This window comes from Shewanella oncorhynchi (assembly GCF_012584455.1).
Taxonomy (GTDB): Bacteria; Pseudomonadota; Gammaproteobacteria; order Enterobacterales; family Shewanellaceae; genus Shewanella; species Shewanella oncorhynchi.
The window spans coordinates 372,328-478,700 of record NZ_JABAEB010000001.1; the positions used below are offsets into that span (position 1 = coordinate 372,328).

General features: G+C 45.8%; 85 protein-coding genes (1 of these 85 running past the window's edge). 52 read left to right on the forward strand and 33 right to left on the reverse strand.

Translation table 11 applies throughout. The annotated features are described in order from the left end of the window. The 3 genes from HGO26_RS01640 to HGO26_RS01650 form a co-directional block, all read left to right on the forward strand. A protein-coding gene (locus HGO26_RS01640) for a hypothetical protein (RefSeq protein WP_168822847.1) crosses the window boundary here: on the forward strand, positions 1-434 show its 3' portion. Its footprint begins 331 nt before the window's first position; 434 of the gene's 765 nt are visible here — the last part of the coding sequence; its start codon lies off the left edge, out of view; the stop codon is at positions 432-434. Positions 435-530: 96 nt separating this feature from the next. Then, positions 531-1,160 carry a hypothetical protein gene (locus HGO26_RS01645; protein WP_168822849.1) on the forward strand — a complete coding sequence of 210 codons (630 nt, stop codon included), beginning with the start codon at positions 531-533 and terminating at the stop codon, positions 1,158-1,160. 697 nt (positions 1,161-1,857) lie between these two features. Next, positions 1,858-2,307: a hypothetical protein gene (locus HGO26_RS01650; protein WP_168822851.1), complete on the forward strand. Its 450-nt coding sequence runs from the start codon at positions 1,858-1,860 to the stop codon at positions 2,305-2,307. A 295-nt stretch (positions 2,308-2,602) separates the two neighbouring features. On the opposite strand, the gene HGO26_RS01655 is transcribed toward HGO26_RS01650, so the two are convergent. Continuing rightward, on the reverse strand, positions 2,603-3,961 hold the full coding sequence (locus tag HGO26_RS01655) for a YjiH family protein (protein WP_131523258.1): 1,359 nt from the start codon (positions 3,959-3,961) through the stop codon (positions 2,603-2,605). A gap of 706 nt (positions 3,962-4,667) precedes the next feature. Between HGO26_RS01655 and HGO26_RS01660 the strand changes: the two genes are divergently transcribed. Then, the gene (locus HGO26_RS01660) at positions 4,668-5,381 is read left to right on the forward strand and encodes a DUF998 domain-containing protein (RefSeq protein WP_168822853.1); all 714 of its coding nucleotides are present in this window, start codon (positions 4,668-4,670) and stop codon (positions 5,379-5,381) included. 36 nt (positions 5,382-5,417) lie between these two features. Here the strand turns inward: HGO26_RS01660 and HGO26_RS01665 are convergent, their stop codons facing one another. Together HGO26_RS01665 and ubiU are read right to left on the reverse strand one after the other, a co-directional pair. Beyond that, on the reverse strand, positions 5,418-6,305 hold the full coding sequence (locus HGO26_RS01665) for a U32 family peptidase (RefSeq protein WP_168822855.1): 888 nt from the start codon (positions 6,303-6,305) through the stop codon (positions 5,418-5,420). 37 nt (positions 6,306-6,342) lie between these two features. Next, positions 6,343-7,353, reverse strand: coding sequence for a ubiquinone anaerobic biosynthesis protein UbiU (ubiU, locus tag HGO26_RS01670; protein ID WP_113939322.1), 1,011 nt, complete (start codon positions 7,351-7,353; stop codon positions 6,343-6,345). A gap of 138 nt (positions 7,354-7,491) precedes the next feature. Here ubiU and ubiT point away from each other — a divergent pair, with 138 nt between their 5' ends. Further along, positions 7,492-8,025: a ubiquinone anaerobic biosynthesis accessory factor UbiT gene (gene ubiT / locus HGO26_RS01675; RefSeq protein ID WP_113939323.1), complete on the forward strand. Its 534-nt coding sequence runs from the start codon at positions 7,492-7,494 to the stop codon at positions 8,023-8,025. Positions 8,026-8,134: 109 nt separating this feature from the next. Here the strand turns inward: ubiT and HGO26_RS01680 are convergent, their stop codons facing one another. The 3 genes from HGO26_RS01680 to trhP form a co-directional block, all read right to left on the reverse strand. Next, positions 8,135-10,024, reverse strand: coding sequence for a S8 family peptidase (locus tag HGO26_RS01680; RefSeq protein ID WP_168822857.1), 1,890 nt, complete (start codon positions 10,022-10,024; stop codon positions 8,135-8,137). A 521-nt stretch (positions 10,025-10,545) separates the two neighbouring features. After that, positions 10,546-10,797: a YfhL family 4Fe-4S dicluster ferredoxin gene (locus HGO26_RS01685; protein WP_006082676.1), complete on the reverse strand. Its 252-nt coding sequence runs from the start codon at positions 10,795-10,797 to the stop codon at positions 10,546-10,548. A gap of 4 nt (positions 10,798-10,801) precedes the next feature. Continuing rightward, on the reverse strand, positions 10,802-12,169 hold the full coding sequence (gene trhP, locus HGO26_RS01690) for a prephenate-dependent tRNA uridine(34) hydroxylase TrhP (RefSeq protein WP_105251727.1): 1,368 nt from the start codon (positions 12,167-12,169) through the stop codon (positions 10,802-10,804). Between the two features lie 328 nt (positions 12,170-12,497). Between trhP and HGO26_RS01695 the strand changes: the two genes are divergently transcribed. Then, a complete protein-coding gene (locus HGO26_RS01695) occupies positions 12,498-13,340 on the forward strand; it encodes an HDOD domain-containing protein (RefSeq protein ID WP_028761421.1) in 843 nt (280 codons plus the stop codon). 90 nt (positions 13,341-13,430) lie between these two features. Further along, positions 13,431-14,924: a putative bifunctional diguanylate cyclase/phosphodiesterase gene (locus HGO26_RS01700; protein ID WP_168823074.1), complete on the forward strand. Its 1,494-nt coding sequence runs from the start codon at positions 13,431-13,433 to the stop codon at positions 14,922-14,924. Positions 14,925-15,129: 205 nt separating this feature from the next. Here HGO26_RS01700 and HGO26_RS01705 read toward each other — a convergent pair whose 3' ends face one another. Beyond that, a complete protein-coding gene (locus HGO26_RS01705) occupies positions 15,130-15,561 on the reverse strand; it encodes a thioesterase family protein (RefSeq protein ID WP_168822859.1) in 432 nt (143 codons plus the stop codon). Positions 15,562-15,913: 352 nt separating this feature from the next. Between HGO26_RS01705 and HGO26_RS01710 the strand changes: the two genes are divergently transcribed. Then, on the forward strand, positions 15,914-16,894 hold the full coding sequence (locus tag HGO26_RS01710; protein WP_168822861.1) for a chemotaxis protein: 981 nt from the start codon (positions 15,914-15,916) through the stop codon (positions 16,892-16,894). A gap of 152 nt (positions 16,895-17,046) precedes the next feature. Here the strand turns inward: HGO26_RS01710 and HGO26_RS01715 are convergent, their stop codons facing one another. Further along, the gene (locus HGO26_RS01715; protein ID WP_028761418.1) at positions 17,047-18,303 is read right to left on the reverse strand and encodes an adenylosuccinate synthase; all 1,257 of its coding nucleotides are present in this window, start codon (positions 18,301-18,303) and stop codon (positions 17,047-17,049) included. Positions 18,304-18,443: 140 nt separating this feature from the next. Between HGO26_RS01715 and HGO26_RS01720 the strand changes: the two genes are divergently transcribed. Next, complete coding sequence (locus tag HGO26_RS01720) at positions 18,444-19,334, forward strand: LysR family transcriptional regulator (RefSeq protein WP_168822863.1); 891 nt, start codon at positions 18,444-18,446, stop codon at positions 19,332-19,334. A gap of 28 nt (positions 19,335-19,362) precedes the next feature. Here the strand turns inward: HGO26_RS01720 and HGO26_RS01725 are convergent, their stop codons facing one another. Beyond that, the gene (locus HGO26_RS01725; RefSeq protein ID WP_131523266.1) at positions 19,363-20,187 is read right to left on the reverse strand and encodes a substrate-binding periplasmic protein; all 825 of its coding nucleotides are present in this window, start codon (positions 20,185-20,187) and stop codon (positions 19,363-19,365) included. Between the two features lie 319 nt (positions 20,188-20,506). Beyond that, positions 20,507-20,941: a PACE efflux transporter gene (locus tag HGO26_RS01730; protein WP_168822865.1), complete on the reverse strand. Its 435-nt coding sequence runs from the start codon at positions 20,939-20,941 to the stop codon at positions 20,507-20,509. Between the two features lie 90 nt (positions 20,942-21,031). Here HGO26_RS01730 and HGO26_RS01735 point away from each other — a divergent pair, with 90 nt between their 5' ends. After that, entirely contained in the window at positions 21,032-21,919 is an 888-nt protein-coding gene (locus tag HGO26_RS01735) for a LysR family transcriptional regulator (protein ID WP_168822867.1), read from the forward strand. Between the two features lie 93 nt (positions 21,920-22,012). Here the strand turns inward: HGO26_RS01735 and HGO26_RS01740 are convergent, their stop codons facing one another. Further along, positions 22,013-22,636 carry a TetR/AcrR family transcriptional regulator gene (locus HGO26_RS01740; RefSeq protein WP_028761413.1) on the reverse strand — a complete coding sequence of 208 codons (624 nt, stop codon included), beginning with the start codon at positions 22,634-22,636 and terminating at the stop codon, positions 22,013-22,015. 419 nt (positions 22,637-23,055) lie between these two features. Here HGO26_RS01740 and HGO26_RS01745 point away from each other — a divergent pair, with 419 nt between their 5' ends. The 6 genes from HGO26_RS01745 (at position 23,056) to HGO26_RS01770 (ending at position 32,313) form a co-directional block, all read left to right on the forward strand. Continuing rightward, a complete protein-coding gene (locus HGO26_RS01745) occupies positions 23,056-24,294 on the forward strand; it encodes an efflux RND transporter periplasmic adaptor subunit (RefSeq protein ID WP_168822869.1) in 1,239 nt (412 codons plus the stop codon). 13 nt (positions 24,295-24,307) lie between these two features. Then, complete coding sequence (locus HGO26_RS01750; RefSeq protein ID WP_168822871.1) at positions 24,308-27,454, forward strand: efflux RND transporter permease subunit; 3,147 nt, start codon at positions 24,308-24,310, stop codon at positions 27,452-27,454. 454 nt (positions 27,455-27,908) lie between these two features. Beyond that, on the forward strand, positions 27,909-28,586 hold the full coding sequence (locus HGO26_RS01755; RefSeq protein WP_168822873.1) for a methylamine utilization protein: 678 nt from the start codon (positions 27,909-27,911) through the stop codon (positions 28,584-28,586). Further along, on the forward strand, positions 28,576-30,882 hold the full coding sequence (locus HGO26_RS01760) for a bifunctional diguanylate cyclase/phosphodiesterase (RefSeq protein ID WP_168822875.1): 2,307 nt from the start codon (positions 28,576-28,578) through the stop codon (positions 30,880-30,882). The genes HGO26_RS01755 and HGO26_RS01760 overlap by 11 nt, the downstream gene beginning before the upstream one ends. 76 nt (positions 30,883-30,958) lie before the next feature. After that, a complete protein-coding gene (locus HGO26_RS01765; RefSeq protein WP_263255219.1) occupies positions 30,959-31,840 on the forward strand; it encodes a DUF3034 family protein in 882 nt (293 codons plus the stop codon). After that, positions 31,837-32,313, forward strand: a complete 477-nt coding sequence (locus HGO26_RS01770) for a group I truncated hemoglobin (protein ID WP_168822877.1) — start codon at positions 31,837-31,839, stop codon at positions 32,311-32,313. The genes HGO26_RS01765 and HGO26_RS01770 overlap by 4 nt, the downstream gene beginning before the upstream one ends. Positions 32,314-32,407: 94 nt before the next feature. On the opposite strand, the gene HGO26_RS01775 is transcribed toward HGO26_RS01770, so the two are convergent. Next, positions 32,408-32,881, reverse strand: a complete 474-nt coding sequence (locus tag HGO26_RS01775) for a LabA-like NYN domain-containing protein (RefSeq protein WP_006082658.1) — start codon at positions 32,879-32,881, stop codon at positions 32,408-32,410. Positions 32,882-32,996: 115 nt separating this feature from the next. Continuing rightward, complete coding sequence (locus tag HGO26_RS01780) at positions 32,997-33,857, reverse strand: helix-turn-helix transcriptional regulator (protein ID WP_168822879.1); 861 nt, start codon at positions 33,855-33,857, stop codon at positions 32,997-32,999. A gap of 193 nt (positions 33,858-34,050) precedes the next feature. Between HGO26_RS01780 and HGO26_RS01785 the strand changes: the two genes are divergently transcribed. Next, on the forward strand, positions 34,051-34,962 hold the full coding sequence (locus HGO26_RS01785; RefSeq protein WP_168822881.1) for a DMT family transporter: 912 nt from the start codon (positions 34,051-34,053) through the stop codon (positions 34,960-34,962). 75 nt (positions 34,963-35,037) lie between these two features. On the opposite strand, the gene HGO26_RS01790 is transcribed toward HGO26_RS01785, so the two are convergent. Beyond that, positions 35,038-35,805, reverse strand: coding sequence for an AraC family transcriptional regulator (locus HGO26_RS01790; RefSeq protein ID WP_131523569.1), 768 nt, complete (start codon positions 35,803-35,805; stop codon positions 35,038-35,040). 145 nt (positions 35,806-35,950) lie between these two features. On the opposite strand from HGO26_RS01790, the gene HGO26_RS01795 reads away from it, so the two are divergent. The 4 genes from HGO26_RS01795 (at position 35,951) to HGO26_RS22440 (ending at position 39,636) form a co-directional block, all read left to right on the forward strand. Beyond that, a complete protein-coding gene (locus HGO26_RS01795) occupies positions 35,951-37,114 on the forward strand; it encodes a multidrug effflux MFS transporter (RefSeq protein WP_168822883.1) in 1,164 nt (387 codons plus the stop codon). A gap of 673 nt (positions 37,115-37,787) precedes the next feature. Next, positions 37,788-38,591, forward strand: a complete 804-nt coding sequence (locus HGO26_RS01800) for a sensor domain-containing diguanylate cyclase (RefSeq protein ID WP_168822885.1) — start codon at positions 37,788-37,790, stop codon at positions 38,589-38,591. Between the two features lie 111 nt (positions 38,592-38,702). Then, the gene (locus HGO26_RS22435) at positions 38,703-39,434 is read left to right on the forward strand and encodes a GGDEF domain-containing protein (protein WP_168822887.1); all 732 of its coding nucleotides are present in this window, start codon (positions 38,703-38,705) and stop codon (positions 39,432-39,434) included. Continuing rightward, on the forward strand, positions 39,421-39,636 hold the full coding sequence (locus HGO26_RS22440) for a GGDEF domain-containing protein (RefSeq protein WP_168822897.1): 216 nt from the start codon (positions 39,421-39,423) through the stop codon (positions 39,634-39,636). The genes HGO26_RS22435 and HGO26_RS22440 overlap by 14 nt, the downstream gene beginning before the upstream one ends. A gap of 116 nt (positions 39,637-39,752) precedes the next feature. Here HGO26_RS22440 and HGO26_RS01815 read toward each other — a convergent pair whose 3' ends face one another. The 7 genes from HGO26_RS01815 to HGO26_RS01845 form a co-directional block, all read right to left on the reverse strand. After that, positions 39,753-42,893: a multidrug efflux RND transporter permease subunit gene (locus tag HGO26_RS01815; protein ID WP_168822899.1), complete on the reverse strand. Its 3,141-nt coding sequence runs from the start codon at positions 42,891-42,893 to the stop codon at positions 39,753-39,755. Continuing rightward, positions 42,893-44,002, reverse strand: a complete 1,110-nt coding sequence (locus HGO26_RS01820; RefSeq protein WP_168822901.1) for an efflux RND transporter periplasmic adaptor subunit — start codon at positions 44,000-44,002, stop codon at positions 42,893-42,895. Before HGO26_RS01820 ends, HGO26_RS01815 begins: the two co-directional genes overlap by 1 nt. A 210-nt stretch (positions 44,003-44,212) precedes the next feature. Next, positions 44,213-45,007, reverse strand: coding sequence for a substrate-binding periplasmic protein (locus HGO26_RS01825; protein ID WP_168822903.1), 795 nt, complete (start codon positions 45,005-45,007; stop codon positions 44,213-44,215). Positions 45,008-45,254: 247 nt separating this feature from the next. Further along, complete coding sequence (locus HGO26_RS01830; protein ID WP_168822905.1) at positions 45,255-46,457, reverse strand: metallophosphoesterase; 1,203 nt, start codon at positions 46,455-46,457, stop codon at positions 45,255-45,257. 295 nt (positions 46,458-46,752) lie between these two features. Continuing rightward, positions 46,753-47,223 (reverse strand): nuclear transport factor 2 family protein, encoded by a 471-nt coding sequence (locus HGO26_RS01835; RefSeq protein WP_211085787.1) that lies wholly within the window; start codon positions 47,221-47,223, stop codon positions 46,753-46,755. 2 nt (positions 47,224-47,225) lie between these two features. Continuing rightward, entirely contained in the window at positions 47,226-47,918 is a 693-nt protein-coding gene (locus HGO26_RS01840; protein WP_168822907.1) for a DsbA family protein, read from the reverse strand. 218 nt (positions 47,919-48,136) lie between these two features. Then, the gene (locus HGO26_RS01845) at positions 48,137-49,060 is read right to left on the reverse strand and encodes an MBL fold metallo-hydrolase (RefSeq protein WP_168822909.1); all 924 of its coding nucleotides are present in this window, start codon (positions 49,058-49,060) and stop codon (positions 48,137-48,139) included. A 270-nt stretch (positions 49,061-49,330) separates the two neighbouring features. On the opposite strand from HGO26_RS01845, the gene HGO26_RS01850 reads away from it, so the two are divergent. Further along, positions 49,331-50,272 carry a LysR family transcriptional regulator gene (locus HGO26_RS01850; RefSeq protein ID WP_168822911.1) on the forward strand — a complete coding sequence of 314 codons (942 nt, stop codon included), beginning with the start codon at positions 49,331-49,333 and terminating at the stop codon, positions 50,270-50,272. 156 nt (positions 50,273-50,428) lie between these two features. Here HGO26_RS01850 and ettA read toward each other — a convergent pair whose 3' ends face one another. After that, positions 50,429-52,096 carry an energy-dependent translational throttle protein EttA gene (ettA, locus tag HGO26_RS01855; RefSeq protein WP_028761391.1) on the reverse strand — a complete coding sequence of 556 codons (1,668 nt, stop codon included), beginning with the start codon at positions 52,094-52,096 and terminating at the stop codon, positions 50,429-50,431. A 189-nt stretch (positions 52,097-52,285) separates the two neighbouring features. Here ettA and glyA point away from each other — a divergent pair, with 189 nt between their 5' ends. The 9 genes from glyA to HGO26_RS01900 all read left to right on the forward strand — a co-directional run bounded on the left by glyA (position 52,286) and on the right by HGO26_RS01900 (position 60,052). After that, a complete protein-coding gene (gene glyA / locus HGO26_RS01860; protein ID WP_011788583.1) occupies positions 52,286-53,539 on the forward strand; it encodes a serine hydroxymethyltransferase in 1,254 nt (417 codons plus the stop codon). A gap of 288 nt (positions 53,540-53,827) precedes the next feature. Continuing rightward, positions 53,828-54,277, forward strand: a complete 450-nt coding sequence (gene nrdR / locus HGO26_RS01865; protein WP_006082643.1) for a transcriptional regulator NrdR — start codon at positions 53,828-53,830, stop codon at positions 54,275-54,277. 119 nt (positions 54,278-54,396) lie between these two features. Then, complete coding sequence (ribD, locus tag HGO26_RS01870) at positions 54,397-55,575, forward strand: bifunctional diaminohydroxyphosphoribosylaminopyrimidine deaminase/5-amino-6-(5-phosphoribosylamino)uracil reductase RibD (RefSeq protein WP_168822913.1); 1,179 nt, start codon at positions 54,397-54,399, stop codon at positions 55,573-55,575. A gap of 50 nt (positions 55,576-55,625) precedes the next feature. Next, positions 55,626-56,282, forward strand: a complete 657-nt coding sequence (locus HGO26_RS01875; RefSeq protein ID WP_113939349.1) for a riboflavin synthase — start codon at positions 55,626-55,628, stop codon at positions 56,280-56,282. Between the two features lie 95 nt (positions 56,283-56,377). Further along, positions 56,378-57,481 carry a bifunctional 3,4-dihydroxy-2-butanone-4-phosphate synthase/GTP cyclohydrolase II gene (gene ribBA, locus HGO26_RS01880; protein WP_028761388.1) on the forward strand — a complete coding sequence of 368 codons (1,104 nt, stop codon included), beginning with the start codon at positions 56,378-56,380 and terminating at the stop codon, positions 57,479-57,481. Between the two features lie 130 nt (positions 57,482-57,611). Next, on the forward strand, positions 57,612-58,091 hold the full coding sequence (ribH, locus tag HGO26_RS01885) for a 6,7-dimethyl-8-ribityllumazine synthase (RefSeq protein WP_006082639.1): 480 nt from the start codon (positions 57,612-57,614) through the stop codon (positions 58,089-58,091). An 11-nt stretch (positions 58,092-58,102) separates the two neighbouring features. Next, positions 58,103-58,507: a transcription antitermination factor NusB gene (gene nusB / locus HGO26_RS01890; protein ID WP_006082638.1), complete on the forward strand. Its 405-nt coding sequence runs from the start codon at positions 58,103-58,105 to the stop codon at positions 58,505-58,507. 78 nt (positions 58,508-58,585) lie between these two features. Beyond that, positions 58,586-59,542, forward strand: coding sequence for a thiamine-phosphate kinase (gene thiL / locus HGO26_RS01895; RefSeq protein ID WP_037392620.1), 957 nt, complete (start codon positions 58,586-58,588; stop codon positions 59,540-59,542). A gap of 15 nt (positions 59,543-59,557) precedes the next feature. Then, the gene (locus HGO26_RS01900) at positions 59,558-60,052 is read left to right on the forward strand and encodes a phosphatidylglycerophosphatase A family protein (RefSeq protein ID WP_028761385.1); all 495 of its coding nucleotides are present in this window, start codon (positions 59,558-59,560) and stop codon (positions 60,050-60,052) included. Positions 60,053-60,205: 153 nt separating this feature from the next. Here the strand turns inward: HGO26_RS01900 and recN are convergent, their stop codons facing one another. Both recN and HGO26_RS01910 read right to left on the reverse strand, forming a co-directional pair. Further along, positions 60,206-61,864, reverse strand: coding sequence for a DNA repair protein RecN (recN, locus tag HGO26_RS01905; protein ID WP_131523581.1), 1,659 nt, complete (start codon positions 61,862-61,864; stop codon positions 60,206-60,208). A 128-nt stretch (positions 61,865-61,992) separates the two neighbouring features. Further along, positions 61,993-62,955: an AEC family transporter gene (locus HGO26_RS01910; RefSeq protein WP_168822916.1), complete on the reverse strand. Its 963-nt coding sequence runs from the start codon at positions 62,953-62,955 to the stop codon at positions 61,993-61,995. 290 nt (positions 62,956-63,245) lie between these two features. Between HGO26_RS01910 and lldR the strand changes: the two genes are divergently transcribed. Next, entirely contained in the window at positions 63,246-64,145 is a 900-nt protein-coding gene (gene lldR, locus HGO26_RS01915) for a LysR family transcriptional regulator LldR (RefSeq protein WP_105251752.1), read from the forward strand. A gap of 21 nt (positions 64,146-64,166) precedes the next feature. Here lldR and HGO26_RS01920 read toward each other — a convergent pair whose 3' ends face one another. The 3 genes from HGO26_RS01920 to barA all read right to left on the reverse strand — a co-directional run bounded on the left by HGO26_RS01920 (position 64,167) and on the right by barA (position 67,933). Further along, the gene (locus tag HGO26_RS01920; protein ID WP_168822918.1) at positions 64,167-64,400 is read right to left on the reverse strand and encodes a DUF3319 domain-containing protein; all 234 of its coding nucleotides are present in this window, start codon (positions 64,398-64,400) and stop codon (positions 64,167-64,169) included. Positions 64,401-64,557: 157 nt separating this feature from the next. Continuing rightward, positions 64,558-65,157, reverse strand: a complete 600-nt coding sequence (locus tag HGO26_RS01925) for a YjaG family protein (RefSeq protein ID WP_028761381.1) — start codon at positions 65,155-65,157, stop codon at positions 64,558-64,560. Further along, positions 65,132-67,933 carry a two-component sensor histidine kinase BarA gene (gene barA / locus HGO26_RS01930; RefSeq protein ID WP_168822920.1) on the reverse strand — a complete coding sequence of 934 codons (2,802 nt, stop codon included), beginning with the start codon at positions 67,931-67,933 and terminating at the stop codon, positions 65,132-65,134. Before barA ends, HGO26_RS01925 begins: the two co-directional genes overlap by 26 nt. 100 nt (positions 67,934-68,033) lie before the next feature. Between barA and rlmD the strand changes: the two genes are divergently transcribed. Together rlmD and relA are read left to right on the forward strand one after the other, a co-directional pair. Further along, positions 68,034-69,386, forward strand: coding sequence for a 23S rRNA (uracil(1939)-C(5))-methyltransferase RlmD (gene rlmD / locus HGO26_RS01935; protein WP_131523584.1), 1,353 nt, complete (start codon positions 68,034-68,036; stop codon positions 69,384-69,386). 152 nt (positions 69,387-69,538) lie between these two features. Then, positions 69,539-71,746 (forward strand): GTP diphosphokinase, encoded by a 2,208-nt coding sequence (gene relA, locus HGO26_RS01940; protein WP_028761378.1) that lies wholly within the window; start codon positions 69,539-69,541, stop codon positions 71,744-71,746. Between the two features lie 485 nt (positions 71,747-72,231). Here the strand turns inward: relA and HGO26_RS01945 are convergent, their stop codons facing one another. From HGO26_RS01945 to HGO26_RS01955, 3 genes are all read right to left on the reverse strand, one after another. After that, positions 72,232-73,257 (reverse strand): transposase, encoded by a 1,026-nt coding sequence (locus HGO26_RS01945; RefSeq protein WP_168822922.1) that lies wholly within the window; start codon positions 73,255-73,257, stop codon positions 72,232-72,234. A 550-nt stretch (positions 73,258-73,807) separates the two neighbouring features. After that, positions 73,808-75,268 (reverse strand): AAA family ATPase, encoded by a 1,461-nt coding sequence (locus tag HGO26_RS01950; RefSeq protein WP_168822924.1) that lies wholly within the window; start codon positions 75,266-75,268, stop codon positions 73,808-73,810. A gap of 71 nt (positions 75,269-75,339) precedes the next feature. Then, positions 75,340-80,094 (reverse strand): DUF3320 domain-containing protein, encoded by a 4,755-nt coding sequence (locus HGO26_RS01955; protein WP_168822926.1) that lies wholly within the window; start codon positions 80,092-80,094, stop codon positions 75,340-75,342. Positions 80,095-80,731: 637 nt separating this feature from the next. Between HGO26_RS01955 and HGO26_RS01960 the strand changes: the two genes are divergently transcribed. Further along, entirely contained in the window at positions 80,732-81,706 is a 975-nt protein-coding gene (locus HGO26_RS01960; protein WP_168822929.1) for a DUF1852 domain-containing protein, read from the forward strand. 55 nt (positions 81,707-81,761) lie between these two features. Continuing rightward, positions 81,762-82,826 carry a methionine synthase gene (locus HGO26_RS01965; protein WP_168822931.1) on the forward strand — a complete coding sequence of 355 codons (1,065 nt, stop codon included), beginning with the start codon at positions 81,762-81,764 and terminating at the stop codon, positions 82,824-82,826. A 182-nt stretch (positions 82,827-83,008) separates the two neighbouring features. Here the strand turns inward: HGO26_RS01965 and HGO26_RS01970 are convergent, their stop codons facing one another. Together HGO26_RS01970 and aguA are read right to left on the reverse strand one after the other, a co-directional pair. Further along, complete coding sequence (locus HGO26_RS01970) at positions 83,009-84,715, reverse strand: amidase (protein ID WP_168823079.1); 1,707 nt, start codon at positions 84,713-84,715, stop codon at positions 83,009-83,011. A 73-nt stretch (positions 84,716-84,788) separates the two neighbouring features. Further along, complete coding sequence (aguA, locus tag HGO26_RS01975) at positions 84,789-85,901, reverse strand: agmatine deiminase (protein ID WP_168822933.1); 1,113 nt, start codon at positions 85,899-85,901, stop codon at positions 84,789-84,791. A 508-nt stretch (positions 85,902-86,409) separates the two neighbouring features. On the opposite strand from aguA, the gene mazG reads away from it, so the two are divergent. The 11 genes from mazG to rpoS all read left to right on the forward strand — a co-directional run bounded on the left by mazG (position 86,410) and on the right by rpoS (position 96,911). Then, positions 86,410-87,333 carry a nucleoside triphosphate pyrophosphohydrolase gene (gene mazG / locus HGO26_RS01980; protein ID WP_168822935.1) on the forward strand — a complete coding sequence of 308 codons (924 nt, stop codon included), beginning with the start codon at positions 86,410-86,412 and terminating at the stop codon, positions 87,331-87,333. Between the two features lie 116 nt (positions 87,334-87,449). Beyond that, positions 87,450-89,087 (forward strand): CTP synthase, encoded by a 1,638-nt coding sequence (gene pyrG, locus HGO26_RS01985; protein ID WP_012587102.1) that lies wholly within the window; start codon positions 87,450-87,452, stop codon positions 89,085-89,087. Between the two features lie 230 nt (positions 89,088-89,317). Continuing rightward, on the forward strand, positions 89,318-90,613 hold the full coding sequence (gene eno / locus HGO26_RS01990) for a phosphopyruvate hydratase (RefSeq protein ID WP_168822938.1): 1,296 nt from the start codon (positions 89,318-89,320) through the stop codon (positions 90,611-90,613). A 99-nt stretch (positions 90,614-90,712) separates the two neighbouring features. Further along, entirely contained in the window at positions 90,713-91,012 is a 300-nt protein-coding gene (gene ftsB, locus HGO26_RS01995; RefSeq protein ID WP_105253074.1) for a cell division protein FtsB, read from the forward strand. Positions 91,013-91,024: 12 nt separating this feature from the next. After that, positions 91,025-91,816, forward strand: coding sequence for a 2-C-methyl-D-erythritol 4-phosphate cytidylyltransferase (gene ispD / locus HGO26_RS02000; protein WP_168822942.1), 792 nt, complete (start codon positions 91,025-91,027; stop codon positions 91,814-91,816). 37 nt (positions 91,817-91,853) lie between these two features. Beyond that, a complete protein-coding gene (gene ispF / locus HGO26_RS02005) occupies positions 91,854-92,339 on the forward strand; it encodes a 2-C-methyl-D-erythritol 2,4-cyclodiphosphate synthase (protein WP_168822943.1) in 486 nt (161 codons plus the stop codon). A gap of 20 nt (positions 92,340-92,359) precedes the next feature. Then, positions 92,360-93,475: a tRNA pseudouridine(13) synthase TruD gene (gene truD, locus HGO26_RS02010; RefSeq protein WP_168822946.1), complete on the forward strand. Its 1,116-nt coding sequence runs from the start codon at positions 92,360-92,362 to the stop codon at positions 93,473-93,475. Continuing rightward, on the forward strand, positions 93,472-94,221 hold the full coding sequence (gene surE, locus HGO26_RS02015; RefSeq protein WP_168822948.1) for a 5'/3'-nucleotidase SurE: 750 nt from the start codon (positions 93,472-93,474) through the stop codon (positions 94,219-94,221). The genes truD and surE overlap by 4 nt, the downstream gene beginning before the upstream one ends. Then, entirely contained in the window at positions 94,218-94,853 is a 636-nt protein-coding gene (locus tag HGO26_RS02020) for a protein-L-isoaspartate(D-aspartate) O-methyltransferase (protein ID WP_028761363.1), read from the forward strand. Before surE ends, HGO26_RS02020 begins: the two co-directional genes overlap by 4 nt. Positions 94,854-94,953: 100 nt before the next feature. After that, entirely contained in the window at positions 94,954-95,850 is an 897-nt protein-coding gene (locus tag HGO26_RS02025) for a peptidoglycan DD-metalloendopeptidase family protein (RefSeq protein ID WP_168822950.1), read from the forward strand. A gap of 80 nt (positions 95,851-95,930) precedes the next feature. Continuing rightward, positions 95,931-96,911 (forward strand): RNA polymerase sigma factor RpoS, encoded by a 981-nt coding sequence (gene rpoS, locus HGO26_RS02030; RefSeq protein WP_028761361.1) that lies wholly within the window; start codon positions 95,931-95,933, stop codon positions 96,909-96,911. A gap of 125 nt (positions 96,912-97,036) precedes the next feature. Here the strand turns inward: rpoS and mutS are convergent, their stop codons facing one another. Then, on the reverse strand, positions 97,037-99,607 hold the full coding sequence (mutS, locus tag HGO26_RS02035; RefSeq protein WP_168822953.1) for a DNA mismatch repair protein MutS: 2,571 nt from the start codon (positions 99,605-99,607) through the stop codon (positions 97,037-97,039). Between the two features lie 402 nt (positions 99,608-100,009). Here mutS and recA point away from each other — a divergent pair, with 402 nt between their 5' ends. The 5 genes from recA to csrA all read left to right on the forward strand — a co-directional run bounded on the left by recA (position 100,010) and on the right by csrA (position 106,091). Beyond that, positions 100,010-101,077 carry a recombinase RecA gene (gene recA / locus HGO26_RS02040; protein ID WP_105251812.1) on the forward strand — a complete coding sequence of 356 codons (1,068 nt, stop codon included), beginning with the start codon at positions 100,010-100,012 and terminating at the stop codon, positions 101,075-101,077. A gap of 17 nt (positions 101,078-101,094) precedes the next feature. Then, positions 101,095-101,565, forward strand: coding sequence for a regulatory protein RecX (locus tag HGO26_RS02045; RefSeq protein ID WP_375539965.1), 471 nt, complete (start codon positions 101,095-101,097; stop codon positions 101,563-101,565). Positions 101,566-101,884: 319 nt separating this feature from the next. Beyond that, positions 101,885-104,509 (forward strand): alanine--tRNA ligase, encoded by a 2,625-nt coding sequence (gene alaS / locus HGO26_RS02050; RefSeq protein WP_168822955.1) that lies wholly within the window; start codon positions 101,885-101,887, stop codon positions 104,507-104,509. A 9-nt stretch (positions 104,510-104,518) separates the two neighbouring features. Beyond that, entirely contained in the window at positions 104,519-105,775 is a 1,257-nt protein-coding gene (locus HGO26_RS02055) for an aspartate kinase (protein ID WP_168822957.1), read from the forward strand. 118 nt (positions 105,776-105,893) lie between these two features. Further along, positions 105,894-106,091 carry a carbon storage regulator CsrA gene (csrA, locus tag HGO26_RS02060; RefSeq protein ID WP_006082602.1) on the forward strand — a complete coding sequence of 66 codons (198 nt, stop codon included), beginning with the start codon at positions 105,894-105,896 and terminating at the stop codon, positions 106,089-106,091. Positions 106,092-106,373 lie beyond the last annotated feature (282 nt).

The window sequence follows — 106,373 nt, forward strand, 5'->3', positions numbered from 1 at the left end:
ATCTATTTGTTGATGAAAATGTGTTCATGAATAAAGATGTTCAGTTAAAGCTAGATAGCGTTGGAGTTAATTTATATTTAAACTCTGACTCCAAAAAAGAAGCCGGAATACAATTAGCTGATCACGCGTCACATGCTTTGGGTGGAATGCTTGAAGAAATGGGGCTAATAAAAAAGCAAGTAAAAGCCGGTGAAAACTCGGGGTATCACCCCGACGAGATGCTTGATTTGGGCTTTGAACTCTGGGCTAGCCTTCGATATGCATTGATCGGTGACAATCAATATATTGAGGGTCTGTCGCCGCCAGACGATCCAGCTAACCCATACTTTATGGTAAATGGTTACGGTTTATATATAGCTGCAAGCTGTGTCGAAAATCTTGAGTCCTGCGCTAAAAAAAGATTTGGTATAAATTACTTAGGCTGCATACATTAAATGGAAATTATGCCTAACAAACGCATGTTGTCGGACTGGTTTTCCGCTGCGCTCCAATCCAGCCGCAAATGCGGGCGTTAGCCATCTAGGAGAATCATGAGAAAAGCCCTGTCATTGATGTTTGGCCTCGCACTTATTATTGGAATGGTTTGGGGGACGTATTGGCTGCTTTCTCAAATCTGGGGCCAATTCAAGTCCTTGGATTCTACAGTTGCGCTAGCTGCGATAACTGCCTTTACGACTGTGTCTGTTTCAACCTTGACGGTTGTATTGGGTAAGTACTATGAGCGGAAAAAAGATATAGAGGCACATTATCGCCAGACTAAAACGGAAATATACGACGAGTTTCTGAAAGAGTTTTTCAAGGTTTTCTACTCAGAGCATGATGAAGATGATGCTGAAGCTAAGAGCCTTGTGGATTTTCTACGAGAATGGCAACGTAAAATGGTTCTGTGGGGCGGTCAAGATGCTTTGCTCAAATACATAAAGTGGATGACCCATCTGAAAAAGGGGAATCCTGATGCTGATTCAATATTCTTAATGGAAGACTTTTTCAGAGAGATTCGGAAAGATCTTGGTCACAAAAATAGCAAACTTGAAAAGGGTACTTTTGCCCATCTCATTTTGCAGAATTCTGAGCTTTTTCTTTCAATGGCAAAGGCTAACCCAAAGGTTACGTTGGCAGATTTAGCGGTAGCAGAGAAGGCACTAAAAGACGATGGCTAACAAGCCGCTCAAATACGTTCCGGCCACAAAAAGCGCCGCCTCCACCGGACTCGCTAACGCTCGCCTTTTAGCGGGGTGTTAGCTTGCAAAAGCAAAGTCGGTGTAATTGCGTATTTTCGGTACGTTCGGTGGTTTAATCCGTTCGTTACTTCAACGCCGGTTTTCATGGTTCAACTGGCTTGGCAAGGCGCTTAAAAGTAATTCAAACTGTTGGCGTCTTGCGCCAACGACCCGGGCGGTAGCATGGTGTTTTTATGTTATGCGGCCGCAAGTTTTTAAATTGCACGGCTGGTGTTGTTTGTTGCACGGGTTGCTAACAAGGCGCATCAGTAGCGGCCTGCGGCCGCGGGACGCTGCCTCTGTGCTTATAGTTATGTGTTCGGGAAATTATGACTCCAAGTAATCAGATAGTTTTTAAATCGCTGATAGGCTATGGCTTATTTTTCCTTGTTATTTGGTTTTTTTTAGTTGGCGTCCTTGTGTTTACTGGAGAGGCAAATCCGTCATTCAAAGGACTAAGCATTTCATTTTTCGCACTACAAATACCTACATTGGTACTGGTAATTAAAACCAAAGTAATGCTCAATAAAAAACCAATAAAATGAGATATACGCATAACAAACGCCAGCACACCGCGCCTGCGGCGCTGGACTCGCAACAAGTTGCTCGCCTGTGTGGCGGTAGTTATAGGTCAATCATGAAGAAGTGTATTTTTACTCTGTTAGTTATTTCTCTATTTGGTTGCGCTACAAATAAAGAGTCTTTGTCTAGCGACGCTCATGTATTTAACCTAAATGGTAAAAATATGAGCGTCTCTGAAGGTTTGCTTTCAGAGGTTCGTGAGAAATGGAAAGGTAATGTGAGTCGTATTGTTACAAGCAGCCTGCTAAACGAAGCTGATGTGCAATGGTCTCTAGACTACATCGCTCTAATGGAGGCCATTAACAGTAAAGAGTGCAATTCACTTCAAGTACTCCAAACTAGAAAATATGATCCTATCAAAGACATTGACTCAACAGGGGCCAATATAGAGCCGGGGTTATTCGACTATGTTTGGGTGGTTCAAGTCTGTGATGCTCAAAGAAATTATCGGTTAGTAAATCAAAAAGGAGATAAGTCATTTACACTTTATCCACTAAACCTATAACAAGTTTATCAACGAACGCCACTTCGTGGTTGGACAGCCTAAAGCGTGGCTTCGCCACAGGCTGCCCGTTATAAAGGCGTTATCTCCATAGATATTTTTATCCAAAACAGACACGTTAGAGTTAAGGCTTTAACTCGAAAATGTCCAAAAGTGAGTTGTGTGGTTACGAGTGGAGGTTGTACGATTAAGTAACACGATATAATCAAAACGGTCAGTTTGTGTATGAGTTACTACAAAAAAGGGGAGCCAGTTAATCTGACTCCCCTTTTAGCTGAGCTATTGTTGCCGTTAGCTTTTAGAACAATAAATGCGCTACACCTGCGATAACAGGCAGTGTCACTAAGGTGCGTAGAATAAACACCACGAAAAGCTCAACGAAGTTGACGGGAATTTTACTGCCGATAAGCAGTGCACCGACTTCACTCATATAGATCAACTGAGTCACAGATAAGGCTGCAATTACAAAGCGGGTCATATCTGATTCAATTGAGCTGGCAAGGATTGACGGAATAAACATATCCGCAAAACCGACCACGATTGTTTTAGAGGCTTCAGTGGCTTCTGGAATATGCAGTAATTCGAGTAATGGAATAAACGGCATCCCCAGATAGTTAAAGATGGGCGTGTGCTCGGCAATAATCAGTGCCAGCGTACCAATGGCCATTACCACAGGGATAATACCAAACACCATATCGACAACGTTTTTAATACCTTCATTTAAGACAGCTTTTATGCCACCAGCACTGGCGGCTTTTTCTAAGGCTTTATCAAAGCCCCAAGATAAGGCGCCATGTCCAGCAGGGATCAGCTCATCATCTGGCATGCGTGGTGTGTCATCTATGTAGTTGTCTTTCTTCCACGATAATGGTGGCAACTTAGGTACAATCACAGCGGCGGCAAAACCCGCGAGGCACACAGTCAAATAAAAGGGCACAAACATATGCTCTAACTTAACTTGAGAGATCACCACTAAGCTGAAGGTAATTGATACCGCCGAGAAGGTTGTACCAATAACTGCGGCTTCTCTCTGGGTATAAAAACGGGCTTCGTATTGTTTGCTGGTCAGCAAAATGCCGACACTGCCATCACCTAACCATGAGGCCATACAATCGATAGCGCTACGACCCGGTAGATTGAACACGGGACGCATGACTTTCGTTAAGAGTGTGCCAAAGAGTTCGAGTAGGCCGAAGTTCAGCAGCAGCGGCAGTAACATACCCGCAAAGATAAATACTGAGAACAACACAGGTAATAAGTCGTTTAAGACTAATGCGCCAGTGCTCGAGGAGTTGATGATCTCTGGACCTAAACCTAAGTAAGTCAGTACGATAAACACTGCACCTAAGATCCGAGTCGTCAACCACATAGGGCTGACATTCAATAAACCATTAAGGAAGTGATTTTGGCTAACGAATGTGGGCTTAAACACTTTTGACAGTAAAGAGGCCAGCGCCGTAGTCACAACAATAATAGTCACTATGAGGGTTAGCACACCGCTCAATGCGCCTTGCAGTGCTTTAGATATGATAGCGATAGGAATTGTGATCGCATCGTTGTAGCTGATAGGGGTCATAAATAACAACAGACCAATCAGCGAAGGGACGATAAAGGTGAGTATCGTCTTAATGTTTCGGTTTTTATTTTCAGTAGCCAATGTTGTACACCTTAAAGTACGAGTCGTACATGGTAAATTTGAATAAATAGCCGCACGTAACAAGCTGTCGACGCTAATTAAGGTGCATTTAAATTCAACTCAAAAACGAGAATGGGGAAGATTACTCGCTTAGCTTCTCTATGTAAAACGATTCGCTAGTTAGTTTGATATAAGCAGCAAAACAGCATAGTTATTTTACTTTAGTTGTCGATAAATTAAGAGTGGTTATATTGGATTGTATTACTGTAAAAGCATTATTAAACATGGTCTTACCATCAATTACCTTAGGTTGGTTAACGACTGGTTAATTACTTGTTTACTGATGTATGTGAAACTATCTAGATGTTATTTCTGCACAAAAAAACATCAGCAACTTTAGCGCTACTGCCATGTTGGCTGGTTTTCTGTTCGATTTGAAAGTGCAATAGAGATAACTCTGGCTATATAGCGTTGACGAGAACCTGTTGTGCATATCGCGGTAATGTTAAGGAGTCTTGGGTACTAGGACACATTTTTATGCGATAAGCCTTTAAATCGACTTATCTCTAAAAGTGACCTTCTCCACTATCTTGATGCTTTTGTGATTGACTAAAAAGTCGCAAATAACGATGAAAGTAAAAATATTATTCATAAAGCGGATACCCGCCGCTTTAAATCTTCTCATTTCCATGTAAGTTAGTATTACTCCCATCCAGCTCTAGTATTCATGATCGCAAAAGTACAGAAGGTTACGATTAAAGGCGGCTCAACACTGGCCATTAAGTTTGGTTTTTTTGGGATCTTTGGGCTTTTAATTGGCATTGTTATTACTGTTTTGGGGTTCGATGATTCTGAATTCCATCGCTTCAATTTTTTGAATCACACCCTAAGTGAATTAGGGACTTATGGTCATTCGTCTTTCGCTGTCATTCTTAACGGTGGATTGTTTTTTGGCAGTTTAAGCCTCGTTTTCTATTGTTTGTCTTCTTTGCAGCAGGTGACTTCTTGCTGGGGATACCCTTTCTTTATCAGTTTGGCTCTCACTTTTCTGGCTTTAGCGAGCGTGGGATTATTTCCGGTGAACGTGTATCACTTGCATGTTCTTGGGCTGAAATGGTTTTTCTATCTGGGGAGTTTGAGTTCGATCTTCTATTTAGCCTTGGTCTGTTTCGGCAAGTCTAACTTTGGCCGTTGGACTGGGTTGTTGGCGTTAATAGTCTTATGTAGCATGTTGACGTTTCTGTATGCACCACAGCTCAATTTAGGCTTGACCGAAGGTGATAGACCGTTTTATCAGGAGATGGTATTGCAACTGCCGCGTCCTACTTTGTGGTGGCCAGCCCTACTAGAATGGATTGGACTGGGAAGTTTATTGTGTTGGACAAGTGTGCTGCTTTTTAGCCAGTTAAGCTTCAGCCAAGATCCCAAAATCATTGGCTGAGTTATCTTTAAATTTAGGCTTATCTTCAGCTTTAGGCTATGGATTCACATGCACAGCAAGGCCCGCTTCACCAAACCAATAACCGTTGCACTGGGTTGTACCAAGTTTGCTATTCATCGAAAAATCCTGAGTATTTTTAGTCGCTTGAATCGTATCGACCAAAGTATTGGCTTTAGTGATGCAGTCAAGACTACTGGGTGATACTCGAAACACATCGACCCCCATCTGTGTCATTGCCGCTATTTCACTGCGTAAATCTAAACAGCTAGCGGATTGGGTTTGAATTCCATTGAGCCTGAGTAAAGGCTGCTGCTCTTGGGTTTGCGCGAGTAGTCCTTTACTGTATTCACGGCACACCGTTTCGCAATGATCTTTCGTGAGCTGTTTGTGTCTAGCGGTAAAGCAGCGCGCCGAATGGGCGAGTGGTAAATAGCCGTGGCCGAGCACTTCCACCTCAAATGATGGCTGCTCTTGAATTACTTGTTGTAACCAAGCCTTAGATAGCTCCACTGGCATCACAAATCTTTGCATTCCAAACCGCTGCAAGATATCTAAACTAGCACGATTGTAGTTATTGATACTCGCGCCGCAGACAAAGGGCAAATTACGCTCTTTGGCAAGATACACTGCCGCCATATCGTTTGCTTCGACGATAAATTCACCGTTATCGACCTGGCGTTTGAGCTCAGTATATTCAGATGGCGCTTCGATTAAGGCCAGCGTCGAAAGCACGACTTCTTTACCCGCCTGCTTGAGCATTTGCGCCAGCTCTAGATAATCGCCCCACTTGAGTTCGCGTCTGCGGCTACAAACCGCCTCACCTAAATACACTAAGGGAATTTGACTGGCGGCGACTTGCTGGTAAAAGTCAGCGACTTGCTGTTTCTGCCAGCAATACAACAGTGGTCCTAGGGAAATCTTCATAAGGTGTCCTTTGTCAATCTTGCTCTCTATTTACCTTTTATTGCCAATCGCGCTCGTAGGCGCCAAGCGTAGTGATCTGACCCTCGGATACTTTCGCTAGGGCTTGTTCCCAATGGGGTTGATTTTGGCTTTGTGAGTACAGCGCTGGATTATTTAGATAGGTGTCTATGGCTTGACGCCATACTCGAGTGACTTGTTCAACATAGGCGGGGCTGCGTTGACGTCCTTCGATTTTCAGCGACACTATGCCAGCTTTGGCTAGCTCTGGAAGTAAGCTTAAGGTATTCAAACTGGTTGGTGATTCGAGTAAATATTGCGGCGAATCTTGATCTGCTGTGATGTAACGGCCTTTGCATACCACGGGATAACCCATTTGTTCGTCGAGGGCCGATTTATCAATTAACACATCGTTGAGCCGGGTTAATCTGTTCTGTCCTTCTTCTTGCCAGCGTACGTGTTTTGCTGGTGAACAAGATCCACCAGTGTTGGGTGATTGGCCCGTTACATAGGATGACAGCTGGCAACGCCCTTCGGCCATAATGCACAGACTACCAAAGGCGAATACTTCCAAATCCACTGGGCTGACTTTAGCAAGATCCCGTACTTGTTTCATGGATAACACCCGTGGCAATACTACTCGGGCGATGTTAAAGGCTTCCTTATAAAAGCTCAGCGCACCCAGATTGGTTGCACTGGCCTGCACCGATAAATGCAGTGGCAGGTTTGGATAGTGCCTATGGGCATAATCGAGTAAAGAAAGATCGGCGACAATTAATGCATCCATACCCAGTTTTGCCGCTAAATCGATAGCCTGATACCAACGATGCTCTTCACCGGGCTTTGGAAAAGTATTTAAGGTCAAAAAGATTTTTTTGCCGTGCTTTTGCGTCAGCTCAGTGGCTTCTTGCAATTTTGCGGGGGTGAAGTTTAATCCTGCAAACGAGCGTGCGTTGGTGTCGTCTTTTAACCCTAGATACACAGCGTCGGCTCCGGCATGTAATGCCGACTTTAGCGAGGCCAGATTTCCTGCTGGACACAACAGCTCCATAGTGATGCTCCCGATAAAATGATAGCCGCTGAGTGTAGGTAAGATTGAATGGCGATGAATTGATTTAAAACAGGTTTAAGATCATAAAATCCCGATAAACTGGGATATATCATGTTTTATTCTTGTAGGGTTCCCGCTATGTCCGCTGTTTTTTTCGCAAAATTTGCTCAGCAACTTTTAGAGTTCACCCCAAAAGCCATCGGCTTTCCCCTTGCTAAGATGCCGTTTAGCCTCAAAGCAAAAGCCATCAGCCAATTGCTTGAACTCTTACTTGCCGAGCAAGCTGCTGACGATGAGCTTGGATTTTTGATGGATAAATGGGTCGCGATTCGAGTGGAAGATATAAACTTAGCCTTCGAAGTCAGTTTTAATGGCAAGTGGCAAGTCAGAGAGCTCACCGATGCGCAGGTGACCTTCAGTGCCAACTCTGCTGAGCTAGTGTTAGTGGCGGCGGCGAAGGAAGATCCCGACACGCTATTCTTCCAGCGTAAGCTGAGTATTCAAGGTGATACTGAATTAGGACTCGAAGTGAAAAACCTGCTGCTAAGTATCGAATTTGCCAGTATGCCAGCCCCAATTCGTCTTAGTGTTGAAAAGCTTGCCGCTGTGATTGAGCGTCTGCAAATTGAAGCGAAACCGACAATTATTCTCGCCAAATCCCCAAGCTTTTAACGTTATGTAGTGAGACTACACACTGCTAATTCCATAAAGAAGCCCGCTAAGTTGTTATCTTAGTGGGCTTATTTTTATTTAAACTTTATTGTATGGTTTGGTCAATGAGTTAGTAGCTTGCACTCAGTTGTAGTCCCGAGTAGCTCGAATAAGCGCGTAACATCACATGGTAAGTTCCCGCTTGAGTCACTGTAATCGAACAGCTTTCATTGTTCCCATTTTTATAGGGACGGCAATCATAGCTGGTGGTCGTTGGGGTAGTGCCTGCTTTAACATACAGGTCTACATCTCCAGTTCCGCCACTGGTGGCAATGTTGAGTTGGCTATTGGCTGGAACCACTATCTTATACAGTTTCTCTGTTGCCGTTGCCCCGCTTAAATTCGTGACAGGTACGCCATTGGTTAAGCAGTTTGCATCGGTGCAGCTTCCGCCGCCATTCAAGTTATAGCTGGCTGTCAACTGGGCATTGGCGTAATTATTATAGCCTTGCACCATCACATACCACCGACCCGCCGTAGGTGTGGTGAAGTTACAGCTCTCGTTGTTGCCATTTTGATAGGGGCGGCATTGGTAGCTAGTTGTCGTCGGTTTTTGCCCTTGGCTGACATAAATATCCGCATCACCAGAACCACCCGCTAGATTGATCCCTAAACTTGCCGCATTGACTGGGACATCGATGTAGTAATACGTCGCAGAACCTGTGGCACCACTGATTGCGACACCCACATTATTTTGCAGCGGTGTTTCATCGACGGGGCAATTATTGCCACAGCCACCATCATCGCCTGCGAGTGAAAAGAGTAATTTATTGGGTGAACCTGTTTTAGCGTCTGTAACTTTATTTGACGTGGCGCGTGTCGTAAGTAAGTTTGTCACCTGTGCGGGAGAGAGATTTGGATTTTCATCTAAGTATAATGCGGCAACGCCTGCCACATGTGGGGCTGCCATTGAGGTACCACTTATGGTATTAGTCGCTGAATTCGAGTTATACCAAGCGGACGTAATGCTCGAACCAGGCGCATAGATATCAAGGCAAGTCCCGAAGTTAGAAAAACTCGAGCGGGAATCGTTACTGGTGGTTGAACCAACTGTGATGGCGTTTACCGCACGGGCGGGTGAGTAGTTACAAGCGCTGCTGTTGTCGTTACCCGCCGCCACTACGAAAGTGACCCCTGCGGCAACTGCGGCATTGACTGCATCATCAGTTGCTTGGGAGGCTCCTCCTCCTAAACTCATGTTTGCGACGGCGGGGCCGGAAGCATTGTTTTTCACCCAGTTTATCCCTGCAATCACGCCAGAGTTACTACCTGAACCTGAACAGTTGAGTACTCTGACTCCCACAAGATTGACATTTTTAGCCACACCGTAGGTAGCGCCACCAACAGTTCCTGCCACATGGGTACCATGGCCGTTACAGTCAGTCGCATCGTAATCATTATCCACAAAATCATAGCCACTGCTGGCGCGACCACCAAACTCATTGTGAGTATTAAGCACGCCAGTATCGATCACAAAGGCGGTTACACCAGAGCCGTCGAAATCCGTGTGATAGTTACTATCCAATGGCAAGTTTCGTTGATCGATTCTGTCTATGCCCCAAGTCGGACTCGGTTGATTGGCATTGGCTTCAACCATAGGCGTTACTGACATGATTTGATCTTGTTCTATGTATTTCACATTTGGATCTTTACGCAGTGCTTTAATCTGTTGGGCGCTGGCCTTGATGAGTACACCATTGAGCACATTGCCAAAGTTTTTCATCACAGTGACATCATATTGGTTGACTAAACTCTCGGCTTGTTTCGTCGCGAATTCAGCTATGGTGTTGTTATTACTTAGATTAAGAACGCTTGGGGTATTGAATACAACAATGTAAGTATCTTTGATGGCTTTAGATTGTGGGACACTTACCATACTCGCTTGGTATTCATTAGCGTTAACAGGGAAGTAAGCAAGTCCAGTTGCGACCGCGACTGCAATTAAATGTTTCTTATGCATGTTGAACTCCATTTTCTTTTTATGTCTCCACGGACTTCGAGACACAATTCAATGTAGAAGGTATTTTCAACCTGCCCAGTTCGGTGCTTAAGGCGTATCTAATTTACAAGGTTAAAATGTAACACTTGATTTACAATTTGACCGTGGGTGACTTTTTACTTAGCTAAAGAGTGAGGTGTACAAATAAGCGTCAAAATAATAACTATTAGTCTATTAAAACAACCGAGTTTGTAAAATTGGTGATTTATCAAGCGACATTTAGTCCGAATCATAAACTGTGAAGCAGCGATAAATTCCGTCTGCTACTTTTTTGACATTCACCGCTGAAAAGAAGTCAGTCTAAAGTAGTGTTTTGACTAATGCTGAAATAAAAGCTTGGATTTAAGCGATTTAAAGGTTCCTCATACCGTTAAATGCATCATTATTGTGATTTTTTATGCGGGTTGTTTTGCGCAGGTTATGGCAGGTATTAGAGCAGATTTGACCGAGAGGCATTATAGCCACTCGGTCAGGTGACGTGATTAAGCTTTTTGCGTTAACACGGCAAATTTCACTAACAATTCGTCGTTAGATTCGACACGGTTTGGATCTGGGTCGATGCAATCAATGGGGCAGACAGATACGCAAGTCGGTTTGTCGTAGTGACCCACACATTCGGTGCAACGGTCTGGATCGATTTCATAGATTTCTTCACCCATAGTGATGGCCTGATTAGGACATTCAGGTTCACACATGTCGCAATTGATGCAGCTATCGTCGATCAGTAGTGCCATGATCTTAACCTAGTTCATGTGGGTTGCGAGTATCCTGACCTTGGGGCAAGTTACGCAGCAAAATACCGTGGCTCAAATCGACTTCTTTCGGCACGGGCAGATACACAGTGTGCCCCGAACCTAAACCGGCTTCAACTGCTTCAGCTTTGCGATTTTCGAGTTGTTCAATCGTCAAACTGATATTGCCCTGCGGCGTCATCAGTTCAACACTGTCGCCAACGGAGAACTTGTTTTTTACTTCAATTTCGGCCAATCCTGCAAGATTACGTTTTCCCGTCAGTTCACCTACAAATTGTTGGGTGTCACTAACTGAGTAGCCATAGTCATAATTTTGGTATTCATCATGCACATGGCGACGTAAAAAGCCTTCGGTATAACCACGGTGGGCTAGGCCTTCTAATTGATTCATTAGACTGCGGTCGAAATCTTTACCCGATGAAGCATCTTCAATCGCGCGGCGATACAGTTGTGCTGTACGGGCAACGTAATAGAAGGACTTAGTGCGGCCTTCAATTTTGAGCGAGTCTATGCCCATTTTAGTCAGGCGCTCAACGTGCTGAATGGCCCGTAAGTCTTTAGAGTTCATGATATAAGTGCCGTGCTCATCTTCGAAGGCGGGCATGTATTCGCCGGGGCGATTGGCTTCCTGTAGTAGGTAAATTTGATCTGTGGGAGCGCCTGCGCCTAAGGTCGTTGGCGTTTCAATTTGCACCGCATTTGGCATGGCAATGATGTCACCGCTGTCATTTTGCTGCGCTTCGTGTACATCGTATTTCCAGCGACAAGCATTAGTGCAGGTGCCTTGGTTAGGATCGCGTTTATTGATATAACCTGAGAGTAAACAACGGCCTGAATACGCCATACACAGGGCGCCATGCACAAACACTTCAAGCTCGATATCGGGGCAGCGCTGACGAATCTCTTCGATTTCATCTAAAGACAATTCGCGTGACAGGATCACGCGTTTGATGCCTTGGGTTTGCCAAAACTTTACCGAGGCCCAGTTGATGGCATTTGCTTGCACGGATAAATGCACCACTTGATCAGGAAACGCTTCACGTACCATCATGATTAAACCGGGATCGGACATGATCAGTGCGTCAGGCTTCATCGCCACTACGGGTTCCATGTCCTTGATATAGGTTTTTAGCTTGGCATTGTGGGGCGCGATATTGCTCACCACATACAGCTTTTTACCGAGTGCATGGGCTTCTTCAATCCCAGTGGCAAGGTTTTCCATTTTAAAGTCATTGTTACGTACCCTTAGACTATATCTTGGCTGACCGGCATACACTGCATCTGCGCCATAGGCAAAGGCGTAGCGCATGTTCTTTAAGGTTCCAGCTGGAGACAGCAGCTCAGGTTTAAACATAATCACTCTCAAATGGGTTAATAAATGACGCGGTGCGCGGGGGCGGCATTTTACACAATGAAAGTAGGGGTATGCAAATTGCCTTAGTTAACTTTAGCAGTACTTCACATTTTACGAATATAGTGAGTTTGGCTTAGATCAACTGGAGCGGAATATTTCAACTTGAGTGATGATTGAGGTCGATGATCAAGACAGATAAGTAAGGCAAAATTGATAACGCAATCATACAAATTATTAACGTCTGCAGTTTTTTCTACGCATCTAATGACAGCCAACTGATATACTCCAACAATCCAATGTTGATGTTTACAGATTGATGGGAGTTAAGATGTCTACCGAACATCTACTGTTAGTCAGTTTATTAAAAAAACTAAAAGACGATGCCTTAGTACTACCGACCTTGCCTGAAGTGGCGATGCGGGTGCAAGAAGTGGTTGGACGCTCCGATGCGAGCCTTAAACAAGTGGCAGAAGTGATCGGCCAAGATGCAGCGATTTCTGCGCGTATTATTAAGGTCGCCAACAGCGCGCTATATAGCCGAGGCGTGCCAGCTGAAAGTATCAACAGTGCGGTTTCTCGTATTGGTTTAATCCAGATTAAAAGCATTGCCACTTCGGTGGCGATGGAGCAATTATTTATTTCCACCAATGAAATGGTGTGGGAAGTCATGGACGAAGTGTGGCGTACCTCAATCGATGTAACTGCTGCGTCTTGTGCCATGCTGCAGATGTATAATAAGCGCCATTCAACCAGCCGGTTAAATTTTGATACCTTAACCTTAGCTGGACTCGTGCATAACATTGGCGCCTTACCTGTATTAACAGAAGCGGAGGCGCATCCCCATTTATTCACTAGCATTGATCAATTACGCGCGCTCGTACGTAAAATGCAAGGGCCTTTGGGTCGTGCTGTTTTGAAAAGTTGGGATTTCTCTACCGAAGTGATGGAAGTGGTTGAGCGTTGGGCTGATTTACCTTATCTACCCGATCATGTCACCTATCTTGACTTTATTCGTGCAGCGGCCTTTTATACCGGTGAATTGCGAGCGGGCACTGAACTAGAGCAACGTCTCGGTGTGTTTGTCGCCCGTGGATTACCTGTGACGACCGATGATTTAGCCAGTGATGAGTTTATGGAAAAATTCCATTCAATTAGAGAAAGTTACCAATAATCGTTAGGCCTAAATGGAATTCAAATGGCGCTGATATCTTTTATCGTGTCATTTGAGAACAAGCTTACGTGGTATGGCAGAGGCCAAGGTATGTTCGTAATCGGGTTAGTTGTCGCTTCTCTCGCTTTATTGATATTTTCATTGTATATCCTGCAGTCAAAATACAGATCTTTACGGTCGCAGCAAAATTTTTTAGCACAGCTTTGTACCCAGCTAGAGCTGCAAAAGGTTGAACGCCAAGCTTTAGACATTGGTATCGTCCCCCAAGCGTTTGTTCCTCTCTACCATACTTTAAATGAATTATTAAAGGCGTTACCGGCAAGTGTGGGTAAGGATAAGCTAACAGGACTTGTTAATCGTGTCGGCTTGAAACGTACTCTTACTGGCATGATGCCGCTGACTCAAGGGACATTAGTACTAATTGATATTTATCGATTTCGCTATGTGAATGATCTCTTTGGTTTTGTATTTGGCGATATCCTGCTGAAGCAATTTGCCGAACGCTTAAACAGCTTAAGTTTATCCCCGAGATTAATCGCACGCCTCAATGGTGATGAATTTTGTTTGTATTACGAGCAAGCGTTGACTGAGGAGCAATTAGTCCACTTAAGAGGGCGGTTGCAAGTGCCTTTTAACATTAAGAACACGCCAGTCAGCGTTAAGCTTCAAATCGGTTGTCTGCATTTACAAGAACACCACGCCGACACGAGTCAGATGCTACGTCGAGTCGATTTGGCGCTGAAGAAAGCCCGCCATTCTCGTAGCGCGATTGCATACTATGCCCAAAATGATGATATTCGTCAGTTAAGAGAACTGAAAATTATCGATAGCTTGCCTAAAGGTTTGCAACGTAATCAAGTATATATGGTGTATCAAGCTAAACAGGATATTGCCACGGGTCGATGTTTTCAGGTTGAAGCCTTAATGCGTTGGGAGCATGACGAACTCGGGATTATTTCTCCTGGAGAATTTATTCCCTTAGCTGAATATGCTGGCATGATTGATTTAGTCAGCCAATGGGCACTCGATCAGGTTTTAGCACAGCAGGCAAAATGGCGCGCGGCGGGGATACAATTGTGTGTTGCAGTTAACCTGTCGACACGGGACCTTGACAGTGAAACCTTACCCCAAGAAATTGCTGCAAGATTAGCCTATTACCAGCTCCCACCCGAATCCTTGATGATCGAAATTACTGAAAGCACTTTAATGGCGGATTTAACTAAGGCGGTCGAGACGTTAGGAAAGATACGTGCCTTAGGGGTTAGACTTGCAATTGATGATTTTGGTACGGGTCATTCTTCCTTAGCTTATTTAAAGCATTTACCCGTTAATGAAGTCAAAATCGATAAAGCCTTTTTAAAGGATCTGGAGCAGGATAAACCGTCGGAATACATCCTCGAAGCCAGTATTAATATCGCCAAAAAACTCGGTTATGAGGTAACTGTTGAAGGAATTGAAACGCTTGAGATTAGAGATAGGTTAGTGGCTATGGGGGTTGATACTATACAAGGTATGTATTACGCGAAGCCCATGAGTGCCGCCGAACTCGAAATGAACTGGGCCCAACTACATAATACAATCTAAACCTTGTGCTCATTAAAGTAAGCGCTCGTTAAATCAAATGTTCGTCAAATCAAATGCTCGTTAAATCAAGAGTACTAAGGCTTGCAGTCGAGCCTTAATACTGTCCAGTTATCGCTATTTGAGTTGTACTCCTTGAGTGATTTTTGTTGCCTTTGCTGATGTCAAAATAATCTCAGGAAATCGCGCGTACTTGTATGTAAGAGTATTAGCTTTGTTCGCTTGATGTGAAACCAAGACTTAATATGGCGATTAACTCTGCCGGCATAGGCGCTAATTGACGGGCTTGATTCATACACACCATTTCTATGGTTGCAGTGACAGCAGGTTTTTTGCCCTGAGGGCGCCAAATTTCCTGTAGCCACACAGTGCGATACTTGCTCTCAAAGTAAAATTTAGTCCGTACATCGATAATATCGGCAAATTCCACCCCCTCATGGCACAACATATCGCTACGATACACAGCAAAACCCAGTTGGTTTTGTTGCCATAATGCACTTAAACGCTCAGCACCAATCACATGCTCACGGGCTCGCTCGAAGTATTTCAAAAAGTTGGGGTGATACACCACGCCAGAAAAATCAGTATCTTCATAGTAGATTTGCACTGGGAAAGAAAAGGTCGGGCTAAATTGCGGCATGGGGTACGGCTATTCTAGATAGTTTTATTGCGCAATAGTTTAGCGGCTTATCTCTTAAAACAAAACCTCTAATGCGGAGAGACAAAAGCGCTGTTAAGGGAAATGTGCAGGCTACTTTAGGTCGGCAACGGCGATGCTTAATCTGGACATGATTGACAATGTGACGACTGAAATAGTTATTAGATTCGATTATGTGACGTTTTTCTGCTTATAGATAAAATGCTTGTTACCCAAAAAATATCACGCTAATCAGGCAGTAAAATCACACTATCGTGCCTAATTCATTAAGCCCTTCCTATACTGATAACTGCAATCCCTTTCTTACGTTGATTTGCTAGGTTGAGAGCTTTATATGAGCGAAATTAAAAAATCAGAAATATTGACAGAGAGTGGCACAAATGAACTCGAAATTATTGAGTTTCATCTACATAAGACACTTCCCAATGGTGGCCATAAAGTGTGCCATTACGGTATTAATGTCGCCAAAGTGAGAGAAGTAATTAGGGTGCCAGAAACGTCAGATTATCCCAATGCCCAGCGGCACATGGTTGGGGTGTTCTCGCTGCGAGAAAAGTTGATCCCTTTGGTCGATCTTGCCGGTTGGCTTGAAATATCGACACCTGAGGATTTAACACACAAAGTGGTCATAGTGACTGATTTTAATAAGATGATTAATGGTTTTTTAATCGATAGTGTTCGTAGCATCCACAGAGTGTCGTGGGAGCAAGTTGAATCGCCGAGTCAATTTTTAGAAGCGGGTGAAAATGATTGTGTCGTTGCCGTAGTGCGCCGTGATGGCATGCTCATTATGATATTGGATTTTGAGAAAATTATTGCTGACATTAATCCTGAACTGAGTATGGATAAGTACGATGTCACGCTCGATAGAAGTGTACTGATCAATGATAAAATGCTGGCGAAACGTGAAGCGAAAACGATTTTAATTGTCGATGATTCCGCTTTTATTCGTAAGATGATCGAAAATACCCTTCGCAGCGCAGGTTACAACATTATCACAGCCAAAGATGGTGGTGATGCCCTTGAAATGCTAATGGAATTTGAGAATCTTGCTGACCAAGATAATGCTTCGATCTCTGATTTTGTCAGCGCCATTATTACGGATGTTGAGATGCCTCGCATGGATGGCATGCATTTGGTGAAACGCTTAAGAGAATCCAAGGCGTATCGACAAATGCCAATTGTGATGTTTTCCTCTTTAATGAGTGAAGATAACCGCGTAAAGGCGATGGCATTAGGTGCTAACGATACCATTACTAAACCAGAAATTGGTCGTATGGTCGGTATGATAGATAAATACGTATTCGAAGAGTAATGCCATTTCATTTAGTGGCGATATTTGAATATGGGGTATTCGAGTCATCGCTATCAACGTCTTGAGTGATTCTTCAATGACAAACCATATCAAAGTAAAAAGCCATATTCACCGAGGCGAATATGGCTTTTTTGTAGGGTAAACGTTGTTTACTAGCGAATGATCATTTGATCGCGCTCTGGTCCAACAGAAACCATGCTAACGCGTACACCCATTAAGTCTTCAATACGTTCAACATATTGTTGTGCGGCGACAGGCAGGCTTTCGAAGGTGCGACAACCAGTAATATCTTCGCTCCAGCTTGGCATTTGCTCATACACTGGGCTTAACGCAGCAGTTTGTGGCCAAATTGGGTTCTCGGTGTGTTCACCTGCATAGGCAACACAGATTTTCAGATCTTTCATGCCAGAAAGACAATCAATCTTAGTCAGGGCAATTTCGGTTGCTGCTTGTAGCTCAACACCATTACGGGTGGCAACAGCGTCGAAGTAACCCATGTCACGTGGACGGCCTGTCGTTGCACCAAACTCGTTGGCATTTTCGCGGAAGGCGTCTTGCTCTTCCATTGCCGTCACTAACGTGCCAGTGCCGACTGATGAGCTAAAGGCTTTCGCGACAGCAATTACGCGCTCTGGACGCAGGGCAGGTAAACCGCTGCCGATACCCGCGTAAGCTGCAGTCACGTTTGAAGATGTGGTATAAGGATATTCGCCGTAGACTAAGTCGCGGCCAGCACCTAATTGCGCTTCAAACAGCAAGCTAGCATCTTGTTTTTGTAATGCTTTTAATGGCTCTGTCACGTTACAAATAAATGGACGCCAAGGTGCCGTCACTTCTAATAACCATGCGGTCATTTCGGCGGCGGTTTGATTAAAATCGCAACTTGGATAAAGTGCTTTTAACTGCGGTAATTTCCAGTCGAGCATAAATTGAATGCGCTCTTGCAGCACTTCAGGTTGGTTTAACCAGCCGACTAAAATGCCTTTTTTCATCACGCGATCGCCGTAGGCTGGTGCAATCCCTTGACGGGTTGAACCATAGGCGAGGTCGCCAAGACGTTGTTCTTCTAAGGTATCTTCTAATGCATGTAGAGGTAAGCACAAGGTAGCACGGTCAGAAATGCATAATTTGACTTCAATGCCAGCCGCTTGCACTTCAGCAATTTCTACACTGAGTTTTTCAGGACTGATCACCATGCCAGGGCCTAAAACTGCAACGCAGTTAGGGTTGAAAATGCCACTTGGTAATTGGTGTAATTTAAAGGTGCCATAGTCGTTGACGACGGTATGACCAGCGTTGTTACCACCTTGAAAGCGAATACTGGCAGCGGCATCCGCGGCTAAATAATCTACGATGCGGCCTTTGCCTTCATCACCCCAATTTGCACCCACAACCACGATCGACGGCATAACAACATCTCCTCATTGATTAAGACGCTATGCTAGACCCGTCATTTGAATAAGAGAAATTAATTATGGTTATCATCCCAATAAGAATTTCATATATCATTGGCTATCATTAACTCTAATACTTTGCAAAAGGTGGCGTTATGCTCGATATCCATTGGTTAAAGACCTTCGTGACTTTGGCTGAATACAAGCATTTTGGGAAAGCGGCCACAGCGCTGCACATGACGCAGCCCAATGTTAGCTTGCATATTAAGCAGTTAGAGCAAAGCACTCGAGTCAAGTTGATTGACCGTAATCCCTTTCGATTAACGCAAGCGGGATTTCGCCTGTTAGAGAGCAGTCAGAAGACGTTAATGGAGCTGCAAATTTGTCAGGCGGATCTCAATGCGATTAATGACCTTAGCAAAGGCACCTTGACCATTGCCGCCAGCGATATTATCTCGCGGTTATTGTTGATCCAGCCGTTTCAGCTCTTTAAGGCGGAGTTTCCGGGAATAGATTTCTCACTGCTCAACACAACCTCATCACAAGCCTCTGAATTGGTGAAAAATGCCGAGGCCGATTTAGGGTTTGTGATTGCGCAGAAGGAAAGTCAGCCACTGCATTTTACTGAGCTACAACAGATTAAATGGTGTGCAATCGGAGATAACTTACAGCAATGGCAGCAGGCAAAACCCTCTGTGGATACGCCCTTAGCCGAGCAACCGACGTTGATTTTATTAGGACACGATACGCGAACCCGCGAATTGTTAGATCCTGCATTGCCGTCGCTGAACTTATCGAATTACAGAATAATGGAAGTCGGCAGTGTTGACGCGCAAATCGATTGGGCTGAGGCGGGATTTGGTGTGGCGATCGTACCGGAGTTTTCGGTTTACACTAAGGCGAATCTCACCACTAAAGTCACTCCTCTACCGCAATTCCCTACTACGAGTTTAGGTTATATTGTGCGCCAGAATCAGATCCTGTCGAAGGCTATTAAGCAGCTGTTATATTGGGTGAATCAAGAGATCATTCGCTCGCAGCGGTAATCTATCATTCGCTTGTAGCGATAGTGGATTAGTCAGCGACTAAGAGCAGTTTGTCGTATTGGCCTGTGGCTTTTAGCTGTGATAAGCCAGCGTCGAGTTGGCTTGCTAAGGTTTGTGCTTGCGGATTTCCTTTCGAGAAGGCCAAAAAAATATCGCTGCTGTGGTTAGCAAATGCAGGAATAATCTCATCATCTACCCCCATTTTTTTCAGGTTTTCCTTGGCGACTAAGTCGAACATCAAGGCGGCATCTATGCGACCAATCAACAATAAATTGATGAGCTGTTGTTGGTTGGCGACGGTGACGATATTGAGCTGTTGCTGTTTAACTAATGTGGGAAACTCATCGCCATATTCATAGCTTTTAATCACGCCGATAACGGTGCCTTTAGGTAGCGCCCATTTATTGTCTGCCAGAATAGGTTTTTGTTTTTTTTGATAAAAAGAAGCCGTGGCGATAAATAATGGGGTGTTTCCAAAGATGAAGCGTTGCTCAGTACTGTTCTCGCGGGTGACGTTAAACACCCCATCAACTGCACCTTTTTCCGCCATCATTAAGGCGCGGGAGTAGGGCACAACTAAGCTATTCACTTCAATATGCGACTGTTTAAATGCGGCTTGGATTAAACGATGGGAAATACCTTGACCAAACTGATTGGCGAAAGGTGGCCAACTGTCTTCTGCGGCTAAGGTTATGGCTTGAGGTTGCGATTCTGCTGGTATTGCATTACTTTCTTTAGCGAGTGCCATGTTGCAAATAATGGATACGAGCAATAAAACGATGCTAAGTATCAATGCTGACGGCAAATTTAATGCCTGCTGCATCCTGAGCCTCATTCTGTTCCCTGCACGCATTTTGCTTCCATCTCCCCGCTTAATATATGGCTTTTATAGCATAAAGAATTATATCTAGACTAATGATTTGAATATTAATTACTGATAGTTAGTCCTTTTGTGATGTTTATAGGATATTTCAACAACCTCAGTTTACTGTGTGCGGGTCTATTATTTTTATGTACTGTGTTTAAGGGGGATTTTACGCTGGGCAACACATGAACTGGCTTAGCTTTCTTGCTAAGTAGAAGAAATTGAAATGGATAAGCTGCCATCAAACGAATCGCTAAATTGTTTAGTGAGGTTCGTTTGATGGTGATGTGTGTTGATCTTAGCTGCGCTATTTGACCTTAGTGGCTTGCATAGTAATCCAAGTCTTATAGGGCTGATACTTGTCATAGCACCAATGGAATAGGGTGCTGTAGAAGAAGAAAAAGATCAAAAAAACCGCTTCTAAGCCCATGGCTGCCAACCAACCTATCTGTAGAAACCAGGCGATGGTCGGTATGCTAATGAAAATAAGTCCCCCTTCAAATCCAAAGGTATGCAGTATTCTGGTTTTCAAAGTGCGTTGCTCTCGATTTGCCCCAAATACCCTGTCGAATCCTAGGTTGTAGAAGTAGTTCCATACCACGGTATAAAGACTCAAAGCGATACCAACTATGACAAGTTCACTGGTTCCCTTGCCTGATATAAGGGCAGAAACGGGGATAATAATAGCGAGTGCAATCGCTTCAAAGAGTAAGGCGTTAAAGATACGTTCTGTCGTTTTCATGGCTATTTCCCATTCATTTAATGTGACTATGGCCATGATTTTATCTAGTATAGGGATAAGTTATAGTTAGATAGTATCGGTAAAAGCGATATGTTTAGTCTCGAACAACTCGAAGCCTTTATGGAAACCGTAGAATCGGGTTCATTTTCGAATGCTGCAAGGCAACTTAAGAAAGCACAATCCGTGATTAGCCAGCATGTGATGAATCTTGAAATTGACTGTGGGGTTGAGTTATTTGACCGTTCGGGTCGTTATCCTGTATTAACGGCCGAAGGTAGTAAATTACTGCCCTACGCAAGAGCGACGATTCTTCAACATCGTAGGCTCAAACATACCGCCTTATCGCTCTTTAGTAGTCAATCTTCAGAAGTGTGCCTTGCGATGGATGAAGGCATTCCGATACAGAGAATATCTGAAATTATTCGGTTGTTAGAAGGTGATTTCCCTAATATCGAACTCGAGTTTCTCAGTGCCTCAAGTATAGATATTATCGACATGGTGCATTCGGGAAGAGCATCTACAGGATTGATTTTTAGTGAATTATCTATGCCAAGTAGTATAGATTTTGAGAGTATTGGGGTGATTCAATTCGATCTTTATGTGGCGAGTTCGCATCCCTTAGCAAAATCAGTTGCACCGAACATGGACTCATTGCGACTGTATCGACAATTACTCATCCGCTCACGGAATACTAAAACCAGTAGTTTTCAGCAGGCGTTCAGTCCTGATGTTTGGTATGCCGATAACTATTACGTGTTATTGGAGCTCGCATTACTGGGCCATGGTTGGTGTCTATTGCCCGAGCATATGGCGTCCAATTTAGTTTCATCGGGTAACTTAACTCGCGTCCCCATAGAATTTGAGCAGATAGGCTGGCATGCAAACGTCGATGTGATCCAGCATCAAGATAAAAGCAGCCTGCCATTATTGAAACGACTCAGGCAACTGTTTAGAGAACTCTTGGTTGGACAGAAATAAATGGTTGGACAGAAATAAAGCAAAGCATAAATAAAACCCCAGTTAAGTGAGTACTCTACTGGGGTTTAGTTTTTGTGGATCAGGATTTGTGAATCAGGATTCATCATTACGCGGAAAGTTAGCCAGCACTAGCTCGGCCACTTTGCGCAGTTCATTCGGGCAAATTCCACTGGTCGCTTGTACGGCCATACCTTGCAATACAGTGCCTATATAACGGGCAAGCAGCAAGGGATCGGCGTCAGCGGGCAAATCACCTTCATCTTTGGCGCGTTGCAGTCGTTCGCACAGGGCTATTTCACCGTCGCGGCGACGATTAATCAAAGTGTCTTTAATCGCTTGTCCTGCTTCACTACAGGTGAGTGCCCCTTGAACAATCAAACATCCCTGTGGATGGCTTTTATCCACCAAAGAGCTTGCCGCACCGAGTAGCATTGACTCGATAACCTGATAGGCGGTTTTTTGTTCCAGTGCCGGGTAGAAAAACGCACAGGGGCGCTGTTCATATAATTCTATCGCTTTGAGAAATAACTGTTCTTTATTACCGAAAGCGGCATAAAGGCTAGGTTTATTAATGCCCATAGCTTGGGTGAGATCTGTTAACGATGTACCTTCAAAACCTTTGAGCCAGAAGACTTCTAAGGCTTTTGCTAATGCATCGTCAGTGTCAAAAGCTCGTGGGCGACCAACACAGGGCGTCTGGGTGACGGTTGACATCATTAGGCTCCTCAATTCTCAATTGCCCCTAGGATAGACATGGGTTTAGTCCCTGTCCAGCCACACTTGCCACTGATGACGGACTTAGGGGGGATATGTCTACTTAGTCATTCAAGGTGTCACCTAAGTTCAGCATGTTATCTGCGTTAGTCAGTGTTTGCTTCAATATTCATCAAAATGCTTTGCCGTTCAAACTCGTAGCCTTTTGCCTCTGGACGCATTGCATGCCTAGGGTAAGTGCACACCTCTAGTTAAATACCGTTCGGTACATAAATTTGTTGACAGCATCATTTTACGCTATATATTACCGTTCAGTACAGAATATTTTTTACCAGTCGGTATTTAATTGGTTTGGTTTGTAACACAGCTGCATGTGTGTGGTTCGAACAGCGTGAAATGCCCGCCACTTTGAGGATAGTAATATGATGAGTAACAAACCTTTACGAATAATGATGTTAACGGCTGTGGCTGCTTTCGTCCTTTCAGCTTGTGGTGAGCAAACAGCGCAGCAGGGACCTGCACCGAGTGCACCTAAGGTGGATGTCGCTCAGGTATTGCATGAGCGAGTCACCGAATGGGATGAGTTTACCGGTCGTTTACAGGCGCCAGAAAGTGTCACCCTTATCCCGCGGGTGTCGGGTTATATCGACTCAGTAAATTTTAAAGAAGGCGCCTTAGTGAAAAAAGGCGAGGTGTTATTTCGCATCGATCCAAGCGTGTTTGAAGTGGAAGTGGCCCGGTTAAAAGCAGACCTTGCTAGCGCACTTTCTGCAGAGCAACTGGCTACTAATGACTTTGAACGGGCACATAAGTTATTTGACCAAAAGGCGGTATCGGCCGAATTACTCGATACCCGTGAGTCGAATAAACGTCAGACTGCAGCCGCAGTCGCTTCGGTGAAAGCAGCACTCATGCGCGCCGAGCTTGATTTAGCTTATACCCAAGTACAAGCGCCGATTGATGGCCGCGTGTCCTACGCCAACGTCACTGCGGGTAACTATGTCACTGCAGGGCAGAGTGTGCTGACCAGCTTAGTCTCTACCGCCAGCATGTATGCCTATTTTGATGTGGACGAGCAAACCTACCTTAAATACGTGAAGTTAACTGCGCAGAACAAACGTAACGATCCTCGTGCTGGCGATAACCCCGTGTATATGGCTTTAGCCAATGAGCGCGATTATCACCATATTGGCATGGTCGACTTTGTTGACAATGCGATGGATAAGCAGACAGGCACAATTCGAGTGAGGGCCACTTTTGACAATGAAGACAATAGTTTATTGCCTGGCTTGTTTGCGCGTCTTCGCACCGCGGGCAGCGGCGCCTATGAGGGGATCTTGATCGACGATAAAGCCGTTGGCACAGATCTCAATAATAAGTTTGTGCTGGTCGTCGGTCATGATGGCACGGTCGAATATCGCGGCGTGACCTTAGGCGAAAAAGTCCAAGGACTGCGCATCGTGACCCAAGGCTTGATGGCCGAAGACAAGATTGTCGTCAATGGTATGCAACGCGTACGCCCTAAGATGCAAATTGAGCCAAACATAGTGGACATGGTCGACAGCGACAAGCTCGAGGCGCTACGCCAAGCCCAGTTAATACTCGATAAAAACCAAGAGCATTTGACGGCGCAAGCGGTCGAAACGGCGAGCCGCGGTTAAGGAATAACACACTATGTTGTCGCAATTTTTCATTAAAAGACCGATATTTGCAGCCGTACTGTCATTGCTGTTTCTTATCACTGGGGCGATTGCCGTTTGGCAGTTGCCTATTACCGAATATCCCGAGGTGGTACCGCCAACCGTAGTGGTCACCGCTAACTATCCTGGCGCTAACCCTAAAGTGATTGCCGAAACTGTGGCTTCGCCGCTGGAGCAGGAAATTAACGGCGTCGAAGACATGTTGTATATGTCATCGCAGGCGACGTCCGATGGACGCATGACCTTGACCATCACCTTTGCGATTGGCACGGATGTGGATAAGGCTCAAACCCAAGTGCAGAGCCGAGTCGATCGCGCTATGCCCCGTCTGCCGCAGGAAGTACAACGTCTTGGTATTATTACTGAAAAATCATCGCCAGACTTGACCATGGTGGTGCATTTGTTATCGCCGGATAACCGTTATGATATGTTGTATCTGTCTAACTATGCGGCGCTTAACGTCAAAGACGAGTTAGCGCGGATTAACGGTGTCGGTGCTGTGCGTTTGTTTGGCGCCGGCGAATACAGCCTGAGAATTTGGCTCGACCCGAATAAAGTCTCGGTGCTGGGTTTATCGCCAGCGGACATTATTGCTGCCGTGCGCGAGCAAAACCAACAGGCAGCAGCGGGCAGTTTAGGCGCGCAGCCCAGTGGCAGTGCTGACTTTCAACTTTTGATTAACGTGAAAGGCCGTTTAACTGAACTGTCTGAATTTGAAGATATCATCATCAAAGTTGGTCAGAATGCTGAGGTGATCCGCCTTAAAGATGTCGCGCGGGTGGAACTCGGGGCAACGAGTTATGCGCTGCGCTCTTTACTCGATAATAAGGATGCGGTCGCTATTCCTGTATTCCAAGCATCGGGCTCTAACGCGATTCAGATTTCCGACGATGTACGCGCCAAAATGGCAGAGCTGTCTAAAGGATTCCCTGAAGGACTCGAATACGAAATCGTTTACGACCCAACAGTGTTCGTGCGTGGCTCGATTGAAGCTGTGGTAAAAACCTTGCTCGAAGCCGTGTTGCTGGTGGTGTTAGTGGTGGTGCTATTCCTGCAAACTTGGCGCGCATCGATTATTCCGCTGGTGGCCGTGCCTGTGTCTTTGGTCGGTACCTTTGCCTTTATGCATCTGCTTGGTTTCTCGTTAAATGCCTTGTCGCTATTTGGGCTGGTGCTCGCCATCGGTATCGTGGTTGACGATGCCATCGTCGTGGTGGAAAACGTCGAGCGTAATATTGCCGCAGGATTAAGCCCAGTTGCGGCAACACAAAAGGCGATGAAGGAAGTGACAGGCCCGATTGTGGCAACCACCTTAGTGCTGGCGGCGGTGTTTATTCCAACGGCCTTTATGAGCGGTTTAACCGGGCAGTTCTATAAACAGTTTGCCTTGACTATTACTATCTCGACCTTTATCTCGGCGATTAACTCACTGACCTTAAGTCCGGCATTATCGGCGCTGTTACTCAAGAGTCATGATGCACCTAAGGACGGCTTAACCCGTCTAATGGATAAGTTGTTTGGTGCTTGGTTATTTGTGCCTTTTAATCGTTTATTTAACCGTGCATCCGATGGTTATGGCTGGTTAGTGCGTAAGGTGATCCGTTTTGGCGGCATTATCGGCTTAGTGTATTTAGGCATGGTGGCGTTAACGGGAGTGCAATTTGCTAATACACCAACGGGTTATGTGCCCGGCCAAGATAAACAGTATTTAGTGGCCTTTGCCCAGTTGCCCGATGCGGCATCCCTTGAACGTACGGATAGTGTGATCAAGAAGATGTCTGAGATTGCGCTAAATCACCCCGGAGTCGCGCACTCGATTGCCTTCCCTGGCCTTAGCATCAACGGTTTTACCAATAGTCCTAACTCAGGCGTGGTGTTTGTTGCGCTCGATGATTTTGACTCTCGTACCAGTCCTGAACTGTCGGCGAATGCCATTGCAGGACAATTGAATCAGCAATTTGCTGCTATTCAGGATGCGTTTATTGCCATCTTCCCGCCGCCACCTGTGCAAGGCCTCGGCACTATAGGAGGGTTCCGTCTGCAAATTCAAGACAGAGCCAACCTTGGTTATGAGGCCTTGTATCAGGTGACCCAACAAGTGATGTACAAAGCGTGGGCCGATCCTCAGTTAGCTGGCGTTTTTTCTAGCTATCAAGTGAACGTGCCACAACTTGAACTGGATATCGATCGGACTAAAGCGAAACAGCAGGCAGTGTCGCTCGATCAAATCTTCCAGACATTACAAACCTATATGGGCTCGACCTATGTCAACGACTTCAATCGGTTCGGTCGAACCTATCAGGTGAATATGCAAGCCGATGAGGCGTTCCGCCAAAGTCCGCAACAGATAAGTCAGCTAAAGGTGCCGAATCTGAATGGTGACATGATCCCGCTGGGGTCGTTCATCAACGTCAGCCAAAGTTCAGGTCCAGACAGAGTGATGCACTATAACGGTTTCACGACCGCTGAAATCAACGGTGGTCCAGCGCTCGGAGTGAGTACAGGCCAAGCGCAGGCGGCGATTGAGAAAATTTTGGCTGAAACCTTACCTAATGGTATGACTTATGAGTGGACCGAGCTGACCTATCAGCAAATTCTCGCGGGCAATACGGGTCTTTTGGTTTTCCCGCTGGTGATCATCTTAGTGTTTATGGTGCTAGCCGCCCAGTACGAGAGCTTAAGCTTGCCATTGGCGATTATCTTAATCATCCCAATGACCTTACTTTCAGCCCTCAGTGGTGTGCTGATTTACGGTGGCGATAATAATATCTTCACCCAAATTGGCCTGATAGTGCTGGTGGGGCTGGCGACTAAAAACGCTATCTTGATTGTCGAGTTTGCAAAGGAGAAACAAGATCACGGTATGGCACCTATGGAGGCGATATTAGAGGCAGCAAGATTACGTTTACGTCCTATCTTGATGACATCTATCGCCTTTATCATGGGAGTGGTGCCTATGGTGTTCTCCACTGGCGCGGGCGCTGAGATGCGCCAAGCCATGGGGGGGGCAGTATTCGCCGGTATGATAGGGGTGACTGTATTTGGTCTTATCCTAACGCCGCTGTTTTACTATGCCTTAGCAAAGAGAGGCGGTAAAAAGCCGATGAGCATAAAGAGATAACCGTCGGTTAAGCTTGTTTTCTAGTTGAAAAACACATGAAAGGTCTACATTGAGTAGGCCTTTTTTGTTTATTCACGGCGAGAGCGATTAGATTTGACTATCTTTAGCTGGAGTTAATTAACATTAGGTCAATTGATGCTTAGTGATGGTATTGCTCGCTAGGTTAAAACTAAAACCAGAAATGAGGAATATCGTTGGTATTTTCTGGATCATCAATAAGAAACAATGAATAACTATTACCAGACCATTCTGTTAGTTTATAACTTATTGCCACTTGAGTGCGTCATTATCACAGTATGATTAGAATGGTTACTGTTTTACGACTTTTCTATATAATTTGATGATTATTCAATGTATTAGTAATGTACAATGCTAGATGAATCTAGATAGTTTTTTTACGCAGAACTCAGCTAAGGTACTTGTTGACCTTGCATCACTATGCCCGAGGTAACGGATGATCCTATATCGCGTTTTATATGCGTTAGTACTTTGCGTTTTGATCTATTTCACGCCTCAAGTCATGGCTGCTGAACTCAATATTAATGTAGTAGATCTGCAACAACAGGCCATTGCCGATACTGTTGTGGAGCTGATCCCTGCAGTGATGCCCGATAATGCAATACCTGTCGAGCATTATGAAATGTCGCAAAAAAATCGAACCTTTATCCCCTTTGTGCTGGCGGTGCCTAAAGGTGCAAAGGTGGATTTCCCCAACTTAGATCGTACTCGTCACCATGTGTATTCTTTTTCAGAAGCTAAACCTTTCGAACTTAAATTGTATGTGGGTCAGGCCGAAGCGCCGATTCAGTTCGATAAACCCGGTTTGGTCGCGCTTGGCTGTAATATTCACGATTATATGCAAGCATTTATCTATGTGGCAGATAGCCCTATTGTCGCGGTGACGGACGAGAAAGGTGAGATCCAGTTTAAGGGACTTATCGCCGGTCAATATAAAGTTAAGCGCTGGCATCCATGGCAGAAGGCGGCATCAGAGCCAACGGATTTACTGATAGTTAATGGCCCTAATCAACTCAGCCTGCCCTTAGACATTGAGCGTCAAGCTAAACCGTCGGCTCCGCCGTCGGGATTTGGTCACTACGATTCTGAAGGTAAGCCATTACATGCTAAATAGTTTTCGCGCTCGGCTGATTTTAGTTTTCTTTATTGTGCTGACGTTGGTGCAATTTGCCACGGCATTTTCCGTGTTGACAGCGACCGAAAAAGATAACTTTTTACAGCAACAGAAAAGTCTCGATATTGGCGCGAATGTGTTTCTCGAAGTGTTATCGAATCGCGGTATTCAGCTCAGTCAAAGTTTGTCCGTACTCAGTGCCGATTTTGGTTTTAAGCGCGCGATTGCTACTGGTGAGCAAGAAACCATTGAATCAGTGTTATCTAATCACGGCTCTCGTATTGGTGCCGACGCCGCTGTATTGCTATCACCTAAAGGGGCGCTCTTGACCTCGAGTTTGCCTGGACTCACTCAGGATGATATTCAATCCTTATTTAATATGACCACCAGCAATCATAATGCGTTAGCTATCCTTAATTTTGATCATGCTAGCTATCAGTTTGTGCTGCAGCCGGTGAAGGCGCCGACCTTAATCGCTTGGGTTGGCATGGGTTTTTTATTGGATGAGAAGGTCGCCCAACAAGCTAAAGCTATTACGGGCATCGATGTGAGTTTTGTCAATCAGGCAACGGGCCGCACTGAAATAGCTTCAACCTTATCAGATAATGAAAAGTTAAGCGTAATTGAGCAGGCGAGCTTATTGCCTAGCTTGCTGAAAATGCCTAGTGAAAGTATTCCCGTAGATCATCTGTCTATGGGCATCAAACTTTATGATCACAACGGCAGCCAATTAGCGCTACTACACCAATCAAACCTCAAGTGGCAGCAAAGTTATCAGCAACTACGCAATAATATGCTGCTGATTTTTGCTTTGACCTTAGCACTGGCGATTGCGATTGCGATTTGGTTGTCGGGCAGTTTGACTGAACCTGTTCATCAACTAGTGAATTATGCCCGCAAAATCGGTCAAGGTAAGCAGCCTGCCAATATTCAAGGTGCGCCAGCAGAGCTGAGGGTGTTGGCCAAGAGTTTATCCTTAATGCGCGATGATATTGAAGCGCGGGAAAAGGATTTAGTCTACCAATCTCGCCACGATAGCTTGACAGGTTTGCTCAATCGTTTTGCCGCAAAACAGCATTTGGCGGATCTTAACGATAAGTTATCCGGTGCTATGGTGTTGTTAGATATTAAACATTTCCGCCATATCAACGATATTATTGGTTTTGCCAACGCCGATACTTTATTACTGCTTTTTGCTCGCCGCCTAGAGCAATTAGCACCGACACCGGATTTACTGGCGCGTTTAGACGGTGACTCATTTTTACTTCTGTATAGTCAAGGCATTCGCCCCGAGCACTTGTTGAAATCATTGGATATGCTGGAGTCTCCCTTTCCAATCCAAGGCTCAAACATTTCTCTTACCGTGCGGGCGGGATTACTTGAAATCGATGGTAATGGTGCTGATATCGATGTGTTAGTGCGCCGCGCCGAAATTGCCCTCAATCAAGCCTGTCTCGAAGAGCAACGCATCGTCAGTTATCGTCAAGGCGCCGATGAAAAGTATCAGCGTGAGCTGACGATTATCCGTGATTTGCCCATAGGTTTAGCGCAAAACCAATTGTATTTAGTGTTCCAACCTAAAGTGGATTTACGCCTAAACCAGTGCACTGGCGCCGAGGCATTGATCCGCTGGCAGCATCCTACGCTAGGGTTTATTCCGCCCGATGAATTTATTCAACTGGCTGAAAATTCTGGCAACATTGATATTGTTAGCCAGTGGGTATTGAAGCAGGCAATTCAGCAATTAGTGACATGGCAGCGGCGGGGTATGGTGCTAAAACTGGCTATTAACCTGTCGGCCCATGATTTAGTCGATACTCGCTTACCAAATCAAATCGCCATTTTACTGAAAGACAATAATCTGCCAAGCGGTGCACTCTGTATCGAAGTCACTGAAGGCGCCGTGATGAAAGATGCACAGACTGTGGTGAGTGTATTACAGCGATTCCGTGACATGGGCGTGTCTGTTGCCATTGATGATTTTGGCACAGGTCATTCATCATTAGCCTATTTGAAAATTTTACCTGTTAATGAGGTGAAAATTGATCGCAGCTTTATCAAAGACATGCTCACGGATAGCCTGGATGTGATGATAGTCGATACGAGTATTAAATTGATCCACGGCTTAGGTTTTACCGTAGTAGCCGAAGGCGTTGAAGAACAAGAAGGTGTTGAGATATTGCGTAATCTTGATTGCGATATCATTCAAGGTTATGTGTTTTCGAAACCCTTAAAAACGGCTGAATTTGATCTGTGGTTCGAGGCGTTTAACCATCCAAATACCGCTGATGCATAAGCGCGTTTACTCAAGTCAATATGCAAAGACGCTAGACTAACGATTCATCGTCGACAGAATTAGAGCGGAGCATCAAGTGAACATTTCCATAAATGCATTGAAGTTGAATTCATTAACTTGGACTTATGTTAAGGCTTTGTCTTGCCTATTTTTACTATTGGGCACTGTTCCTACGTTTGCTGAAGGTAGCCGTGTGGTCGCGACTGGCGGCGGGACGATGATTGAAGGCAGTGCTGGCGGTGGCATAGTGCCATGGGCCGTGATCAACGGTTATGGTAGTAGCGGTGAATGGTCGGCAACGGCGATGGCGACGGGTGTCTATGTCGATGATTTTACGCTGAAAGTGATCGGCGCTTCTTTGAGTTTTGATAATCGATTCGAGCTGAGCGTTGCGCGGCAAACCTTTGATTTAGATACTATGGGCGGCGAGTTAGGCCAAGATATCTTCGGCGTAAAATACAAGCTTGCCGGAGAGCTACTTTATACGGCTATGCCGCAAATTACCTTAGGTGCCCAGTATAAAAGAGTCGATGACTTTGCGATTCCTCAGGCGGTTGGGGCGCGGGATGATTGGGGTTTAGATGTGTATGTTGCTGCCAGCAAAGTATTTTTTGATGCGGTAGCGGGACGAAATGTATTACTCAATGGGACCGTGCGCGCGACCAAGGCGAATCAAACGGGTTTATTAGGTTTTGGTACCCAAGCCAATCATGATTACCAGTTTGTGTTCGAAGCCTCTGCCGCGGTATTGCTGACGGATAATGTGGCACTGGGTATCGAATATCGCCAGAAACCCGATGAGTTAGCTTTTGCCCGTGAGGATGATTGGCAAGATGTGTTTTTAGCTTGGTTTATCAATAAGCATCTTTCCGTGGTTACGGCCTATGCGAATTTGGGCAGTATTGCAGGATTTGAAGAGCAACGGGGTTGGTACCTGTCGGTGGAGGGAGCGTTATGAGGCGTTTACGGGTGAAGCTAATACCTTTGGTCGCAGTGTTTTTTTTCACTGGCTGTGCTGTGCAAACGACCGAAACCTCAGCATCACAAACTCACTCGAGTCGCCAAACCGCAAGCCAGCAAACCTTATATCAAGAGCTCGGTGGTGAAGCCGGCATATCGGCGATAGTCGATGGCTTGCTGGCACGTATCGCCACAGATCCACGCATAGTGCATCACTTCCAAGAGACAGATATTGCCCTGTTTCGGGCGCGCGCCATCGAACATTTTTGTCTGGTTGCCGATGGCGGCTGCGTGTATCACGGCGAAAGTATGGCGCACAGCCATAGAGGCTTGAATATTACCCAAGCGGATTTCGATGCCTTAGTTGGTCATTTGATTGAATCGATGAAAGAGCAACATATTCCGCTATCGACCCGGAATGCCTTTCTAAAACGTCTCGCTCCTATGTATGCGGATATTACCTATCACTAGTGTGTTGTTTGTATTATCAAAAAGTGGCCTTTAAATATGGCGAAGGTGTTTGATGCGGTTAGTGTGATGAGTAGCCGCATTTTTTGTCTTGTGACTAGAGCAATAACGCCTCATCTATGGGATGGAACTGGCTCGCTGCATCCCTTAAGGATTTAGCTGTTAGGGTAGGGACGCCATACACTTGGGTTTCAACGCCATATTTTTGATGAATTTTTTGTAGCAATAAATCGAAGTCACCATCCCCAGACAATAAGATCACTGTATCCACTTCACTCGCCGCTTCCATAATATCGATAGTGATCCCCACGTCCCAATCGCCTTTGGCCGAGCCATCGCTGCGCTGAATAAACGGTTTTAACTTCACCTCAAAACCTATGTGCTTTAGTGCGTCTTGGAATTTCAATTGCCCATCGTCGCCCTTATGGATGGCATAAGCCACGGCCAAGGCTATGTCACCTTCGTAACCTAAGTGTTGCCACAGTTTACGATAATTAAATTGGCGACCATAGGCTTCTCGGCAGGTGTAATAGATGTTTTGTACATCGACAAATAAAGCGATTTTCTTCAAGGCGTTTTCCAACGGCTAGGGGAGTAAGGGCACTATAGCATATCGAGGCAATGGGGTTTTCAAGGATGTTAGAGTGTTGGGTTCAGCCGTTGATATGGTGAACCCAAAGCGTATGTTAGCTTCTATGGTATTTTTGATATTCGCCCGGTGACATGCCGCTGAGTTTTTTAAAGTAACGCCCCATATGACTTTGATTGGCAAAGCCATTATTGAGGGCGATCTCGGTCAATGATTGCGTTGAATGACTCAAGCTTTGTTTGACCTTTTCAATGCGCACTTGCAGCAAATACTCCTGCGGCGTCATCGCAAATTGGCATTTAAACATGCGACAAAAATGGTACTCACTCAGTTGGGCAAGCTCGGCCAACTCAGACAAGTAAATCTGCCGATGGGAATGGCAATGAATAAACTCTTTGATCGCTTTGGCCACTTTAGGTGCGAGCCCACCCTTAATTGGCCCTACCGACAAATTAAAGCCTGAACTTTGCAGCAAAGTCACCAGTACAGTGTCGGTTACTTGTTCCATCATCAGATGGTGATCCCTCGTCTGCCAATCGAGCCCCGCAACTTGGTGCCGAAACAGCGCCTCTAATCTCGGATTATCGACAAAGGTCAACTCAGGTAAACGCACTTGGCGTGGATCTTTATCAAAGACTCGCACCGCCAATTTTTTAAGATGTTCATCGCTAAAATACAAATGCATAAACTGCTGCGGTTGTCCCAGTTGCCAACGACTCTCGCTACCTTGGGGCATAAGACAAAACTTACTGGGCGCGCCATAGTCGGCCTTGATATCGGTTCTGTGGGTTTCGTAGCCGCCATCCAGATACATGCTCAGCGTATGTTGTGCATCGTTTTGGTAATACAGACGCTCGCTCGCATTTTGATAATGAGCCCAAGATAAATCCTCCGTAATCGCTTGTTTACGAATACAGGTTTTGGCGGATTTATCAAAACTGATGTATTTGGGCTCCATGGGTTCCTAGTGATCTCACTGGCTAAGCATTTTGTCTTTCCAAATTATCGCACTTATGGGCGTGGCTCAACGTCCGCTCGCGATTAAAACCGCAATATCGTGTTATGGCCAACAAGATGGTGACATAAGGACGAAAGCCATCGCTGTATAGTTTGCCTCATTAAGCATTTTATGAAGGTGTAGGAGACTCATTATGGCTGCTGTGATGTATTTGCTGATGATTTTTGTGTGGGGTTTTTCGTGGATTGCCATTAAGTGGCAGCACGGTGAGGTGGCGACGGAAGTCTCGATTTTCTATCGGTTTGCGATTGCGAGTCTCTTGATGTTCACCATTGGCTTTGCCTTTAACAAGCTGCAAGCGGTAAAGCTTAGGCAGCATCCTTGGTTTGCGCTACAAGGCGTGTGTCTATTTTGTTTGAACTTTATCGCGTTTTATACCGCAACCCATTATATCGCCAGCGGTTTAACGGCGGTGATTATGGCCACTGCCCCTATTTTTAATGCGATACATGGCCGCATTTTTTACGGTACGCCCACCAGTCGTAATTTTTGGTTAGGCGTCGGTGTCGGTCTGGGGGGCATTAGCTTACTCTTTGGTGCCGATTTGCTCGCGACTCAGTGGTCACAAAATTTAGTGTGGGGCTTATTGTTTTCGCTGCTAGGTACGTGGTTTTTCTCGATTGGTAACATGATCAGTATGCGCAACTCGCGCGATAATGTGTCGCCCTTTACTTCAACAGCGTATGCCATGTGCTATGGCAGTGCGGCGTTATTGCTCATCATTTGGTTTAAAGATTTAAGTTTTAGTTTACCGCTGACAACCAGCTATCTTGGCAGCTTGTTCTACTTAGCCGTTATCGCCTCTGTGGTTGGCTTTACCGCTTATTTGATCTTGGTTGAGCGAATTGGCGCTAATGCCGCTGCGTATCTGTTGGTGATTACCCCTGTGGTGGCGTTAAGTGTATCGAGCGTGTTTGAGGATTATCAGTGGACTTGGTATTCAAGCGCGGGACTTTTGCTGGTCGCGCTCGGAAACATGTTAACGCGCCGTCAAAAACCGCTTGCTTGGTTTAAGTCTTCTGCCACGCCAGCTTTGAAAGCCTAACGTCGCAGCTAGCGTCATGAAAGTGCATATGAGGCAAGGCTCGATTCGACGATTGTAAGTCAGTCGAGCCAGTACTTATTTGAAATATTGTGCCGGAGTAGTGCCGGTATATTGCTTAAAAAAGCTGATAAAGGCACTGTCGCTGGAAAATTGTAAATTAAAGCCCACCTGCGCCACCGAGGTTCCCGTTGCTAATTGTTCTATGGCCGCAAGTAAGCGCCATTGCTGGCGCCAGGCTTGATAAGCCATGCCCGTTTGTGCGCTAAAAATGCGGCTAATTGTGCGTTCACTGGCTCCGATTTCTACTGCCATATCCTTAAGATTGGCTGGCGGTTTCTGATGTTGCAGTAGTTGCGCAAGCCAGGTTGTTAAACGTTTATCCTGTGGGAGGGGTAAAGCCAGATTTTCTTCCATGGCATTGCCCAATTCTTCGCAGAGCAGCGAAAAAGCATTGTGTTGACTGCTTCTTGGTTTGTCCCAAGGCCAAAACGACATAGTGTCGATTAAGGCTTTGAGTAGTGGGTTTACATGGAAAATAGTGACCTTATCGGGCAATGAGCTGACGGTTTCTGGCTCAAAGTAGAGTGAGCGATAGGCGACGACATTATGCATTCTGACGCTGTGCTCGACACCTGCTGGCAGCCAAGCGGCTCGCGTCGGCGGTAATACCACCTGAGTCTGGGTTAGGGTGAATGTCATGCATCCTGCTGGAGCATAAAGCAGTTGTGCCTTCCTGTGGTGATGCATTCCCGAGTCGTGTTCGCCCATATTGGCGGCAATGCCAATAACCAGATTATCCAGCAGATCTGGATTAAATAGTTGTTCGGGTTGAATAAAGGCCATCTTGTCCTATTTTTGATGTTTTTTGTCTAAGTGTTGTTAATTGTCACATTTGGATTTTATCTATACTGCGCCATCTTTGACAAGTATGGAGTGACATTTCGGTAAACCAACTCATTTGTTGGAGTGCTGAAATGGACTAAAAATCATGAATATAAAACCCCCTTTAGGGCTCGCTGTGCTGCTAATGATGTTTCCGCAAATTATGGAAACCATCTATAGCCCAGCGTTACCTAATATTGCAGAACACTTTGCGGTGTCGATTGCTGGCGCATCGCAAACCTTATCTGTGTACTTTATTGCCTTTGCTATCGGCGTATTTTGCTGGGGCCGCTTAGCCGACATTATTGGTCGCCGGAAAGCTATGCTCGCGGGATTAGTGTGTTATGCCATTGGCTCAGCGTTAGCCTTGATGGTGAGCGATTTTAGCCTGTTGTTGCTGGCCCGCGTATTGTCGGCTTTTGGTGCGGCAGTGGGTTCTGTGATTACCCAAACTATGATGCGTGACAGTTATAGCGGCGAAGAATTAGCCAAAGTCTTTTCTGTGATGGGAATGTCACTTGGGATAAGCCCTGTCATCGGATTGCTATTGGGCAGTATCTTCAGTGCGTATTGGGGATATCAAGGTGTGTTTGCCGCACTCATGGTCTCTGCAATTGTGCTGCTGTTTTTGTCGGTAAAATCCTTACCCGAAACCAAACCCACACATACTCAGAAAATCGCGATAGGCGAGTTAGCGATTAAGATGCTTACCGACAGCGAGATTATTAAGAGCAGCTTGTTGGTGGCGGCGTTTAACCTAATGTGGTTTAGCTACTTTTCACTGGCGCCATTTATGTTTGAGGCGCAAGGGTTATCGACGCTCGCCTTCGGTTCCAGTGGCTTACTGTTAGGCTTTGGTGCTTTCCTTGGTAGTTATGTTAATAAAATAATGCTCGGTCGAGGCCACACCAGCGCACGACAGGTTCGCTTAGCCAGTGCTATTGCACTTGTCGGTGGATTGGGGATTTGGCTGATCCAATCGACCATTATAGGGCTGGATAATGTTTACTTTTTAGCCCCTATGCTATTGATTGTAATGGCTTACGGTATCGCAATTCCGAACATACTAAGCTCGGCTCTGGCAAACTACCGCACCTATGCGGGCTCTGCTGGCGCACTCTTCGGACTATTTTATTATATTCTGTTGGGGCTAGGTTTAGGCGGCGCGGGAATCATCCACCATTTAGGTATTGTGATTACGTTAAGTGCACTGCTTTGCGTTGGCTTAGGTTTACTTTTAGGCTTAGCCAATAAAGCAAAAAACGCTTAAGACGCAAATGAAAAGCCAAGATACTAAGTACCTTGGCTTTTCTATGTAATTTCTACATTTTGTATAGACGTGAAAAGCTAGGCTTTAGGTGCGAGTTCCTGCTGCTTTGCTGCCTCTTGGGCTGCAGTCGAAATCAATCGAGGCATGGCAGGAAGTTAACTTCATCATTGAGTAGACCACAGTCTATTCATAAGCAGAGAGTTATGAATGGTGACGTTTACGCATCTATTCTTTCGCTAAATCCCATCATCTCAAAGTTTCTATTGAATATTGTTACTACTGAGTAGTACGAAAAACGAGCATCCGAACAAAGGGAATCAATGTCTTTTCAAACAAACACTTTTCATTAGGCTTTTCTTAAGTAATTGTCATTCCATCATTTTAGATGTACTCAAAGTCACTTTCTGATTTTACGATGTGCGATTGTAGCGTTTTTATATCGACGACAGCCTAAGTGAGTTCTTGTCCTCACAAATCATATGTGGTTCTATCACACTAAATGTTATCTCTATGTTATTCGTTGTATGGGGAGATACGGATGCGTCGACTTTTTTCAGAAGATAGTGAAGTCTTATTATTCAAAAGTTTAAATTATATACCTATCCCAGTTCTATTATCTGAGGCCTTGGACGTTGAAGGACGTCGCCCAAGCACTCATAGGGTGCATAGATTTATGAATCATGCATTTATTGAGCAATTGGGTTATACCATGTCGGACATACCCGATATTGAATCTTGGTTTAATACTGTTTATCCCGAGCCAATCCTTCGAGATAAAGCGATGTTTGATTGGGATAGGGCTGTGTATGTAAGTGAAAAACAGAGGCTGAGCACCGCAGGTTTTCAAACTTACCTTCGCTGTGGCAATGGTGAATATCGTTGGTTTTTAATCACAGCTCAAATTACCACAGAAAATCAATCAAACTTAAACATAGTCACTATGAGAGATGTTCATCAGTTGCAGTTACTGATTGAGGATAACAAGCGACAGTCTAATACTGATTTACTGACGGGACTTGCCAATCGTCGTCAAGTGGAACAGCTCCTCGCTTTAGCCATAGAACACAGTGCCGATGCACAAGGTTCACTCTGTTTAGTGATGTGTGATATCGATTTTTTTAAGAGTATCAATGATAACTTTGGTCATTTGTGTGGGGATGATGTGCTTAAATTAGTAGCGGATCAGCTTAAGCGCTATGTCCCCTCTGCCTCCTGTGTCGCACGTTGGGGAGGGGAAGAGTTTCTGATCGTGCTGGAAAACACTGAACTTGAAGTCGCTATAGAGCTTGCCGAGAAGTTGCGTTGTGATATTGAATCCACGGATTACCAATCCTATGGCCAGCATATGCATTTGACCATGAGTTTTGGGTGTGTCGGGCATCAAGTTGCTGAAAGCTTGCATAGTCTATTATTTCGGGTTGATAGCGTTTTATATAAAGCTAAAAATGATGGCCGTAACCGTGTTGTATTTGATTGAATTCTGAATAAATTCAAACGTTAAATTATATTTTATCTATCATCTTTTAGCCCCAATTAGGTTTGGGATGTGATAACAGATCTTTGTCTGGAATTTGAGCGGAGAAGGTTAATGACAGCACGCAATACCAGTGAGGTAATTCTCTTTAAAAGCTTAGATTTCATTCCTATTCCAATCCTGCTTTCAGAATCACGCATGAATGAGATGTCTGGCCGTATACAGCGGATCCATCGTTTTGTTAATCATGCCTTTATCGAACAGATTGGCTACACATTAGTCGATATTCCCGATATGGATGCTTGGTTTAATACTGTGTATCCAGATCCTTTAGTGCGCCAAGCTATGGTTGAAGGATGGGCAAAAATTGTTGAAAGCAGTATCAATGCAGGAATCGATACGGCTGAAATGCAGGCTCGCATTCTTTGTCGTAACGGTGAGTACCGTTGGTTTTTGATCACGGCACAAATTACCACAGAGAATCAATCGGACTTGCATATAGTAACGATGAGAGATATCCATGATTTACAATTGCTTATTGATGAAAATCAAACTTTGTCTAATACCGATGTGTTGACTGGACTCGCTAATCGCCGTAAAGCGGAAGCAGTGTTGGAGAATGCCTTAAGTACCACAAATGGCTCTGACCTTTGCTTATTAATGTGCGATGTCGATTATTTCAAAGCCATTAATGACACGTTTGGTCATTTATGTGGGGATGATGTCTTAGTACAAGTTGCAAGGTTACTTGAAGGGCTACAGCAATCCGCTGCTTGTATTGCACGTTGGGGAGGTGAAGAATTCTTGATTGTTTTACAAGGTTACTCCTTAGATGAAACTAGATGAAACATATCAAATTGCAGAGCAATTACGTTTAGATTTAGCGTCGACGGATTTTTTCTATCAAGATAAACAACTGAATTTGACTATGAGTTTTGGCTGTATCTGTGTTCAAGATAATGAGAGTCTGCGCAGCGCACTTTTCCGGGTAGACAGTGCGTTGTATAGCGCTAAATCCGCTGGCCGAAATTGTGTTGTGATTGGATAGATAAATTCCCAATATCCTATGTAGGGCAAGGAAACTTGATTAAGACGCCAATAAAAAACCAAGGCACTGAGTACCTTGGCTTTTTGTTATTCGATTATCAAGAGCTATGATTCGCGTTAGGCTTTAGGTGCGAGTTCCTGCTTTGCGGCCACCTCTTGGGCCGCTAACTCTTGCGCTTTAATTGCCGCTTCGAGCTTAGCTTCAACATAACCCGGTGAATGGGTCGCTGCCGAGATTAATCGATACATGGCGGGGATCACCAATAAGGTCACAAAGGTAGCAAACGCCATTCCGAAGAACACCACAGTACCTACAGCGATACGGCTTTCTGAGCCTGCGCCCGTCGAGAAAATTAGCGGTACAGCGCCCACTAAGGTGGTGAAGGCTGTCATTAGGATTGGCCGTAAACGACGGGATGACGCATCGATAATGGCTTTATCGAGTTCAAAGCCGCGGTCACGCAATTGGTTGGCAAATTCGACGATAAGGATACCGTTTTTAGTCACCATACCAATTAACATGATCATGCCTATCTGGCTGTAGATGTTGATCCCTTGGCTGGTGATCAGTAGTCCTAAGAAACCACCGAATACGCCCATAGGCACAGTAAACATCACCACTAATGGGTTGATAAAGCTCTCAAACTGTGCGGCTAATACTAAGTAGGCAACCAGTAAAGCTAAACCAAATACGATAAAGATACTGCTTTGGTTTTCTTTAAAGTCTTTGGATTCGCCCGTGTAACCAATCGAAATATCCTTAGGTAATAATTCAATGGCTTTAGCGTCAAGGAACTTTAAGCCTTCACCTAAGGTGTAACCTTCACTGACGTTAGCCTTGAGGGTGATCGATTTTTGCTTATTGGTGTGGCTTAATCTTTGTGCCGAGGCAATTTCTTCTATATGGGTGACAGTATCGAGAGTGACCAATTCGCCCTTAGCTGACCGCATGTAGATTTGGCTCAGGTCACCGACATTGTTGAAACTGTTTTCATCACCGCGTAAATACACATCGTATTCTTCGCCTCGATCAACAAAGGTCGTTTCGGTGCGGCCACCCAGCATGACTTCTAAGGTTTCCGATACTTGGTCGACACTGATCCCCAGTTCTGCGGCGCGCTCTTTATCGACAGTAACAATGAGTTCTGGCGTTGTTTCTGCGTAGTCTAAGTCAGCCCCTTCCATCATAGGGCTAGCGTTAGCCTCTTCTTTCAATATCTGCGCCCACTTAAACAGTTCGGCATAGTCCGAACCACCAAGTACAAATTGCACGGGTTCGCTCGATTGCCCTCTAAAGCCTGGCATCATAGGGCGAACCATTACATCTGGAATATCCTTTAAGGCATTGCTAATAATTCCAAGGGCTTGCTGCGCTGTCACATCGCGGTGTTCCCAATCTTCTAGCTGCATGATGACAAAGCCAGTTTGATCGCCAGCACGGCCACCAAAGGCGGGAGCTTGTACGCTGAAGGATCGCAGCACACCTTTACCTAGCAAGGGCATGAGCCTGTCTTCGACTATGTCCATGTTGGCTGTCATACGGTTATAACTGGTGCCTTCGGCGCCTTTAATAAAGGCGAACAACACGCCGCGGTCTTCCTGCGGCGCGAGCTGTGTCGGTACTTGTTGCATTAACCAAGCACTGCCGCCGATACAAGCGAGTATGACTAGCGGTGCGAGTAGACGAAATTTAATCGCTCGTGTCACGGCGACACGATAAACGCTTTCCATGCGAGCAAAGCCGCTGTCGACCCAACGATTAAAGCGATTCGGTTTGACGTTGGCTTTGAGTAATTTACTGCTCAGTACAGGCGTAAGTGTGAGTGCCACTAAGGAGGAGAACAGCACTGACACTGCCAGCATCACGGAGAACTCGGTAAATAGTAGTCCGACCATGCCCTCCATAAAGGAAATTGGGAGGAATACCATCACCAGTACCGCCGTAGTGGCGATAACGGCAAAGCCCACTTCGCGAGTACCTTTATAGGCGGCGAGTAAGGGCTCTTCACCTTTTTCGATATGGTGGAAAATGTTTTCAACCACCACAATCGCATCATCCACCACCAGACCGATGGAGAGGATTAACGCCATCAATGTCAGTAGATTAATCGAATAACCTAGCATGTTGGCGGCGATAAATGCCGAGATCAAAGATACAGGAACAGTCACCGCTGGGATTAACGTTGCTCGCGCTTGTCCAATGAAGATATACAGTACGAGTACGACCAAGGCGCCCGTGACATAAAGGGTGCTATACACTTCGTTAATCGAGCGGTCGATAAATACGGTCGAGTCGAAGTCGACCACTAGGCTAGTGCCTTCGGGCAGGAAGTCTTGTACGCGATCAACTTCTTTATGCACTTCTTTGGCAACGAGCAGAGGGTTGGCATCGGACTGGGCAATAATGCCTAAACTGATGTTAACTATGCCGTCGCTTTTGAAGGTCGAGTTTTCGTTTTGTGCTCCAACAGCCACATCGGCGACATCTTTTAAGTAGATAGCTGTGCCATCGCTGGCGGTACGCACCACAAGATAGTCAAAATCCTTCGGCGTGTAGTACAAGCGTTTGGTACGCACCGACATCACTGTGGTGTCGTTGCGCACTTGGCCGCCGGGCGTTTCTATGTTCTCTTTACGCAGGGCGTTAATAATATCCGTGGCGGTGACATTACGTCCTGCCATTTGTTCGGGTCTGAGCTTGACGTACATGACCTTATATAAGCCGCCGGAAATGCTGATAGAACTCACGCCGCTGATTAAACTGAATTTGTCCTCGAGTACTCGCTGGGCGTAGTCCGTTAATTGAGTGCGGTCCATCACACTCGAGCTTAAGTTCACATAGACAGAGGGTTCGCCGGAGCCGTTGTCTTTTGAGACGACGGGATCTTTTGCATCTTCTGGAAGTCTGCGTTGGGCGCGGGCCACAGCATCACGCACATCGCTGACCCCTTCGGTTAAGTTCCAACCGAGGAGGAATTTAACTGTGATACGCGAGCTACCGTTACGTGTGGTCGAGGTGATTTCGTCAATACCACTGATCCCTGTTAGCTCATCTTCTAAAGTCTTAGTGATCTGGCTTTCCATAATCGCCGCCGATGCACCCGAGTAACTGGTGCTGATGGTGACCACAGGGCTTTCGACGTCGGGCATTTCTCGTATCGACAGTTTAGTGAACGACACTATGCCGAATACACATAGCAGTAAGCTTAAAACGATGGCAACGACAGGGCGTTTAACCGAAACATCGGATAACCACATTATTTCGTCTCCGTTGCTTTAGGACCTGAAAGCTCTGTCGCACGGGCTGAAGCTTTATCATCGAGCGTGACTTCATTGATTTGCAGGCCATCGCGCATATTGACTAAGCCCTGTACCACGACTTTGTCACCTATGTTTAAACCGCTTTCGATTAAGACTTGGTTATTGATACGTGCCCCGAGTGTCACTTCTGTGCGGTGGGCAATGTGGTCGGCGCTAACTACGTATACGTAACGTTTAGTTCCTGAATATTCAAGAGCTTGTACTGGCACCATAGGTGCTGAAATCGCAGGGAAGGTGATGGTTGACGACATCATCATGCCCGGTTTTAAGCGTTTCTTCGGATTATCGAATAGCACTCGTACTTTGAGGTTTAAGGTTTCCTCATTGACGCGGGGATCGATAGCTACCATTTTGCCAGTAAAGATTTCATTCGGCCAAGCGCGACTGGTGGCTGATACTTGCATGCCAATACTCAGTTGCGATAGGAAATGCTCAGGCACTTGTAAGTCGAGGCGCATGCTGGACAAATCATCTAGCGACATCAACTCAGTGCCTATGCTGACCATCTTGCCTTCGCTGAAATTAATCAGGCCAGTATTACCCGCAAACGGCGCTATCAGCGAGTGGTAATGTAAATCTGCTTGGGCGGAAGATAAGCGTGCTTGGGCGATATCAACACTGGCTTTTTGTGCGTCAATCTCGGTTTGGGTAATGGCGTTACGGCTGATCAGTTTTTCAAATTCTTTGAGTTTACGTTTTTCATCATTGAGGAAAGCATTGGCCTCGGCGACGGCGGCTTGGGCTTTCATATCATCGAGTTCGATCAGTAACTGGCCTTTTTTCACCGCTTGGTTTGAGGTCACTGCGACTTGTTTAATCTTACCTGTGACTTGCGGTGCAATGATCACTGCACGTTCAGCCGCGAGTTTGCCGATAAGAGAGATAGATTGCGCTAATGGATATTCAATCACTTCACCCGTGACCACAGGAACGGTACGCATAAGATGTGGCGCGTTCTCGGGTTTAGCCGCTTGAAGGACATCACTAAAACTCACCGCTGTGGCGATAATCGCAAGCAGGGCAATGGCAATAATGGTTTTTTTCATTGTAATTATTATCTCGCGCAAAGGCAGTTTAAAAAGGTAATCGCTCTAATGGCGCTATTCTAGTGAATAACGTACGCCAGTTGGGTAAAAGTTTGTAAAGGTAAGCGAACGAAAATGAAAGAAATTGTGTTTTTTGAGCATTGAGCACAATTCAACGAGAGTTTTGCTGTTTTTTTGTGCTGTTATTGCTTTTTAAAAGCTGTACGGACTTTAGGGATGGACTTCAGTTCGCGTTTTTTCAATCGGCGCTTGAGTCGTTTCAATCTGAGGATATTGGCTTAAAATTGCCGCTAATCGTCCATCGCGTCGCATACTTTCTAAACCTTGATTAAAATCCGTCACTAACTGCGGATGATCCGCCACAGCCAAAGAAATCCCTAAATGAAATACCTCAGTCGCTATGGGGTGGCCGACTTGCTCAAAGGCACCCTCATATTCACTTGGTCCTTTTTTAATTAAATACCTCGCTAAGTTATGGCCAATCAAGACTAAGTCAATACGCTTTAAAAACAGCTTTTTGAGATTCATCTCATCCGAATTTCCTTCCTCTGTGGTGAGCCCCGCGGCGAAGATTTCTGGTGGATTAGCGTAACCGCGACCAATGCCAATAGTGAAAGGTTTAAGATCTGAAAGTTGACTGAAACTCAGCGGTGAATCTTTGCGTTTATAAAACACAATTTGTACGGGTTGAATAGGCGCGGAATATTGGGCCCATTGTTCGCGCTCTTTACGATACCAGAGCCCAATGATGCCATCAGCTTGGCCAGTTTTAACGAGTAAAGCCGCGCGGGCGAAGGGATAAAACTTGAGGCTGGCAGTGTAACCTTTGCGTTTAAAAGCTTCTTTGACGACTTGCGCAACGCCGCCCTGTTCAGGTAAAGCATCGGCATAAAAAGGAGGATAGTTAGTGGCGACTAAATGGAGTTCTCGCCCCGCAAATGCTGGGGGATAGAAGCTGAATAGAAACAAGCAAAAGCTAGATAATGTGAGTAATTTCTTCCCCATTTCTACTCCAGCACTTAGGTGAGTCGCACTTGGCTTGAGTATAGTCAGAGTTAATTAGAACAGGCGAACTTATGGATATTAAGATGGGTGAATGTTGAGAGCCATACGATTGAGTGTTATGCCGATTTAGATCCATGGCGGGCGCCCGTTTTACCCTTGCTTATTCATGCCTTATTGCCCCAGCGCATTCGTGGATTAAGGCGCTAGCTCATGCACGTATTGGGGCAAAAGATATTAGTGAGGCAGGTTATAGCGAAACCTGCTCACCCTGATACAAACCTCGGCGGAGTTTGCCGGCGTCGATAAGTAACAGCTCACCGGATTTACCATTCTTAATACTGCTATCTATCGCAATGATTTTATTATGATAAAGCCCAAGTACTTGTTCCTGCGATGTGTGCCCTACGACGATATGATCGACCTTGAAATAGCTCAGTATGCTATCGATATCCGACTCTTTCAGTTCATCTTTAAAGTAGCCACGATACCAAGTTGGACCATTGGTAAAAAACAAAAAGTTGAGTAAATCGTCTTGCTTCAAATCGGCTTTTTTATCATCTAAATGCTGACGAAATAATTGGTTAGCATCGCTGATATGTAATTTACGCTCGACCCATTCAGGGCTGATGCCGCCGTGCATAAACAAGATATTATTGATTTTGACTAAGGTATGTTTGCTGCGAAGCCATTGGCCGATTTCGGTGTCTTTGTTGTAGAGCGCATCGTAGCTGCGTTTGAGTAAATCGGCCGCGACTTGGTAGCGTTCGTTGACGTAGCGTAAGTCGCCGCGAAACACCATTTGCTCGTGATTGCCCATGAGTAGATGTAAGCGTCCGCCCGCAGCTTGGGCTTCTTGGTCTAAGGAATATAAAAACCACAATACTTCATTGACTTGATGACCACGGTCAAACATGTCGCCCGTCATCACCATATGGCCGTCACCAAAGGCCCAGTGGTTATCTTTGTTGATAATCTGATGGGCTTTTAGCAAGTTAATCATTACATCAAACTGGCCGTGTACATCGCTAAGGGCGACAATTTTTCTGACCTGGGTGAAGGTATCTGGCTCAACCGTGACAGCTTGTGTATGAAGGTGCGGTTGGGGTAATTCACCGCAATTGGTAGGGCGAGTTAACTGCGCCTTCGCAATCCTTGTTTGTTTTAGCTCGCTTTGGCAAATCCAATAGGCAGTGTCCTTTTGAGTGTCATCTAAAAACACATAAGGGCCATCGGTGACGCTGCTTTCTTGAATGTTTAGTTCTGGCTCGGCTTCACTTGCATTGGCCGCTAATGAGGTCAACGCCAGTGAGGTAAAGGGGAGTGCGGTGACAAGCCATAACAGGGGCGTGAATTTTCTCTGTTGCTTGAGTATCCATTGGCTGGCTCGGCTAAGTCGCGTCATAGATAGCGTGATTGGGTGAGCCCCGACTGGCATCGAATTGATTTGCATTAGACCGCATCCTTGTTCTTGTTTTAGTTATTCATTTTGTCATTTTAGACACTTGAGTTGATGAGTCTTCGAACGTGCAGCTTGACGAATTCAATTTCAAGCGCTTAATCGCAAGTGCTTAATCTTAAGTACTTAATGTCAAGTGCTCAACCTATTGAAAATACTAAATCATACGGATAAGGCTTATCATCGGCAAGTCGTGAGGCGGGCTAAATTAAACTTGCCCGCCTCATTATTCAGTTATTCCATCATTGCATTTCTATTGTGCATGACTGTCTTTACATAGTATTGGCAGTTACATGGCATTGACGACGGTATAACTATCAACAAACTGCTCGAAACTGACGATTTTTCCGCTGTGTATTTTCCATAAATGGGCGACTCGGGCGCTAAAATACTTGCCCGTTTTGACATAAGTACCTGAATAAGTGCCGAAGGCAAAAACCTTATCACCCTGCGCCACATAGTCTTCGATATCGACACGATAGTTATTCCATTCTTTTTCGAGGCGGGCGAACACATTGGCGGCTATCGCGCTAAAACCTATGTAAGTGCCCGCATAGGGAAACCCTACCGCCTCTGTCCAGCGTGCGTCATTTGCCAGTGCATGCTCAAGATTTTTGGCATTTTCGGCAGAGCTGTGTCCTGCGTAAGTACTTTTGACAAGTGCAAGATTCGCATCAGTTTGCCTTGCTGTTTCGATAAGATTTAACTGAGCAGGCTCACTCACTAAAGAGCTTGTTGGAACACCATTAAGCGTTGGCATGATTACGACTCAAACTGTGCTTCAAGATGGCTTAACCACTGGGCGGGTTGGCCATAAAAGCGGTTGATATTAATGGCGGTGATGTTGCCGTCATTATCCTCTCTAGCCATTGAAGGGAAGCCTTGGGCGCCTATAAGATTCAATAATGCTCTGGATTCAACAATATGCTCATATAGCTTGTCTTCACCTTGGGCATAATGCTGCGCAAAGCCTATAGGGTCGAGCCCAAGTTCAGCGGCTAACCTTGCGAGATTACCTTCATCACTGGCGCTGTGACCATCACGGTAATGGGCCAGTTGTACTGAGTGTAGATAGGCCAAACTGTCGCCACCCATAGCATCGACTGCGAGCATGGCTTTAATAGGAGGCGCCGAGTCGAGTACGATTGTGGTATCGCGCAGCAGACCATCAAAATAGTTTTCCCCAAAAGGTTGTCCAGTTAGCTCGGCAATACGCAGATCGTGGGGCATAACATAGTCGCGCCAGTTAGCATCGATTTGTTTACGTCTTGGGCCAGTGAGCATACCGCCGCCGTGGAGCTTAATGGTAAAGCCTGCTTTTGCGGCGGCATCGAGTAACGGCGCCGCGGCATAACACCAACCACATAAAGGGTCGATAATCGCGTGCAGAGTGCGCACTTTGGTTTCCGAATTGCTGCTGGCCGTGCTAGCAGAATGAGTTGTTGGGGTCGTCATAGTGTTAAACCTTTTGGCTTAAGTTCGTCGCGACATTAGCGACTTAAGCCCTTTGAGATCATTGATTAAAATAGTTTGGTTGGTACCGTTATTTAGGTGCAGTCATTTAGCTAAAAATGGCACGCAATCGCTCACGTGCCTGTCTTTAACTGTTTGCACTTAACTATCTTTTACACCTAACTAGCTGTACCTAATCGCCGAGATAGGTATGGCTGGGCTTACATAGGCCAGGTCATTTCGCCCATGTAAACTTTGGCGCTGATCTCAAGCCCTGCATCGGCTGGCATTTGTGGGTATAGCGCCAGCATCTTTTGGATTAATTCGGCTGAATCTTTCGAGGCTTTTGCAGCAATTTCAAAGGCTTTTACATATTCACGGGTAAAACCGATGGCGTGGGTATTAAATCGCGCTTCGCCTAAATAGTGCCCTGGGATCACTGTGGTCGGCAGCAGTTTTTCCATTGCATCTAAATGGGTTAACCATTCCTGACGCTCAGAGGCAGTTTGAGTGTCAGCCATCCAAACATGCGTGTTATCAAATACTTCTACGCCACCTGTAATGGTTTTTGCCGATGGTACCCACAGGAAAGTGTGTTTAGGGTGTTTATCATTAAAACCTTTGATAATCACTTGCTCACCGTCGATAGTAAAAGTGTCACTGTGAATCGCCTTAGGTAACACTAATTCGCTTGGCGCATTATCTTTTAAAATCGGCCCCCAGTAGGCGAGTTTGCCTTCCATTGAGGCTTTAATCGCATCGACTGTGGTTTGAGTCGCGACGATTTGTGCATCGGGGAAATTCTTTTTAATCACGGCTAAGCCGAAATAGAAATCAGGATCGCTATGGCTGATATACACCTGAGTCAGCTTTTTACCGCTGGCTTTGATGGTGTCGACCAATTTTTGGGCATCGTTATTTTGAAATTGTGCATCGACTAGCATTATTTCGTGTTCGCCGCTGATAAAGCTCGATGACACGGCAAAGATGCTGTTTTCGCCCGGATTAAAATGGCTCACTTGTAATGGCGCTGCATTGACCGCGCTAAGCCCTGCCAGCAACAAGGTGGCGGCTAGGCTGATTTTAGACGAGGCCTTCAATGTGGCGTTAACTGTGTTACGTATTGCATAGGTCGATGTGTTCATTTGGGGCTCACTTATTTCAAAGGATGAGAATAAAGGGTCAATTAAGCATTCATTGATTTGCAACTGCTGCAAAAGTGAGTCAAGTATAGGTTGCAAAAATCAATAGATAAATGCGAGTATCTGCCCATGTTTGTTGCATAAATCGGACGAATGGCCGCGCGCACTCTTGCATTCTTAATTACTAGTTACTTAGTTATGTGGGTACGCGAGTATGTCATTGAGCCTTCGAATGATTGAAAGTGAGTGATTGAACGAGAGTGGAGATAAATCATGGACAGACTCGAAGCGGCTAAGGTGTTTGTGACTATTGTTGAGTGCGGCAGCATGATCAGCGCCGCCAATGCCTTAGATATGTCGCGTTCTATGGTGACCCGTTACTTGAGCGAAATGGAAGAATGGTCTGGTGCTAGGTTATTGCATCGCTCGACGCGTAGCCTCAGCTTAACGCCAGCGGGTGAGCAAGTGCTGGACTATTGCCATCGGCTGCTCGAACTGGCTAACGAAGTGCCTGCGGTCAGTCATGCCGCTGTGGCGATTCCGCGAGGCTTATTGCGTATTAGCTGCTCACAATTTTTGGCACATCAGATTTTAGCGGCCGTGGTACAGCAATATTTAGCCAGTTATCCGCAGGCGAGTGTGAATTTTCACGTGAGTAGCCAAACCGTCGACTTGGTCGCCGAGCGAATTGATTTGGCGATTCGTATCACTAATGAGCTTGACCCTAATCTTATCGCTAGGCGCTTGGGGGAATGTGAGTCTGTTGTGTGCGCTGCCCCGAGTTATCTTGCCGCGCGTGCGGCCGTGCTGCATCCCGAGGATTTAACTCAGCATAACTGTTTAACCTATTCCTATTTTGGCGATGTGATGTGGCGCTTTTATCAAACCGATGTAGGAGCGAAACAGGCTCAAGCGCTGAACGCTGATCCTAAGTCAAACCAAGGCCAAGCTTTTAATGTGCCTGTGAATGGGAATTTCAGCGCCAATGATTCAATGGTGGTGCTCAATGCTACGCTGGCAGGCGAGGGGATTGCGATGCAACCGCTATGGGCGGCGAAACCCTATTTAGACTCGGGTCAGCTAGTGCCTTTATTAACTGAGTTTAAGCCGCAGTCCCTTGGTGTGTATGGCGTGTATCAATCCCGCAAACACATGCAGCCTGCACTTAGGGTGATGATGGATATGCTGGTGGCTTATTTTGCTAGTTTGAAATAGTGGCAGTTTGGAATAGTGCCAGTTTGAAATAGCGCCAAAGTCTACGGCACTCATAGCGTAACTGGATGCCATAAAAAAGGAGCTTAACCCTTTCGAGCTAAACTCCTCAGATTTACACTTGTCTAGATTCTAGATTCTAGATTCTAGATTCTAGATTTACTTAATCATGCGCTTATATTTCAAGCGGTGTGGCTCAACCACATCGGCGCCATAGGTGTTTTTCAACCATGCCGAGTATTCTGTGTAGTTACCTTCGTAGAAGTTCACTTGACCTTCGTCGCGATAATCCAGAATGTGGGTCGCGATACGGTCGAGGAACCAACGGTCATGCGAAATCACCATAGCGCAACCTGGGAATTCCAGAATCGCTTCTTCCAGTGCGCGCAGGGTTTCAACGTCTAAATCGTTGGTGGGTTCGTCGAGTAATAAGACGTTACCGCCCGCCTGCAGCAGTTTGGCTAAATGCACTCGGTTACGTTCACCACCAGATAAAGTACCGATGACTTTTTGCTGATCGCCACCACGGAAGTTGAAGCGGCCTACATAGGCGCGGCTCGGGATTTCCATGTTGTTGATACGCATTATGTCTTGACCACCGGAGATTTCTTCCCAAATGGTGTTCTTATCATTCATCGAATCGCGGAACTGCTCAACCGAGGCCAGTTGCACAGTATCACCCAGCTCAATGCTGCCGCTGTCTGGCTTTTCTGCGCCGGATAACATGCGGAACAGGGTCGATTTACCCGCGCCGTTGGCGCCGATAATGCCGACGATCGCGCCCTTAGGCACAGAGAACGACAGGTTGTCGATCAAAACGCGGTCACCGTAAGATTTGGTCAGGTTATTCACTTCAATAACCTTGTCGCCTAAACGTGGTCCGGGCGGAATAAACAGCTCGTTGGTTTCGTTACGTTTTTGGTAATCGTTAGTGTTCAGCTCTTCAAAGCGCGCCATACGGGCTTTGCCCTTAGACTGACGGCCTTTCGCACCTTGGCGTACCCATTCCAATTCCTTTGCAATGGTTTTTTGACGGGCGCTTTCGGTGGCTGATTCTTGCTTCAGACGGGCATCTTTCTGCTCAAGCCATGAAGAATAGTTACCTTCCCACGGAATACCTTCACCGCGGTCGAGTTCTAAAATCCAGCCAGCAGCATTGTCGAGGAAGTAACGGTCATGGGTAATCGCGACCACAGTACCAGCATATTCCTGCAGGAAGTGCTCAAGCCACGCCACAGATTCAGCATCCAAGTGGTTGGTTGGTTCGTCCAGTAACAGCATTTCTGGTTTTTCAAGCAGCAAGCGACAAATCGCCACGCGGCGACGTTCACCACCGGATAATACTTCGATTTTCTCATCCCAATCTGGCAGACGCAGGGCGTTGGCGGCGCGCTCAAGGACGTACTCTAAGTTATGGGCATCTTGGGCTTGAATAATGGCTTCGAGTTCGCCTTGCTCTTTTGCAAGGGCGTCGAAATCGGCATCCGGCTCGGCGTAGGCTGCGTAAACGGCATCGAGGCGAGTCAGGGCATTTTTTGCCTCTGCTACCGCTTCTTCAATCGCTTCACGCACGGTTTGATTCGGATCGAGTTTAGGTTCCTGCGGCAGGTAACCGATTTTCAATCCCGGCATTGGGCGCGCTTCACCTTCAATTTCGGTGTCAATACCCGCCATAATGCGCAGTAGTGTCGACTTACCTGAACCGTTGAGGCCGAGTACGCCAATTTTGGCGCCGGGGAAAAAGCTTAAAGAAATATCTTTAAGGATCTGCTTCTTAGGCGGAACAATTTTACCCACCCGCAGCATGCTGTAAACAAACTGAGCCATTTTTCTCTATCTTAAGTGACTAATGATGCGGCTAATTCTACTCGATTGCGCGCCGAACTCAACTCGACAATGAGCCAAGTTCAAGCACTCTCTGCAGGAATTTCATGTTTCAAATACTGGGATTGTGACCGCGTTCCGAGTAGAATACCGCGCAACCCTACCTATAAGAATTGGCAGCTGGAGTAAGCAATGCTGAAAAAAGATATGAATATCGCAGATTATGATCCGGAACTGTTTAACGCAATTCAGAATGAAACTCTGCGTCAAGAAGAGCATATTGAGCTGATTGCTTCTGAAAACTACACCAGTCCACGCGTGATGGAAGCGCAAGGTTCACAGTTAACCAATAAGTACGCTGAAGGCTATCCAGGCAAGCGTTACTACGGTGGTTGTGAGTATGTGGACGTAGTTGAAACCTTAGCGATTGAACGTGCTAAACAACTGTTTGGCGCAACTTACGCTAACGTACAACCTCATTCAGGTTCACAGGCAAACAGCGCGGTTTACATGGCATTGTTAAAACCTGGCGATACCGTACTGGGCATGAACTTAGCTCACGGTGGTCACTTGACCCACGGTTCACCGGTTAACTTCTCTGGCAAACTGTACAACATCATTCCTTACGGTATCGACGAGTCTGGCAAAATTGACTACGAAGAGATGGAACGTATTGCCATAGAACACAAGCCTAAGATGATGATCGGCGGTTTCTCTGCTTATTCAGGTATCGTTGACTGGGCAAAAATGCGTGAAATCGCAGACAAAATAGGTGCTTACCTATTTGTCGACATGGCGCACGTTGCCGGTCTTATTGCTGCTGGCGTTTATCCAAACCCAGTTCCACACGCACACGTTGTGACATCAACGACTCACAAAACCTTAGCGGGTCCTCGTGGTGGCGTGATCCTGTCTGCTGCTGATGATGAAGACTTGTACAAAAAGTTGAACTCTGCGGTATTCCCTGGCGGTCAAGGTGGCCCATTAATGCACGTTATCGCCGGTAAAGCGGTTGCGTTCAAAGAAGCCCTAGAGCCAGAATTTAAAGTGTACCAACAGCAAGTGGTTAATAACGCTAAAGCTATGGTTGAAGTGTTCCTTGAGCGCGGTTACAAAATCGTCTCTGGCGGAACCAGCAACCACTTAATGCTAGTTGACCTGATTGGTCGTGACTTAACGGGTAAAGAAGCCGATGCCGCCTTAGGTAGCGCTAACATTACCGTGAACAAAAACTCAGTGCCAAACGATCCACGTTCACCCTTTGTGACCTCAGGTGTGCGTATCGGTACGCCAGCCATTACGCGCCGCGGCTTTAAAGAAGCGGAATCGAAAGAGCTGACTGGCTGGATTTGTGACATCCTTGATGATGCGAACAATCCTGCTGTGATTGAGCGTGTTAAGGGCCAAGTATTGGCACTGTGTGCACGTTTCCCTGTTTACGGCTAATTTGCCTATGCATCTACGTTTAGTAGATGAAGGGCCGAGATTGACCGCCGACTGACTTGATACTTGTCACATCAGGTACTTAGCATCAGGCACTTAACATCAAGTAGTTAACATTAGGTTGTTAAGCTCAGGTAGTTAACCTCAGCCCATAAATAGGATAAAATCTCATGGCCGCATCTCGCGGCCATTTTTATTGGTAAAATCTTAGGTTTAAATCCATTGCGTTTGACTGAGATTTAACAGGTAAAGCCATTAACGCTTTACCACCATTCACTGGCAGGAGGCTCAATGCATTGTCCATTTTGTAGCGCGACAGATACTAAAGTCATCGATTCCCGATTAGTGGCAGAAGGCCACCAAGTGCGCCGTCGCCGAGAATGCACCGAATGTCATGAAAGATTTACCACCTTCGAAGGCGCCGAATTAGTTATGCCTAGGGTGATTAAGCGCGATGGTTCACGCCAACCCTTTGATGAAGAAAAACTCCAAGGTGGCATGTTGCGCGCCGTTGAAAAACGCCCCGTATCTATGGATGAAATAGAGCAAGCACTCAGCAAAATCAAGTCTACTCTGCGCGCCACTGGCGAGCGGGAAGTGCCGTCAGAAATGGTGGGTAACTTAATGATGGAGCAATTGATGAGCCTAGATAAAGTCGCCTACATTCGTTTCGCTTCTGTGTACCGCGCCTTTGAAGACGTGTCTGAATTTGGCGAAGCCATCGCCAAGCTGCAAAAGTAGTCATTGAGTTTTGTCGCCGACAAGGCAGACGTGTACGAGCGATTGGCGTGAAAGCACAAATTTAAAAGACAGGTTTGTAAGACTGGTGAAAGCCGAAACCTTTAACAACAGGGTTGAACATGAGCTTGAACATAAGTTGGTCCGTACTCGATACCCAAATGATGAGCCGCGCGATTCAATTGGCGCGCAAAGGCTTTTACACCACAAGACCCAATCCCAGTGTGGGCTGCGTTATCGTTAAAGATAATCAAATCACCGGTGAAGGTTATCATCAAAAAGCGGGTGAACCCCACGCCGAAGTGCATGCGCTACGTATGGCTGGCGAACGCGCCCGCGGCGCAACGGCCTATGTCACTTTAGAGCCCTGCAGCCATTATGGCCGCACGCCGCCCTGCGCCTTGGCGCTGATCAATATTGGCGTTAAACGTGTAGTAGTGGCGGTGGAAGATCCTAATCCGCAAGTAGGTGGTCGTGGCATTCAAATGCTGCGCGACGCCGGCATTGAAGTGGATGTGGGATTACATCGCGATGAAGCCTATGCCTTGAATTTAGGCTTTATGAAGCGTATGGAATCAGGTTTACCCAGAGTCACTGTCAAATTGGCTGCCAGTCTCGATGGTAAAACCGCGCTGTCTAACGGTGTGTCTAAATGGATAACTAGTCCAGAATCTCGCCGCGACGTGCAGCGATTACGTTTACGTTCTTGTGCACTGGTCACGGGAATTGAAACCATACTGGCGGACGATCCCTCACTCAATGTGCGTTATCAGGAACTTGGCAGCTTAAAAGACAGTGTAACCGAGGCGCAATTACTGCAGCCATTAAGAGTCATACTCGATAGTCACGCCCGTTTGCCGTTATCTGCTGCATGTTTGGCTATTGTATCGCCGATACTCTTGGTCTCGACCGTGGCTTATCCCGCAGAGTTTCAAGCACAATTGCCCTCCCATGTGAGTTGCCTCCTGTTACCTGCAATTGAAGGTCGCGTCTCATTGCCTGAACTATTAAGCTATTTAGGCCAAAGCTGTAATCACGTGTTGGTGGAAGCGGGTGCAACCTTAGCGGGCGCATTTTTAGCGCAGGGGCTTGCCGATGAGTTAGTGCTATACCAAGCGATGAAAATCCTCGGTGGGCATGGGCGTAATTTGCTGCAATTGCCCGATTATCAAACCATGGCACACATTCCTGCACTCACTTTGGTCGATGAGCGCAAATTAGGGCCAGATACCCGTTTAACCTTGAGCGTTAAGCTTGATACCTCTTTATTTAAATCGAATTGGAGCAAGATAACCGTTTAACCTTGAGTCTTATGCCTTATTACTTCTTTATTTAATTAAGTGAGTTAACCATGTTTACTGGGATTATTGAAGCCGTTGGCACCCTGCGCAAACTGGAGCGTAAAGGCGATGATATTCGTCTTACCGTGGCGAGCGGCAAACTGGATTTAAACGATGTGCGTTTAGGCGACAGCATTGCCACTAACGGTGTGTGCTTAACGGTTGTGCAGCAATTAGCCGACGGTTATGTGGCTGATGTCTCTGCCGAAACCGTGAGTCTAACCGGCTTTGCTAATTACAAAGTGGGCACTAAGGTGAATCTTGAAAAGGCCGTCACCCCAACCACACGCTTAGGCGGCCACATGGTCAGTGGCCATGTTGACGGTATTGCAACGGTTGAGCAACGCTTAGTGCGTGGTCAAGCCATTGAATTTTGGTTAGCCGCACCCGCAGAGCTTGGGCGTTATATTGCCCATAAAGGTTCCATCACCATTGATGGCGTGAGTCTGACGGTTAACGAAGTGGACGGCAGTCGATTCCGCTTGACCATAGTGCCGCATACCGCAGGTGAAACCACGTTAATCGACCTGCAAGCGGGTGATAAGGTGAATATCGAAGTGGATTTAATCGCCCGTTATCTTGAACGCTTGATGAATTATGATGGCAAAGACAGCAAGAGCGGTGGCGTCACCATGGAAATGTTAGCCCGTGCCGGCTTTGTGCGTTAGTGCACAGGAGCAGATTATTTAACTTAAGCTTATCGGCAGCTTAGGTTATTTAGGTATAGAATTTCATAATAACAGCAAAATCATAAGGTCCTACAATGGCGCTGCACAGTATAGAAGAGATCATCGAAGATATTCGTCAAGGCAAAATGGTTATTTTGATGGATGACGAAGACAGAGAAAACGAAGGTGATTTGATCATGGCGGCCGAAATGGTCACGCCAGAAGCGATTAACTTTATGGCGAAATATGGCCGTGGGCTTATTTGCCAGACCATGACTAAAGCCCGTTGCCAGCAGTTAAATCTCCCCTTAATGGTGACGAATAATAACGCCCAGTTCTCGACTAACTTTACGGTTTCTATTGAAGCGGCAGAAGGTGTGACTACCGGTATTTCGGCCCACGATCGCGCTGTAACGGTGAAAGCGGCTGTGGCTAAGGAGGCTAAAGCGTCTGATTTAGTGCAACCAGGGCACATCTTCCCGCTAATGGCACAGGACGGCGGCGTATTAACCCGCGCAGGCCACACTGAAGCTGGCTGTGATTTAGCCCGTCTTGCGGGACTTGAGCCATCGGGCGTTATCGTTGAGATTTTGAACGAAGACGGCACTATGGCACGTCGCCCAGATTTGGAGATTTTCTCCGAGTTGCATGGCATCAAAATCGGCACTATCGCGGCTTTAATCGAGTATCGCAACACCAAAGAAACCACGGTTGTGCGTGAAGCTAAATGCAAATTACCGACCCGTTTCGGTGAGTTCGACATGGTGACCTTCAGAGACACTATCGACAATCAACTGCACTTTGCCTTAGTCAAAGGTGAGGTGAAAGAAGATTGTTTGGTGCGCGTGCATTTGCAAAATACCTTCAACGATTTACTCCACTCAGAGCGCGATCAGCAACGCAGCTGGCCACTCGAAAAGGCGATGGAGCGTATTTCTGCAGAAGGTGGTGTATTGGTTTTACTCGGGAATCAAGAACATCCCTGTGAAATCCTTTCTAAGGTGAAAGCCTTTGAAGCTGAAGATCAAGGCCAAGCGCCTGCTTCTGCAAAATGGCAGGGGACGTCGCGCCGTGTGGGTGTTGGCTCGCAAATTCTCGCCAGCCTTGGTGTGACTAAGATGCGCCTGCTCAGTTCGCCTAAACGCTACCACTCACTTTCAGGCTTTGGCCTTGAAGTGACTGAGTATGTGGCGGACTGAAACCCAAAGTTACACTGAAGTAAAATTAACAATTTCTGATAATTTGCATAGGGCTCTGGGCAATTGGCTGTGATATCATGTCGCCACTTTTCGCCCCGAGCTGGGTGCTTTAGCTAAATTAGGTAAGATAATGAACGTAGTTCAAGGTAATATCGAAGCGAAAAATGCCAAAGTTGCGATTGTAATTTCGCGTTTCAACAGCTTTTTAGTTGAGAGCTTGCTTGAAGGTGCACTTGACACGCTGAAACGTTTTGGCCAAGTCAGCGACGACAATATCACTGTTGTCCGTGTACCAGGTGCGGTTGAGTTGCCGCTAGCTGCGCGTCGCGTAGCTGCCAGTGGTAAATTCGACGGTATTATCGCATTAGGTGCGGTGATCCGTGGTGGTACTCCTCATTTTGATTTTGTTGCAGGCGAATGTAATAAAGGTCTAGCTCAAGTTGCTTTAGAATTTGATCTGCCTGTTGCTTTCGGTGTTTTGACCACTGATACCATTGAACAAGCGATTGAACGTTCAGGTACCAAAGCGGGTAACAAAGGCGGCGAAGCTGCTTTAAGCCTGCTTGAAATGGTCAATGTTCTGCAAGAACTTGAACAACAGTTGTTATAGTAGGAAAAATAATGAAGCCTTCTGAGCGCCGCAAGGCCCGCCGTTTAGCCGTTCAAGCCATCTATTCATGGCAACTAAGCGGGAATAATATTGCCGATGTCGAGCATGAGTTTTTAACTGAACAAAGTCTCGACGGTGTTGATGTAGCTTATTTTCGTGAGCTATTTTCAGGCGTTGCAACGAAGAAAACCCAATTGGATGAGCTGATCATCCCGCATCTGGAACGCCCGATTGATGAAGTGTCTCCAGTAGAGAAAGCCATAGTTCGTTTAGCGACCTATGAGCTGACTTTCCGTAAAGATGTGCCATACAAGGTCGCGATTAACGAAGCGATTGAGTTGGCAAAAGCTTTCGGTGCGGACGAGAGTCATAAGTTTGTGAACGGACTGCTCGACAAACTGGTTGCACGCAAGTAATAAAGACAAACGGTATCTTAGGATACCGTTTTTCATTGCTAACAAAGGTGGCCGATGTAAGTCGTGCCAAACTGTACAGTGAAAGAATTCCAATTAATTGAATGTTATTTTAGCAACCGCGGCCCCACTCGCCGTGATGTGAAGCTTGGCATCGGTGACGATTGCGCTTTAGTGCAACCTGCAGAAAACAAGTCGATCGCTATCTCCTGTGACACCTTAGTTGAAAATGTCCATTTCTTCCCCGATATGCCTCCTGCTGCCTTAGGTTACAAAGCCTTAGCGGTAAATTTATCTGATCTGGCTGCCATGGGCGCTGAACCCGCGTGGATGACGCTTGCCTTAACGCTACCCGAAGTCGATGAGACTTGGCTAAGTGGCTTTAGTGAAGGCTTGTTTGAAGCGGCCGATTACTATGGCATCGCCTTAATTGGCGGCGATACGACTCGTGGTCCACGGGCGATTAACATCACAGTGCACGGCCAAGTCCCACAGGGTAAGGCACTCACTCGTCATGGTGCTAAAGCCGGTGATTGGATTTATGTCACGGGCACGCTCGGAGATTCGGCCTTAGGTCTGGATATCATTCGAGGCGCACAACAGGCCAGAGCCGAGCATAAAGAATTCCTGATCAATCGCCATTATCGTCCAACACCAAGAGTCTTAGCGGGCCAAGCTTTGCGTTCGCTTGCCTCCAGTGCAATCGATCTTTCCGACGGGTTTATCTCGGATATCGGTCATGTGCTTAAGGCTTCGGCAGTTGGTGCTGTGGTGGATGTTAATTGCATCCCGCTTTCACGCGCGATGCAAGATACCGTCAGCGAGGAGCATGCCTTAGGTTATGCGCTGACGGGGGGCGAAGATTATGAATTGCTGTTCACCGTTCCTGAAGCGCAAAAAGGTGCGCTTGAGACAGCGTTGAGCCATGCAGGAGCAAAGTTTGTTCGCGTTGGACAAATTTGTGCGGGCAGTAAGCTCAAGTTGCAACTCAATGGTGAGCCGTTTACGCCGCCGTATCACGGTTTCGAGCACTTTTAAGCGAAGAGCATGTTAATGAAATGGTTGTCAAAGGATCAGGTGCTAACGCGCCTGTCATTAAAAAATCCTGTCCACTTTTTGGCACTCGGTTTCGGTAGCGGGCTCGCCGCTAAAGCACCTGGTACTTTCGGTACCTTAGCAGCCATTCCCCTCTATTTATTGATGGCGCCATTACCGCTCACTTGGTATATCGGCTTAACCTTATTGAGCGCATTTGCGGGATTTTATATCTGCGGTAAAGCCGCTCAAGATATGGGGGTACACGATCACGGTGCTATTGTGTGGGATGAAGTGGTTGGGCTACTGATCACTATGATAGCGGCACCAGCAGGTTGGGGTTGGTTGTTAGTCGGCTTTGGTCTATTTCGCTTTTTCGACATCATCAAGCCTTGGCCTATTCGATGGCTCGATGCCAAAGTTCATGGTGGCTTTGGCATTATGATTGACGATGTCTTAGCGGGCGTGTTTTCGTTTATTTGTCTGCAAGGGCTAGTCTGGTGTTTTAGCTAACATTATCGCTAACCTCACATGATAGTTAACCCGGCATGTTAGTTAGCATGGCCAACAACTAACCCTTAGTTTTTGATATAGCCCCTTAGCTTGTGATATAGAGTGTGTAGATTCAAGCGTTTAGCGATCTCATTCGTTATCTGATTCATACTACTATTGCAGCAGTTCCCTTGCGTTCGCTAGGGTATTGCTGGTGATAGTATCGCCACCTAACAGTCTTGCAAGCTCTTGGATACGCTGCTCACGATCGAGCGATTTCATTGTGGTCTCAGTACTGCCTGCCTTATTAAATTTATCGACGAACATGTGTTGATGACCATTGCCCGCAACTTGCGGCAAGTGAGTCACGCACAGTACTTGGGTCGATTCCCCTAAGCTGCGTAACATGCGGCCCACCACTGCGGCGGTGGGGCCAGAAATCCCGACATCCACCTCATCGAAAATTAATGTCGGTGTGGCAACTTTTTTCGCGGTAATCACTTGGATCCCTAATCCTATGCGTGAAAGCTCACCGCCAGACGCGACTTTCGAAATCGGTTGCAAAGGTTGGCCAGGGTTAGTGGTTACCATAAATTCGATATTGTCACTGCCATTGGCTGACATTTGCTCGGGGTGGAAATTGACTTCGATCGTAAATTTACCCTTAGGCATATTCAGTTCGTGGATTGACTGAGTCACCAGTTTGTCGAGTTCTTTAGCATAGCGGGCACGGCTTTGGCTGAGCTTTTGCGCATTGCTAAGATAAGCGGCTCTACTTGCCTCGACTTGAAGCTGAATTTCTTCAAGTTTACTTTCATCACTGTCTAAGGTGCTTAGCTCAGCCTTTAATGCTAAATGATGCTCGGCCAGTTTATTCGGGCTAACATGATGCTTACGCGCCAGTTGCATGGCTTTTGATAGCCGTTCTTCTAAATAGGCAAAGTGGGTTGGATCGAGTTCAAGCTTACTCAAATAGTGCTGTAATTCGCCTGCACTTTCTTGCACTTGGATTAAGGCATCATTGAGCATAGTGTTGATATTGCTTAATGCGGGATCGTAGCTTTGCAGATCTTCGGCGAGGGAAACGACTCGGTTGAGTAGCGACTCTATATTGTTCTCTTCGCCCTCTGTGAGTATATCTAAGCTCGCCTGACAGGTATCAATCAACTCAGTGCCATTAGCCAGACGTTTGTGCTCTTGCTCAATCTCATCGAACTCATCAACTTTAAGATCAAACTCATCGAGTTCTTCTACTTGATATTGCACTAATTGCTTACGGGCAATACGTTCATGCTGGGAGGCTTCGAGTTGTTTTAAATCGGCCTCAATTTGCTTGCAGCGTTGAAAGCTAGCGGCAACCGTATCGATAAGCAATCTGTGGTTGGCATAACTGTCGAGCAGGGTGAGTTGATGTTCACTTTTTAACATTGCATGGTGCGCATGTTGACCGTGAATACCGATAAGCAACTGACCCAGTAATTTGAGTTGCGTCAGCGGCACTGGATTACCATTGATGTAGGCGCGTGAACGGCCATCGCTACCAATAGTCCGACGTAGAATGCACTCATCATCGAGTTCAAGATCGTTATCTTCTAACCAACGTTTTGCCAGTGGAATATCATCCAAGGAAAAGCGGGCGCTGACCTCGGTTTTATTGGCTCCGGGACGAACACTGCTGGCATCGGCGCGATTGCCTAGGCATAGGCCTAGCGCATCGATGGCAATCGATTTACCTGCACCGGTTTCACCTGTGATGCTGGTCATACCGGGGCGAAAATCCAGTTCTAAAAAACGGACGATAGCGAAGTTATTAATGCTGAGTTGGCAAAGCATAGTGAATTCCTGTCGAAAAACATACCAAACCACTGTATTGATAAACAGTATATACTGATTTTATATACAGTAAAGTGGCTTGGGTGAAAAATCGGCATTATCGGCAGTGAATATTTTTAATTAACTGATTATGAATGGGTTCTTACTAAGCTTTCTAAGATAGGTAAACTGAAGAAAGTGACTAAGGTGCCAAATAGAATGCCCTGAGCACTGGTTGAAGCCTGAGTGTTATAACGCTGGGCGAGTAAGTACACGCTAGCCGCGGTGGGCAGTGCGCTCAAGATCACGCCCATGATCAGGTAGTCACCACTTACGCCAAAACGGTTAAGCATAAAGTAGACGAGTGCCGGTTGGATAGCCAGCTTGAAGAGATTGATAAGGCTCAGTTCGATAAAATTTTTGGGGCTAAATACGCTGCTATCTTTCTGGTAGCGCATCGCTTTGGCGAGTACCATGCCGATAGCAAATAGGGCGCAGGGGCTTGAGGTATTGCCTATTTGCAGGATCATTAGCGCCAGCCCTGACGGCAGTTTTATTTCTAGCGCCGAAATGCCGATGCCAATTAAGCTACCAATAACGATAGGGTTTTTACCGACCGCCATTGCCATTATGATTAAGGCGTGGTGTTGTCTTTGGGTGTTAGTGGCCAGTTCCATCGAGACTAAGGCGACGGCAAACATCAGCACGGATAATAAGCTGGCAATCGAGGCGGCGACTAAGGCACTTTGTTGCTGCGGAAAGAGGATGATGAGCAGTGGAATACCAATAAATGCCGTATTGCCAAAGGTGGCATTGAGGGCTCGAATGGCGGCAACCGCATGCTGTTTAGGGTTAGCGATCAGCGATAGCCCAAGGCAGACAAGATAAGTGATCACCATAGCCGTGCTGTAGCCCGCAATAAATCCCCATTGCAAAATCTCGCCAATCGGCTGCTGGGCGAGTGCGATAAGCATGATTGCAGGGAACGCAATATAGTAGACATATTGGTTCAGCACTTGATCCGTATCGACGGGCAAGAGTTTTAGTTTTTGCACTAGTGTACCGAGCAACATGATCCCGAAGACGGCAAACAGAGGGGTTAAAATGGTCATTTCCCTCACTCATCCTTACGATTAAATTTGAATAAACTCGCCCACCGTCGTCATTTTACTGTTGCTTTGATTCTTGGTGGCCAGAGTTACAGCACTTGCTTCTTTTTATGTCACTTTAGAGCCAGATTTAGCGCCAGCGCAGTAAAACTCGCCACAAAATAACATACCATTTCAATCTAAGGCTATTGCGCTATGGTCGTATAAGTGAATAATTCAATGTTTAAAACACAATCACTTAGTGAATTTAGCGTTTTAACGTCAATACCCAATATGTGAAATTAGGATATGCAATGAGTGATGATTTAGGCGCTGAACTACAACTTGTCTATCTTTTTGTGCATTTAGTCAATGCGGGCAGTTTTTCGCAGGCGGCGAAAGAGCTCGATATGCCCATCGCCACTGTGAGCCGCAAGTTAGCGAAGTTGGAAGAGAAGCTCGATAAACAGCTTTTTATGCGCAGCACCCGCAAGTTGCGACTGACAGAGGAAGGGCTGGCGCTCTTTCAACGCTACCAGAGTGTGGTCGCTCAATTTGATGAACTAAGTGGTTTAGGCAGTGATAAACCCGAGGGAACTTTGCGCATCGCCGCGCCGATTTCGATTATTTCCATTGTGTTTATTCAAGCATTGAATGAGTTTGGCCGTTTGTATCCTGATATCCGTTTGCACATTTCCCAGAGTAATGAGTTAGTGGATTTGATCGACAAAGGCATAGATGTGGCGATTGTTGGCGGGGCTCAGCCTGATTCTTCTTGGGTGTCGAGTACCTTAGGCGAGCTCGACTATTGCCTGTTTGCCACGCCAGAATATTTGGCTCAGGCACCTAAACTTGAGCATCCCGATGATCTTGAAGCCCATCAACTGATAAAAGTCTGGCCGCTGTTTAATTGGCATTTAAAGCATCCAAGCGGCGAGTCTTTTTATTTTAATGGCCCGACTAAGCTCACCCTCACGGATTTACACGGAGCGATTCAGGCGACCTTAGGCCATGGCGGGATCTTGTATGGTCCTGAACTATTTGTAAAACAGCAGATTAAAGAGGGAAAACTTAAAGTATTACTGCCGGAATGGATTGGCGAACAGAGGCGAATTTCGATTTTATATCATCAGCGCAGCCAGCAGCCGCTAAAGGTAAGAGTCTTTATTGAGTTTATGCAGTCAAAGGCGCCAGAGTTATTCTCTATGCGTTGATTTAACGAGGGGAACTGATTTTTAGCGTCTTTTAGGTTTTACGGTGTTTTTGCTCATAGTATTTTGCGTTTGTTTTGCGTCTTGCAGGCTGGAGCGTGTCGCGGGCAGTATGCCGAGTTCTAAGAAGTATCCCACTAAACGCCGCAGTTCGAATAAAGAACCGATACGCTGTTGATCTTTGATGGTCAGTTTCCAACTGTCGGTTCGTCCTTCGCTATTGGTTAAGATAAATCCTTGATAAACAATCTTTTTCATTGGAATAACTCAATATTGGCTGATGGAACTTGCTAGCCTTGGTCTTATTCGTTTTGTGGCTTGCATGAAAGTGATTGCAGTCGAGACTAGAGGCTTATTGTTTAGAAACATTGTTTAGAAATAAGGGTGCTTGAGTAACCCCAAGCACCCCCATCAATTAAGCGACGCTGATACCGATATTTGATACGCCAGCTTCGATAATGTCTTTGCGTAAACCTTTGACCAGTTCTGCGGTGATCTTCGGATTTTCTTCAATAATTTCCAACAGAGAATTTTGTAATTCTTTCTCTTCTTCCATGACTTCATGGGCGAAAACGAAATCATCTAATGCTTCATCCACCAAATCGACATCGCTGATCGCTTCGATGTAGTTAGCCACTGTGCTGGATGATAATTTGCTGATATTGACTATATCTTCTTCAATTTTGCCTTGGATCGCACCCAGTAAGGTCGATATGGCGACCACTGCATCCATAGCAGGATAGACGCCATAGGCTTCAAAATCAGCAGGATCTGGGGTGTTATCTTCCAAGCGTTGCAGATGCACATCGACATTGAATTTGAGCTTGGAGTCGTACTGGGATTGCCACAATAGTTCTAATGCGGTACTCAACACAGTAGGATCGCCAAACTCACAGACTTCGGAAAACAGTTGATAGTTGGGCAACATACGTTGGCAAAGTGCAGTGGCAAAGAGTTGTTTTTGTGGCAGTGTTAACGCCTTGAGACGTTTAAAGAAGCCCGTTTTTTTGGTCATCTGTTATTTCCGCTGATAGCTGTGATATCACTTGATTTGCCGCAGATTCTACCTTAGTTAACTCATCAAGTAACTCTAGTATTTCGGGTTCGAGATCTTCAACCGATGTTTCACGTTTTAGTGCCGATTCAATTTCTTGGCATAATCTTTGGGTTGTTGGCACGCCGCAGTAGCAGCTCGCACCATGCAGCTTATGGATAGTACTGAGCATGACTGAGTGATCGTTTTGACTTAGCGCCGTTTGAATCGTCGCCACGGTTTGCGGCAATGAGTCGAGCAACATTCTAAGCATATCTAAGGCGAGATCGGCCTTGTGATTGGCTTGGGTTAAGCATAAATCCCAGTTCAGCGTATGCAGGTCAAAATGGGTGAACTTAGGTCGAGTGATCCAGCGATGAATAATGTCTTTGAGCGCCGCTTCATCAATAGGTTTAGGCAAATATCCGTCCATACCACTGCCTAAAATCAGTTCGCGTTCTTCGGCAATGGCATGGGCTGTCACGGCAATTATCGGCGTGTTGCGGTTCATCGAGCCTTGGCGAATTTGCTTCGTGGCGCTAATGCCATCTGTGCCAGGCATTTGGATATCCATAAAAATCAAGTCGAAGGTGCGAGTCTTCGCCTGTTTAACTGCTTCATCACCGCTGTTGACGGCAACCACTGTCGTCACTAATTCGCTGAGTAAAGTATCAATCAGTTTTAAGTTGGCAAAGTTATCATCTACCGCGAGCACAGTTAAAGATTGGCGCGCAACCGGCGTTGATATTGTCGCAGGGGCTATGATGTCGTACTCCATCGGTGGATAGAGTAAGTTGCGCGCAAGCTGATGCTCACTGACTGGCAGAGACAACACCACATCGGCATTCGGGCGAATAAATTGGGTTAAGGCATCCTGTTCTTGGCAATCGTATAGCACGATAAGGCAATCTGTTTTGGTCTTCGCTAAGTTTAGTGTACTTACCAGTTGTGCTGAATCGCTAAACCCATGGCAACTCAGGAGAACATAGTCGTATGGCGCTTCAGCCGTGGTGAGCGTAGTCAACAAGCTTGGAATATGCTGATGATGGGTGACTTTTGTATCCCATTGATTCAATTGGCGGCTTAATACTGCGTGGGTGAGTACTCGCGGTTCGTAAAACAGTATGGTTTTGTCTTTGAGTTTTTCGAGCGGGAGTGAGTCACCGATTTGGAATTGGCCTAAGCCGAGCGGCAAACTGAACCAGAAGTTTGAGCCTTTTTCTGGGGATGAAGTAAAGCCGATTTGGCCGCCCATTTGATTCACTAAACGTTTAGTGATCACTAAACCTAAGCCGGTGCCACCAAAGCGGCGCGAAATCGACGAGTCTGCTTGGCCAAAGGCTTGGAATAAAAAGTCCTGCTGGCTTTCATCGATGCCGATACCTGTGTCGACCACATCACAGCGCAGTACCACTTGTTCATCCGATTGGCTCTGCAGTTCGATTTTGACCATCACGCTGCCAGAGTCAGTGAATTTAATCGCGTTACCAACCAAGTTATTGATGATTTGGCATACGCGCATGGCATCGCCATTGACATTGTCGGGCACGTTGGGGGCGATATCGACGACGAGTTCTAGGCCTTTGGCCTGGGCGCTGCCGGAGATCAAGGTAATCGTATCGCTTATGGTTTCCCTAAGGCCGAAGGGCATGTTTTCTAACACCATTTTACCAGCTTCGAGTTTAGAAAAATCGAGAATGTCGTTGATGATACCCAGCAGGTTAGTGGCGCTGCGTTCTATGGTCTTGATGTAATCGACTTGGCTCGAATGCAATGGTGTTTTGACTAATTGCCGCGCAAAACCGATAACGCCATTGAGTGGCGTACGTAACTCGTGGGACATGTTGGCTAAGAATTCTGATTTAATCCGGCTGGCTTCTAAGGCACGTTTTTTAGCTAAATCCAGCTCGACGTTTTGGATTTCAATCTGCTCTAAGGTTTCCCGCAGATCCGACGTCGCTTGGTCGATATTTTGCTGCATCTCATCATGGTATTCCGATAGCGACCCCGCCATGGCATTGATGCCGCGTTTGAGTAAGTCCAGCTCACCAATCAAGTTGCCATCTAAGCGGGCGTCTAATTTACCTTCACGGATTTTAGCGACGACGCGCACCATTTCAGTAATGGGCTGAGTGACGTTTTTCACTAGCCGGAAAGTAAATAGCAGGTTTAACTGCACGCCGATCAACACGATAATAAAGGCGGCGACTGCGGCTCTATGCTGCTCTAACAAGGCGCGTTCTTTATTGATTATTATCGAGATATAACCTAAAAGATGACCATCGTCTGTCTGGATATCGTAATTAGCGGGAGCAGCAATGGGGCCTGTGGCAAAAATGGGCGTCCGTAAAATAAGGCTGTCGTCCACATGTTCAATTTCGGTTTTATGCAGCGTGTTGAGGGCTTCTTTGTAGCGCATAATCTCAAAGTCTTTGTGATAGTGGGAGGTCACAAAGAGTTGATTATTGGCATCGAAAATCGCGATGGATTTTACTAAGGTGGATTTGTTGAGCTGTGCCGCCGCGAGTAAGCGTTTGGTCGCCTCGCGATCATTCGCCACTAAGCCGATTTCACTGGCAATCGACAGTGGCTCGATAATATTACTGCCCTGTTCGACGAGCGTATCTTCGAGCTCATAAAAACGGTTTATGGTAAAGTAGCTGCCCAGAAGGATACCGACCAAGATTGTTGGCGCGAGCGCCAGCACAAGAACCCAAGAACGTAGGCTGTATTTGGTCATGTTGTTGACAGGGTTCATAGCAGCGGCGGTGTTTCCTGTGACAGAGACTAAGATAATTTTATAAGACTGCCAGAAAGAGGGCGGTCTTTGCCAGTATTTTATTGATTTAGAGGCCGAAATGGCGCAATTTTTTAAAGCAAAACCAAATAGTTCCAAACAGTTGTCGGCTAAGTTATCGCTGAGTGTAGAACAGCTCGATCACTTAGGTGCTGGTATAGCACAACATCAAGGTAAAGTCGTGTTTATCCCTGGCGCTTTGCCCGATGAAACCGTAACGGTACAGCTCACCGAGCAAAAGAAAAATTATGCCCGTGCTAAGTTGATTAAAGTCGATTCATCAAGTCCTGAGCGCGTCGAGCCTGAGTGTCCACACTACCACACCTGCGGCGGCTGCGACTTACAGCATATGTCATTATCGGGTCAGCGTGAGCATAAAGAAGCCGCGTTGCTGGATATTATGGCTAAGTTTGCTGGCACTGAAGGCGGTGCTTTATCGCCTGCACTCACGGGGGAAGGTTGGCATTATCGTCGCCGCGCCCGTCTTGCAACTTTATTTGATAAAAATACCAAGCACTTAAGTTTAGGCTTTCGCGCCGCCAGTAGCAGTAATGTGGTGCCAATCAGTCAGTGTCTGGTGTTAGCTAAGCCGTTATCGGACTTGATCGTACCCTTTGCTAAGTTGCTGAACCAATTGTCGGCTAAAGCCAGCTTAGGTCATCTTGAGTTAATTGCCGCCGATAATGGTCATTTCGCCGTGCTGCGGATCACTAAGGCTCTAAACGATAAAGATCTCGCTAAGTTGTCAGCCTTTGCTGAGCTGCATCAGATCCATATTTGTCTGCAGGACAACGAAGGGCAATTCCAAGGCGTCGGCGCTGAGTTAGTGTTACCTGTTTATCAATTGCTAGATGAAAATGCGCAGTCGGATGCGGTGAGCTTAAGTTTCACCCCAGGTAACTTTGTGCAAGTGAACGGACAGATTAACAAGGCCATGGTCGCTCAAGCGATGGATTGGTTAGCGCCAGCGCCAGATGAGCGCATTTTGGATTTGTTCTGCGGCATGGGTAATTTCAGTTTGCCCTTAGCGAAAATGGGCGCGGATGTGATTGGCGTCGAAGGGGTTGCCGAAATGGTGACTCAGGCACGGGTGAACGCGAAAGCTAACAATCTGGATAAACTGACCTTTTACCACGGCGATTTAAGTGCGGATTTATCCCTTGAGCCTTGGATGGGCAAGATTGATAAATTACTGCTCGATCCCGCCCGTGCTGGGGCATTTGAAAGCTTGCAATGGCTAAAGAAAATGAAGCCGCGCAAAGTCGTGTATGTTTCGTGTAATCCTGCGAGCTTGGCCCGCGATAGCGCTGTACTGTTAGAGCGCGGTTACCGATTACAGCAATTGGGACTTATCGACATGTTCCCACAAACACACCATATCGAAGCCATGGCACTGTTTGAATTAACCAAGTAATTTGCGCTGGCAAAGTAAGCAAAGCGTTTGAATAACGTAAAAAATGTGATTATTACGTCGGTTGGGTTTGACAAGTTCGCGCCAATGCTGAAGATAGGAGAGCTGAAGTGGTGCCCACTTTCTCTCTGAGCACGGATAAGGAAATAAATTAGATGGTCTCTGTTCGCGAAGCGCACTTTAATGATCCCGATTTTCACTTAGAAGATTGGGTAGCTCGCTATGTTGGTCATGCCGATGAAGCGCAGATGCTGCTCTCTTTGATAGGGCAGATTGACGCCTTACCAGCCAAGAGTCCTGCGGCGAAGAGAGAACTGCTCGAACGTGCTCGAGAGATGATTGAAATCCTCGCCCCGCTAAACATGGACATTGAAACCCTGCAGGCGGCAATTTTGTTTGTGGTGCTCGATGCTGGGTTATTGACCGAAGAAGCCATCCAAGAGAAATTTGGTGAGCCGCTGGCGCGTTTAGTGGCGAGTGTCGTGACCATGAACGCCATCGGCGCGTTGAAAATCAATCCTAATAGTCGTTCAACCGAGCCACAAATCGACAATATCCGCCGCATGTTATTGGCTATGGTTGAAGATGTGCGCGCCGTGGTGATTAAGCTGGCTGAGCGTGTGTGTTTGCTACGGGCGGTGAAAAATGCCGACGAAGAAACTCGCGTGCTGTTGGCCCGTGAAATTGCCGATATTTACGCGCCGCTGGCTAACCGTTTAGGGATTGGACAATTGAAGTGGGAGCTGGAAGATATTTCTTTTCGCTATCTGCATCCTGATACCTATAAAGACATTGCTAAGCAATTAGATGGCAAACGACTGGATCGTGAAGTCTTTATCGATAAGTTTGTCAGCCAGTTGCAACAAAGATTAGATGAAGATCAAATTCGCGCTAAGGTCTACGGCCGGCCGAAACACATCTATAGTATTTGGCGCAAGATGAAGGGCAAGCACCTCAAATTTGATGAGTTGTTTGACGTGCGCGCCGTGCGTATCGTGACTGAGCGTCTGCAGGATTGTTATGGCGCGTTAGGTGTGGTGCATACGCTCTGGCACCATATTCCACGGGAATTTGACGACTATGTCGCTAACCCTAAGCCTAACGGGTATCAATCGATTCATACCGTGGTGGTGGGGCCTGAGGGCAAAACCGTTGAAATTCAAATTCGTACCCAAGACATGCATGAAGATGCAGAACTGGGTGTGGCCGCGCACTGGAAATACAAAGAAGGCAATCATTCCGGTAAGCAAAGCGGCTACGAAGAAAAAATTAACTGGCTGCGTAAAATTCTGCAATGGCAGGAAGACGTGGTCGAAAGTGGCAACTTGGTCGAAGAAGTCCGCAGCCAAGTGTTTGAAGATAGAGTCTATGTGTTCACCCCAAGCGGTGAAGTCGTCGACTTGCCACTGGGCTCAACCGTGCTCGACTTTGCCTATTACATTCACTCCCAAGTAGGGCATAAATGTATTGGTGCTAAGGTCGATGGCCGTATTGTACCGTTTACCTATCAGGTTGAAACGGGCGAGCGTATCGAGATCATCACCTCGAAACAGCCCAATCCTAAGCGCGACTGGCTTAACCCTAACTTAGGTTATATCCGCACCTCGCGTGCGCGTTCGAAAATCCAGCATTGGTTTAAGCAGCAGGACAGAGACAAGAATATTGTCGCCGGCAAAGAAATGCTTGAATCCGAATTGGCGCGGGTGAGCCTTAAAATTAAAGACGCGGCCATCGCGGTCGAGCGCTTTAATATGGCGAGCATGGATGACTTACTGGCGGCCATTGGCGGCGGTGATGTGCGTCTGCATCAAGTGGTTAACCATATTCAAAGCCGTCTGCGACTCGACGAAGTGTCAGAAGAAGATGCCGTCGAAGAGTTAGTTAAGAAAGGCCAACATAAGCCGACCTCCAGTGGCCGTGGTCAGGTTGAAGTTAACGGTGTGGGTAACTTGCTTAACCATATCGCCCGTTGTTGTCAGCCCGTTCCCGGTGATGAGATCTTAGGTTTTATCACTAAAGGCCGTGGTATTTCTGTACATCGTGCTGATTGTGAACAAGTTAAAGAGTTAATGCGGGTTCACCCAGAGCGTGGTGTCGATGTGGTCTGGGGCGAAAATTACTCCGGCGGTTATCGCATGCGTCTGCGGGTATTAGCCCACGATCGCAGTGGTTTATTGCGCGACTTAACCTCAGTGCTGGCTGCTGAAAAATCCAATGTATTAGCCATGAGTTCGTCATCGGACACTAAAAATCAGACCGCCGCGATTGAGTTGGAACTGGAGCTTTATAACCTCGATGGTTTATCGCGAGTGTTATCTAAACTGACCCAAGTCGATAGTGTGATCGAGGCAAGACGGCTTTAAGGTTAGCGATGCCTTTCGACGCGATTAGCCTCGAAATCACTAGCAATATAAAAGATACAGAGAAGCCATCTAGAAGCTAGAAAGTGATCAAGGATTGGGGCGGCAGGATGAATTTCACCTGCCGCCTTTTTTATTTGGTTTTTTATGGAAATTGAGCGGGATGGCCAGTTAATTTAGTCTTTGTATGTTTAGCTGTTGCTGCAAGCCATTCATAATGGCTTACCATGGCATTTGCTCACCGACGCGCAGCCAGTCCGTCCTTGGATGCTCGACCGCCCCGTCCGTGGGGTGGACGGTCGTCTCGCAAATCACCATGGCACGCCTTTCGAGTGCTTGCATAACCTGTTGGTTTTAAAGACTAGATCTAATCTTAACGATTATAGGCACCACTCTATTGGACAGTAATGAGCTACGCTTTGCGCGAAATTATCTTCATTTCGGATAAAAAAACAATTCTAAGCGCAGAATCGTCGGCCATGATGCGCTTAAGGATGTAATGCTTGGCTTGAGGCTTTACCTTTACACCATTTTCCGCAGTTGTGCTGCTTTTTAAACTCACACATGCTATCCCATTGACCACTTATGCCACTGTATTGACGGCGAAACTCTTTGGCTGAAGTGAGCCACGTATCGGGCGAAATGCCTAATTCATTGAGTAGTTTTGGCCGTTGATTATTGATATAGCCTTTTTTATCAAGGCGCATAGCTCGTCCAGTCCAATCTATTAACTCAAGATAATCTGCAAAATGAAACGGAATGCCTGTTTGCTGACTCAGAAGTGTTGAACCATCAAATTTTGCGAGGGCTTTATATAGAATTGGCTGTAGGTTATCTGCGGTAGTTTTGGCCAGTTGGGGCGCGTTGATATGAGGGTTAAGCGCATTCACGCGCTCCTGAATCGATGTAAAATCAGAGGATTGCACAGAGTTGGCAATCCCTGCTCGAATAGGATTTAAATCGACATACATCATGCACGCCAGTAGTGCTTGCTTATCTAACAAGGCTTGTGACTTAAAACGGCCTTCCCAAAAAGCGCCTTTACACTCATCTTCACGATTGGCCTTACGGGCAATTTCTTCATTTAAACAGCGCATAAACCAAGAGATACTGCTCAGTCGCTCATGCCACTCGGCGAGTAATGCATCAAGTAACATCACTTCACCGTCGATTAAAGTATCACCATTCATATACTTAGTGGCAACGGCATGGCCCTTAGTGACTTGACTCCAGCGGCTGATAATATCTTTTTGCGTTAGCGATTTCGCCTTGTTGACATCAATTTTAAGTACTAAATGATAGTGATTACTCATCACCGCATAGGCGCAAATATCAATGCAGAAAATCGCAGATAATACCTTGATTTTATCAACAATCCAGCCGCGACGATGCTCATAACTGCGACCTGAGAGTTTATCTTCACCGCACAGAAAAGCCCTGCGAACACAGCGATTTATCACATGATAGAAAGGTGTCGCATTAGCATCAATTAACTGTCTTCTGGCCGAGGTCATCACTAGCTCCACACAGACAAAATCAAGATAATGTAAAGCCTAGTAGAGGAGTGTGCAAAACACAAAAAATATGGCTGTCCTTACTTCTCTTTGCTTACTTCTCTTACTTCTACTTCTTACTTCATACTTTTCATCCTTACTTTTCATTAGAGAATAATGCCAGATATCCATGAATTTCCACTATAAATAAAAAATACGACAGAACTAATTGTTCAAAACAAACTAAAGTAACTCGTTACAATTCATGTTTCTGATGGGGCGGTTTTCGCTGATGCTTGTTAAGTGTTTCGGCTACTCTTCAGGCCAAATGTTTGTGTACATTGGAACAAGGCTTAGTGGCAATAGGAATAAATGTGGCGCAAATATGAGTATTAAAATTACGGCAATAACAGAACCAAATATAAAACCAAACCACAGAACAAAACCTCCAACAATTAATGCCGTCACAATGACGTTCCAGAGCAACCTGAATGGAAAAAGAAGTATATTTCTAATGTTCATGTGAGTCAGTATATTTTAATGTAAATACGTTCAATTGGGCGCGTTAAAATCATAACAATCCTACCATTTCGTCAATAGATTGTTTAAGTTCTGCTTCGGTGTATCTATTAGCTTGCATTGTTGCGTTTTCAGGATGATGTATATGATTCCGAATGAACGACTGCAATGTTGCTGGTCTTGGCGGACGTGGGATACCATTATTTTCCTGTATCCACTGTTTATTTGATGCAATGCCCTGAGCATTTAGCCACAGGTCAACTGCGGCAATGTTAGTTAAGTTATTTCGCTCTTGTAAGTATCCATAAAGTTCATTATGTAGATCAACAGTAGGTAGATCATATGCTCTATAGCTAATTTCGCCCCAAGACGGGCTCCATGGAAACATGGGGGATGTCGTGGCTGGTATGATGCTATTTTGATTATTTACCTTTTTGAAAATAAAAAGACCAGCATCTCTTAGGTTTGGAGATGAAAGCATAAATGGAGAGTGTGTGGTAACGAAAACCTGCTTGGTTTTTGAAATAACCATCAAAGCGTCCAATAGTTTTTTCTGCCCTGAAGGGTGCAGGCATATCTCGGGCTCATCTATGAATAAATAAAAGGGTTTGGAAACCTGAGCATTCGCCGCATTAGATGTTAATTCAGCATAAACCTGCAGCAGAGATATGGCTACAGCCCTCTGCATTCCATGTCCTTTTTCATTCATAGGCACGGATACGCCATCATCAATAACGATGCTGGCTGTTTTGAAAAAATTCTCTATTTGTAGCTCTTCAAATGAAAATGAAATGTTAGCCGCTCCGAACTGGGAGGTGAAAACATTCTGAACTTTAGTTTCTATCTGGGCTATTTTGCTTCTTAGTTGTGATGCTGGATTGTTAAATAGACCATGATAGCTAGTTTGAAATGCCTGATATTCTGGTGTATTCGTATGTCCAAGAGCTATTTCTTTTAAGAGTGAGCCGCAGATTGTTGATGCGCCAAATTTAGATTCATCACTAGGATTAGTGTCGGCCCATATAAAATTATTGTCGTAAAACTTTTTGAAAGGTGCATCTATTCCTGCTGGATTGGAATAGGTTTGAGTCGTATCGTCCCAAAAATTTATTTTCTTTATGTCTTCTGGAGAATTTACATCCCATGACCTTTTAACTTTGAAGCACTCGTGCCCACCGTCCATATAGATACAGGTTGTAAAAGAACGAACTTTGTTTGCTTGTACATGAGCGTTAACAGCTGCAGAGATGTTACCCGTGTATGTAATCTCAGCAAAAAAGTTATTACAGATTACCGCTGGGTCAGATTTATTTATTAGTGATGCAGGATCTTTCCTTGCGCCGTCTTTTATGAGGTTGAAAGCTTCAAAAATAGTAGACTTTCCTGAGTTGTTTTCCCCAACAAAAATATTTAGTCCGCTACCTTCTGTAACTCCGTCAGGGGTATTGAAATCTATATTTTGTGGTCCGTGAAAGCCTTTAAAGTTTTCAATAGTCATTGATTTTATATACACAGCTAATCCTTACTTTTGCATTTAGTCCTACAGGAAAATCCTTGGCGAATCTTAAGTCTTGCCAATAGTTACTAACTTACTGCAATCTTCAACCGCTCATTTTCACAAACCAACACACCTTTATCACACTGTATCTGTGCTAACTTCGCCATCCGTTCTGCCGCCTGAGCTGTGGCACGTTGGAAACCCAATAAGCCCAAAGCAGCTGATGCTGCGTCCGTTACGCTGATAGCGTGGGCGTCTTGCACTGTCAGCAATAAGGCGTTTGTGAGCTCGGCATCACAGACGTTTTCCAGCTTACGGGTGGCTGTGTCGACGCTGTTCCAGTTTCTTAACTTGACTGTACTGCGGCCATGCGGCCATAACACTTCATCGCTATCTAGCTGGATTAATCCTTTGGCAACAGCGCCTGTAATGGCTTGGTCTACAGTGCGCTTAATTTTGGCGCCAACCCTTGTCAGGCCTGCGGCGTTGGCTAAACGAGTAGCAACTAGGCTGGCGAATATTGGGTATTCGGTTTCAACAATACGTTCAACCGCATACACCAACATACTTAAAGGAATGGCGCTGAAATCATCGACATGCGGAATATTGAGCTTAGATACATCGGCTTTTTTATAGGGCGTAGTGCAGGCTTCAAATTCTGGTTGTTCTTCTTCAACCCGTATTATTGGCGTTGCAATGGCCTCTGGCGCAGCAACTTTGTGTTTCACTTGTCTGGTGCTAGTGGCTTGTGCAGCCATTGTTACCATCAGTTCGTCATGTTGGGTTATGGCTTTGTCTATGAGTACTTTCAGGCGATGTAACTCTGCCTCTGGATCTCGAAACCAGTCAGTAGACCAAATGCGTTCAAAGCTCCAGCCAAGGCCTTCCAGTACACTTTGCCGCAACCTTTCGCGGTCGCGTGCCGAAGTAGCTCCATAATAGCCTGCGCCGTCATATTCCAGCGCCAATACAAATTTACTTGGGTCTTCAGGATGCTTGATGGCTAAGTCGATGTAATAACCCTGACTGCCGACTCGGGTGGCTACCTGATACCCCAAACGCTGTATTGCCTGATGCAGCAGGGCGCCAAAAGCAAAGTTTTGTTCCTGCTGTTTTTCATAGGCTTTGTTCAACTGGCCAGATTCGGCAAACTGCAAAAAGATTTGCAGTGAACGCACACCAAAAGGGCTGTCTGCGCCAACTTTCAGTTCATCACCTTTGAAGTTGGCAAACACTTCCATTGCCAATCGTGCACGTGAAATCAATACGTTTAATCGCCGTTCGCCGCCCGGTTTGTTCAGAAGGCCAAAATTCTGGCTCAGCTGGCCTGTGCTGGTTTTTCCGTAACAAATGCTGATCAAAATAACGTCGCGTTCGTCGCCCTGCACGTTCTCCAGGTTCTTTACAAAAAACTCATCGCCACCTGCATGGCGTGCAAAGAATTCGTCAGTTTCTGGTTGTAGGCGGCGCACTTTTTCCAGCTCAAGCAAGATAGCATCTCGCTGCGAAAGGCTAAATGCAACCACGCCTAACGATAGGTGAGGTTTAGTTAAAGCGTGATTCAGTACTGCTGCTACAACAGCTTTTACTTCGCCAGTATTAGTGCGAGAGCTGCCTTTGTCGTAATGCGTTTCAGGTAAATAATGAAACTTCAGTCCTGTTGCATCGGGGTGAAAGCCTGGGCTTGGAAAGGCCACTAACTTGTTTTTATAAAACTGGTCGTTGGACACTGCGATCAGTGAATCGTGGCGAGAACGGTAGTGCCAGCGCAGCATTTTACTTGCCGCACCACGGGCTTCCATTAATGCCAGAATACTTTCCATTTCTGCGGTGGCGCTGTTTTCCAGTTCTTCCTCTTCCAGTTCAACAGCTTTACCAAATAGGTTGCTTGGTGGCATTTGCTTACTGTCACCTACCACAATCACTTGCCGCCCGCGCAGCATTGCGCCTAAGGCATCGGGTGCTGGAATTTGACTTGCTTCGTCAAAAATCACCAGGTCAAAATCTAACGCACCTTGTTTTAGGTAGGTGGCGATGGACATAGGGCTCATCATAAAAATAGGTTTTACTTGCTGGATCACGTTACCTGCTTCAGCCAGCAATTTCCTAATAGGAATATGGCGTTTTTTCTTACCTAACTCACGCAGTACTAATTCCATTTCACCTTTAGCTGTTTTCTTTGGCAAGCGCTCGTACAGGCTGTTTACTAAAAATTCTTGAGCGAAAAACAAACTGTTACCATCAATACGTTTAAAGTCGCGTAGGCTTTGTTCATGTTTATTGCGGTCAAAGTGCCGTATTGCTTCTGAGCTGTCATAGGCATAGTTAACCAGACCAGAATAATAGCTAAGTTCGAATACCGTCATTAGCAAGTCTGGGGCTGCATGCCATGAGTAAGCATGTTTAGTGAAGTCCTTGATGTTATAAGGCTCAAACGCCTTAATAATCTGGTTGTAGCGTGCAAAATCGTAAAGTAGGGCAGAGTTTTTCCAGCCTTCTAACCAGACATTTAGTTGCGTAAATTGCATTACTGCTAAGTCATGGTTTGGATTGCTGTCGGGGATTTGTATCAGCTCTTGCAGCGTTTGTGCCTGCACTGCAATAGCGTTACAAAGCGCTGTCAGTGAGTTCGTCTGGTCATGCAGCAGCTTTTTATCAATGCCCGTATCAATCAGTTCAGCCAATGATTGCGACAATTCAAGGCGGTTTACCTTTGTGTAAAAGGTGTTTATCCAGCTGTTTATTTGCGTTAATTCACTGTGCTCCGAAAATTCGCCTTGCCACTGCGCGCCAAAAGCTTCAGATAACAGGGGGTGGTAGCTAGTTAGCTCTTTTTTCGTGCTTTGGTAAGTTAAGGCAGTATCTAATGCAGTAAGCCAGTCGGTAGACGAAGCGGGCAGCGCGCCAAGCCAAAGCCCTGCTAACTGTGCTTTGGCTTGGCGATAGCTGGACGACAGGAAACGCCACCATTTATCTGTTTTGCCAATAAGCCCTTGCTTGATACTCAGTAAATCGGCATCCAGCGCCTGCGTGATAAAGTGCTGTTCGCAGCTGGCTTTGAGTGATAAGAAATTAGCTAGGCAGGTCAGGCCGTTATCGATTCGCTTTTTTTCTAAAGCCCATATGGGGTTATTTACTTTAACGCTTTTAAGATCTGGCACTTCGGATAGCCAGCTCGTTGTTGAAATCAGCGGCGTGACTTGTTGTAAGCTTTGTGGTTTCTCAAGCTTGAGAAAAATACTGACAGTTTGGGCTTGGGTATCAAGTTGGCTAAGCAACTGGCTTATTTCTACCAAAGTAGAGGTTAATGCCTGCTGCAATGCAGGTGAAAAGTCAGTGCGACCAGACATCGCAAATGGATGCGCTGCAGGTATGCCAATGCGTGCTAGTTGCTGTACTAATTCCGTAACCAGTTTCCTCGTATTACTGTACTCCTCAGCTGTCCATTGTTCGAAGTAGCTAAAGGGGAGGGCTGGTAAGGAGTTGTCGGGATCCTTTGTCTTCAATTGTAGCAATGAGCCCAACGCTTCAATGTAATTGATACCGCTACGCAGAATAGGGGCTCGGATGGCATGCACATAAGCATCCAGCGAGGCTTTTGATTCCGCTAAATCTGAAAACTCTTGCTCCCGGTTTGCTGTTTGTGGCCGACCTTGCTCAAGTGACTCAGCAATAGAACCAAGCACAGATTTCTTGGTACTTTTGTGACTATGTAGTTCGAGTACGGCGTAGCCCATATGAGTTTCATCAAGGCGTTTTTTCACCACCTCAAGTGCTGCCATTTTTTGTGCAACAAACAGCACCTTTTTACCCAGCGCAACTGCTTCGGCAATAATGTTGGTGATAGTTTGGGATTTACCTGTACCTGGCGGCCCTTGAATGATCAGGTCCGCGCCAGATTTCATCGCCAAGATTGCTTCAATCTGGCTAGAATCGGCGTCTTTTACCAAGTGGAGTTTTTCTGGATGATTCAGATCTGCAGGATTGATCTCTGCATCATGGGGAAAGCCATCACGAAATAAGCGGCCAATTAAAGGTAACTGTGATGGTTTTTTTCCTTCCGGCCAGCCTGTAGGGTCCAAGTCCATGTACATTTGAAACTTGCCAAAAGAGAACAGCCCTAAACCAATTTTATCCTGATGCACTCGCCATGAAGGTTGCACTGTAATCGCATCTGATACCGCCTGATAATAATCTGTGATGACCATCTCATCAGAATAAGCGGGAAGCATTAACTTAAATTCAGTCCTTAGTTTTGCAGCTAAGGTCAGGTTTGAACCCTGCTCTTCGCCGGTGTAGCGCAATTTGAAGCTATCTCTGGCTGATGATCGCATTAGTTGAACTGGGATCAGAATTAAAGGTGCATATCTTGAAACAGATGAGTTTGTTGGCTCATTCCACTGTAAAAAACCAAGTGCTAAATACAGAACCTCAACACCTTGTTCTTGCAGCATTGTATGGGCTTCGGTTTCCAGTTTCAGCAGGGCTTTATCCAGCTTGGCGGGCACTAATCCGGTTTGTAGGTATTTGTCGGTGAAGCGGGCCACTCCCTTTTTCTGTTCGAGGTATAAATCAAGAGGTGGCAATTCCAAATCATCGTCGGTCTGAAAGAATGATCCTTCATCTTCACTGTCGGCAATTTTTTGCTGATAAGCTTCTGGCAGTGGTAAAAAGCTGAGTGTGTTTTCTTGCTCAACGAGCATTTCAAATATCTTGGCAGATTGCTCATCAATAATGTCGAGGGCTTTACTACCACTGCGGTAATTCAGTTGAGGGTTGGATCGAAGACCCATATCAAGTAATTCCAGACGCGCACGTTCCAGTTGCTGCTCAACAACCATAAAAATCCATCTCCGAGATATGCTGAACAGCAATAGTTTTCACTAGGTTTTGCTGGTGGCGTTGTTTAAAAATCTACCATATCAACGGTTGTTTCTAAAAGCAATCTTGCTAATTATTAGAATGATAAGAATAAGTCGTGCAGAAAGTGAGTGGGCGTATATTGCTTTTATTGGTCGTTAATAAATTTAACGAAATTAGCTAAAGTTGATGGTGCAATTCGCCATGAGATTACTGCTCAACTTATGACTAATTAGGAAAAATGTGTTCCAGCAATTCTGGGTATTCCCTTTTGCAAGCAAATTATCTAATCGGCCAGCCTCCGAGGAGTTATTACGCGCTACGGAATGATTTAACCAACAACGCCATGCTAATCGATCATGAATATGGCTCATGTTGTATGTGAAATAAAACCGTTTTTGTTCATGTGCCGAACCACGTATAAATGACTCCAAGCGAAATATTAGACAAGCTTGAAGTTTCACCCTAGCTAAGCCATCAGAACTTAAGTTATTGGCACTTAAGTTAAATATAACCTCAGACAGAACTCGAATAATCTCTATCAGAGTCGGGTCTAGAAGCTAGAAGCGCAGGGCATAAACTCAGGTTTGAAATCAGACAATGGGATACTGGATCACTATGAATAAGCATTTTACATTTACGATTAACAGCATTTGTCTCGATGAAAATTATCATCCCTCAGACAAGACGCGTATCACCACCAACTTTGCTAATTTGGCCAGAGGCAGTCATCGCCAAGCGAACTTACGCAACGCGTTAAAGATGATTGATAACAGTTTTAATGCCTTAGCGCATTGGGATAACCCTAAAGGCGATCGTTATACTGTCGAACTTGAAATTATCTCCGTTAATTTGGATATTGACGGCAGCGGTCAAACCTTCCCATCGATTGAAATTTTGAAAACCAATATTGTTGATCATAAAACCAATAAACGTATTGAAGGCATTGTCGGCAATAACTTTTCATCTTACGTACGCGATTATGACTTTAGCGTGTTACTTGCAGAGCATAATAAGGGCCAAGCCAAATTTAGTATTCCAGATGATTTTGGTGGTCTACATGGCAAGCTATTTCAGTCTTTTGTTAATTCTGATGCTTATAAACAGAATTTTAATAAGCCACCTGTTATCTGTCTCAGTGTTTCGGATAATAAAACCTACCATAGAATTGAGAATCAGCATCCCGTATTAGGGGTTGAATATCAGCCAAATGAATCGTCTTTAACTGAGCAATATTTCAAAAAAATGGGCTTACAGGTGCGCTATTTTATGCCGCCCAATAGCGTGGCGCCGTTAGCTTTTTATTTCTTTGGTGATTTACTCAATGATTACACTCACCTTGAGTTGATAAGCACCATCAGCACTATGGGTACCTTTCAAAAAATCTATCGCCCTGAGATTTATAACGCCAATGCTGTTGCAGGAAAATGCTATCAACCTAATTTGAAAAACTTGGATCATTCACTGACTCAAATTGTTTATGACCGAGCTGAACGTAGCCAATTGGCGAATGAGCAAGGCAAATTTGCAGCGGAGCACTTTATCAAACCCTATCAAACGTTTTTTGAACAATGGTCTGCTAATTACGATTAGTTGCTCTGAGCCTAATCGTCACGCTCAATAATTAACCCAATACGGCATCATTATTATGACAACACGACTTAATAAAACCCTGATTAACAACAGACTGTTACCGACTTCAACTGCGGGCAGTTTACCTAAACCTTTATGGCTTGCAGAGCCTGAAACACTTTGGTCTCCATGGAAATTGCAAGGAGAGGAATTAATTACCGGGAAACACGATGCACTGCGTTTGTCATTACAGGATCAACAGCTAGCAGGGATTGATATTGTCAGTGATGGCGAGCAAACGCGGCAACATTTTGTCACTACCTTTATTGAGCACCTTAATGGCGTTGATTTTTCAAAACGTAAAATCGTTAAAATTCGTGATCGCTATGATGCGAGCGTGCCCACGGTTGTCGGCCCAGTGAGCCGCCAAAAGTCGGTGTTTGTTGAAGATGCCAAATTTTTACGCAAGCAAACTACGCAACCGATTAAATGGGCCCTACCTGGCCCTATGACCATGATAGATACGCTTTATGATGACCATTATAAAAGTCGCGAAAAGCTTGCTTGGGAATTTGCCAAAATTCTTAATGAGGAAGCCAAAGAATTAGAAGCGGCGGGTGTTGATATTATCCAATTTGATGAGCCGGCTTTTAATGTGTTTTTTGATGAGGTAAACGATTGGGGTATCGCGTGTTTAGAAAGAGCCATTGAAGGGCTAAAATGCGAAACGGCGGTGCATATTTGTTATGGTTATGGCATCAAAGCCAATACAGATTGGAAAAAAACCTTGGGCTCAGAGTGGCGCCAATATGAAGAAGTGTTTCCTAAACTGCAAAAGTCTAATATCGATATTATCTCGCTAGAATGTCACAACTCCCATGTGCCAATGGAGCTACTTGAACTCATTCGCGGTAAGAAAGTCATGGTCGGCGCGATTGATGTCGCCACCGACACGATTGAAACCGCAGAGGAAGTGGCTGACACCCTACGAAAAGCCCTTAAATTTGTCGATGCCGACAAGCTTTATCCTTGTACTAACTGTGGCATGACGCCTTTATCCCATCAAGTCGCAAGAGGTAAACTCAACGCCTTAAGTGCAGGCGCAGAGATCGTCAGAAAAGAGCTCTTGGCATTAAGATAAGACGCGTTAAGTGTTGCTGTCTGTTTTACAGCAGCATGTTTTATAGCAGCATAAGTCTAGCTTTGTTGAAAAGGTATCGACGTAAGTATTAAAAAAAACGGGATTGGCATTCTGATGCCAATCCCATTGTTCATTTCTAAACTCATGCATTTAGTGCCTGGGCTTATGCATTGTCTTAGCGCTTATTGGCCAAGCTTTGGCGTGCGTGGCGGTATCATGCGCCTGTTACCTGTTGACTCAAATGCACCTGCAAATTTAAGCAGGTTATTATCGTCATAGGCGCGGCCCGCGAAGGTCAAACCCACTGGCATGCCAATATCGGCCATCACACCCATAGGCACAGTTACAGTCGGCACGCCTAAATGGCGAATCGCAAGGTTTCCATTAGCGACCCAAACTCCGTTGCTCCAAGCGATATCGGCGGAAGCCGGATTCAAATGGGCATCGGCAGGGCCGACATCTGCCACGGTTGGGAACAGCACGGCATCAAGCTTAAGCTCGTCCATCCAGTCTTCGAGATCTAGCTTACGGGTCTTCTCTAAGCCACGCAGACCATCGGGAATGCTGTCGATCTGGTCATAGGATTTAAGACCACGCTTAGCCATGTTGACGTACTCTTCCATGCCTGCCGCTAAGTCACCTTCACGATTCGGCAGGGTGCCTAAGTCGTGTGGGAAAATCAGATAGCCGTTAACATCTTCAAGCTTGTTGAGTTTAGGGTCATTGTTAGCACGCAGGAATTCATCGAATGCCCAACCCGAGAGTTCCCATAATTCATCATGGAGGAATTGAGGCGTGACGATACCGCGGTTAAACACGGTCGGCGCGCCTGGGCGATCACCTTCACAATTTGAAACCAGCGGGAAATCGACTTCAATCACTTCGGCGCCAGCGGCTTCTAAGGCTTTGCGTGCCGCTTCCCATAGATCGATAACCGATTGGCGGGTATGAATACGTTGACCCGTTGGCCCCCCGATACCTGGGTTTTCGCTAGTGCCCGCCAATTCATCTTTATTGATGTACATGCGCGGCACGCCAAAACGCTTACCCTTAAGCGTGTCGGCTTTAGCGGCAAGCTCCAGATAAGATTCTGGGCGAACTGTCGATGCTTTAGGGATTTGTACCCAAGGTTGCAGACGCCAGAGATCGCCACGGGTGATAGGATCGTCGGCCACAATCACATCCAACACTTCAAGCATATCGGCCATAGTGCGGGTATAAGGCACGACAACATCCATGGTCGGCGTTAACGGCCAGTTACCGCGCACGGAAATCACGCCCCGTGACGGAGTGTAAGCACACAAACCGTTATTGGACGCAGGACCTCGACCGCTTGACCAAGTTTCTTCAGCAAGACCAAAAGCAGAGTAACTTGCCGCTGTGCCCGTGCCTGCCCCATTGGAAGAGCCCGAAGCGAATGGTGCAGTAAGATACTCAGCATTATATGGACTTTCAGCGCGGCCATAGTGACCACGCTGCATGCCGCCATTGGCCATGGGTGGCATATTGGTTTTGCCTAAGCAAATAGCACCCGCGGCGCGTAGGCGCTCAACGGCGAAGGCATCGTATTGCGCCACTAAATCCTTAAAGGCTGGGCTGCCAGACGCCGCCGTCAGTCCCTTCACCAAATAGCTATCCTTGGCTGTATAAGGAATACCCTCAAGTGGGCTCAGTGTTTCACCACGGGCGCGGCGCGCATCTGACGCCTCAGCTTCTTTGAGCGCATCGGGATTGTGTACCACTAACGCATTGAGCTTAGTCTTTGTCGCAGGGCCGTCATACGCCTCAACCCGCGCGAGGAACGATTTAACCAACTCTACTGCGGTGGTGCGGCCAGATTCGAGCGCAGCACGCAGCTCGGTAATGGAAACTTCAGTGACTTCAAACATCTTACGCCCTCCCGCAGAAAGCCAATTGTGGTGAAATAACAGTGACATCAATCGTCATTCTGTTCTCCTTGGGTTACTTTCCAGCAGGGATTTGCTGAGTAATACAATGGATATTGCCACCACCTAATAAAATCTCACGGGCTGGCACACCCACAATCTCATGCTCTGGGAAGATTTCCTGCAGTTTTTCGGCTGCGATATCATCGGTTGCAGGGTCAAGCAACGGGAACACGATGCGATTATTGGTGATTAAAAAGTTCACATAAGAACCTGCTAAACGCTCACCCGCCGTGCGTGGCACGCCAGTGCCTTCGGTCACACCTTTTGATTCTTCTTCGGTGCAATATAGCGGCCCCGGTTGAGGCAATAGATGGATTTTTAACTTACGGCCTTTGGCATCCACGGTATTTTGCAGCACTTCGAGCGCCGCTTTTGAGCGCGGATATTGTGGATCAGTCTCATCATCGGTCCAGTGTAGAATGACTTCACCAGGACGGGCAAAACAGCACATATTGTCGATATGACCATCGGTCTCATCCATATACACGCCATCTTGCAACCATATAAACTGCTTAACATTCAAATAGTCACGCAGTAAGTCTTCAATCTGTTCTTTTGTCAGTTCAGGGTTACGGTTGGCATTGAGTAAACATTCTGCACTCGTCATACAGGTGCCTTCACCATCGACATGGATGGAGCCACCTTCGAGGATCAGCGGCGCGCTGTAACGGGCAAAACCATGCTGCGCAAGCATTTGCTGCGCGACTTGCTCGTCCTTATCCCATGGGAAGTACAAACCACCGTTATGGCCGCCCCAAGCATTAAAACCCCAGTCAACACCACGGCATTCGCCATTATCATTCACAACTACGGTTGGCCCTGTATCGCGAGCCCAGCAATCGTTACTGTCCATTTCAACCAAGGTGACGTGCGATGGCATCACTTTTTGAGCTTCAGCTAAAAAGGCTTTAGGTACACCCATATACACGGGCGTTGCACCACCAATGGCATCGGCCACCATAGCAAAGGTCGCCTGAGCATAAGCACCAGCTGCACGCCAGTTATCAGGACGATAGGGCCAAATCATCCACACCGCTTGCTGCGCAGCCCATTCGCCAGGCATATAAAAACCATCTTGGGATGGCTTAGTCGTTAACTGCGTGGCATCCACTGTCACGTTTGTCATGAGTTTTGTCTCCAGTAATGCTTAAAAACGATAAGGGTGTGCGTCCTAACATCGGACGACAGAATCGAAATATACCTAACATCAATCAAATGAATAAATTGAAGGACCGCATTTATCATGTGCATAGTTTGGCCGCAATTGTCAGGTCTTCACTCGGTGAGTTTTAGCTTCATTGAAATATTGCTGCGTATCTTATCATTTAAGATGGCTTGCGCTAAATACTTGTATGCAGGACATAGATGAGAATTTGTAGGGGAGGAAGGTTGTCAATTTATTGCTCACGAGATGAGTGAATTACGAAATGGAGCGAATGCTCTTTAGTTAAAATAAGTCTTAGTTGAAATACGGCACTAAAATCTGATCTCAGCATCAAAATAGCGCTTTTATTTTACCTAGCTTATCATCATCGGTTTATTGTAGTCTTTTGCTAAAAAACACTGCGGAGGCGTATTTTTTGTTCTTTCTCAATATTCGCCCGTTGCAGTATTTATCTTTAAAGGATATCAGCATGACTTCCCACACGGCGCCATTAACCTCATTTTCTACTGAACCTTCTATCACTGAAATGTCTACAACGGAACCTTCTACAACGGGATTTTCTATAACAGATGTTGAGCCGCTGCTTAACATTATGGAAAAACTGCGTGATCCGCACACGGGCTGTCCTTGGGACAAAGCGCAAACGTTTCAAACCATAGTGCCTTTTACTTTAGAGGAAGCCTATGAAGTTGCTGATACCATAGAGCGTTTAGCCTGGGATGAGTTACCCGATGAACTCGGGGATTTGTTATTTCAAATTGTATTCTATTGTCAGCTTGGTAAAGAGCAAGGCAAGTTTGATTTTGCTACTGTGATTGAGAAAATTAGCGACAAGTTAACCCGTCGTCATCCCCATGTGTTTGGTGAGCAAAATCCGCAAATAGGCGATAGTGCCCAAGCGATGAAAGCCAATTGGGAGGCGATTAAAGCGACTGAACGTGAGCAAAAGGCGCAGCAAGTGGCGGGTGAAACTCAAGCAGATACTCTGGTTTCAGCGTTAGACAATATTCCGCGTACCCAACCTGCGTTGTCGCGCTCAATCAAAATTCAGCAAAGGGTGGCGCGAGTCGGTTTCGATTGGGCCGAACTTGAGCCCGTGGTCGCTAAAATCCATGAAGAAATCGATGAAGTCTTGCATGAAGTGAATCAACCCGAGCAAGACCAAGCTAAAGTGCAGTCCGAAATGGGCGACTTGCTGTTTGCCGTGGTGAATCTAGCTCGCCATCTTAAGGTTGATCCAGAACAAGCGTTGCGACAAGCCAATCTTAAATTTGAACGCCGTTTTCGCGGCGTTGAACAGTTGGCTAGTGACAGCGGTAAAAGCATGGAAGAGCACACATTAATGGAGCTCGATGCCTATTGGGACCAAGTAAAAGCGACAGAGACGAGATAAACGGCAAATTATCCCGATTGGTGTTTGTCGAATCGCGCCGCCTTTGGTATACTACTGCCCCGTCCTAGTGCTTTCTTACAAGCACGTATTTTCAAACTCATTTTCTCAGGTTCAGCATGACTACAAGGTATATCTTCGTTACTGGTGGCGTTGTTTCATCACTAGGTAAAGGCATTGCAGCAGCATCATTAGCTGCAATTTTAGAGGCCCGCGGTCTCAATGTAACCATCATGAAACTGGACCCTTACATTAACGTTGATCCGGGTACCATGAGCCCAACCCAACATGGCGAAGTATTTGTTACTGAAGACGGTGCAGAAACAGATCTCGACTTGGGTCACTACGAGCGTTTCATCCGTACGAAGATGAATCGTCGTAACAACTTCACTACCGGTCGTATTTACGAAGAAGTATTACGTAAAGAACGTCGTGGCGATTATTTGGGCGCAACCATTCAGGTTATCCCACACATTACTAATGCGATTAAAGAAAAAGTATTAGCAGGTGGCGAAGGCCATGATGTGGCTATCGTCGAAATCGGCGGTACTGTGGGTGATATCGAATCCTTGCCGTTCCTAGAGTCTATCCGTCAGCTCGGTGTTGAGCTGGGTCGTGATCGTACTCTGTTCATGCATTTAACCTTAGTGCCTTTCTTAGGTGCTGCAGGCGAAGTGAAAACTAAGCCAACTCAACACTCAGTGAAAGAGCTGCGTTCTATCGGTATTGCACCAGATGTGCTGGTTTGCCGTGGTGATCGTGCGATTCCTGCGAATGAAAAAGCCAAAATTTCGCTGTTCTGTAACGTCGAAGAGCGTGCGGTTATTTCATTAAAAGATGTTGATAGTATTTATAAAATCCCAGCTTTGTTACGTTCACAAGGTTTGGATGACTTAGTGGTTAAGCGTTTCGGTTTAGAATGCCGTGAAGCGGATCTGTCTGAGTGGGAAAATGTGATTTATCAAGAAGCTAATCCAAACGGCGAAGTCGTTATTGGTATGGTGGGTAAATATATTGAACTGCCAGATGCCTATAAGTCAGTCAACGAAGCATTAAAACACGCAGGCCTTAAAAACCGCGTATCTGTGACCATCAAGTATATTGATTCACAAACCGTAGAAGCCAAAGGCGAAGAAGTCTTACAGGGCTTAGACGGTATCTTAGTACCAGGCGGTTTTGGCGAGCGTGGTGTTGAAGGTAAGATACTGGCGGCAAAATTTGCCCGTGAAAACAATCTACCGTATTTCGGTATTTGTTTAGGTATGCAAGTTGCCCTAATTGAATTTGCGCGTAATGTTGCAGGTATGGCTGATGCACATTCAACTGAATTTAATAAAGAAACACCGTTCCCAGTGGTGGGTTTGATCACTGAATGGATTGACGAAGAAGGTAATGTTGAGCAGCGCCATGAGGCGTCTGACTTAGGTGGCACTATGCGTTTAGGCGCTCAATTGTGTCATTTACTCGAGGGTTCAAAAGCGGCTCAAGCCTACAAAGGCAATAGCTGTGTAGAACGTCACCGTCACCGTTACGAAGTGAACAACAAATACAGAGAGCGTTTAGAGCAAGCCGGCATGATCTTCAGCGGTTTGTCTTCTGATCGTAAACTGGTGGAAATGATCGAATTAAAAGATCACCCATGGTTTGTTGCAGGTCAATTCCATCCTGAATTCACCTCAACGCCGCGCGATGGTCACCCATTGTTCGAAGGGTTTATTGCTGCGGCAAGTGCGCATCAAAAACGTGATCTGAAGTAAGAATATTTGAGGCCGGACCCGCGACAGTGGGGCCGGCCTTTTGTTACACTCGTCGCGACTTGAAACATAAGAATTTAATACCTCTGGGTATAAACAGCATGCGTATCCGTTGCATCTGTATGGACGCAAACCGTAAATGGAATTTGGTTATTTTCTGCGGTATGTGACTTCCATTTATTCCCATAGGTATTGGTTTTTTCTTTTATCTTTAAACTTAAATCGAGGGTGTTATGGCTAAGATTATTAACGTGATTGGTCGCGAGATTATGGATTCTCGTGGTAACCCAACTGTTGAAGCCGAAGTGCATTTAGAAGGTGGTTTTGTGGGTATGGCTGCGGCGCCTTCTGGTGCATCAACCGGTAGCCGCGAAGCGTTAGAATTACGTGATGGCGATAAGAGCCGTTATTTAGGCAAAGGCGTATTAACCGCTGTTGCTAACGTAAACGGTGTCATCCGCGTTGCATTATTAGGCAAAGATGCGACTGCACAAGCTGAGCTTGATCAAATCATGATCGACTTAGATGGCACAGAAAACAAAGACAAGTTAGGCGCAAACGCGATTCTGGCTGTGTCTTTAGCGGCTGCTAAAGCAGCAGCAGCATCTAAAGGTATTCCTTTATACGCGCATATCGCTGAATTAAACGGTACACCAGGCCAATATTCTATGCCTGTGCCTATGATGAATATCTTAAACGGTGGCGAGCACGCGGATAACAACGTTGATATCCAAGAATTCATGGTGCAACCTGTTGGCGCGAAAACTTTCCGTGAAGCACTGCGCATGGGCGCTGAAATCTTCCATACGCTGAAAAAAGTATTGCACGACAAAGGCCTAAGCACTTCTGTGGGTGACGAAGGTGGTTTTGCACCTAACTTAGCGTCAAACGCTGATGCGTTAGCCATTATCAAAGAAGCGGTTGAACTGGCTGGCTACAAGTTAGGTACTGATGTGACGTTAGCGCTGGATTGCGCTGCATCTGAATTCTACAAAGACGGCAAATACGATTTAGCGGGCGAAGGCAAAGTCTTCGACTCGAACGGTTTCTCTGATTTCTTAAAATCATTGGCTGACCAATACCCAATCGTGTCTATCGAAGACGGCTTAGACGAATCAGATTGGGATGGTTGGGCTTACCAAACTCAAATCATGGGCGACAAGATCCAATTAGTGGGCGACGATTTATTCGTTACTAACACTAAAATCTTAACCCGTGGTATTGAAAACGGTATTGCTAACTCAATCCTTATCAAGTTTAACCAAATTGGTTCATTGACTGAGACTTTAGCAGCTATTCGTATGGCGAAAGAAGCGGGTTATACCGCCGTGATTTCACATCGTAGTGGTGAAACTGAAGATTCAACCATTGCTGACTTAGCCGTGGGTACAGCTGCTGGTCAAATCAAAACTGGTTCACTGTGTCGTTCTGACCGTGTAGCTAAATACAACCAATTGCTGCGCATCGAAGAGCAATTAGGTGAAAAAGCCCCATACCGTGGTTTGAAAGAGATCAAAGGTCAGGCGTAATTTAATATTTGATGTAAAAAGGCCACCACTTGGTGGCCTTTTTTGTTGTACTATCTGCTGTATATTTTTTTAATCCAAGATACTGACGCTAATTCCTCCATGAAATTTTTTGTCATTGCACTCATAGTGCTACTCGGTGTACTGCAATTCCGTCTTTGGTCGGGAGGTAATAGTCTTCCTGAATATTTCGTCCTGCAAAAACAAATTGCCGCCCAGCAAGAAGGTAACGCCAAACTCAATGAGCGTAACCAAGTGCTGAAGGAAGAAATCATCGATCTGAAAAGTGGTACAGAAGCCATCGAAGAGCGCGCACGCAACGAACTTGGCATGGTTAAAGAAGGCGAGACTTTCTATCGCGTCGTGGGTGGTGAGCGCTCGGTATCGAGTCCATCTCAGTAATATGGAGTTAGGATGACAGAGCTAGGACATTTAGATCTTGGATTAAATGAACAATCCAATCCCGATAGTCAATCTGATCTGGTAACACAAATTGAATTGCAGCGCCAAGCTGAGCATGTCACTCAAGCTGTGGTTGCCATTGTTCCCGCCGCAGGCATAGGTAGCCGTATGGGCGTCGACAGACCTAAGCAATATCTTGAGGTGTGCGGCCAGAGTATTCTCGCTCATACCTTAGATAAGCTCTTGTCCCATCCGCACATTTCTCAAGTGATCGTCGCCTTACATTCGAACGATACTATCTTCGATACCTTGCCACAGGCCGTGCACCCCAAATTGATTACAGTAATAGGTGGCGGTGAACGCGCTGATTCTGTGTTGGCGGCGCTGCAAATTGCGCCCGAGCACAGTTGGGCCTTAGTGCATGATGCGGCAAGACCTTGTTTAACCGCGACGGATATCGACAAGTTACTCGCATCCAGAGTGCAATTCCCCCAAGGCGCTATTTTGGCTATGCCTGTGCGCGATACCATGAAGCGCGCGAATAAACAGGGTGAAATCAGTGCCACTGTATGTCGCGATAATTTATGGCATGCATTGACGCCGCAGTTATTTCCAGCGCAGCAATTAAAAAATTACCTCAATGCGGCTATGGCTGCAGGTGCGGTAGTCACAGATGAGGCTTCTGCGATGGAATGGGCGGGGATATCACCCGGACTCGTTTCGGGCCGTGCTGATAATATAAAAGTAACGCATCCCGACGATTTAGGGCTAGCCGAACTGTTTTTGATGCGTGCCGTTAAATAGTCATAATCAAAGTAAAATAATACGTTAGGAATATTAAATGAAAATCCGTATCGGCCATGGTTTCGATGTGCATAAATTTGGTGCGGCGCGGCCATTGATCCTTTGTGGCGTGGAAGTACCCTATGAAACAGGCCTAGTCGCACATTCAGATGGTGATGTGGTACTGCATGCGATTTCCGATGCCATCCTCGGTGCTTTAGCGCTCGGTGACATAGGAAAACATTTCCCCGATACCGATGCCGCCTATAAGGGTGCCGATAGCCGCGTATTGCTGCGTCATTGCTATGCTTTAGCGAGAGCGAAAGGCTTTGTGCTAGGCAATCTTGACGTCACTATCATAGCCCAAGCTCCTAAAATGGCACCGCACATAGAGGCAATGCGCCAGATATTAGCCGCCGATTTAACCGCGGAACTTGACGATATTAATGTCAAAGCGACCACGACTGAACAGCTTGGATTTACCGGGCGTAAAGAAGGTATTGCGGTAGAAGCCGTGGTACTTATGGCCCGCAAACACGATTAACTTAAGAGTAAAAAAGTCCCATGAGCGAATTACATTATCTGTATGGTAAGCCTTTAGGTACAGCAGATCTAAGAACCCAAAATAGCGATTTTATCGTGAAAGAGATTTTGCCTTTTAGCCCGACGGGTGAAGGTGAACATCATATGCTGCATGTACGCAAAGAAGGGCTAAATACAGTACAAGTCGCTGAAATGATCGCTAAGTTTGCTAAGGTGCATCCGAAGGAGGTCACCTACGCTGGGCAAAAAGATAAAAATGCCATCACAGAACAATGGTTTGGTGTGCGTATTCCAGGTAAAGAAACGCCTACTTGGAAGGAGCTCAATAGCGATCGTTTGACTATATTGTCGAGCAGCCGCCACAGCAAGAAACTGCGAATCGGTGCCTTAGTCGGTAACCGCTTTATTCTTACCCTGAGAAATGTTACCCAAGTGGAAGACATTATCAGTCGTATCGAAAAGGTCGCTCAAGTGGGCGTGCCCAATTACTTTGGTGAGCAGCGCTTTGGTCACGATGGCAAAAACTTAGTGTTTGGTCGCCAAATGATGGCGGGTAAAAAAGTGAAAGACAGAAATAAGCGCAGCATGTATTTGTCTGCCGTGCGCTCAAATCTGTTTAACACTGTGGTGTCATATCGTTTAGCCAACCATGGCACTAAGCCTTTAGCGGGTGATTGTGTGATGTTAGCGGGCAGCAAAAGCTTCTTTGTTACGCCTGAATGGGATCTCATCGTATTGAAGCGTCTGATTGAAAAAGACATTCAACTTTCTGCACCATTGTGGGGGCGCGGCATGATGTTACCCCAAGGTGAAGCTGCTGCGGTGGAAACCTTAGCCATGAGTGAGTTAGCTGACGATTGCTATGGTTTAGAGCACGCCGGATTAGAGCAAGAACGCCGTCCGTTACTGCTTGAGCCCCAAGGCCTTAAATATGAACAAACCGCTGATGGCTTAGTGCTGGAGTTTGTGTTGCCTGCGGGCAGTTTTGCCACATCCTTGTTGAGAGAGTTGGTTAATTATCAAGATGTTAAAGAGCAGCAATGGCAAGCGACATTGGTGCAGGAGCCTGCGCCTGAGGTAATTAACGCTAACGTAGTGGCTAACATTGATACTGTTAAGACTGAAGCAGAGTCATGATCCGTATCCTTGTTAGCAATGACGATGGGATTAATGCTCCAGGTATCAAAGCCTTATCTGAGGCTTTGGCTGAAATTGCGACAGTGCTGACTGTGGGGCCGGATCGAAATTGCTCTGGTGCGAGCAACTCATTAACCTTGACTAATCCATTAAGAATTAATAGGTTAGATAATGGCTATATTTCCGTTCACGGTACACCGACAGATTGCGTCCATTTGGCTATCCGAGAATTATGTGATGGCGAACCTGATATGGTGGTGTCTGGCATCAATGCGGGGGCAAATATGGGCGATGACACCTTATATTCGGGGACGGTTGCCGCCGCGATGGAAGGACGCTTTTTAGGTTTTCCTGCAATAGCGATTTCGCTTAATGGCCGTAAATTCGAACATTATCAATCGGCGGCTGTTTATGCTCGGCGGATAGTTCAAGGTTTGTTGGCCCAGCCTTTGGCAAAAGATCAGATCTTAAATGTGAATGTGCCTGACTTGCCACTTGATCAAATTAAAGGCATCAAAGTGACTCGCCTCGGCGCTCGTCATAAGGCCGAAGGCATAGTGCGAACGCAAGATCCTGCCGGACGTGAAATCTTCTGGCTTGGTCCACCGGGACAAGAGCAGGATGCCACAGAGGACACTGATTTTCATGCTATCGCCAATGGCTATGTTTCAATTACGCCCTTGACGGTTGATTTAACCGCCTACGGACAACTAACGGCATTGCAAAATTGGGTAGATAAAATATGACTCGAGTTGCCTTAACATCGGCGGTGAATTTAGCTAAAAAGCTTCAAGATGCGGGGATCCGTAATCAAGCCGTGTTAAAGGCGATATCGCATACGCCGCGAGAAATGTTTCTCGATAATGCGCTAGCCCATAAAGCCTATGAAAATACGGCTTTGCCAATTGGACAAGGGCAAACCATTTCGCAGCCTTATATTGTTGCCCGTATGAGCGAACTCTTACTGCACAAGATGCCACAGCGAGTGTTAGAAGTGGGGACGGGATCGGGCTATCAGGCAGCCATTTTGGCTCAATTGGTGCCTCAGCTTTGTACTATCGAACGGATCAAAGGTTTACAAATTCAAGCAAGACAGCGTTTAAAACGATTAGATTTGCATAATGTGTCGTTCAAATATGGTGATGGTTGGTTGGGATGGGCTAATCGTAGTCCGTTCGATGCCATTATGGTGACTGCGGCGGCGGCGACTATACCAGAAGCTTTATTGTCTCAGTTGGCTGATGGAGGGGTGTTAGTCTTACCTGTGGGAGAGGATACTCAACAATTGATGCGTATTACGCGCACTGCTGACCGCTTTAGTTCTGAAACCATTGAAACTGTTAAATTTGTACCTTTAATTAATGGAGAGTTAGCTTAACCTTGTGTTGTGCTACTGTGTTAAGCGAAGTGCTTTTTTTGCACAGAAGGCGTCATTTTCTCATCATAAACAGTAATACAACCTTACCAAGGAGTTTTTATTGTTGAATGCGGGTTTACTCTTAAACCTTTGCTTTATATTTCTGCTTGTAGGCTGTAGCTTTCAGGCCAGCAGACCCGCACCCGTCGAAAATATTTCCCATAGCTACTCTAAAAATAGCAAAGGCCACATTAAATCGAATTCATATAAAGTTAAAAAAGGTGACACTCTCTACTCTATTTCTTGGGCTGCAGGGAAAGACTTTTCTGAAATAGCTAAACTTAATCAATTAGATAACCCTTATACAATTTACCCTGGACAGATTTTATATTTAACTAATGCTAAATCTAGTAACCAATCAAAATCTACGACTTTAGATGGAAATATAACGGGTAATTCAGATGCTAACTCAGGTAAAAGTGATAAAAAACAATTAGATGATAAGGTTTATCAGTCTAATGCTAAGTCAAGTGACGATCTGAAAAAAACACTTGATCAGAAAGCTAAGCCCGCGTACCTTGTAACAAGTTCCCAACAAAGTGTTAACCAACTAATGGTTCCACCCACCTCAACACTGCCAGCCAGTGTGAGTCAGTGGCAGTGGCCAGTAAGAGGGAAGTTAATCGGAACTTATTCTGCCAATGAGCAGGGAAATAAAGGTATTAAGATCGCGGGAAATCGGGGAGATATCATCAAAGCTGCTGCAGATGGGCGGGTGGTATACGCAGGAAGTGCTCTTAGGGGTTACGGTAATTTAGTGATTATTAAACATAGTGACGATTACCTTAGTGCTTATGCTCATACGGACAAGATCTTAGTCAAAGAAAAGCAACATGTCCTCGCAGGGCAGACTGTTGCAAAAATGGGCAATACAGGTGCCAATCGGGTAATGTTACATTTTGAAATTCGTTACCATGGACAGTCTGTAAACCCACTTACTTATTTACCTAAACAATGATTGTTTGGGGCCTTGTTGGCAAATGGAGGATAGGAAATTGCACTAATTCAGCAGTTTAATTAGGTTTGGGAGATTTGATCATGAGCCGCATAAATAGCACTGCCGCAGAAGCACTAGTAGATTTTTCCGTAGAAACCGTAGACTTTGATCTTGAAAAAGAAGAAGTTGCCACCGATCTAGTCCAAGAGCTAGGAATAGAACAACAGGTCCAAGATGACCTGCAAAAAAATCTTGATGCCACTCAACTTTATCTAGGTGAGATTGGTTTTTCCCCACTGCTTAGCGCAGAAGAAGAAGTTTACTTTTCCCGTAAGGCCTTAAAAGGTTGTGCAAAATCCCGTAATCGCATGATCGAAAGTAATTTACGTCTCGTCGTAAAAATTGCACGTCGTTACAATAACCGCGGCTTAGCACTGCTCGATCTTATCGAAGAGGGTAATTTAGGTCTAATTCGTGCCGTAGAAAAGTTTGACCCAGAAAGAGGTTTTCGTTTTTCAACCTATGCGACTTGGTGGATCAGACAGACGATTGAACGCGCTATCATGAATCAAACTCGTACTATTCGTTTGCCGATTCATGTTGTTAAAGAACTCAACGTATACTTGCGCACAGCCCGCGAATTAGCACAAAAACTGGATCATGAACCTACAGCGGAAGAAATTGCTGAAAAACTGCAAGTTTCTAGCTCTGATGTGAGCCGCATGCTTAAGCTGAATGAAAAAATTACCTCTGTTGATACGCCTTTGGGGGGCGATAACGAGAAAGCATTATTAGATGTACTGGCCGATGATGATAGTGTTGGCCCTGACTATAAAGTGCAAGATGAAGACATCTCTAACTCGGTGGTGAAATGGCTTAACGAGTTGAACACAAAACAAAGAGAAGTATTAGCCCGTCGTTTTGGTTTGTTAGGTTATGAACCTTCTACGCTTGAAGATGTGGGGGCTGAAATTGGTTTAACCCGTGAACGTGTTCGTCAAATCCAAGTCGAAGCATTAAAACGCTTACGTGATTTATTGGGTTCTCAAGGTTTATCTGTTGAAGCTTTATTTAGAAACTAATATCTGTCTTCTGGTGCCTTTCAGAGAAGCTATCCAGAAAATGCACTTAGTGTGAGATCATGTCATAAAGTAAAACGCCCACTATAGAGTGGGCGTTGTTATTTTTAGGCTTTTATTTAGATCACCTAGCTCAAGCGTTTCAGTTCATAGAGCAAATCAAGCGCCTGTTTTGGCGTTAAGTTATCGGGATTAATGCTACTTAATTTAGTCAAAGCTGGATTTTCAACCGGTTCAGGTAAAGCGAGTAAGCTTTGAATGGGCGTCCTCGTTCCTTCTGGTTGGTGATCGCGACTCTCCAATTGCTGCAATTTATGTTTCGCTGCTTTAATTACTTTGTTTGGCACGCCAGCAAGCGCCGCAACTTGTAAGCCGTAGCTTTTACTGGCGGCGCCTTCTTGTACTGCATGCATAAAGGCGATGGTATCATCGTGCTCTATGGCATCAAGGTGCACATTGTAAACACCTGCCACTAAGTCAGGTAATTGAGTTAGCTCAAAATAATGGGTGGCGAATAGGGTCATAGCCCCGACTTGCTGGGCTAAATACTCTGCTGCCGACCAAGCTAGCGATAAACCATCATAGGTGGATGTTCCGCGGCCGATTTCATCCATTAACACTAAACTACTGGCAGTGGCATTGTGCAGAATGTTGGCAGTTTCAGTCATTTCTACCATAAAGGTTGAGCGGCCAGAGGCCAGATCGTCTGATGCGCCAATACGGGTAAAGATACGATCAATCGGGCCAATCAGGGCGCGATCTGCTGGAACAAAACAACCAATATGGGCCATCAGTGTAATCAAGGCGACTTGACGCATATAGGTCGATTTACCGCCCATGTTAGGTCCAGTCACAATCAACATACGTCTTTGATTATGTAAGATTACTGGGTTAGCGATAAACGGCGTTTGGCTAACACGCTCCACCACTGGATGGCGACCTGCGTCTATTTGTACGCCGATATCTTGGCTCAGCTCTGGACAAGTATAGCCTAAGGTCTCGGCACGCTCGGCAAAGTTACTCAGTACATCAAGTTCAGCCGCAGCTCTAGCAAAGGCTTGTAACTCATGCAATTTGGGCAGAATAAGATCGAACAACTGTTCCCATAACTGCTTTTCGAGTGCCAGCGCTTTACCTTGGCTCGAGAGGACTTTTTCTTCGTATTCCTTAAGTTCGGGCGTGATATAACGCTCCATATTCTTAAGTGTTTGGCGTCGTTGATAATTGAGCGGTACTTGTGAGGATTGCAGACGGCTCACTTCGATGTAATAGCCGTGTACGCGGTTATAGCCAACTTTAAGTGTATTGATGCCAGTACGTTCTTTTTCTCTGGCTTCAAGTTGTACTAAGTAATCACTCGCTCCTTCGCTCAGGCCGCGCCATTCATCTAGTTCGCTGTTGTAGCCTTCACGGATCACTCCGCCATCGCGGATAAGCATGGGAGGATTATCGACTATCGCGCGCTCAAGCAGAGCTTGCTCAGCGGGGAACTCACCTAAGTGTTGACGCAATTGAGTCGTGTGCGGCGCGCTCAGTGTACTTAAACTCTGTTGTAATTCAGGCAATAAGCCCAGTGCTTGACGTAAACGTGCAAAGTCCCTTGGACGGGCAGTGCGCAGGGCTAACCTTGCCATGATACGTTCGATATCGCCAAGTGCCTTTAACTGCTCATGCAAACCTTCGTGGGCTGCGGTATCGAGGAGTTCAGTCACCGCCTGTTGGCGCGCCTTGATTTGCTTAGGATCCCGCAGAGGCTGATGGATCCAGCGTTGTAACATACGGCTGCCCATAGGCGTTGCCGTATTATCCAATACTGCCGCTAAGGTATTATCGCGGCCACCGGCAAGGTTTTGAGTTAATTCTAAATTTCGGCGCGTTGCTGCATCGAGCACTATGCTATCGGTTTGATTGAAGCGGATAATGGCATTGATATGGGGCAGTGCCGTGCGCTGTGTGTCTTTGACATATTGCATCAAGCAACCCGCAGCCTGCAGTGATAAACGTGCATCTGCGATACCAAAACCATGTAAGTCTTTAGTTCCAAACTGGGCCAGTAGTAACTTGATACTCGTATCGTAATCAAATTCCCACTCGGGGCGACGGCGTTTGCCTTTAAAACCGTTAAGTAGACCTAGTTCACCAAAGTCTTCACTGTAGAGAATTTCAACGGGATTAGTGCGTTGCAATTCTGCTTCTAATGACTCTCGCGTGTCGAGCTCTGCAATCACAAAACGTCCGGATGAAACATCTAATGTGGCATAACCAAAACCGACTTTACCTTGATAAACCGCGGCTAACAGATTGTCTTGGCGTTCTTGTAGCAACGCTTCGTCGGTTAAGGTGCCTGGTGTGACAATTCGCACCACTTTACGTTCTACGGGCCCTTTAGATGTCGCGGGATCGCCAATCTGTTCGCAAATCGCAACTGATTGACCAATTTGAACTAATTTTGCAAGATAGCCTTCCACAGCATGGTAAGGAAGTCCCGCCATCGGAATAGGATCGCCACCACTTTTACCGCGCGCAGTGAGTGAAATGCCTAATAGCTCAGAAGCGCGTTTAGCATCGTCATAAAACAACTCGTAGAAGTCACCCATGCGATAAAACAGCAACATATCGTGATGTTCTGCTTTCATCGTCAAGTACTGACGCATCATAGGAGTATGTTTTTCTAAATCATCGGTATCAACTACATTCATTAAATCGTTATCGTCCGTTGTGACTGCCTAAAGGCGATACAGTTTGTGTGGTTAAGGGTGATTAAGCGCTATGGAAGCGGAAGACTGCTGTACAATTTTCAGCTAAAAAGACCACGCAAAATTTGTTGCGCCAATCTTAGCAATAATTTAGCGAAAATTGAGCCCTTAACGATGGATATTGATCAAAGGGAGCTATTATCTGATTTGATATTCGCTAAAACCTTGGCCATATTAAAAATCCTATCAGCTAAAAATAATTCAGTCACAGGTCTTGATACTGTATGATTGTACAGTATACTAGTCAGCAGAATTAAGACAAAAAGCGCGGCTTTTTGAATTACCCGTTTGTAAATTAAATATCACTTTTGACAGCTTAATGCTTGTCTTGATGAGGGAACAGGAATGAAGGTCGATCCAAATAAAGAGAAAGCACTTGCTGCGGTATTGATCCAAATTGAGAAACAATTTGGTAAAGGCTCCATCATGAAGCTGGGCGAAGATCGCTCTATGGATGTTGAGACCATTTCTACCGGTTCTCTGTCTCTGGACGTTGCTTTAGGTGCTGGCGGTTTGCCAATGGGTCGTATAGTTGAGATCTATGGTCCTGAATCATCAGGTAAAACAACACTGACTTTAGAAGTGATTGCCGCAGCGCAACGTGAAGGCAAAACCTGTGCCTTTATCGATGCAGAGCATGCGTTAGACCCTATTTATGCTAAAAAATTGGGCGTAGATATTGATAACCTGCTGTGTTCGCAACCGGATACTGGCGAGCAAGCGCTTGAGATTTGTGATGCTTTAACTCGTTCAGGCGCTGTTGACGTTATCGTAGTCGACTCAGTGGCGGCATTAACGCCTAAAGCTGAAATCGAAGGCGAAATTGGTGATTCTCACATGGGCCTAGCGGCGCGTATGATGAGCCAAGCCATGCGTAAACTTGCGGGTAACTTAAAGCAATCTAACACCTTACTTATCTTCATCAACCAAATCCGGATGAAGATTGGTGTGATGTTCGGTAACCCAGAAACTACAACCGGTGGTAACGCGCTGAAGTTTTATGCTTCTGTTCGTTTAGACATTCGCCGCACTGGTGCCATTAAAGACGGCGATGAAGTGGTCGGTAACGAAACTCGCGTTAAAGTGGTGAAAAACAAGGTTGCAGCGCCGTTTAAGCAGGCTGAGTTCCAAATCCTTTATGGCCAAGGTATTAACCGTACTGGTGAGTTAGTTGACTTAGGCGTAGCCCATAAGTTGATTGAAAAAGCGGGTGCTTGGTACAGCTATAAAGGTGATAAAATCGGCCAAGGTCGTGCTAATGCTGGCAAATATCTGACTGAAAACCCAGCTATTGCGGCTGAAATTGACAAGACGCTACGTGAGTTGCTTTTGAGTAATCCGAGTGCCTTGGCTGCCAAAGCTGATGATAGTACTGAGGACAATATTGATTTAGAGACAGGCGAAGTATTCTGAGTCAGTCAGCCCATCAAATTGCGGTCGCGCTGTTAGCGCGCCGCGATTATTCCCGTTTACAAATCCGCGATAAATTGCTCGAAAAAGGTTTCGAACTTAACGATATCGAACCTGTACTCGATGCTTGCGAATCTTCCGGTTTTATTAATGATGCTCGTTATGCCGAACTGTTGGTGCGAAGCCACATCAGTCGAGGCCACGGTGCAATACGCATCCGCCAAGCAATCGCACAGAAAGGCTTATCTAAAGACTGTATTGAAGCCGCTTTGGTTAATTGTGATTGTGACTGGTTTGAGCTAGCAAAAGATAAAGCCACCAAAAAATACGGCATTCCCCGTGTGACAGAAGTGAAGGGCTCTAAAGCTCGGGATCTCATCGCAAAGGAAAAGGCCAAACGAGTGCGTTTTTTAATGGGCCAAGGCTTTAGCTACGATCAAATCACTTACGCACTAGATTCAGATCCCAATGATCTCGATGAAGATTATTAAATTTGGAGCTAAGACTGTAAAAGCTCATCTAAATATCATCAATGGGTATTGTCCATTTCGTACTTCACATTAGACTCACTTGCTTAAATATTGTCCGTGCCGCGATAAACTTACGCCGTCTTTATTTGTGCTTTATCCTGTCGTTTTGCTTCTAGTGACTCTGGTGTGGGCGATTCACGCTAAAATATTAAATTCCTGATGTGTATATCACCAATCAAGACTGGTCGTCCTTCCTTAGTCTGCTTATAATGCTGGGCAAATAGAAATACGGCTAGCCTAAGGCGTAGCTGGTAATGCTTACCCAATTCAGGATGATTTCATGTATCAAACTACAGCAGAGCTCAGAAGCGCTTTCCTCGAATTTTTCCGCAGCAATGGTCATCAAGTTGTGGACAGTAGTTCATTAGTGCCAGGCAACGATCCCACACTTTTATTTACCAATGCAGGCATGAACCAGTTCAAAGACGTGTTTCTTGGCATGGACAAACGCAATTATACGCGTGCGACCACTGCTCAACGTTGTGTACGCGCTGGTGGTAAACATAACGATTTGGATAACGTTGGCTACACAGCACGTCATCACACCTTTTTCGAAATGCTAGGTAACTTCAGTTTTGGAGATTATTTCAAAGAAGAAGCGATTCGTTTGGGTTGGACTTTTTTAACTGAAACGTTAAAGCTGCCTAAGGAACGTCTGTGCGTCACTATTTATCAGACAGATGATGAAGCCTTTGAAATCTGGAATAAAAAAATTGGTGTCGCTGCCGAGAACATCATACGTATCGGTGACAATAAAGGTGCCGCCTTTGCGTCAGATAACTTCTGGCAAATGGGTGATACCGGTCCTTGTGGTCCATGTACTGAGATTTTTTATGATCATGGTGATCATATTTGGGGCGGACGTCCTGGAAGTCCGGAAGAAGATGGCGATCGTTTCATCGAAATCTGGAACATCGTTTTCATGCAGTACAACCGTCAAGCATCGGGTGAAATGTTACCTTTGCCTAAGCCCTCGGTTGATACAGGCATGGGAATTGAGCGTATTGCTGCGATTATGCAGGGCGTACATTCTAACTACGAAATCGATATTTTCCGTACTTTGATTGCTAAAGCCGCAGAGGTCATTGGTGTTAGTGACTTATCTGAAAAGTCGCTGCGAGTCATTGCCGATCATATCCGTTCATGTGCATTTTTAATTGCCGATGGCGTTATGCCGTCGAACGAAGGCCGTGGTTATGTGCTGCGCCGTATTATTCGCCGCGCAGTTCGCCATGGTAACAAGTTAGGTGCGACCGAAGCTTTCTTCTACAAGCTGGTTCCGTCTTTGATTGCGGTGATGGGCGATGCAGCAAAAGGGTTAGCTGAGACTCAAGCGATTGTTGAAAAGGCACTGAAAGCGGAAGAAGAGCAATTTGCCCGTACGCTTGAACGTGGTTTAGGTATTTTAGATACGGCCTTAAACGAGTTGAAAGGTGACACCTTAGACGGCGAAACTGTATTTAAGCTGTATGACACCTATGGCTTCCCAATGGATTTGACCGCTGATGTCTGCCGTGAGCGCAACATCATTGTCGATGAAGCCGGTTTTGAAGTCGCCATGGCTGAACAACGTAGCCGCGCACAAGCTGCCGGTAACTTTGGTGCAGATTATAACGCTGCGCTGAAAATTGATGCTGAAACTGCATTCAGTGGTTACACCGAATTAGCGGGTCAAGCTAAGGTCACCGCGATTTATCAAAATGGTGAGTCAGTGACGGCGATCAAAGCGGGTGATGAAGCCGTTGTCGTGCTCGATGTAACACCTTTCTACGCGGAATCTGGCGGTCAAGTAGGCGATAAAGGCCAATTAGTTGCGAACGGTATTGAGTTTACGGTAAACGATACGCAAAAGTATGGTCAAGCAACGGGCCATCAAGGTGTTTTGGCTACAGGTAGCTTGAGCGTTGGCCAAGTTATTGAAGCGAAAGTGGACAAAAAACTACGTCACCGTACTCAGTTAAACCATTCTGTTACGCATTTACTGCATGCCGCACTGCGTCAAGTGCTCGGTACTCATGTCTCGCAAAAAGGGTCTTTGGTTGATCCTGAGCGTTTACGTTTTGACTTCTCCCATTTCGAAGGCGTAAAAGCTGCTGAATTAAAAGAAGTTGAAGAATTAGTTAACACTCAAATTCGTCGTAACCATGAGCTGAAAACCGCTGAAATGGGCATAGATGAAGCTAAAGAGAAAGGCGCGATGGCACTCTTTGGTGAGAAATATGATTCACAAGTGCGTGTTGTGACTATGGGCGATTTCTCTATCGAATTGTGTGGCGGTACACATGTCGGTCGCACTGGCGATATCGGCTTATTTAAAATCACCTCTGAAGCGGGTATTGCTGCGGGTGTACGTCGCATCGAAGCCGTGACTGGCGCTGCTGCTATGGCTTATGTGGCGCAGCAACAAGCTGAACTGGAAGAAGCCGCTGCCTTATTGAAAGGCGATGCCAACTCAGTGGTGGCTAAGTTAAAAGTGCAGCTCGATAAGATGAAGCAACTCGAAAAAGAAATGGCGCAGCTGAAAGATAAGCTAGCGGCCGCAGCGAGTGCAGACTTAGTGGGTGATGCCGTTGTAGTTAATGGCGTTAACGTACTGATCAAAAAATTAGACGGCGTTGAGGCAAGTTCATTACGCGGCTTGCAAGATGAATTAAAACAGAAATTGAAATCGGCCATTATCGTGCTTGGTACAGCGCAGGAAGGGAAAGTTAACCTGATCGCGGGTGTGAGTAACGATCTGATCGGTAAAGTCAAAGCGGGTGAGCTCGTCGCTATGGTCGCTGCACAAGTGGGCGGTAAAGGCGGTGGTCGTCCTGATATGGCTCAAGCGGGCGGTAGCCAGCCAGAAAATCTGGATGCGGCATTGGCTCAAGTATTACCTTGGATTACTGAGCGTCTAGCTTAAGAGGTTGCTGTGCCCCAAAAACGAAAGCTTAGTGGTAGCAAGCTTTTTGTGAAAAAGTTCGGCGGCACTTCGGTGGGTTCTATTGAACGTATCGAAGCGGTCGCTGAGCAGATTACAAAGTCAGCTCACAATGGTGAGCAGCAAGTCTTAGTTTTATCAGCTATGGCGGGTGAGACGAATCGCCTGTTTGCACTTGCAGCACAAATTAATCCGCGCGCCTCGGCGCGCGAGTTAGACATGCTAGTCTCGACGGGTGAGCAAGTGAGCATTGCTTTGATGTCGATGGCGCTACAACGTCGCGGCATAAAAGCGAAATCCCTTACGGGCGATCAAGTGCAAATTCATACAAATAGTCAATTCGGCCGCGCCAGCATCGAGCGAGTTGATACTGAATATTTGCAGTCTTTGCTTGCCGATGGTGTTGTGCCGATCGTTGCTGGGTTTCAGGGCATCGATTCTCAAGGCGAAGTGACCACCTTAGGACGCGGTGGTTCAGATACCACAGCAGTAGCCTTAGCGGCAGCGTTAGAAGCCGATGAATGCCAGATTTTTACCGATGTGGCAGGGGTATTTACCACAGATCCGAATATTGATAGCAGTGCACGTCGCCTCGATGTGATTGGGTTTGATGTGATGCTCGAAATGGCAAAGCTTGGCGCTAAAGTATTGCATCCTGATTCTGTTGAATACGCCGAGCGTTTTCGCGTACCGCTGCGAGTATTGTCGAGCTTTGAAGTTGGGCAGGGGACGTTAATCCAATTTGGCGACGAGTCGGAATTAACGATTGCCTCGTTAGTCCAAGGTATTGCGATTAATAAGGCGCTGGCAACGCTGACGATCGAAGGGCTGTTTACCACCAGTGAACGCTATCAAGCGTTGTTAGGCTGTTTAACTCGATTGGAAATCGATGTGGAATTTATTTCCCCATTGAGGATCCACGAGGATGATCCTTCGGGTCGAGTCAGTTTTATGCTCGCTGAAGCTAAGGTTGATACTCTGCTTAATGAGCTCGAAGGCTTAAGCGAAAGCCTCGCACTCGGGCCATTGATTATCGAACGGCAACGTGCAAAAGTATCTTTAGTTGGCAAAGGTTTACAGGCAAAAATGGGATTATTGACTAAGATGTTAGAAGTCTTGGGTAATGAAACTATTCATGCTAAGTTACTCACGACGTCAGAGAGTAAATTATCAACCGTTATCGATGAAAGGGACTTACACAAGGCGGTTCGGGCGTTACATCACGCTTTCGAGCTAAATAAGGTGTAATTAAATAACCGTTTGAGTATTGAATACTATTAATTTGTACTAAGCTGACCTTATAATAAGCCCATCTACCGGATGAGTGCCGTGTGTAAGCTGAATTAAGAAATAAAGGAGCTATCGAATGCTGATTTTGACTCGTCGTGTTGGCGAAACACTGATGATTGGTGATGAAGTCACAGTTACAGTGCTAGGGGTAAAAGGCAATCAAGTGCGTATTGGTGTGAATGCACCAAAAGAGGTTTCTGTTCATCGCGAAGAAATCTACCAACGCATTCAATCTGAAAAATCAGGTACACCATCGGAAGGTGGTAACTTTTAGTACCTTGTTTTGGCAAGCGTACTACGGCAACAGAAGAGTCAGTTTTTTAACTGGCTTTTTTATTTTTTAGACCGAAAGATTGGCGTAAATCAATACATTGGCTTGATATAACAGCAATGTGATTAAAAACAGTTCAAATGGAATCTGTTTCGGAAAAAGGGTTTGACTTATTTTCGTCAAACAGTAATATGTGCGCCAAGAAAACGGAGAGGTGGCCGAGTGGCCGAAGGCGCTCCCCTGCTAAGGGAGTATGGGCTTTAACTCCCATCGAGGGTTCGAATC

Bases quoted from the DNA above. Each gene is read 5' to 3' on its own strand.
- HGO26_RS01645 (WP_168822849.1), top strand. From the start codon at position 531: ATGAGAAAAGCCCTGTCATTGATGTTTGGCCTCGCACTTATTATTGGA.
- HGO26_RS01650 (WP_168822851.1), top strand. From the start codon at position 1,858: ATGAAGAAGTGTATTTTTACTCTGTTAGTTATTTCTCTATTTGGTTGC.
- HGO26_RS01660 (WP_168822853.1), top strand. From the start codon at position 4,668: ATGATCGCAAAAGTACAGAAGGTTACGATTAAAGGCGGCTCAACACTG.
- HGO26_RS01665 (WP_168822855.1), bottom strand. From the start codon at position 6,305: ATGAAGATTTCCCTAGGACCACTGTTGTATTGCTGGCAGAAACAGCAA.
- ubiU (WP_113939322.1), bottom strand. From the start codon at position 7,353: ATGGAGCTGTTGTGTCCAGCAGGAAATCTGGCCTCGCTAAAGTCGGCA.
- ubiT (WP_113939323.1), top strand. From the start codon at position 7,492: ATGTCCGCTGTTTTTTTCGCAAAATTTGCTCAGCAACTTTTAGAGTTC.
- HGO26_RS01680 (WP_168822857.1), bottom strand. From the start codon at position 10,024: ATGCATAAGAAACATTTAATTGCAGTCGCGGTCGCAACTGGACTTGCT.
- HGO26_RS01685 (WP_006082676.1), bottom strand. From the start codon at position 10,797: ATGGCACTACTGATCGACGATAGCTGCATCAATTGCGACATGTGTGAA.
- trhP (WP_105251727.1), bottom strand. From the start codon at position 12,169: ATGTTTAAACCTGAGCTGCTGTCTCCAGCTGGAACCTTAAAGAACATG.
- HGO26_RS01695 (WP_028761421.1), top strand. From the start codon at position 12,498: ATGTCTACCGAACATCTACTGTTAGTCAGTTTATTAAAAAAACTAAAA.
- HGO26_RS01700 (WP_168823074.1), top strand. From the start codon at position 13,431: ATGTTCGTAATCGGGTTAGTTGTCGCTTCTCTCGCTTTATTGATATTT.
- HGO26_RS01705 (WP_168822859.1), bottom strand. From the start codon at position 15,561: ATGCCGCAATTTAGCCCGACCTTTTCTTTCCCAGTGCAAATCTACTAT.
- HGO26_RS01710 (WP_168822861.1), top strand. From the start codon at position 15,914: ATGAGCGAAATTAAAAAATCAGAAATATTGACAGAGAGTGGCACAAAT.
- HGO26_RS01715 (WP_028761418.1), bottom strand. From the start codon at position 18,303: ATGCCGTCGATCGTGGTTGTGGGTGCAAATTGGGGTGATGAAGGCAAA.
- HGO26_RS01720 (WP_168822863.1), top strand. From the start codon at position 18,444: ATGCTCGATATCCATTGGTTAAAGACCTTCGTGACTTTGGCTGAATAC.
- HGO26_RS01725 (WP_131523266.1), bottom strand. From the start codon at position 20,187: ATGCGTGCAGGGAACAGAATGAGGCTCAGGATGCAGCAGGCATTAAAT.
- HGO26_RS01730 (WP_168822865.1), bottom strand. From the start codon at position 20,941: ATGAAAACGACAGAACGTATCTTTAACGCCTTACTCTTTGAAGCGATT.
- HGO26_RS01735 (WP_168822867.1), top strand. From the start codon at position 21,032: ATGTTTAGTCTCGAACAACTCGAAGCCTTTATGGAAACCGTAGAATCG.
- HGO26_RS01740 (WP_028761413.1), bottom strand. From the start codon at position 22,636: ATGATGTCAACCGTCACCCAGACGCCCTGTGTTGGTCGCCCACGAGCT.
- HGO26_RS01745 (WP_168822869.1), top strand. From the start codon at position 23,056: ATGATGAGTAACAAACCTTTACGAATAATGATGTTAACGGCTGTGGCT.
- HGO26_RS01750 (WP_168822871.1), top strand. From the start codon at position 24,308: ATGTTGTCGCAATTTTTCATTAAAAGACCGATATTTGCAGCCGTACTG.
- HGO26_RS01755 (WP_168822873.1), top strand. From the start codon at position 27,909: ATGATCCTATATCGCGTTTTATATGCGTTAGTACTTTGCGTTTTGATC.
- HGO26_RS01760 (WP_168822875.1), top strand. From the start codon at position 28,576: ATGCTAAATAGTTTTCGCGCTCGGCTGATTTTAGTTTTCTTTATTGTG.
- HGO26_RS01770 (WP_168822877.1), top strand. From the start codon at position 31,837: ATGAGGCGTTTACGGGTGAAGCTAATACCTTTGGTCGCAGTGTTTTTT.
- HGO26_RS01780 (WP_168822879.1), bottom strand. From the start codon at position 33,857: ATGGAGCCCAAATACATCAGTTTTGATAAATCCGCCAAAACCTGTATT.
- HGO26_RS01785 (WP_168822881.1), top strand. From the start codon at position 34,051: ATGGCTGCTGTGATGTATTTGCTGATGATTTTTGTGTGGGGTTTTTCG.
- HGO26_RS01790 (WP_131523569.1), bottom strand. From the start codon at position 35,805: ATGGCCTTTATTCAACCCGAACAACTATTTAATCCAGATCTGCTGGAT.
- HGO26_RS01795 (WP_168822883.1), top strand. From the start codon at position 35,951: ATGAATATAAAACCCCCTTTAGGGCTCGCTGTGCTGCTAATGATGTTT.
- HGO26_RS01800 (WP_168822885.1), top strand. From the start codon at position 37,788: ATGAATCATGCATTTATTGAGCAATTGGGTTATACCATGTCGGACATA.
- HGO26_RS22435 (WP_168822887.1), top strand. From the start codon at position 38,703: ATGACAGCACGCAATACCAGTGAGGTAATTCTCTTTAAAAGCTTAGAT.
- HGO26_RS22440 (WP_168822897.1), top strand. From the start codon at position 39,421: ATGAAACTAGATGAAACATATCAAATTGCAGAGCAATTACGTTTAGAT.
- HGO26_RS01815 (WP_168822899.1), bottom strand. From the start codon at position 42,893: ATGTGGTTATCCGATGTTTCGGTTAAACGCCCTGTCGTTGCCATCGTT.
- HGO26_RS01820 (WP_168822901.1), bottom strand. From the start codon at position 44,002: ATGAAAAAAACCATTATTGCCATTGCCCTGCTTGCGATTATCGCCACA.
- HGO26_RS01825 (WP_168822903.1), bottom strand. From the start codon at position 45,007: ATGGGGAAGAAATTACTCACATTATCTAGCTTTTGCTTGTTTCTATTC.
- HGO26_RS01830 (WP_168822905.1), bottom strand. From the start codon at position 46,457: ATGCAAATCAATTCGATGCCAGTCGGGGCTCACCCAATCACGCTATCT.
- HGO26_RS01835 (WP_211085787.1), bottom strand. From the start codon at position 47,223: ATGCCAACGCTTAATGGTGTTCCAACAAGCTCTTTAGTGAGTGAGCCT.
- HGO26_RS01840 (WP_168822907.1), bottom strand. From the start codon at position 47,918: ATGACGACCCCAACAACTCATTCTGCTAGCACGGCCAGCAGCAATTCG.
- HGO26_RS01845 (WP_168822909.1), bottom strand. From the start codon at position 49,060: ATGAACACATCGACCTATGCAATACGTAACACAGTTAACGCCACATTG.
- HGO26_RS01850 (WP_168822911.1), top strand. From the start codon at position 49,331: ATGGACAGACTCGAAGCGGCTAAGGTGTTTGTGACTATTGTTGAGTGC.
- ettA (WP_028761391.1), bottom strand. From the start codon at position 52,096: ATGGCTCAGTTTGTTTACAGCATGCTGCGGGTGGGTAAAATTGTTCCG.
- glyA (WP_011788583.1), top strand. From the start codon at position 52,286: ATGCTGAAAAAAGATATGAATATCGCAGATTATGATCCGGAACTGTTT.
- nrdR (WP_006082643.1), top strand. From the start codon at position 53,828: ATGCATTGTCCATTTTGTAGCGCGACAGATACTAAAGTCATCGATTCC.
- ribD (WP_168822913.1), top strand. From the start codon at position 54,397: ATGAGCTTGAACATAAGTTGGTCCGTACTCGATACCCAAATGATGAGC.
- HGO26_RS01875 (WP_113939349.1), top strand. From the start codon at position 55,626: ATGTTTACTGGGATTATTGAAGCCGTTGGCACCCTGCGCAAACTGGAG.
- ribBA (WP_028761388.1), top strand. From the start codon at position 56,378: ATGGCGCTGCACAGTATAGAAGAGATCATCGAAGATATTCGTCAAGGC.
- ribH (WP_006082639.1), top strand. From the start codon at position 57,612: ATGAACGTAGTTCAAGGTAATATCGAAGCGAAAAATGCCAAAGTTGCG.
- nusB (WP_006082638.1), top strand. From the start codon at position 58,103: ATGAAGCCTTCTGAGCGCCGCAAGGCCCGCCGTTTAGCCGTTCAAGCC.
- HGO26_RS01900 (WP_028761385.1), top strand. From the start codon at position 59,558: ATGAAATGGTTGTCAAAGGATCAGGTGCTAACGCGCCTGTCATTAAAA.
- recN (WP_131523581.1), bottom strand. From the start codon at position 61,864: ATGCTTTGCCAACTCAGCATTAATAACTTCGCTATCGTCCGTTTTTTA.
- HGO26_RS01910 (WP_168822916.1), bottom strand. From the start codon at position 62,955: ATGACCATTTTAACCCCTCTGTTTGCCGTCTTCGGGATCATGTTGCTC.
- lldR (WP_105251752.1), top strand. From the start codon at position 63,246: ATGAGTGATGATTTAGGCGCTGAACTACAACTTGTCTATCTTTTTGTG.
- HGO26_RS01920 (WP_168822918.1), bottom strand. From the start codon at position 64,400: ATGAAAAAGATTGTTTATCAAGGATTTATCTTAACCAATAGCGAAGGA.
- HGO26_RS01925 (WP_028761381.1), bottom strand. From the start codon at position 65,157: ATGACCAAAAAAACGGGCTTCTTTAAACGTCTCAAGGCGTTAACACTG.
- barA (WP_168822920.1), bottom strand. From the start codon at position 67,933: ATGAACCCTGTCAACAACATGACCAAATACAGCCTACGTTCTTGGGTT.
- rlmD (WP_131523584.1), top strand. From the start codon at position 68,034: ATGGCGCAATTTTTTAAAGCAAAACCAAATAGTTCCAAACAGTTGTCG.
- relA (WP_028761378.1), top strand. From the start codon at position 69,539: ATGGTCTCTGTTCGCGAAGCGCACTTTAATGATCCCGATTTTCACTTA.
- HGO26_RS01945 (WP_168822922.1), bottom strand. From the start codon at position 73,257: ATGACCTCGGCCAGAAGACAGTTAATTGATGCTAATGCGACACCTTTC.
- HGO26_RS01955 (WP_168822926.1), bottom strand. From the start codon at position 80,094: ATGGTTGTTGAGCAGCAACTGGAACGTGCGCGTCTGGAATTACTTGAT.
- HGO26_RS01960 (WP_168822929.1), top strand. From the start codon at position 80,732: ATGAATAAGCATTTTACATTTACGATTAACAGCATTTGTCTCGATGAA.
- HGO26_RS01965 (WP_168822931.1), top strand. From the start codon at position 81,762: ATGACAACACGACTTAATAAAACCCTGATTAACAACAGACTGTTACCG.
- HGO26_RS01970 (WP_168823079.1), bottom strand. From the start codon at position 84,715: ATGTTTGAAGTCACTGAAGTTTCCATTACCGAGCTGCGTGCTGCGCTC.
- aguA (WP_168822933.1), bottom strand. From the start codon at position 85,901: ATGACAAACGTGACAGTGGATGCCACGCAGTTAACGACTAAGCCATCC.
- mazG (WP_168822935.1), top strand. From the start codon at position 86,410: ATGACTTCCCACACGGCGCCATTAACCTCATTTTCTACTGAACCTTCT.
- pyrG (WP_012587102.1), top strand. From the start codon at position 87,450: ATGACTACAAGGTATATCTTCGTTACTGGTGGCGTTGTTTCATCACTA.
- eno (WP_168822938.1), top strand. From the start codon at position 89,318: ATGGCTAAGATTATTAACGTGATTGGTCGCGAGATTATGGATTCTCGT.
- ftsB (WP_105253074.1), top strand. From the start codon at position 90,713: ATGAAATTTTTTGTCATTGCACTCATAGTGCTACTCGGTGTACTGCAA.
- ispD (WP_168822942.1), top strand. From the start codon at position 91,025: ATGACAGAGCTAGGACATTTAGATCTTGGATTAAATGAACAATCCAAT.
- ispF (WP_168822943.1), top strand. From the start codon at position 91,854: ATGAAAATCCGTATCGGCCATGGTTTCGATGTGCATAAATTTGGTGCG.
- truD (WP_168822946.1), top strand. From the start codon at position 92,360: ATGAGCGAATTACATTATCTGTATGGTAAGCCTTTAGGTACAGCAGAT.
- surE (WP_168822948.1), top strand. From the start codon at position 93,472: ATGATCCGTATCCTTGTTAGCAATGACGATGGGATTAATGCTCCAGGT.
- HGO26_RS02020 (WP_028761363.1), top strand. From the start codon at position 94,218: ATGACTCGAGTTGCCTTAACATCGGCGGTGAATTTAGCTAAAAAGCTT.
- rpoS (WP_028761361.1), top strand. From the start codon at position 95,931: ATGAGCCGCATAAATAGCACTGCCGCAGAAGCACTAGTAGATTTTTCC.
- mutS (WP_168822953.1), bottom strand. From the start codon at position 99,607: ATGAATGTAGTTGATACCGATGATTTAGAAAAACATACTCCTATGATG.
- recA (WP_105251812.1), top strand. From the start codon at position 100,010: ATGAAGGTCGATCCAAATAAAGAGAAAGCACTTGCTGCGGTATTGATC.
- alaS (WP_168822955.1), top strand. From the start codon at position 101,885: ATGTATCAAACTACAGCAGAGCTCAGAAGCGCTTTCCTCGAATTTTTC.
- csrA (WP_006082602.1), top strand. From the start codon at position 105,894: ATGCTGATTTTGACTCGTCGTGTTGGCGAAACACTGATGATTGGTGAT.